This window comes from Xanthomonas sp. BRIP62411, assembly GCF_003993525.1.
GTDB lineage: Bacteria > Pseudomonadota > Gammaproteobacteria > Xanthomonadales > Xanthomonadaceae > Xanthomonas > Xanthomonas euroxanthea.
The window spans coordinates 115,343-229,258 of sequence record NZ_QEZI01000022.1 but is presented as its reverse complement, the minus strand read 5'-3'; the positions used below and the strand labels follow the sequence as shown (position 1 = coordinate 229,258).

Genomic DNA, 113,916 nt, shown 5'->3' with positions numbered 1-113,916 from the left:
CGCTGCGCGCTGGAGACTGGCCGACAGCACAAAGCCCGCTTCCGGCGGGCTTTTTTGTGCTCAGACGATCAGCCTGCAAGGCACCGGCGATGCCGCTGCCATGCATGACGCCATGCATCGACGCGGCCGCGCATCAGCACATCCCTGCGCGGGATCACGCAGCCTGCGGCTTGGCGAGCGGCTTGATCGGGGCCTCGCTGCGCACAGCCGCCGCCCCGGTGTCGCGATCACCGTCGCCATCGCCATTGACCAAGGCAAACAGCGCATCGGCATCGGCTTCCAGCACACGCGCCGAGCGCGCCAGGTCGTCGACCATCTGCGCCTGGTCGCGCGCCTGCACACCGATCGATTGCAGCGCGGTATTGGCGGTGGAAATGTCCCGCGCCTGCTCCTGGCTGGCAGCGGCAATCTGCTCCACGGTCGCGGTGACGCGCAGCACCGAGCCGACCATGTCCTGCATCACCACACCGGCCTGCTCGGCCAGGCGCGAACCGTCGCCCACCTGGTCAGTCGCATTGTCGATCAAGCCACGAATCTCCTTCGCCGAGACGCTGCAGCGCTGCGCCAGGCTACGCACCTCGGTCGCCACCACGGCAAATCCACGGCCCTGCTCGCCAGCACGTGCCGCTTCCACGGCGGCATTCAAGGCCAGGATATTGGTCTGGAACGCAATGCCGTCGATCACCTCGATGATCTGGCCGATACGATCGGTCGCCGAGCGGATGCCGGCCGTGGTCTTGACCATGTCGGCGATGACGGTGGCGCCGCGTCGCGCAACATCGGCCGATGCTTCGGCCATGCGCTGGGCCGAATTGGCGCTGTCGGAATTGGTGCGGACGGTCTCTGCCAGTTGGTCGATGGTGGTCGAGGTCTGCGCCACCGCTGCCGACTGCGTGGACGAGCGGCTCACCAGCTCCTGATTGCTGACCGAAATATGGTGTGCCTCGCGCTGCACGTTCTGCGCGATGCTCAGTGTCTGCTGCATCAACTGCCCCATGCGCTCGGCAGAGCGCACCTGGTCGGTGACATCGGTGGCGTACTTGACCACCTTGTACGGCCGCCCGGACACGTCCAGGATCGGGTTGTAGGACGCCTGGATCCATACCGAACTGCCATCCTTGTGCAGCCGACGGTAGCGGCCCGCATCGAACTGGCCACGCGCCAGCTTTGTCCAGAAATGCCGGTAGTCTTCGGAGGCGCCGTAGCTTGCGTCGACGAAGATGCGGTGATGCTGGCCGACGGCCTCCTCGGCGGAGTACCCCAAAATGGCCAGGAAGTTGTCGTTGGCGGTCAGCACACGCCCTTGCAGATCGAACTCGATCACGCCCATGACCTTGTCGATGGCCTGGATGCGGCCATCGGCATCGGCCGAATCGATCACCTGACGGGTCACATCGGTGGCGTACTTGACCACCTTGTACGGCCGCCCGTGCTCGTCAAGGACGGGATTGTAGGACGCCTGGATCCACACCTCCCGACCGTCTTTGCCGATGCGCTTGTAGCGGCCCGCGTCGAACGCGCCGCGCCCAAGCTTGTCCCAGAACGCGCGATAGGCCGCCGACTGACGCGTTTGCGCGTCCACGAACATGCCGTGATGCTTGCCGCGGATCTCATCGAGCCGGTAGCCCATGGCCGCAAGGAAATTCTCGTTGGCATCGAGCACCGTGCCGTCCAGCGAAAACTCGATGACCGCCATGACCTTGTCGATCGCATCGATGCGGCCTTCGAAATCGGCGGTCTGGCGCACCTGCGCAGTGATGTCGGTGGCGTACTTGACCACCCGATAGGCCTTGCCCGCACGATCCAGCAACGGGTTGTAGGAGGCGTTGATCCATACCTCGCGCCCATGCTTGTCCAGGCGACAGAACCGCCCGGCGTTGAAGTCGCCGCGGCGCAGCGCCTGCCAGAACTGCCGGTAGCTTTCACTGTCGCGGTCGGCAGGGGTCACGAACATGCGGTGATGCTGACCGACGACTTCGTCCAGCCGGTAGCCCATCAGTGACAGGAAATTCTGGTTCACATGCAGGATGCGGCCATCCAGATCGAACTCGATCACCGCCATCACCCGGTCCACGGCATCGGCCTTGTGCTGCAGCCCACGGCTCCGGGAAGAAAATAGGCGTCCAAGTAGCGGCGGTAGGCGCATCGGGTTGAGATCCGAAAGAGGTGTCACAGCCTTAGCGACCCATGCCCGGGTTACTTGAATCGCTGCCTACGGCACGTTTGTGGCAATTCAGACGCTGCCGCCGGTGCGGCTGCCGGCGTTGCGCCGGCGCCTGCCTGCAATCGTCGCCACCACGTCGACACAAATGAAAACGCCCGCAAATCATGGATTTGCGGGCGTTCAAAACACTGGCGGAGCGAGAGGGATTCGAACCCTCGATAGAGCTTTTGACCCTATACTCCCTTAGCAGGGGAGCCCCTTCAGCCGCTCGGGCATCGCTCCAGTTTTTGCGTCCTGCCGCGGTGTCCGTTGCAGGCCGCGAAGAATACCGGGTAAGAGGGGCTAACGTAAACCCTTTATGACGATCAATTCGAAGAATCGTCGCCGTGATGCGCACCGGAAGCGACCGGCTCATCCCCACGCTGGATCCGCTGATAGATTTCTTCGCGGTGTACAGCAACATCTTTCGGTGCGGTGATGCCGATGCGCACCTGATTACCCTTGACGCCGAGTACGGTCACAGTGACCGAGTCGCCGATCATCAAGGTTTCGCCTACCCGGCGAGTGAGGATCAACATTTTGCAAATCTCCTGGAACCGGTGGGCTTCCCACCAGCATCGGCGGCCGATTGATAAGGCCCGCCCTAGGTAAAGGGAATAGACCGGAAATGGTAGCGGGACACCCTGCCAACCAGCAAGGCATACCAGCAAAAGTGTTCAGCCCAAGTGTTGCTTGACCCAGGAGGGCACGCCATCGAGCGCGGTCGCAAGGGCGGGACCATCCTCGCCACCACCCTGGGCGAGATCCGGACGACCGCCGCCCTTGCCCCCGATCTGACTGGCGATATGGCCGAGGAGTTCCCCCGCCTTCACCTTGCCAGTTGGGCTGCCATTCACACCGGCCACGAGCGCAACCTTGCCACCGGCGGCACCTGCCAACACGATGACCGAATCGCCCAGCTGCTGCTTGAGACGATCCATCGCATCGCGCAGCGCCTTGGCGTCGAAGCCCTCCAGACGCACGGCGACCACCTTGACGCCTGCCACGTCGACGGCACTGGAACCCAGGTCCGCAGTGGCACCGGAGGCCAGCTTGGCCTTGAGCGACTCCAGCTCACGCTCAAGCCGCTTCTGACGCTCGGTGAGCGCGCGCACCTTGTCGACCACCTCGGTAGCGTTGCCGCCGAGCAGGCTGGCCGCCTCGAACAGACGTCGCTCTTCATCGGCGACATGATCCAACGCGCCCTGCCCGGTCACCGCTTCGATGCGACGCACGCCCGAGGACACACCGCCTTCGGAGGTGATCTTGAACAGGCCGATATCGCCGGTACGGGTCACATGCGTGCCACCGCAGAGTTCGGTGGAATAGCCGCCCATCTTCAGCACGCGCACGTTCTCGCCGTACTTTTCGCCGAACAAGGCCATCGCGCCGAAATCCAGCGCTTCCTGCATCGCCATGTTGTGCACTTCGACGCTGTGGTTGGTGCGCACCTCTGCGTTGACCTTGCGTTCGATCACAGCAAGCTCTTCGGGCGTGATCGGCTGGAAGTGCGAGAAGTCGAAGCGCAAGCGGTCCGGCGCAACCAGCGAGCCCTTCTGCTGCACATGCGTGCCCAGCACCTCGCGCAGGGCCGCATGCAGCAGATGCGTGGCCGAGTGGTTGAGGATGGTCTTGCCACGACGCTGCACGTCGATGCCGCCCGCCAGCACATCGCCCACTGCCAGCGTACCCTCGGTGATGCGCCCCACATGGCCATGGAACTGGCCGGCAAATTTCTGGGTGTCGACGATCTCGATGGAGACATCGCCACCGCTCAGCTGGCCGCTATCGCCGACCTGGCCACCGGATTCGGCGTAGAACGGCGTGCGGTCGGTGAACACGATGACCTCGTCGCCGGCTTGCGCGCGCTCGACCGGGCGGCCCTGCTTGAGCAATGCAACGACCTTGAGCGCATCGGCGTCATAGGCTTCATAGCCGAGAAACACCGTCGGCGACATGGTGGCGACCAGATCGGCCGGCAATGCGACGCCACCGCCGAACTTGCCGGCAGCGCGCGCGGTCTCGCGCTGACGCTCCATGGCGAACTCGAAGCCCTCCATGTCCACGCGCAAGCCACGCTCGCGTGCAATGTCGGAGGTCAGATCGACCGGAAATCCATAGGTGTCGAAAAGGCGAAACGCATCGGCGCCGGGAATCACTTCCTGCGAGCGCGCGGCGACCTCGTCGAAGATCTTCATGCCGGCGTCCAGCGTCTCGGCAAAGCGCTCCTCTTCGGCCAGCAGCGCCCGCGTAACGGTCTCCCGTGCGACCACCAGTTCGGGATAGGCCTCGCCCATCAGCTCGACCAGGGTCGGCACCATCTTGCTGAAGAACGGCTGGCGCACGCCCAGCATCCAGCCATGCCGCAGCGCACGCCGGATGATCCGGCGCAGCACATAACCACGGCCCTCGTTGGACGGCAGCACACCATCGACGATCAGGAACGAACAGGCGCGGATGTGATCGGCGATCACCCGCAGCGACTTGTTCTCCAGATCGGCGACCCCGGTCAGCGCACTGGCCTTGCCGATCAAGGCCTGGAACAGATCGATCTCGTAGTTGGTGTGCACGTGCTGCAGGATCGCAGCCAGCCGCTCCAGGCCCATGCCGGTGTCCACGCACGGCGCCGGCAACGGCACCAGGGTGCCGTCGGGCTGGCGGTCGAACTGCATGAAGACCAGGTTCCAGATCTCGATGAAGCGATCGCCATCCTCGTCCGGCGAACCGGGCGGACCACCGGCGATGTGGTCGCCGTGGTCGAAGAAGATCTCGGTGCACGGGCCGCATGGGCCGGTATCGGCCATTTGCCAGAAGTTGTCCGACGCATACGGCGCACCCTTGTTGTCGCCGATGCGCACGATGCGACTTTCGGGAATGCCGATCATGTCGCGCCACAAGGCGAAGGCTTCTTCGTCGGTATGGTAGACGGTGACCAGCAGCCGGTCGGCCGGCAGCTTCCAGACCTGGGTCAGCAGCTCCCAGGCCCAGCTGATGGCGTCCTTCTTGAAGTAATCGCCGAACGACCAGTTGCCCAGCATCTCGAAGAAGGTGTGATGCCGCGCGGTGTAGCCTACCGAATCCAGATCGTTGTGCTTGCCGCCGGCACGCAGGCAGCGCTGCACGTCGGCTGCGCGCACGTAGCTGCGCTTCTCCGCGCCGAGGAAGACGTCCTTGAACTGGACCATGCCGGAGTTGGTGAACAGCAAGGTCGGGTCGTTGCCTGGCACCAGTGGCGCGGATGGCACGATGGTGTGGCCTTTCCCCTCGAAAAACGCGAGGAAGTCACTGCGGATCTGGGAAGTGCTGAATTTGGCGGGTGCGTTCATGTGCTGGCATTGGGCGGGCGGCAGTCCCGGTCACCCAATGAGATGTGGGCGCAGATGAGCGGAACAACCTGAAACCACGAAGGGTAGCAGGCCTGACGCCCTCAGTCCTCAAGGTCGAAGCGCGTGGCACTACGAATGCTGTTGCCATCAAAACCACGCCGGGCCAGCAGATCGGCGGCCTTGCGCCGCTGCGGCAGATCGGTGGGGCCCTGGTCGCCAAAGCGACGGCGGATCAGATCGCGCGCGTTTTCGGTCCAGTCGCCCTCGAATGTCGCCATTGCGGCACTGATGGCATCGCTGTCCAGTCCATGGGTTCCGAGCTCGGCACGGATATGCAGCGGGCCGTAGCCCGAGCCTGCGCGATTGCGCACGACCGAAGCCGCAAAACGGGTGTCGTCCTGCCATCCTTCATCCGCCAGGCGCTCTACGGCCGCCTGTGCGGCGTCCGGCTCGATCCCGCGCGCCAGCAGCTTGCGGTTCAATTCCTTGCGCGAATGCTCGCGCCGCACCAGCAATCCCAGTGCGCGTTGGACCGGCGTCTGTTCCTTGAACCGGCGTCCCCGCTTTGGCGCGGGCGGTTGCTCGTCCATCGTGGGTGTCCCGAGTACGAAACTCAAACAGCATCAACGCGCCATCCGTGGCGCCTGCCCTCCTGGCCTTCGATAGATCTACCGCGGGAAGCGACGGCACTGACTCCGCCGTCCCCGCGATAGAAAACTTGCCGCAGCCATCAGTTCGGCCGTTCTGCCATCAGCCGGGCGCGGCCGGCGGGCGGGCGGAACCAGGGATGGCCCACTCGGACATCCTGGTTCGCGCTTGCCGCCGACACCGACCTGATCACGGCTCAGCTCGCTCTGACGGGCTGCTGTCATTCCTTCTCGACGTCGTCACCGGCTTCGCGCGGCGCTTCGGCCGGCTGGAACTTCTCGCGCAGCTCGGCTTCCAGCCGCACCGCAACCTGCGGGTTGTCGCGAAGATAGCCGCGTGCGTTGTCCTTGCCCTGCCCGATGCGTTCTTCGCCATAGCTGTACCAGGCGCCGGCTTTCTCGACCAGCTTGGCTTCCACGCCCATGTCGATCAGCTCACCTTCGCGGCTGATGCCTTCGCCGTAGAGGATTTCGGTCACGACCTGCTTGAACGGAGGCGCCAGCTTGTTCTTGACCACCTTGATCTTGGTCTGGTTGCCGATGATCTCGTCGCCCTTCTTGATCGCGCCGATACGACGGATATCCAGACGGACCGAAGCGTAGAACTTCAGCGCGTTACCGCCGGTGGTCACTTCCGGGCTCTGGCCCGGCATCATCACGCCGATCTTGTGGCGCAACTGGTTGATGAAGACCACCAAGGTGTTGGAACGCTTGATGTTGCCGGTCAGCTTGCGCAGCGCCTGGCTCATCAGGCGTGCCTGCAGACCCGGAAGCTGGTCGCCCATCTCGCCTTCGATTTCGGCCTTGGGGGTCAGCGCGGCGACCGAATCGACCACCACGATGTCCACCGAACCGGAGCGCACCAGCATGTCGGCGATTTCCAGCGCCTGCTCGCCGGTATCCGGCTGCGACAGCAGCAGGTCGTCGACGTTGACGCCCAGCTTGGCGGCATAGATCGGGTCCAACGCGTGCTCGGCGTCGATGAAGGCTGCGGTGCCGCCCTTCTTCTGGCATTCGGCAATCGCCTGCAGGGTCAGGGTGGTCTTGCCCGACGATTCCGGACCGTAGATTTCGACCACACGGCCCTTGGGCAGGCCGCCGATCCCCAGTGCGATGTCCAGCATCAGCGAGCCGGTCGGAATGACTTCGACGGCCTCGATCACACGGTCGCCCATGCGCATCACCGAGCCCTTGCCGAATTGCTTTTCGATCTGGCTTAGTGCGGCGGAAAGGGCGCGCTTCTTGTTCTCATCCATCTGGGTGATCCTTGTCAGTGATTTCGGTGTAGGGCTAATGTAACGGCGGTGTATCGCACAGGCTGAGACTGGCTGCGACACACTCAGATTAGAAAGGTGGCCATGGCGATGGCAGCGGGAAATCCTGTGGTAGCGGCTCGGGATAACGCCAGTGCAGCCATCGGCGCAGTGCTCAACGATTCGGCCTCAACAGCCCGCAGTACAGGCCCTCGATCGCGAAATCCTGATCCGGCAATACTTCGATCGGCGCGTAGTCCGGGTTACGCGGCAGCAAGCGGATGCGGTCCTTGCCGATCTTCAACAATTTGACCGTGATCTCCTCATCGATGCGCGCCACCACGATCTGCCCCGAGCGCGCATCACGGGTGCGGTGCACCCCGATCAGGTCGCCGTTGAAGATACCCTCGTCGCGCATCGAATCGCCCTGCACCTTGAGCAGGTAGTCCGGCGACGGCGAGAAGAACACCCGGTCCAGCACCACGAAGTCGTCCGAGCCGATATCCGCACCGATCGGCAGACCTGCCGCCACACGTCCCAGCACCGGCAGGCGCAGCACATCGTCGCGCATCGGCTCGTTTGCGGCAGGCGAGGTGCGTGACGCGGCGCCCTGCCCGGCCAGGCGGATGCCGCGGGCCTGCCCGGGGACGCGCCGGATCGCACCGGCCTGCTCCAATGCCTCCAGATGGTATTGCGCGGCGCGCACACCCTTGAAGCCGAAGGCGCGCGCGATCTCGGTCTGCGAGGGCGGTACGCCATCGGCATCGATGCGCTCGGCGATCAAGGCCAGGATTGCTTGCTGGGTATCGGTCAGGTCCATGGTTAGTAGTATTACTACTAACTGACGCCTGCGCAAGCGCCGCGTCGTGCCTCACACGCAGGCCGGCAATCGGGCAGTACAGGCGCCGCGTCTAGCGCCGACTTCGCCAGATGGAAAACAGGATCCAGACACCGCAGATGGCTGCGCCGATGAAGCCGCCGACCCCCAACGCAAGCAGCCAACGGCTGGCACTGCCACCGACACTGTTCATGACGATCGACGAGCCGATCACCAGCGCGGCCGTCACGATGCCCATGGTGAGCCGGTTGGCCGCGCGATCGACCTGTTCGCCGAATTCGCGCAATGCCCGCGTTTCCACCTGCAGTTGCAACTTCCCGCGCCGTGCGGCCTGCAGCAGCCGTTTGAGATCGCGTGGCAGGTCGCCGATCAGATCGATCGCGCCGGTCACGGTGCGACGGCTGCGCCGCAGCATCGCGCTGGGCGCATAACGCTGCAGCACCACGCGTTCGAGATAGGGGCGCGCCTCGGTGGCCATGTCGAAATCCGGATCGAGCTGGCGGCCCATGCCCTCGAGGGTGAGAAACGCCTTGATCATCAGCGCCAGATCCGATGGCAGGGTCAGCCCGTGATCGCGCAGGATCGAGGTGACATCGCCCAGCATCGCGCCGATGCGCAGCTCTTTGAGCGGCACGCCGCGGTACTCGTCGACAAAGGCGCCGATGTCCTGCTGCAGCCGCGATTCATCGATCTCCAGACTGGTGCCGGCCCATTCCAGCAACACGTCGATGACCGCTTCGGCGTCGTAGCTGACCATGCCATGCAGCAGTTGCGCGACCTGGAAACGACGTTGCTCGGAAACACGTCCGACCATGCCGAAATCGATGACGGCGATGCGCCCGTCGCGCAGGTAAAAGATGTTGCCCGGATGCGGGTCGGCGTGGAAGCAGCCATCCTGCAGCACCATCTTCAGCACGATCCCGGCGCCGGTGCGCGCCAGGGCCTTGCGGTCCAGTCCAGCCGCGTCCACAGCGCGCATGTCCCGCCCGGGAATGCCGTCGATGAATTCCTGCACGTTGAGTGATTCGCAGGTCCACTGCCAGTAGACCGACGGCACCACCACCCCGGGGTCGTTGACGAAGTTAGCCGCGATGCGCTCGGCATTGCGACACTCGGCAGCAAAATCCAGCTCGCGTCGCAAGGAGACGGTGAATTGCTGCACCACTTCGGCGGGGCGATAACGCTTGAGATCGGGCGCGCGCGTTTCCACGATTTCCGCCAGGCGTGCCAGCAGGCGCAGATCCGCATCGATGACATCGCCAATGCCGGGGCGGCGGATCTTCAATACCACCGGTGTGCCATCGGCCAGCCAGGCGCGATGCGTCTGCGCCAGCGATGCCGCAGCCAAAGGCTGTTCGTCCAGGCGTGCGAACACGCTTTCCGGCTCCGCGCCCAGGGCCGCGACCAGTTGCGGGCGGATCTGTTCGAACGGCAGCGCGGGCACTGCGTTCTGCAGCTCGCTCAGCTCTTCGATCCACTCCGGCGGCAGCAGGTCCACGCGCGTGGCAAGCACCTGCCCCAGCTTGACGAAGGTCGGCCCGAGTTCCTCGAGCGCGCGCCGCACCCGCATCGCCGCGGACAGGCGCAGGCGCCCCTCGGCGTTGTGCCAGTGCAGCAGCTTGCCGGCACGCTCGAGCACGTCGGCCAGGCCGATACGCCGCACCACGTCGCCGAATCCGTAACGGATCAGCACCGCGGCGATTTCCTGCAGCCGCCCGAGATCACGAACGGTGCCGAGTGCCTCCCACATCAGCACACCGCCTGCGACTGCGCTGCGGCAACAGGCGGCATCGCACCACGCTGCATCGCCGGCCGCTTCTCGTCGTTCGAAACCAAGGTTGACCACGCACCGCCACGCGCAACACCCATCGCTGCGCGATCGCTCGCGCACAGGACAGCGCAATCACCGGCTGCCTCACGCGTCGGGCGCCAAAGGGCTGCGCACCGGTCATCCAGCAATGCCAGGACACCGCCAGCAGATGGATGCGACGCGGACAACGACAGCACATGAGCAGAAAGCGGAAGCATCGGCACGCAGGTTGAAGGCGAGACCTTGTTTGTAGCCGATCTGCACGTGCCTGTCGCGCCATGGACAGCTACGGGCTTAGCCGAGGTTGCGCTCACGCAGGCATCCTGGTGCCTTGGCAAGGCCGCACCAGGGCCTGATGCCGCAACCGCAAGCTCAGCCCCGCGTAAGTGCGAGGGGTGCCCAGAAATGCATTCCACGCCCCCGCCTGTAGCGGCGCATCGATGACGATCTGGCGACAGGTTGCGTTGTCGATATCTTCTACCCACGCTTCCAGCACCAGCACCAGCACCAGCGCTCGTCGTCGGCGCCGATGCCCAGCCACGCATCGAGCACCGTGCAGCCCGGTTGCACCTTCTGCGGATGCAGATCGGGGCGCGCAGCGAACCCGGCGCAGCCAAGGCTGCGTTGCCACCATGCATCACATGCGCAACCGCCCGCTGTCGAAGAGAACCGCCGCGGCCAGAGCCACACCCCGCGCAGCAGGTACGTGCGCGTGGCTGCTGCGGCGTGGCCTAGAGCAGCGCGCTCAAGCCCCGCAACGCGGCAACCACAGTCTGGCGACGCACTGCATCGCGATCGCCAGCGAAGTGGAACAACTGCGCAGTGGCATAGCCGCCGCGCCGCTTCCAGCCGATCCATACCGTGCCGACCGGCTTGTCCTCACTGCCGCCCCCCGGCCCGGCGATGCCGGTCACCGCCACCGCAATGCTCGCACCGGAATTGACCAGCGCGCCCGAGACCATTTCGATCACCGTTTCGCGGCTGACCGCACCATGCACTTCCAGCGTGTGGGGGCGCACTCCCAGCAAGGCCTGCTTGGCCTCGTAGCTGTAAGCGGCCATGCCGCAATCGAACCAGTGCGAAGACCCCGCCACATCGGTGACCGCCTTGGCGATCCAGCCGCCGGTACAGCTCTCGGCAGTGACCAGGCGCTCGCGCACGGCAAGCAGCTGTTGCCCGAGGTGTTCGGCCAGCTGCTGCAGTTCGGAATCGGCGGACATGGACATGGGCACGGCGAATGAAGGAGCAGCCGACGTTTTAGCCCAATTTGCCGCCCCTGTCTGCGCCGGCGTCCATTCGGCACCAGCGACGACGTGGCCCAGGTTCAGTGGCAGTGTGCAGCCATCGCAGCAGGCATCGGCTGCGATGGCGAGCGGATCGTCAGGCTGTCGGCTGCGATGGGCTGCATTGTCCTGCCCTGGCGACTGCGTCAGACCTGTGTTGGCCGCCATCTGCCAAAGCGCCAAGACCGGCGTGGCGCGATCACCGCACCGTCCGACCCCACTGCTCCGACGCCATCGGCCTGCCGTGCCAGCGTCACGCTGCACGGCCGGCCACGCCGACCGTGCAGCGCCGATCACGACTCCCAGTCTTCGCGACGATCCGGCAGCATCGCGCGCAGTGGTGCACCGTCGTCGCCGGCAGCCAGGCGCTCGGCCTCGACCATCGGCAGGTCCACATCCAGCAACCAGCCGTCCTCGTCGGACTGCTCGCCGCGCACCACTTCCAGTTGATGCAACTTGGAGCGCAGGCGGCCTGCCGACGGTGGCAACCGCAGTTGCCCGGTCACATGGCGCAGATCCAGTCGCTGCCCCAGGGCGTGCTGCAGTTCCGGCAGCCCGCGCCCATCACGCGCAGAGACCCACACGCGCTCACGCCGCGCCTGGTCGGGAATGCCGTCCTGCGCATCGTGACGCACCTGCGCGCCTTCGATCTTGTCGATCTTGTTGAACACCAGCAGCTGCGGCAAATCGCCCGCGCCCACCGCATGCAACACCTCATCGACCTGCTGGATGCGTTCCTCGCGCAGCGGGTCGGCCGCATCGACGATATGCAACAACAGATCGGCGTCGCGCGCTTCGGACAAGGTCGAACGGAACGCAGCGACCAGTTGATGCGGCAGATCGCGCAAGAAGCCGACCGTATCGGCCAGGATCGCACTGCCGCCCGGCAGCGCAATGCGACGCACGGTGGGATCGAGCGTGGCGAACAACTGGTCGGCCACGTAGGCCTCCGCACCGGTCAAGGCATTGAACAACGTGGATTTGCCGGCATTGGTGTAGCCAACCAACGCAATCCGCGGCAGTTCGCTGCGCATGCGCGCACGCCGCATCTGGGTGCGCTGCACCTCGACCTTTTCCAGCCGCTGCTGCAACTGCTCCACCCGCTTCTGCAGCAGGCGGCGGTCGGTTTCCAGCTGGGTTTCGCCAGGCCCGCGCAGACCGATCGAACCGCCGCGCTGACGCTCCAGGTGGGTCCAGCCGCGCACCAGCCGGGTCGCCATATGCCGCAACTGCGCCAGCTCCACCTGCAGCTTGCCTTCGTGGCTGCGTGCCCGTTGCGCGAAGATGTCCAGGATCAGGCCGGTGCGGTCGATCACGCGCCGCTCCAGGTAGCGCTCCAGATTGCGCTCCTGGCCGGGCGACAAGGTGTGGTTGACCAACACCAGATCCGCGCCGGTAGCCTCGGCGGCGGCCTTGATCTCTTCCAGCTTGCCGCTGCCGATCAAGGTCGACGGGTTCGGTTTGTCGATGCGCGCGGTGAGCGTGGCCGCCACCGTGGCGCCCGCCGACCTGGCAAGGTCGGCGAACTCCTCCAGCACATCCTCTTCGGCAGGCCCACCTGAGTGGGTCTGAATCAACAACGCGTGTTCACCCTTGCGTGAGCGATCAAACACGCACTACTCCATTACTGCTCGACGTCGTCATCTTCCGCCTGGTTGCCTTCATTGGATTGCACATACCCACCACCCGGTCCCACGCGCACGTTGCGCGCCGGCACGACCGTGGAGATGGCGTGCTTGTAGACCATCTGACTCACGGTATTGCGCAGCAGGACCACGAACTGGTCGAACGACTCGATCGTGCCCTGCAGCTTGATGCCGTTGACCAGATATACAGAGACCGGCACCCGCTCGCGCCGCAGCGCGTTGAGGAATGGATCCTGTAAAGATTGCCCCTTAGCCATCGAAAACTCCTCGTCATTATTGTTCTTATAGTCCCGGTCGACACCTGCCATCCCCAGCCGGTCCCGGAAACGGGATGTTACACGCCTGAAGCCTGCGGTACATCGGGACGTTGACCGAGGAAGCCGACAAGTGCGCGTTCCAGTCGATGCCGGTCAGTGTCCGGGTCGAACCAGCGTGCGTCGAGCTCGCCACGCAGCCAGGTGAGTTGCCGCTTGGCCAGTTGGCGGGTGGCCTGCACCGCCCTGTCGCGGAACTCAGCCAGGCTACCGGCCCCATCCAGATACTCCCAGGCCTGGCGATACCCCACCGCGCGCACCGCTGGCAGATCCAGCGGCGCGGCGACCGCGCGCAGTTGCGGCAGTGCTCGGAGACGTTCCACTTCGGCCAGGAAATCCTGTGCCAGCATCATGTCCAGGCGTCGTTCGATGCGCGCATGCAGCACTGCGCGCTCGCGCGGTGCCAGTACGACCTTCAGCACCCGCACCGGCAGACGTGGCCCCGGCGGCAGCGCCTGCCAGTAACTGATCGGCTTGCCGCTGATGCGATAGACCTCCAGGGCGCGCTGGATCCGCTGCGGATCGGTGGTATGGATGCGGGCAGCGGCGATCGGGTCCACGTCCGCCAGCTGCGCATGCAGCCTGGCCCAACCGAGCTGTTCGGCTTCGGCTGCGATGGCCGAGCGTACCGCCGGATCGGCCTCGGGCAACTGCGACAGCCCTTCCAGCACGGCGCGGAAGTAGAGCCCGGTGCCGCCGGCCAGAATCGGCAGCTTGCCGCGCGCCACGATCTGCCCGATCGCCTGCCGCGCATCGCTGGCGAATTCCGCCGCCGAATAGATCTGCCAGGGATCGCGCAGGTCGATCAGATGGTGTGGCACCGCCGCGCGCATCGCGGCATCCGGCTTGGCCGCGCCGACGTCCAGGCCGCGATACACCAGCGCCGAATCGACACTGACGATCTCGCCGTTCCAGCGCTGCGCTGCCTCCAGTGCCAGCGCGGTCTTGCCGCTGGCGGTCGGCCCCATCAATGCAATTGCCAGCGGGCGTCGGTCGGCCGGCATCAGTCCTCGTCCGGCCAGCGAATGCCCGGTGCCGCAGGCGCGCTCACGCGTGGCAGCGGGATCGCCGCCATCGCGCTCCACACCTTCAAGGCATCCACGGTAGCAGCCACATCGTGCACGCGCAGCACCATCGCACCATGCTGGGCGGCGATCAGGTGCGCGGCGACCGAGCCGTACACGCGTTCTGCGGCGACCTGCCGCCCGGTCAGTTCACCGATGCTGCGCTTGCGCGACAGCCCGGCCAGGATCGGCAGGCCGAACTCCTGCAGGCGCTGCAACTGCGCCAGCACGGTGAGATTGTGCGTAGTGGTCTTGTCGAAGCCGAACCCCGGGTCGAGGATCAACCGGCGCTTGTCGATACCGGCCATTTCCGCCGCGAAGATGCGTTCGGCCAGGAAGCGATGCACCTCGGCCACCACGTCGTCGTAATGCGGCGCGTCCTGCATCGCATGGGGTGCGCTGCGTGCATGCATCAACACCACCGGCACCCGCAGTTCGGCCGCGGCATCCAATGCGCCGGGCGAACGCAGCGCGTGCACGTCGTTGATCATGCCGGCGCCGGCCGCGACCGCTGCGCGCATCACCTCCGGCTTGAAGGTATCCACACTGATCGGCACGCCGGTGTGCTGCGCCAATGCCTGGATCACCGGGATCACGCGCTGCAGCTCTTCGTCCAGCGATACCGGGGTTGCGCCCGGACGGGTGGATTCGCCGCCGATATCCAGCAGCGCAGCGCCCTGCTCGACCAGGCGCAGGCCATGCGCGATGGCAGCCTCGCAACTGGCGTGCTGGCCGCCATCGGAAAACGAATCCGGGGTGACGTTGACGATCCCCATCACCTGCGGCGCGTCCAGTCGCAGTTCGCGACCGGCGCAATCCAGCTTGAGGGCGGTGTCGAACATCGGGGGTGTCTCCTTGGAGGGGTTGCGGTAGGGCGTGGTCGGCGATGTGGCCGTATAACGCATCAAGGCCGGGAATCGCTTCCCGGCCTTGATGAATGCTTCTGCAGCTGACCGATGCGGGCGTTACAGCTGCTCGGCTGGCCCGGCAATCGGCGCCAACGGACGCGGGCTGCCCTTGTCGTTGTTGTTGCCGCCGTCCTTGTCGGACCTGCCCCAGCCCGCTGGCGGCGGCGGCTCGCGGCCTTCCATGATGGCGTCGATCTGCGGCACGTCGATGGTCTCGTACTGCAACAGCAGCTGCGACATCGCGTGCAGCTTGTCCAGGTTCTCGGTGAGGATGGCCTTGGTCTTGCTGTAGGCCTTGTCCAGGATCGAGCGCACCACTTCGTCGATCATGCGCGCGGTCTCGTCGGAAACGTTCTTGTGCTGGGTCACCGAACGACCCAGGAACACCTCGTCTTCCTCCTCACCGTAGGCCACCGGGCCCAGCTCGTCGGACAGGCCCCACTTGGTGACCATGTTGCGCGCCATCTTGGTCGCACGCTCGATGTCGTTGGACGCACCGGTGGTGACCTTGTCACCGCCGAAGATCAGCTCCTCGGCCACGCGGCCGCCGTACAGCGAGCACAGCTGCGACTCGATCGCCACGCGGTTCATCGAATAACGATCACCTTCCGGCAAATACATCGTCACGCCCAGGGCGCGACCGCGCGGAATGATCGTGACCTTGTAGACCGGGTCATGCTCGGGCACCAGACGGCCGACGATGGCGTGACCTGCCTCGTGGTAGGCGGTGAGCGTCTTTTCGTCTTCGCTCATGGCCATCGAGCGGCGCTCGGCACCCATCAGGATCTTGTCGCGGGCACGGTCGAAGTGGTCCATGCGGACTTCCTTCTCGCTGCCGCGCGCGGCAAACAACGCCGCCTCGTTACACAGGTTGGCCAGGTCGGCACCCGAGAAGCCCGGCGTACCGCGTGCGATGACCATCGGCACCACGTCGTCGGCCAACGGCAGCTTGCGCATGTGCACACGCAGGATCTGCTCGCGCCCCTTGACGTCCGGCAGGCCGACCACGACCTGGCGATCGAAACGGCCCGGACGCAGCAGCGCCGGATCCAGCACGTCGGGGCGGTTGGTCGCAGCGATCACGATCACGCCCTCGCCACCCTCGAAACCGTCCATCTCGACCAGCAACTGATTCAAGGTCTGCTCGCGCTCGTCGTGTCCACCGCCCAGACCAGCGCCGCGATGACGGCCAACGGCATCGATTTCGTCGATGAAGATAATGCAGGGCGCATGTTTCTTGGCCTGCTCGAACATGTCGCGCACGCGGCTGGCGCCAACGCCCACGAACATCTCGACGAAGTCGGAACCAGAGATGCTGAAGAACGGCACCTTGGCCTCGCCGGCAATCGCCTTGGCGAGCAGCGTCTTGCCGGTACCCGGCGGGCCGACCATCAGCACGCCGCGCGGGATTTTGCCGCCCAGCTTGGTGAACTTGGTCGGGTCGCGCAGGAAGTCGACCAGCTCGCTGACTTCTTCCTTGGCCTCGTCGCAACCGGCAACGTCGGCAAAGGTGATCTTGACCTGGTCCTCGCCCTGCAGCTTGGCGCGCGACTTGCCGAAGCTCATCGCACCCTTGGCACCGCCACCACCGCCCTGCATCTGGCGCATGATGAACAGCCAGAAGCCGATGATCAGGATGACCGGCAGGAAGTTGAGCACCAGCGACCAGAAACCCGGCCCGGTGGAGGGCTTCTGGCGGGTCATTTCGATGTTCTTGCTGTACAGCACGTCGACCAGCTTGTCATCGCGCGGGCCGTATACGGTGGCTTCGCTGCCGTCGGTGCGCTTGAAGCGGATCGCGTTGACCGCCAGATTGGTCTCGTCGGTGTAGTCCACCGATTTGACCCGCCCGGCATCCACTTCCTTCAGGAACTGGGTGTAGGTAATCGCGTCGGGGCCGACACCGCCCGCCATCCGCGGCGAGAAGCTCTGGAAGACGACCATCAGCACAACCGCGACGACCACCCACAACAGCAGATTCTTGGTCAAGTCGTTCATCCTCATTGGCTCCGGTGCCCTCTACTCTTCAATTCTTGAAACACGGTGGTCATTGGCAGCTTACTTGATCTGGGCACGCTTGCCCTGACCGAGCGCATAAACTTCCGGGGAGCGCTTGCGCGAGGCCGCCGGTTTGCGAATCGTCACCTTGTCATAGCGGCGGCGAAGCTCACGAATGTAGTCGTCGGACCCGACGCCCTGGAACAACTTGATCAGGAACGCCCCGCCCGGTTTGAGGTGGATATCGGCAAATTCCATTGCCAGTTCCGCCAGGTGCATCATCCGCGGTTGGTCGACCGCGTCCATGCCACTCTTATTGGGGGCCATATCGGACAGCACAAGGTCCACCGGCACATCGCCCAGCATCGCCTCGAATTCCGATAGGACGGTTTGCTCCCTGAAGTCGCCGTGAAGGAACTCCACCCCGGCCAGCGGTGGCATCTCCAGGATATCCAGCGCCACCACCCGGCCGCTGTCGCCCATGGACTTGCGTACCTGCTGCGACCAGCCGCCCGGCGCCGCGCCCAGGTCGACCACCACCATGCCCGGCTTGAGCAGACGGTCGCGCTGGAGCAGTTCTTCCAGCTTGTAGGCCGCGCGCGAGCGCATGCCTTCGGCCTGCGCCTTCTTGACGAACGGATCGGCGAAGTGTTCCTTGAGCCAGCGCTGGCTGCTTTTACTACGGGAAGGCATCGGCAAAGGGGTCTGAACGGGTCGCCATGATACCCTGAACACCCTTTGCTTCCCTTTGATCCTGCATGTCCATTGTTCTCACCTCCGCCCAGAACCGTTTCCTGCGCGGCCAGGCCCACGATCTCAAGGCACTGCTGCAGACCGGGGGCAAAGGGGTCACGCCGGCATTTCTGGCCGAACTCGAGGAAGTGCTCGAGCGCCACGAATTGATCAAGGTGAAGGTGACATCGGAGGATCGCGAGGCCCGTGACGCCATGATCGCCGAACTGACCCAGCACACCGGCAGCGCGCTGGTGCAGCGGATCGGCCATGTCGCCATCCTGTACCGCCCCAGCAAGGAAAAGCGTCAGATCGTGCTGCCGCGCGGCTGACAGACGAGTTCGCCATGCCTTTAAGCCAGGAACACCCCGACTACACCTATGCGCTGCGCGCGGCCGATGGCCGCCATGCCAAGGTGAATGACCAGATTCTGCAGCGCAGCTTCATCCTGATGCCCGACGAGCTGGTGGAAGGCTGGCCGGTGCCCGGCCTGGCGCAGCTCCAGGTCGCACATATGGACGCGGTGCTGGCACTTGCCCCGGCGGTGATCCTGCTCGGCACCGGCGAGCGGCAGCAGTTTCCGAAGACGGACGTGCTGGCAGCCTGCCTGACCCGCGGCATCGGCCTGGAAGCGATGACCAATGCGGCCGCCGCACGCACCTACAACGTGCTGGCCAGCGAAGGCCGCCGGGTGGCGCTGGCAATGATTTTGGAAGGCTGAATCGGGAATCGGGAATCGGGAATCGGGAATCGGGAATCGGGAATCGGGAAAGCAGGCTGGACTGAAACTTCGCTGTCAAGCGAAATTTACCGAGCCTTAGATGCCCTGCTCAGGTCAGGCGTCGTCCGCCATCCATCAATAAAGCCCCGGCCCAAGGCTGTTGCGATTCCCTATTCCCTACTCCCGATTCACTTCTTCGGCAGATACAGCAACGGATCCACCGGCTTGCCGTTGTAGCGGATCTCGAAGTGCAGCATGTCGCGGGCAGCGCCGCTGCGGCCCATCTCGGCGATCTGCTGGCCGGCCTTGACGCTCTGGCCTTCGTTGAGCAGGCGCTTGCGGTTGTGCCCGTAGGCGGACAGCCATTGGTCGTTGTGCTTGATGATGATCAGCTCGCCGTAGCCGACCAGGCCGGCGCCGGAGTACACCACCACGCCATCGGCCGCGGCACGCACGGCCTGCCCGCTGGCCCCGGCGATGTCCACGCCCTGCTTGGTGGTTTCGCCGGTGACGAAGGTGCCGACCACCACGCCATCGGCCGGCCAGCGCCACGGAAATCCGCTGCTGACCGGCGCTGCGACCGGGGCACTCGGGCGCGGCGGAACCACCGTGCCGGCGGTGGAGGTGCTGCCGCCAGGCTTGCTGGCCCCGGGCGGATAGAGCTTGAGGGTCTGACCGGGATAGATGGTGTTCGGTGAGGACAGGCCATTCCAGGCCGCCAGATCCGGCGCGGTGATGTTGGTGCGGCGCGAGATGGCGTACAGCGTGTCGCCGCGCTGGACGGTGACGGTCGCGCCCGGGCGCGGCACCGACGGACGTGGCGAAGCGGACGGACGTGCGGACGCCGAACCGGCGCCGGCTCCGGGCGAACGCACCACCGTGGCGCTGCTGCAGGCGGCCAGCCCGACGGCCACTGCGAGCAGGACTGCTGTCTTACATACCGAATTCATCTGCAACTTGCTCATCCGTTGGTTGTCTTCCACGCTAGCCACCCTGCTCCCACTGCCAGCACGGCCATGGCCACCCAGCCCAGCGGCTCGATCCAGCGATGCAACGCGGCTTCGGCACGCGCTCCACCCAGCCGGATCGCGCCGGCCACCAGGTACACGCGCTTGCCCCGCCCCACCAGCATGCTGGCGATGAAGGGCAGGATCGGCACGCCGACCACGCCCGAGGCCCAGGTAAAGATCTTCAGCGGAATCGGGGTGAAGCCCACCAGCACCAGCGCCCAGAAGGCCTTCCACGGCGAATCGGCGACCAGCGTGCGCAGGGTTTCGATCTGCGCCTGGATCTTCGCGCTCCAGCCCAGCCATTCGATCAGCGGCGACAATGCGGCAAAGGCGAAATGGCCCAGCAGATAGCCGACCAGCGCGCCGCAGACCGAGCCGAGCAGGCTCAAGGTGGCGAACCACAACGCGCGCCTGGGTTCGGCCAGCGACATCGGCGCCAGCATCACCTCTGGCGGCACCGGGAAGATGAAGCCCTCCACGAAACTGAGGCCGGTCAGCAGCGCCGGAGCGCGGCGATTGCGCGACCAACGAATGGCCACGTCGTACAACGGCCCGAAGATCTTCATCGAGGAACTCTCATGGATTCAATCCAGCATGCCCGACAACAGCGGGACGAACGTGACCGGCGCCAGAACCTGCTGTTCGATCGCGCCGTCGGCAGCGCGCGTGAGCTGCACCAGCGACTGCGACGAGGCGCCACCGACCGGGGCGACCAGCCGTCCGCCGACCGCCAGCTGATCGACCAGCGCATCGACCAGTGCCGGGGCGGCGGCGGTGACCACGATGGCATCGTAGGGGCCGTGTTCGGGCCAACCGATGCGGCCGTCGTCGTGCTTGCTGCGCACATTCATGCCCAGATGCCGGAAGCGCTTGCGCGCCTGCCGCAGCAGGTCGCCGATGCGCTCAACCGTGTACACCTCCAGCCCCAGCGCGGCCAGGATCGCGCCCTGGTAGCCGGAACCGGTGCCGACTTCGAGCACCCTGGTCGGGCCGACCTGCAGCACCGCCTCGGTCATCCGCGCGACCACCCAGGGCTGCGAGATGGTCTGGCCGTGGCCGATCGGCAGGGCGGTGTCTTCGTAGGCGCGCGAGGCCAGCGCTTCATCGATGAACAGATGGCGCGGCACCGTGCGCATCGCGTTGAGCGTGGCTTCGTCCTGGATGCCGGCCTCGCGCAGGCGCTCGACCAGCCGGTCGCGCACGCGTTGCGAGGTCATGCCGATCCCGACCGATTCCGGTTGCAGGCGTAGCCTGGGCGTCATGCCGGGGTATCCAGCGCGGCGGTCAACCCGCCCACCCAGCCGGCCACCGTCTCCAACGCCTGATAGCGGGTCAGGTCGACATGGATCGGGGTGATCGAGATATGCCCGGTACGCACCGCGTGGAAGTCAGTGCCGGGGCCGGCATCCTGCTCCGGCCCGGCCGGGCCGATCCAGTACACGGTGCGGCCGCGCGGATCGCGCTGCGGCACGCAGGGCTCGGAACGATGGCGGTTGCCGAGCCGGGTGACCTCGAAACCGAGCACATCCGACCAGGCCAGATCCGGCACGTTGACGTTGAGGATAGTGTTGGCGGGCAACGGGTCGGCCTTCAGCCGCGCCACGATCTCCACCGCCGCGCGTGCGGCGCTCTGGTAGTTGTGCGCCTCATGGTTGTGCGTCACCAGCGACACCGCCACCGCCGGCAGGCCGAGGAAGCGGCCTTCCATCGCGGCGGACACGGTGCCCGAATAGATCACGTCGTCGCCGAGATTGGCCGAGTTGTTGATGCCGGAGACCACGATATCCGGCTCGTAATCGAGCATGCCGGTCAGCGCCAGATGCACGCAGTCGGTCGGCGTGCCGGCCACCGCGCAGGTCTGCGCGTCGATGCGGCGGGTGCGGATCGGCACATCCAGCGTCAGCGAATTGCTGGCGCCGGAGCGGTCGCGGTCGGGCGCGACCACCATCACTTCATGACCGGCATGGCGCAGCGCCTCGGCCAAAATCTGGATGCCGGGGGCGTCGACACCGTCGTCGTTGCTAACCAGTACGCGCATGGGACTCCTCGGAAAACCGGGCCATGATACCGGATGCGTCCGCGCCCTTCGCGCTTGATCTTCGCTTGCACCTGAGGTTGGGCACGTTACGCTGTGACCATGTCGCATCCAGAAGACGAAGACGACGGCGCGCTGTTCCGCGCAGCGATCGGCGCGGTCAAGCCGATTCGCGAGGTCGCCCCACCGGCCAATGCCAAGCCGCGCCCCAAGCCGCGCGCGCGCATGGCCGAGCGCGACGACGCCGAAGCGCACACCGAATTCGCACGCCTGCTGCGCGACAGCGCGCCACTGGAAGCCGGAGATACCGCCAGTTACCGATGCGAGAATCTTCCCACCCGATTGTTTCAACGGCTCAAGCGCGGGCAGTTCTCGATCCAGGACGAGCTGGATCTGCATGGCGCCACCGCCACGCAGGCCGAATCCCTGCTGCGGCAGTTCCTGCTGGAGGCGCATGCGCACGACCATGGCTGCGTGCGCATCATCCACGGCAAGGGGCTGCAGTCGGACAACGGTGCGCCGGTGTTGAAGAACCTGATGGATCGCCTGCTGCGTCAACGCAACGACGTGCTGGCGTTTCATTCCGCGCCGGCCACCCAGGGTGGCACGGGGGCGTTACTGGTGTTGTTGGCGCGGCGCTAGGGCCGATGGGGTGGCCGGTTACCGACCTGGATTGCAGGCATGCGCTTGCGTGGGAACGGGCTGAGGGGAAAGCCCGTCGCGGCCTGGTCCGCTCCTACGCGTTGGCGTGTTTGCCGGGCGGCTCACGACCACCGGGCAGGCCTAGGCGTCGGAACGCGGGCCGGTGTTGAGACGGCCGGCGTCGCTGACCTCGCCGAGCTCCCACAGCACCGCGGTGGCGTAGCAACCGGGCGGCAGTGCGAATTCGAGCTGCAGGCTGTGTGCATCCAGCCAGCGGAACTCCAGCTGTTGCGGACGCAGGCGCAGTGCGCGGCGCTCCTGCTTCAGGCCCGCTGCTTCCAGGCCGTGGCGCAGCGCGTCGGATTGCGGATCGGACAAGGCGCCCTGCTCCACCGCCGCGGCCTGGCCGGTCGAACGCAGCTCGCCGGCACCCCACAACGGCCCGCTGGGATGGATATCGAAGCGCGCCAGGCGCTCTGCCAGTTCCTCGCTGAACGGCTCGGGGCCGAACACGCTGCGCGAGCCGTCCAGCATCCACGCCTCGCCCTCCAGTGCGGTGTCCCAGGTACCCTGCCCCACGCGTGCGCTGAGCACTCGATTGAACAACGCCGAGCGCGCCGCCGACAGCAGCATCGAGCGCTGATCGTTGCGCAGCCGCCGCCTGGATGCCGGCGCCGCTGACAACGTGCCGTCGGCATTGGACTGGTAGCCGAACATCGCCAGCGCGAAGGCCACGTTGCCCCCATCGCGACCGAAACGCTGTTCGCCAAACCAGTTCGGGATACCGCGCGCGGCGATCGCCTGCAGGCGTTGATCGATCGCAGCGCGCTCGCCCTGCACCTGGCGCAACGTCAACACGAAACGATTGCCCAGCAGTGCGCCGCGTTGCAGCTTGCGGTTGTGCCAGGTGCTGTCGATGACCTGCATCTCGTCGTCATCGAGCGTGGCGAGCTCCGGCGCGATGCGCTTGGGCAGATGCACGCTGAAGCGCTGCGTGGTCACCGCATGGCGGTCCTTCAGGCCGGCGTAGCTGACGCCCATCTCGGCGATCCCGGCCCAGTGCGCGAGTTTCTTCGCGATATGGGCGGTGTTCTGCCCACGCTTGCGGATGGTGAGCAACAGGTGCTCGCCCTCGCCGGAGGGCTCGAAGGCCGGCAGCTCGTCGACCTGAAAATCGTCGGGCGTGCTGCGCATTGCCGCGCCAAGGACCGCAGCGCCATGCGCACGTGGCAGAACAGAGGTGTCGCTCATGCTGTGATTTACCTTCGCGCCGACAGGTCGTGCGCTGTGTGCCGAATGCCTCGGCGCGGTGATGTCGCGTTGCAACGCCAAGTGTGGAACGGCTAGAAACCTGGCCGGCAGTGGTCAGATGCGTGTGGACAGTGCATGCAGGGCATGCGTGATGAGCGCTGTGCTGCCCCCATCGTCAGGCACCGTTCGCACCCGGCCGGCGGTGGGCACCGGCCTTGCCGGCTGCGGTTATGCAGCGATCTTGCCAAGCAATACCGCCGCCTGCGCCGCAATGCCCTCGCTGCGGCCGGTGAAGCCGAGTTTTTCGCTGGTGGTGGCCTTGACGTTGACCGCATCGAGCTCGATCGCCAGCAGGCCGGCAATGCGTTCGCGCATGGCCAGCGCATGCGGGCCGATCTTGGGACGCTCGCAGATCACGGTGACATCGGCATTGCCGACGCGCCAGCCACGTTCGCGCAGCAAGTGATCGCAATGCTGCAGGAACTGCGCGCTGTCGGCATCCTTCCAGCGCGCATCGGATGGCGGAAAGTGCTGCCCGATATCGCCCAGCGCCAGCGCACCCAGCATTGCATCGCACAGCGCATGCAGCACCACGTCGCCATCGCTGTGCGCAAGCACACCATGGCTGTGCGCGACGCGCACGCCGCCCAGCATCACGTGGTCGCCCGCGCCGAACGCATGCACGTCGTAGCCCTGACCGATTCGAAAATTGAGAGACATGGAAAATCCGTGGTGAGTGAGAGTGCCCAACAACAGGGAGCAAGCAGTCGTTTAGGTCGGCATGGATGTCGCACGAGACCGCCGTGTACGAGTGGCCTACACGGCCGGTTCCGCAAACCGGCCTCGCAATCGTTCGACAGCCGCCCTAACGCGTGTTGACGTCGTGATTGGCATCGGCAAACACCGCATCGTTGCGCGTGGCCACCAATTCGGCGTCCACCGCCACGCCGCGGCGTGCGAGCTCGAATTCGAAGCGCGCCAGATCCGTTGGCGTGGTCACCTTGAAGTTGTCTTCGGCACCTTCCACCAGCAACGGGCGCAATCCCAGCCGCTCCATCGCCATCGCCTCGTCGGTCACGTCCACGCCGGCGGCCGACGCTTCGGTCAGGCCGCGGATCAGTTGATGGCGACGAAACAGCTGCGGGGTCAGCGCGCGCCACAGCCGCTCGCGCGGTTCGGTGGCATCGATGCCGCCATCGTCGCCGGCACGCTTGAGGGTGTCGCGCACCGGTGCAGCCAGGATCGCGCCGACCGGATCGCCGCGGCCGATTTCCAGCAGGCGCTCCAGGTCGGCCAGGCCGAGATTGGGCCGCGCGGCGTCGTGCACCAGCACAAAGTCATCGGCGCGCACGCTCTCGGGCAAGGCCAGCAATCCGGCCAGCACCGATGCCGCACGTGTCCCGCCGCCGACGCAGGTCAGCACCGGCTTGGCCTGCACCGACGTCCAGCCCGGCCAATCCGCATCGTCGGGCGCGATGGCCACCACGATGCCGGCCACCACCGGATGCGCGGCAAGCGCCGCCAGCGTGTAGGCCATCAGCGGTTGCCCGGCGGCGGGCAGATATTGTTTGGGGGTCTGCCCGCCAAAGCGCGTGCCGCGCCCGGCGGCCGGCACGATCGCCCAGATCGAACCGGTCATGGCTGTTCCGCCGGCGCGTCGGGCTCGACGGGTGCAGCCGACGGCGCGGCCACAGCCGGCGGCAGGGGCGGTGCATCCTCGACCACGCGATAGAACGTCTCGCCCGGTTTGATCATGCCCAGCTCGCTGCGCGCGCGTTCCTCGATTGCCGCCTCGCCGTCCTTCAAATCCTTCACCTCTGCTGCCAACGCCTGGTTGCGTTGGCGCAGACCTTCGTTGTCCTGTGTCTGATGCGCGACCTGGGCTTCCAGCATCATGACTTCACCGGAATTCCCAGGCCCGAACCAGAAGCGGTACTGCAGCCAAGCCAGCAGCACCGCCAGCACCAGCAGTAGCCAGCGCCAGTTGCGCACGGCTTATCGCTTGATCGAAACGAACGCGTCGCGGCCGGCGTAGCGTGCGCCGGAGCCCAGCGCCTGCTCGATGCGCAGCAGCTGGTTGTACTTGGCGACGCGATCGCTGCGGCACAGCGAGCCGGTTTTGATCTGGGTGGCGGTGGTGGCCACGGCGATGTCGGCGATGGTGGTGTCTTCGGTTTCGCCCGAACGGTGCGAGACGATCGAGGCATAGTTGGCCGCGTGCGCCATCGCGATGGCCTCCAGCGTCTCGGTCAGCGTGCCGATCTGGTTGACCTTGATCAGGATCGCATTGGCGGTGCCCGAGTCGATGCCCTGCTTGAAGATCTTCGGGTTGGTGACGAACAGGTCGTCGCCGACCAGCTGCACCTTCTTGCCGACGCGGTCGGTGAGCAGCTTCCAGCCGGCCCAGTCGTCCTCGGCCAGGCCGTCTTCGATGCTGATGATCGGATACTGCGCGACCCAGTCGGCCAGGAAGTCGACGAACTGCTCGTTGGTCAGGCGCTTGTTCTCGCCGACCAGGTTGTACTTGCCGTTGTCGTAGAACTCGCTGGACGCCACGTCCAGGCCCAGCAGCACGTCTTCGCCTGCGGTGTAGCCGGCCTTGCCGATCGCCTCGAGAATGGTGTCCAGCGCTTCGACATTGCTGCGGAAGTCCGGCGCAAAGCCGCCTTCGTCGCCGACTGCCGTGCTCAGGCCGTGGCCCTTGAGCACCGACTTGAGCGCGTGGAAGATTTCGGTACCGGCACGCAGCGCTTCGGAGAACGAGCTGCAACCGACCGGCAGCACCATGAACTCCTGGAAGTCGACGTTGTTGTCGGCATGCGCGCCGCCGTTGATGATGTTCATCATCGGCACCGGCAGCGCCACGTCCGATTCGGTGATGGTGGACAGGTACTGCCACAACGGCTGCTTGCGCGAGGCGGCCACGGCATGCGCGGCGGCCAGCGAAACACCCAGCAGCGCATTCGCGCCCAGGCGGCCCTTGTTCTCGGTGCCGTCCAGATCGATCAGGCGACGGTCCAGGCCCTGCTGGTCGGCGGCATCGAAGCCCTTCAGCGTCTCGGCGATGGTGCCATTGACGTTCTGCACCGCGTGCAGCACGCCCTTGCCCAGGTAGCGGGTCTTGTCGCCATCGCGCAGTTCCACCGCTTCCTTGGTGCCGGTCGAGGCGCCCGAGGGCACGGCGGCGCGGCCGAACGAGCCGTCGTCCAGCGTGACTTCGGCCTCCAGCGTGGGATTGCCGCGGGAGTCGAGGATTTCGCGGGCGAGGATCTTGGCGATAGTGGTCATAGGTCGATCGGTTACCAGTAAGGGGGAAGGACACCGGAAACAAGCTGCCGGATTATCGCCGCAGGACTGCGGCTTGCCAAATGGCGTGAGCATGCGGCCGCCGCGATGGCGACACGTCAGCACGCCGGAGCAGCAGGTGGGCGGCAGTACCGACTGCGCAGTGCAGCGGTGTCAGCTGCAGCTGCCACACGCGGCACCGCTGTGCGAACACCGGCACCACATCCGCATCCGCGGCGCTAACGGACCACGCAGCAGCGGCCGCGCGCGCCACCGCATTGCCTGCTCAGACGCCTTGTTCGAGGAAGCCGTGACGCTTGGTGATGGTGTCCAGCGCCAGCAGTGTCTCCAGCAGGGCTTCCATCTTGTCCAGCGGCCAGGCATTGGGGCCGTCCGACAAGGCCTTGGAAGGGTCCGGATGGGTTTCGGCAAACAGGCCGGAAATGCCCACCGCCACCGCGGCGCGCGCCAGCACCGGCACGAATTCGCGCTGGCCGCCGGAACTGCTGCCCTGCCCGCCCGGCAGCTGCACCGAATGGGTGGCGTCGAACACCACCGGGCAGCCGGTATCGCGCATCACGCTCAGCGAGCGCATGTCGCTGACCAGATTGTTGTAGCCGAACGAGGCACCACGTTCGCAGACCATGATCTGTTCGTTGCCGGTCGACTTGGCCTTGTCCACCACCGGCTTCATGTCCCATGGCGACAGGAACTGGCCCTTCTTGATGTTGACCGGCTTGCCGGCGGCACAGACGTTCTTGATGAAGTCGGTCTGGCGCACCAGGAAGGCCGGGGTCTGCAGCACGTCGACGACGGCGGCGACCTCGTTCATCGGGGTGTATTCGTGCACATCGGTCAGCACCGGCACGCCGATCTGCTTTTTCACCGCTTCCAGCACCTTCAGGCCTTCTTCCAGGCCCGGGCCGCGGAAGCTGGTGCCGGAGGTGCGGTTGGCCTTGTCGAAGCTCGACTTGAAGATGAAGTTGATCCCCAGCTTGCCGGTGATCTCCTTGAGCTTGCCGGCCACGTCGAGCTGCAGCTGCATCGACTCGATCACGCAGGGGCCGGCAATCAGGAACAACGGCTGATCCAGGCCGACGTCGAAGTCACAGAGTTTCATCAGGTCACCTTATTGATTAAGCCCCTCTCCCGTCGGGAGAGGGGTTGGGATGAGGGGGCGGTTGCAACGCGCTGGTGAAGCCCGATGGCTTGCCCAGGCCGGCGCATGGCGACGCGTTCGCCATGGCTGCCATCTTCCAGTGCGTTGCGGCACCCACTCATCCGGCACGGCGCGCCCGCGTCTCCCGCAGGGAGAACAAGCGGCTCACGCACGCGCTTCCTTCAGCAGTTTTCCACCCGCCTTCTTCTCGCGCGCGGCGCGCACGAAGCCGATGAACAGCGGATGCCCGTCGCGCGGGGTGGAGAGGAATTCCGGATGCGCCTGGCAGGCCAGGAACCACGGGTGCGTTTCGCGCGGCAGCTCCACCATCTCCACCAGCGTGTCGTCCATCGACTTGCCGGAGATCACCAGGCCGGCGTCTTCCAGCTGGGTACGGTAGCGGTTGTTGAACTCGTAGCGGTGGCGATGGCGTTCGGCGACCACGTCCTTGCCGTACACTTCGCGCGCCAGCGTTCCCGGCTTGAGCCGCTGCTCCTGCAGACCCAGGCGCATGGTCCCGCCCAGGTCGGATTTCTCGTCGCGCTTTTCCACTTCGCCGGTGGCGGTGCGCCATTCGGTGATAAGGCCGATCACCGGATGCGGCGACTGGCGATCGTTCTCGGTACTGTTGGCTGCGTCCAGGTCGGCCACGTGGCGGGCATAGTCCACCACCGCCGCCTGCATGCCGTAGCAGATGCCGAAATACGGCACCTTGTGCTCGCGCGCGTATTTGGAGGTCAGTACCTTGCCTTCGAAGCCACGGTCGCCGAAGCCGCCCGGCACCAGGATGCCGTCGATATCCTGCAGCGCTGCCATGTCGCTGCCTTCCAGGTCCTGCGCTTCCAGCCACTTCAGGTTGACCTTGGTGCGCTGGCGCAGACCGCCGTGACGCAGCGCTTCGGCCACCGACTTGTAGGCGTCCTGGTGGTCGACGTACTTGCCGACCACGGCAATGGTGACCTCGTCCAGCGGATGCTTGACCGCATCCACCACCGCCGCCCATTCGGACAGGTCGGGCGCAGCCACCTTGTCGCGCAGCTTGAACTGATCGATGACCAACTCGTCCAGGCCCTGGCGACGCAGTTCTAGCGGCATGCCGTACAGCACGTCGATATCGGGGCAGCTGATCACCGCGCGCTCGGAGACGTTGGTGAACAACGCGATCTTGCGGCGCTCCGAATCCGGAACCGCCTGCTCGGAACGGCACAGCAGCACGTCCGGCTGGATACCGATCGAACGCAGTTCCTTGACCGAGTGCTGGGTCGGCTTGGTCTTCAGCTCGCCAGCGGCGGCGATGTATGGCACCAGCGTGAGGTGCATGAACATGGCCTTTTCGGCGCCCCGCTCGGTGCGCACCTGGCGGATCGCCTCCAGGAACGGCAGCGACTCGATATCGCCGACGGTGCCGCCGATCTCGATCAGCGCCACGTCGAAGCCGGCGGTGGCCTCGTCGATGCAACGGCGGATCTCGTCGGTGATATGCGGGATCACCTGCACGGTGGCGCCCAGGTAATCGCCACGACGCTCCTTGCGGATCACGTTCTCGTAGATGCGGCCGGTGGTGACCGAGTTCTTGCGCGACAGCCGCGTGCGCACGTAGCGCTCGTAGTGACCCAGGTCCAGGTCGGTCTCGGCGCCGTCGTCGGTGACGTAGACCTCGCCATGCTGGAACGGGCTCATCGTGCCCGGGTCCACATTGATGTAGGGGTCCAGCTTCATCATCGTGACCTTCAGGCCACGCGCTTCCAGAATGGAGGCAAGCGAAGCGGCGGCAATGCCCTTGCCTAGCGAGGACACTACGCCGCCGGTAACAAAAATCAGGGGGGTCATGGGGCTTGGAGCCTCCCGGAAAGCCATAGTTTAGCGGGTGACGGGCGAATGCCCAAGGGTTGCGTGACGATCATGTCGTCACAGCGGCGAAAGCGGCGATGCGCCTGGCGCCCAAATGCAGACGCCCCGGCCAGGGCCGGGGCGTCTGTATGGCGTGGCGCCGACTCGCACTGGCATCAGCGCGCCGGCTTTTCTTCTTCCTCTTCCTCGCGCGGGGCGTCATCGGCCTTGGGTTTGTGCGCCGCGGCGGCGGCGCGGCGCTCGGCCTTGCGCTCGGCTTCGGTCTTGGCCTTGGCGTCGTCGGCCTTCTGCGCGCTGGCGCCGGTGCCCTGCCCGGTCTGCTGCGGGGCCGCCTGGGCCAGGGCAGGAAGCGCGGCCACTGCGGCAGCACCGAGGGTGAGCATCAGGATGTGCTTGAACTTCATGGTGTCCTCCGGTTTCGGTGACATCCTCAGATGGGGACGTTTGGTTCCGAATCCAACGCCAGGGTATCCAGCCGCACCCCGCCCTGCACTGAACGTCGGTCGCGTGCAAAAAATCGGCCCAGCCCCCACACTTGCGCGTCGTTTCACGTGCTAACGAGATGCATGAACACCCGTTATAACGCCGCCGATATTGAAGTGCTGTCGGGCCTGGACCCGGTCAAACGCCGCCCTGGCATGTATACCGACACTGCGCGCCCGAACCACCTGGCGCAGGAAGTGATCGACAACTCGGTCGACGAGGCGCTGGCCGGTCATGCCAGGCAGGTCGAAGTGACCCTGTACAAGGACGGCAGCTGCGAGGTGTCCGACGATGGCCGCGGCATGCCGGTGGACATGCATCCGGAAGAAAAGATTCCCGGTGTCGAGCTGATCCTGACCCGGCTGCATGCCGGCGGCAAGTTCAGCAACCGCAACTACACCTTCTCCGGCGGCCTGCATGGCGTGGGCGTGAGCGTTGTCAATGCGCTGTCGACCAAGGTCGAGCTGTTCATCAAGCGCGAAGGCAGCGAGCACCGCATGGAGTTCCGCGACGGCCACGCCGCGTCCAAGCTGGAAGTGGTGGGCACCGTCGGCAAGAAGAACACCGGCACGCGGCTGCGCTTCTGGGCCGATCCCAAGTACTTCGACACGCCCAAGTTCAACGTGCGCGCGTTGCGCCACCTGCTGCGCGCCAAGGCGGTGCTGTGCCCCGGCCTGACCGTCAAGCTGCACGACGAGGCCACCGGCGAGCAGGACAGCTGGTACTTCGAGAACGGCCTGCGCGACTACCTCAAGGGCGAGATGGCCGCCCATGAGCTGCTGCCGGCCGACCTGTTCGCAGGCAGCCTGAAGAAGGACACCGAGATCGTCGACTGGGCCGCGGCCTGGGTGCCGGAAGGCGAGCTGGTGCAGGAAAGCTACGTCAACCTGATCCCGACCGCGCAGCACGGCACCCACGTCAACGGCCTGCGTTCGGGCCTGACCGATGCGTTGCGCGAGTTCTGCGACTTCCGCAACCTGCTGCCGCGCGGGGTCAAGCTGGCGCCGGAAGACGTGTGGGACCGGGTCACCTTCGTGCTCAGCCTGAAGATGACCGACCCGCAGTTCTCCGGGCAGACCAAGGAGCGCCTGTCCTCGCGCCAGGCCGCCGGCTTCATCGAAGGCGCCGCGCACGATGCCTTCAGCCTGTACCTGAACCAGAACGTGGAGATCGGCGAGAAGATCGCGCAGATCGCCATCGACCGCGCCAGCGCGCGGTTGAAGACCGAAAAGCAGATCGTCCGCAAGAAGGTCACCCAGGGCCCGGCCCTGCCCGGCAAGCTGGCCGACTGCATCAGCCAGGACCTGTCGCGCACCGAATTGTTCCTGGTCGAGGGCGACTCGGCCGGCGGCTCGGCCAAGCAGGCGCGCGACAAGGATTTCCAGGCGATCCTGCCGCTGCGCGGCAAGATCCTCAACACCTGGGAAGTGGCTTCGGGCAGCGTGCTGGCCTCCGAGGAAGTGCATAACCTGGCGATCGCGATCGGCTGCGACCCGGGTAAGGACGACATCACCGGGCTGCGCTACGGCAAGGTGGTGATCCTGGCCGATGCGGACTCGGACGGCCTGCATATCGCCACCCTGCTGACCGCGCTGTTCCTCAAGCATTTCCCGGCGCTGGTTGCCGCCGGCCATGTGTTCGTGGCGATGCCGCCGCTGTTCCGCGTGGACGTGGGCAAGCAGGTGTTCTATGCGCTGGACGAAGAGGAAAAGACCACGCTGCTGGACAAGATCGCGCGCGAGAAGATCAAGGGCCAGGTCAGCGTCACCCGCTTCAAGGGCCTGGGCGAGATGAATCCGCAGCAGCTGCGCGAATCGACCATCCATCCGGATACGCGTCGCCTGGTGCAGCTGACCATCGACGATGGCGAACAGACCCGCTCGCTGATGGACATGTTGCTGGCCAAAAAGCGCGCCGGTGATCGCAAGCAGTGGCTGGAGACCAAGGGCGATCTGGCGTCGCTGGAAGTTTAAGAACCTCTGGAAAGCGTTAAGGCCCTAAAGGTCAAGCCCCTCTCCCGTCGGGAGAGGGGTTGGGGTGAGGGTACGTGCGAAGCCACCGGGTAAGTAACCGCCCGAGGCTGCGCCCCGTACCCTCATCCGCCCCTGCGGGGCACCTTCTCCCGACGGGAGAAGGGAGTGTCATCGGTTTTCTCTTAGGTCGATGCCTATTTCAGCAGCCTGCCCAAACCTCGCCCTCTGGGTCAGACGGCTGCCTGCCGCGGCACAGACGGCGCCATGCCAGGCATGCGGCGTCGGCCGACGCGACACATGTGCCTTTGTGCACATCCATCGGGCGCCGCCGGGGGCCTAGCATCGTCGCTCCCCTGCCGAACGTCCGATGCTCATGTCCTTTTTTCTCCGCGCCAGCCTGCTGGCCTGCGTCCTGCTCAGCGGGACGGCGCTGGCCGATGCGCCCGACAAGACCGATGCAAAACCCGATACCAAATCCGACGCGGCGGTGGCCAAACCCGCGCCACTGCCGGCCGATGCCAGCGTGCGGCAAAGCACGCGCGTGGCCGGGCGCTCGCTGAGTTACACCGCAACCGTCGGCACGCTGCCGGTGCGCGACGCGCAGGGCAGGACCACCGGCGAGGTGGTGTTCACCGCCTACACCGTGGACGGCAAGGACCGCCCGGTGACCTTTGCCTTGAACGGCGGACCAGGCGCGGCGTCGGTCTATCTGAACATGGGCGCGATCGGGCCGAAGGTGGTCGGCTTCGGCGCCGAAGGCGACAGCGCGTCCGCACCGGCGACCTTGCGCGACAATCCGGGCACCTGGCTGGACTTCACCGACCTGGTGTTCATCGACCCGGTCGGCACCGGCTTCAGCCGCGCGCTCATCGGCGACGACGAGGCCAAGAAGCAGTTCTACAACCCGCAGGCCGACGTGGAATATCTCTCGCGCGTGATCTACGACTGGCTGCTGAAGAATCGCCGCCTGCAGACGCGCAAGTATCTGGTCGGCGAAAGCTATGGTGGCTTCCGCGGCCCGCGCATCACCCAGTATCTGCAGACCCGCCTCGGCGTGGCGATGAACGGCGTGGTGCTGGTGTCGCCGTACCTCAACCCGACCCTGGACGACAACAGCGATGTCTCGCCCCTGGCATGGATGATGACGCTGCCCTCGATCGCCGCCGCGCATTTGGAGCGCCAGGGCCAGCTCAGCGACACGGCGATGCGCCAGGTGATCGACTACACCCGCGGCGACTATGCGGTGGCGCTGATGAAGGGCCGCACCGACCCGCAGGCGACCGAGGCGATGCTGCAACAGGTCGCCCGCATGACCGGACTGGACGCGACCTATGTGCGCCGCTCCGGCGGACGCCTGGAAGCCCAGGCATACCTGCGCGAGGTGTTCCGCGACAAGGGCGAGCTGGGCAGCCGCTACGACTCCAACGTGACCGCGTTCGACCCCTTCCCCAACGATCCGGAGCAGCGCGCCAACGATCCGCTGCTGGACAGCATCATCGCGCCGACCACCACCGCGATGGTGGACTTCGTCACCCGGATCGTCGGCTGGAAAGTCGATGCCCGCTATCAGGCGATCAATTACGAGGTCAATACGGCGTGGGAATGGGGCGATGAACTGCGCAAGGGCGCGGTGACGCAGCTGCGTCAATCGGTGGCGATCGACCCCAAGCTGCGCGTACTGATCGCACATGGCTGGAACGATCTCTCCTGCCCGTTCATGGGATCGGTGCTGACCGTGGACCAGATGCCGGCGATGGGCGACCCCACGCGCGTGCAGGTGCGCGAGTATCCCGGTGGTCACATGTTCTACAACCGCCCCGACAGCCAGGCCGCGTTCCGCAACGACGTCAAGACGCTGTACGAAACCCGCTGAGCACAGCCATCGCCGGCCGCACACGCGGCTGGCGATGCAGCACACCGACGGCGCGTGCGTACCAACCCGTCGCCAAGCCACTGGCAAAGCCAATAGTGGTTTCGGGCCGCCACACATGTGACTTGCCCGCGTCAACGTTCAACACCACTCGCTGCCGTCGAGATTCAAATCAGCCGAACAAACCAAAACGCGCACCAGCTGTTACGAATCCCCATTCCCCACTCCCCACTCCCGATTCCCAATTCACAACGCCCCAGGCGCCACAGCCCGCACATTCCACCCCAGCCACTCGTAGACCCGATAACGCGCAATGCCCAGATACTCGTGCAGGGCGACATCGGCCACGGTGAAGTTGTAGCTCTGCGGTAACCACGCCCAGGACGCGGTCAGCCAGTCCGACCGTACCGGCGTGGCATCGATGCCGAAATGGCGGAAATACAGTTCGGCGCGCCGCAGATGCGTGGCCGAGGACACCAGCACGACGCGGTCGGGGCGGTACGTGCGCAGCAGTGGCTGGCTGAACTGCGCGTTCTGCCAGGTGTTCATGCTGGACGGCTCCATGATCAGGTCGGCCTGATCGATCCCGAGCCCGATCAGCACCTTCCGGTACACCACCGCCTCGGACAGGCCCAGCCCGCGCGCATCGCCGCCACTGATCTCGATCTTGCAGTCGCCGCCGTGGGCACGGCACTGCCGGTACAGCCGCGCCGATTCGACGATGCGGCCATAGGCGAACATGTTGGACTCGGCGGTGGCGTCGGGGCCATCCGGCCGCACCGTCCCTGCGCCCAGCAGCACGATCATGTTGCGCGCGCGCCAGTCGTTGAAGTCGTTGACGCCGGTCTGCTGCAAGCCGTGCAGCATCCAGCTCGCCAACGGGCCGCAGCCCACCAGCAGCAGCAGGGCCAGCGTGGCCGCCGCCAGCGCACGCGCACTGCGCAGCCAGCGCCGGCGGCCGATCAACCAGGACAGCAGGAACAGCACGCACACCAGCGCAAGCATCATCGGCGCGTTTCCTCAGGCAGGACGCGTTGGGATATCAGGGTCGAACCGGATGCCCTGCAACCGGACGCCCTGCAGTCGGCGCGCATGCTCGCCGACCGAGGTGACCATCGCGCGACATCGCTCAGGTCCAGCCGAACCACTCGAAGCAGCGCAGGATCACATACGCCACGCCGCCCGCGGCCGGGATGGTCAGAATCCAGGCCCAGACGATGCGCTCGATCACGCCCAGCCGCAGCGAGCGCGGATTCTTGGCAAAGCCCACGCCCATGATCGCGGTGGAAATGCTGTGCGTGGTCGACACCGGCATGCCGAAATGCGCGGCCACGGTGAGCACGGTGGCCGAGCTGGTTTCCGCGGCAAAGCCGTGGATGGGATGCAGCTTGACCATCTTGTGGCCGAGCGTCTTGATGATCTTCCAGCCACCGGAAGCGGTGCCGGCGGCCATCACCACCGCACAGGTCAGCACGATCCACATCGGAATGCCGGCGCCTGCGGCCAGCCCGGTGCCCGGATGCAGGAACGACAGCCAGCCCGGCAGCTCGTCCAGTGCACCGGCCGACTGCGCACCGATCAGGGTCATGGCGATGATGCCCATGGTCTTCTGCGCGTCGTTATGGCCGTGGGCATAGCCCATGTAGGCGGCCGAGGCGATCTGCGCTTTGCCGAAGAAGGCATTGACCCAGCGCGGACGCGCCAGCCGCCCGATCGGCCCGCCCAGCCTGGCCATGCCGGCGATGATCGCCCACAGCAGCAGCATCACCACGATACCGAGCAGGAAGCCGGCGATCGGCGAGGTGATCATCGGCACGAACACCTTCCACAACAGGCCCTTGTTCTTGGCCCAGTTGCCGATGTTTTCCGACCAGATCAACGCGTTCCAGTTGTTGTGCGCGGCCGCCAGGCCGGCGCCGCACAGCCCGCCGATCAAGGCATGCGAGGACGACGACGGCAGGCCCTTCCACCAGGTGATCAGGTTCCAGATGATGCCGCCCAGCAGCGCGCACAGGATCACCTGCGGGGTGACCTCGACCACCTCGGTGTTGAGCAGGCCGGAGGCGATCGTCAGCGCCACCGCGGTGCCGGTGAGCGCGCCGATCAGGTTCATGCCGGCGGCCAGCATCACCGCCCAACCCGGCGACAGCACCTTGGTGGCGACCACGGTGGCGATGGAGTTGGCGGTGTCGTGGAAGCCGTTGATGAACTCGAACACCAACGCCGCCAGGATCACCACCAGGACTAGGGTAAGCACGCGGCGACCTCAGCTGTTCTTCAATACGATCTGGTACACCACCACCCCGGCCTCGCGGCAACGGTCGATGGCCTTTTCCAGGATCTCGAAGAATTCCTTGAGCAGGAACATCTGCAGCGTGTCCAGGCGGCCGGAATAGATGTCGCGGTACAGCTCGAGCATCAGCCGGTCGGCTTCGTTTTCCAGCATGCGCAGCTTGTCGTTGAGCGCGGTCATGCGATCGATGTTCATGTGCGGCAGGTCGGTCACCATCTCCACCACCACCGCGGCGGCCTGTTCCAGCATCGCCGCGCGCGGGGCGAAGTCGATGTGCTCCAGGTGCTTGGTGGCCAGCGAGTACCGGTCGGCGAACTTCTCGACCTGCTTGGGAATCTTGTACAGCGCCGACCCCAGCGCCTCGATGTCCTCGCGCTCGATCGGGGTCATGAAGCTGTCCACCAGCGCCTGGCCGATCTTGTCGGAGGCGGCGCGTTCGCGCAGGCGGGCCAGCTTGAAGGCGTCCAGCGCGGGTTGGCGGTCGGACGTGCGCATCATGGCGTGCAAGGCCTTGGTGCTGTCGTAGGCGGCCTGCGCCGCTTCGTTCAGGAGCGCATAGAACTGCTTGCCGGAACCGAAGATGGTCTGCAACGAGAACATGGGTGGAGAACTTCCTGCCGTCGAGGGAGAGACGGACGCCAAGCGCGAATTATGACCGTTCCATGACCTGTCTGGGTATCTCGGCGCCACAAGTGGCCTTCACATCGGCATTTCCCGGCTCGAACCACCCTGTGGTTTGCTAACATGCTCCCGCGCCCTCGGGTGCACCCTATGGAAGACGACCCTATATTCCCCCGTTGCCGCCCCGCCCTTGTGCGCGCCGGCCAACCCAATGCTCGCCCGCCCTCCCCTTCACTGACCGGGGAAGACGCCCGTGGTTGAGTTTCTGATCGTCATCGCGCTGATCCTGTTGAACGGCTTCTTCGCGATGTCGGAAATGTCCCTGATGACCTCGCGCAAGAGCCGGCTGAAGCAGATGGCCGGCTCCAGCAAGCGCGCTGCGCGCGCCCTGGCACTGGCCGAAAGCCCGGAAAACTTCCTGTCCACGGTGCAGATCGGCATTACCCTGATCGGCATCCTGACCGGCGTGTTCGGTGGCGAGGCGATCGGCGAGGCCATCAGCAGCTGGCTGCAGGGGCTGTTCCCGGCACTGTCGGCCTCGTTCGAGCTGGTCGGCAAGCCGCGCCCGTATTCGGTGGTGATCGGCAGCACGCTGGCGGTGGCGCTGATCACCTTCCTGACGCTGATCTTCGGCGAACTGGTGCCCAAGCGGCTGGCGCTGCGGAACTCCGAGGACATCGCCGGGGTGGTTGCGGTGCCGATGGCCTGGCTGGCGAAAATCGCCGCGCCCGGCGTGTGGGTGCTGGCGCGCTCGACCCGGCTGGTGCTGCGCATGCTCGGCATGGGCAAGGACGAATCGGCATCGGTGACCGAAGAGGAAATCCGCATGCTGGTGGCCGAAAGCCACGAGGCCGGCGTGATCGATGCGCACGAGCGCGACATGATGAATCGCGTGATGCGGCTGGGCGACCGCACCGCCGACAGCCTGATGACCCCGCGCAACCGCATCGCCTGGCTGGATGCCAACGCCGAGCCGGAACGCAATCTGCAGGTGATGCGCGAGCACGAATTCTCGCGCTATCCGGTCTACCGCGGCAGCGACCAGGACATCGCCGGCGTGCTGGAGGTCAAGTCGCTGGTCACGCGCATGGATGGACATGGCGCGCACCTGTTCCAGGCGCTGCGCGACACCTTGTTCGTGTCCGAGTCCACGCATGCGATGAAGCTGCTGGAGATCTTTCGCGAAGAACAGCAGTCGATGGCGCTGGTGGTGGACGAATACGGCGAGATCCGTGGACTGGTGACCATCAGCGACCTGATGGGCGCGGTGGTCGGCCGTCTGCAGGCGGTGGAAAACACCGACGAGGATGCGCTGGTGGTCACGCGCGCCGACGGCTCGCTGCTGATCGACGGGTCGCTGCCGGTGGAGGAACTGCGCGAAGTGCTGGGCGCCGAACTGCCGGAAGCCGACGAAGGCGACTATCACACGCTCGCCGGCCTGTGCATCTACTACTTCGGGCGCATTCCGCAGGCGGGCGAATTCTTCGATTGGGCCGGCTGGCGCATCGAGATCGTCGATCTGGATGGCGCGCGCGTGGACAAGCTGCTGCTGAGCCGTGTCGGCGACGAGGGCAGCGATGACATCGTCGGATAACGGCGTGCCGCCGCCGGATGCGGCCGACGGCGAGCAGATGCGCTATCGCAACGAAGGCATCCGCAGCCTGCTGGCGGCCTTCAGCGAGGGCGATCCGGCGCAGGTGTTGCGGGTACGCGAGATCCTGGCCGACCTGCAGCAGAGCGCGTTCGGCGTGTTTCTGTTCCTGGCGATCCTGCCCTCGTTCATTCCCATTCCCGGCGTGGCCGGCGGCATCAGCGGCCCGCTGACGGTGCTGATCGGGATGCAGATGCTGTGCTGCCTGCGCAAGCCGTGGGTGCCGCGTTTCATCGGCGAGCGCGGGCCGCGCCGCAGCACCAGCAAGCGTTTCGTCGCGCGGCTTGCGCCGACGCTGCAACGCCTGGACCGGCTGCTCAAGCCACGCCTGCACGGCATGCTGGACCGGATTCCGGCGCAGATGTTCACCGGCGTGCTGCTGGTGCTGGTCGGCGTCCTGCTGACGTTGCCGATCCCGTTCACCAACTACCTCTTCGGGCTGATCCTGCTGCTGTTCGCGCTGGCCCTGCTCGAGCGCGACGGCGCGCTGCTGCTGGTGGGCTGGGCCGCTGCGCTGATTTCGGTGGCGGTGTTCGGGGTCACGTCCGACCAGCTGCTGGATCTGGTGCGCGATTGGTGGCCGGCCGCCTGGCGCTGATGCGCGAGACGATCGGCCCCTGATCGTCGCCGTTACTTCAGATCCACCACACGGTTGTCGGACAGGCTGCCGGTGTCGTCGGTGACTGCCGTCATCACGAAGTACAGCGCCTTGCCCAGCAGCCCGCTCGGGCCGTCCCAGTACTCGGCCGATTCGGCACGCACGTGGATCAGGCGCAGATTGGGGTCATCCTTGCCGCCGGGGAAAAACACCTTCATTGCCGGCGACCATAGTTCATCGATCTTGGCGCGGTCATCGACCACGCGCGCGGTGCCGGCGACCGACACGTAGCTGTTCTTCGAGGCCGAGGCATAGGCCACGTTGACGCGCGGATCGGCAGCGATTTCGGCCACCTTCGGGCTGTCGGCGGCGGTGGCGAACCACAGGTCGCCATCGAATTCGACTTCCTGCGTGCCCAACGGCCGGCTCACCAGCTTGCCGTCGGCCGACACGGTCGTGAACATCGCGATGTCCACGCCGCGGATCAATTCCGCCAACTGCTTGATGCTCTCGCTGCGTTCCTGAAATTGCATGCTGGTCTTCCCAATGGAGGTGCATGCATCTGAGCGGATCGCCGCGCAAAGCGACGTGAATCACGCAGGAGTCACGTCCAGCTCGCGGCAGGCCATGGCGGCGATTTCGAACGAACGCAGGCGCGCGGCATGGTCGTAGATGTTGGCGGTGAACAGCAGCTCGTCCGGCGTATGGCGCTCGATGAACTCGGCCACGCCCCGCGCGATCTGCTCGGCATCGCCCAGCACCGTGCAGGCCAGCGCACGCTCCACGCCGGCACGTTCGTGCGGCTGCCAGAAGCTGTCGATGTCGTCGATCGGCGCGGGAATCTTGCCCGGCTTGCCGCGGCGCAGGTTGACGAAGCTTTGCTGCTGGGTGGTGAACAGGCGGCGTGCCTGTGCTTCGGTCTCCGCGGCCACCACGTTCAAGGCCAGCATCACGTGCGGCTTGGCCAACTGCGCGGACGGGCGGAACTCGCGGCGGTAGATCGCCACTGCCTCGTCCATCGCATCGGGCGCGAAGTGCGAAGCAAACGCGAACGACAGGCCCATCGCTGCGGCCAGCCGCGCACTGAACAGGCTGGAGCCCAGCAGCCATACCGGCACGTCGAGTCCGGCGCCCGGCACTGCCTGCACCAGTTGCCCCGGCACGGCGGGCGCGAAGTAGCGCAACAGCTCGGCTACGTCCTGCGGAAAATGGTCGGCGCTGTCGAAATAGCGACGCAGGGCGCGCGCGGTCGGCTGGTCGGTGCCGGGCGCGCGGCCCAGGCCCAGGTCGATGCGCTGCGGATACAGCGAGGCCAGCGTGCCGAACTGTTCGGCCACCTGCAGCGGCGCATGGTTGGGCAGCATGATGCCGCCGGCACCGACGCGGATGGTCTTGGTGCCGCCGGCCACGTGGCCGATCAGCACCGCGGTGGCGGCGCTGGCGATGCCCGGCATGTTGTGGTGCTCGGCCAGCCAGTAACGCTGGTAGCCCCAGCGCTCGGCGTGCTGGGCCAGATCGAGCATGTTGGCGAAGGCATGGGTGGTGTCGCTGCCTTCGCAGACCGGCGCCAGGTCGAGCACGGAAATGGGCGTCATCGGATGACTCCGGGGAATGAATGATGTGCAAGAGATGGGGCTGGGCAGGCGGCTTTGCCACCTGCCCAGGTGGCGCTGGGGGGATTACAGCATTCCAGTGGTCGAACAACGGGAGGATCTGCAACTGGCCATTCCCCGCTCCGTGCCCAGGCCCGCGCTTCGTTGCACCGGCACTGCACTGCACGCGCGCAGCGGCGCGCAAGCATTCGCCCCGGAGGGAGGGGCTTACGGCTACGCGCGATGGCTGTTGGTATGTTGCGCGCGTTGGCTCGCCTGCGAATGCAGTTGCCAGGCCACGAAGCATGGGCGTCGGGTGACACCGTTGCTGGCTATGATGGACACCGCACTGGCAGCGCCTGCATGACGATGGCTTCGACCGCTCCGCTTGACCCCGCTTCGGACACCCTGCACATCGCCGCGCGGATCGACCGGCTGCCGGCCAGCGCCACGCTGTGGCGGCTGGTCGGCCTGCTCGCGCTGGGCGGTTTTTTCGAGTTGTACGACCTGTTCCAGACCGCCTACATCAGCCCCGGGCTGATCCGCGACGGCATCTTTGCCAGCGGTGCCGATGGCGCATTCGGCATGTCCGACCAGGCTGCGTTTGCGGCGGCGACGTTTCTGGGGCTGTTTGTCGGAGCTGCCCTGTTGAGCCCGTTCGCCGACCGCTTCGGGCGCCGGCCGGTGTTCACCTTCGCCCTGGTCTGGTACACCGCCGCGACCGTGGCAATGGGCCTGCAGGACACCGCCACCGGCGTCATCGTGCTGCGCCTGGTGGTCGGGATCGGCCTGGGCATCGAGCTGGTCACCATCGACACCTACCTGTCCGAGCTGGTGCCGCGGCATATGCGCAGCGCCGCGTTCGCGTTTGCATTCTTCGTGCAGTTTCTGGCGGTGCCTGCAGTGGCGCTGACCGCCTGGCTGCTGGTGCCGCATGCACCGCTGGGGGTGAGCGGATGGCGCTGGGTGGTGTTGCTGAGCGGGGTATTCGCACTGGCGATCTGGTGGCTGCGCAGCCGTTTGCCGGAATCGGCGCGCTGGCTGGCAGCGCAGGGACGCCATGCCGACGCCGATGCGGTGCTGAGCCAGCTCGAAGCGCGCTGCGCGCGCGATCTGGGCGCGCCCCTGGCTGCACCGCAGTTGCCTGTCCCCTCGCCGGCCGGCGGCGTGCAGACCGCGGCGCTATGGCGGGCGCCCCATCGCGGGCGCATCGGCATGCTGGTGGTGTTCCACATCTTTCAGGCGATCGGCTTTTTCGGCTTCGGCAACTGGCTGCCGGCCCTGATCTCGGCGCAAGGCACCGGCGTGACCAGGAGCCTGGGCTATTCCTTCGCCATTTCGCTGGCCTACCCGCTGGCGCCGCTGCTGTTGCTGCGCTTTGCGCAACGCTGGGAAAACAAGTGGCAGATCACCGCATCGGCGCTGGGCGCGGTGCTGTTTGGCGTGCTGTTTTCGCAGCAGCACCAGGCAATCGGCATGGTGGTGTGCGGGGCGATGATTGCGTTCTGCAACGCCTGGATGAGCTTTGCCTATCACGGCTATCAGGCCGAGCTGTTCCCCACCGGGCTGCGCGCGCGGGCGGTGGGCTTTTGCTATTCCTTCAGCCGCCTTTCCACGGCGGTGAGCAGCGTGCTGATCGGCTGGCTGCTCGCCCAGGTCGGCAGCCATGGCGTACTGGCCTTCATCGTGGTCAGCATGTCGATCGTGGCCGGCGTGATCGCGCTGTTCGGCCCCCGCACGCGCAACCGTGCGCTGGAAGAGATTGCCGGTTGAGCGTGGTGCCGACCCAATCCAGCCAGGTGGTATTACGCGCCTGAGCTTGCAAGCGCATCACCGTGGACGGCGGGCTGCGCGGCAGGCGCAACGCCCAGGGCTACCGTGCGATCGGCCACCGCCGCCAGGCTGGTGCGATGCGAGACCACCACCAGCACGGTCTGCGGCAGGCGTTGCCGCAGCATGCACAACAGCTGCTGTTCGGCCTCTGCATCCAGTGCGCTGGTGGCCTCGTCCAGTACCGCCAGGGCCGGCTGGCGCAACAGCACCTGGGCCAGCAGCAGACGCTGCGACTCGCCGCCGGACAGCCGCCCGTCCTGGCCGTTGATCGGGCTGTCCAGGCCTTGCCCGTCGCGCCGCAGGCGCGCGCTCAGGCCGACGTCGCCCAGCACCTCCCACATGCGCGCATCGGGAGCGCCGGGCAACGCCCAGTCCAGGCACGCGCGGACCGTGCGCTGCCACGGCCGCACCCCCTGGCCGAGGTAGGCGCCATGCCGTACCAGGGCGCGATACGCGGCAAAATCCAGCCGGCGCCCGCCCATGTGCGCGGTGAACTGCGCCGGCGCAGTCTGACCCGAGAGCACGTCCATCAGGCTGCTCTTGCCGACGCCGGAGGGCCCGACCACCAGGGTCAGTTCGCCGGGCAGCAGCAGCATCGGCGCGAGATCGAGCCTGGGCAACGGCGGCGCCAGGCCGATGTGTTCCAGATGCACGGCTGCTGGCAGCGGTGCTGCCGGCGCGGCCGCCGTGTGCGCGCGCGGCGTGCCCAACTCCGCATAGCGCCGCCACAACTGCAACGCCGGCCAGGCCGAGCGCAGTTGCTGCACGCTCTGGCGGGTGCTGACCAGATACGGCAGCAGGCGCCCGAGCAGCAGGCTGACGGTGATCAGCGCAGCGCGGTCCGCGCCCTGCCAGAGGTTGGCCAGCACCAGGATGGCGGCGATTGCCGCCACCGCGGTGGCTTCGAGCAGCAGCCGGCTGCCTGCCACCAGCGCCTGCTGCTGCGCATAGCCCTGCCCCAGCCGTGCGGAAATGCGTTCGTAATGGCGCGTTTCCAGCGCTTCGCGCTGGAACGAGCGCACATGCCGCAGGCGACGCGGGAAGTCTTCGCTCAACCAGAACAGCTGCGTCATGTCGGCCACATAATCGCGGCTGATGCGCGCCTGTTTGTCGCTGCTGGAGATGCGCAGGCCCAGCCACGCCAGCCCCAGCAGCAACGGCGCCGCCATCAGTAACGCAGGCGCGATCATGACCGCGATGCAGAGGCTCACCAGGGCGGTCATGCCGGCCACCAGCAGCTGCAATGCCGCACCGAAGCCCTGGGTGGCGATTTCGATGTTGTAGGTCAGCACATTGGCGATTTCCGCCGAGCTGGCGCCGGACAGCGCAGGCAGCGGTGCATCGATCAAGGCGGCATGTACGCGCTGGCGCAGCCCGATCGCGTAGCGGCTGGTCAGCCGCGCGGCCAGCCCTGCGCCATGCCAACGCAGTGCGGCAAACACCAGGCTCACAGCCACGAACAGCGCCACCTGCATCGCCAGGGCCTGCGGTAAGGCGAGCGCGTAGCCGGCCAGGCGGACGGCGTGCCCGGGCTGCACCAGCGGCACCAGGCTGACCGCGACGAGGCTGCCGGCCAGTGCGGCAAGCAGCGATACGCCGACGTAGAGCGCGATGGTCGGCACGTCCGCCGGCACCAGCGTGCCGACGAAATCGCGCCACATCGCGCGCATGGGCCTGCGCTCTGCGGCGGCGCGTATCTCAGTCACGTGTGGGGCGCACGGTGGCATGCGGCATGCCGCATGGCGTTGACCCTGCAGACGCATGCGCGCGGCGGCCGCGCGCATGCGCTCACCGCAACACCTGCAGCAGCGCGTGCAGCGAGGCCTGCGGATGCAAACCGCGGCGCAACGTGAACATGCCGATGCGCTGCACCTGCTCGACAAAGCGCGGCCAGCCCGGTTGACCGGCCGCATACGGCTGATCGCCTGCCAGGCAATTGGCGATGCGTTCGGCCGGCATCGCCAGCAGCAACTGCGCGGGATCGCTCGCCGGCGTCGCCGACAGCATCACCACCGCAGACAACGGCAGGGGCGCGCGCGCCAGCTGCGCGCGGCCGTGGCGAATATCGATTTCGAACTTTTCCACGCCGCTGCGGCGCCGGATGGTCGGCGAGGCGCTGATCCAGGCTCGGGTCTGCGCGTCGACCAGGCCCAGCGCGCCGGCGCGCAGGTGCAGAAAGTTGGCTACGCCAGTGGTGAGCAGGCTCTCCGGCGCCACGAACACGCCGTCTTCGGCGATGAAGTCCAGGCCATGCAACAGGCTGTGCAGCGCCAGGGTCGATTTGCCGGCGCCGCTGGCACCGAGCAACAGCACGCTGCGTCCGTGCCGGCCCACGCATGCGCCATGCAGGGGCACCAGGCCCATGCCGCGCGCGGCCAGCAGGAACACGGCAAATTCGATCAGCTCATACCGCACGTGATAGGCGTGGGCGAGCATGTCGTCGGAGATCACCAGCATGGCCCGGCGCGCGGGCACCGACAGCATCAGGTAATTGCAGGCATCCATGACGCCACACAGCAGGCCGCCGCTGGCATGGGTGCGCACCGGTGGCGGTTCTGCGCCGGGTGGCGCGTGCCCGCGCGTCACCAGATCCAGCGTGACATGGAACTCCGGCGCACCCGGCAAGCGATGCGCGGGCAGGCCCGCGTAGGCGTGGTCCACCAACGCCAGCAGCGCCTCGCTGTCGCTATCGAAGTGAAACAGCGCGCCGAGGATCTGCCGGCGCACGCCATGCCGACGCGGCCGATGTTCGCCAAAGGGATCTGCTGCCGTCGCATCCGGCGTGCCGGAACGTGCGTCATCGCCCACCGGCAGGAGTTGCGCCAACGCAGCCGACTGCGGCATGCCGTTCCATCCATTGCATCGATCAGCCGGTATGTGCCGATCGGTAAGGGAAAGGTTGCCTGGCCGGCATCGACGCGCATACCCGACGCGAGCCGGCAACCGGGCGCGTATCCGCACAACCAAAGCGGCCTGCATCCGCACCTACTGCCGAGCCGAATGCCGGTGTCTGCGCACGCCACCGCTGCGTCCACCTGGCGACAGAACGAGAGCCTTGTGCAGATGCTAAAGATCCAGGTCAGTCATTCGTATTTCCTGCGTTACGACCCCAAGCAATGGGAGCGCGGCAAACCCTATCCACCGCTGGCGACGCTGCAGGTCGCGGCGCTGCTGCGTGAGCGTGGGCATGCAGTGAGCCTGTTCGACGCGATGCTGGCCGAGGACGTGCAGGAGTATGACGGCGCCTTGCACCAGGCGCAGCCGGATGTGGTGGTGTTCTACGAAGACAACTTCAACTTCCTCACCAAGATGTGCCTGAGCCGGATGCGCGAGGCCGCCTGCCGCATGATCGCGCAGGCACGTGCCGCCGGTTGCCGCGTGCTGGTCGCCGGCTCCGATGCGTCCGACAACCCGGACGTGTTCCTGGACGCCGGCGCGCATGCGGTGCTGGTCGGCGAAGGGATCGCACCGCTGCTTACGCTGATGGAACGGCTGGAAGCCGATCCGGACATCGACGGCGACGCCTGGCTGGCCGGCGTGGCACGTCTCGCCACAACGCAACCTGCCGCCACGCGCGTGCATCCGGGCGCGCAACCACCGGACGCGCGACTGAGCGGCCTGCCGGCCTGGGACCTGGTCGACATGCCGCGCTATCGGCGTTTCTGGCAGCAACGGCACGGCTATTTCAGCCTGAACATGGCCGCTTCGCGGGGCTGCCCGTTTCGCTGCAACTGGTGCGCCAAACCGATCTGGGGCAACCACTACAAGCGCCGCGCTGCGGACGACGTGGCTGCCGAAATGATCCATCTCAAGCGCAGCTTCCAGCCCGATCACCTGTGGATGGCCGATGACATCTTCGGCTTCCATATCGATTGGGTGGAAACCTTTGCGCAGCGCCTGAGCGAGGCCGATGGCGCGATCCCGTTCACCATCCAGACCCGTGCCGACCTGGCCAGCGAGCGCATGGCCGCTGCGCTTGCGCGCGCCGGCTGCGCCGAGGCCTGGCTGGGTGCCGAAAGCGGCAGCCAGCGCATCCTGGACAGGATGACCAAGGGCACCGAGGTTGGCGAGGTGATCGCCGCACGCCAGCGCCTGGGCGCACATGGCATCCGCGTGGGTTTCTTCATTCAACTCGGCTACCTGGGCGAAGAACTCGAAGACATCCTGGCCACGCGCGCACTGGTGACGCAGGCCAACCCGGACATCATCGGCGTCAGCGTGTCCTACCCGCTGCCCGGCACCAAGTTCTACGAGGAAGTGAAGAACCAGCTGGGCGGCAAGACCCATTGGCAGGACAGCGACGACCTGGCGATGATGTTCCATGGCGCCTACGACTCGGAGTTCTACCGCAGCGTGCGCGACCTGCTGCACACCCAGGTCGACCTGCAGCAGGCGCGTGCCACGCTGGGCGCCGATGCGTTTGCACAGGCCTCGCAGACGCTGGAAGCGCGCTGGTCCGCCTTGATCGCCAGCGAACGGCAGCACCGCACCGCGCCGCTTGCCGGCGCTGCCGAACGCCAACCGCGCCAGTTGGCCAGCGTGCTGGTCGGCTAGCGCGCAACGCGCCGATCTCGCTTCCCCCCTCACCTCGCCCTTCGGATCACAGCCGCATGCAGCCTTCCCTTCGCACCATCAAGCACGGCCTGCACACGGCCACCGAACGGCTGGCCAGGGAGTTGGCGCAGCCCGGCGCAGCGGTGCCGCAGTGGGACCGGCTGCAATGGCAACTGGCTGCGGCAGCGGCTGCAGCGCATGGCGTGTCGCCGCTGCTGCAACGCCGCTCGTTGTGGCAGGACGCCGACTGGACCGCGTTCCTGAGTGAGCAACGCAACCATGTCGAAGACCGCCATCGGCGCATCGCGCTGTTGCTGGCCCGCATCGACGCGGCAGCGCGTGCGGCCGGCATCGCCCTGGTCGGCCTCAAGGGCACCGCCTTGCATCGGCTCGGCGTCTACCTGCCCGGCGATCGGCCGATGGCCGACATCGATCTGCTGGTGGCGCCGGAAGATGCGCCCGCGGCGGCGGCGCTGCTGTGCGAACTCGGTTACGTGGCCTGCTTCGAACAATGGAAGCACCAGGTGTTCAAGCCGCTGCATGGCGAGGCGGTGGCGGGACTGGGCGAGCATCGCGATGCGCCGATCAATCTCGAGCTGCATACCCGCATCCAGGAACGTCTGCCGCTGCGCAGCGTGGACATCACCGCGTGCATCCTGCCCGAGCGGCCACAGCCGGGATTGAATCCCTACCCGTCGGTCGGCGCGCTGATGTGCCATCTGCTGCTACATGCGGCCGGCGGCATCTGCCACCGCAGCATCCGCCTGATGCATCTGCATGACCTGGCACTGCTGGCCACGCGCATGGGGCCGCGTGACTGGGACCAGTTGTGGGACGACCCGGCCGTGGCGCCATGGTGGGCGCTGCCACCGCTGCTGCTGTTGCAACGTTATTACCGCAGCGTGGTGCCGCCGGCAGTGATGGCGCGGCTGCAGGCCGATTGCCCGCGCCTGCTGCGCATGCGTGCGGCCCGCCAGACCCTGACCACCGCCTCGTGTTCCAACCTGTGGTTGTCGGCCCTGCCCGGCATCGAATGGTCACGCTCGCTGGGCGAGGCGCGACAGTACCTGCGCAATCGCGTGGTGCCGACGGCCGAGAGCCGCAAGGAACGGGCGGACATGCTGCAGACCCAGTTGTGGCTCCAGGGCCAGCCCTGGGTGCGGCAGACCCAGCTGCGCCGGGTGATGACGCGCCTGACCCGGCCGGTGCCGCGCACCGACATGCTGTATGTGGTGCGTGCAGCGCTGGACGGCTATCTGCAGCCGGCCTGAGCGCGGCTGACAGCACTGCTGCGCTCAGCATCAGGTCGGCACGGCCTGCCCGGAGTCGGCAGGTGTCCGCCGCAGCGTCCGAGTCCGGGCGCGCTGCCTGCACCCAGCCATCGGCTGCTCGCAGCAGCTTTGTCGGTGATCGCAGGCCCGCAGCAGGCGCGCAGGCTGGCGCTTGTGCAGCCGATCACCGTTGCGATCACGTCCCCACGTCTTGTTTGGCAGCCTCGTTGCTGCACCACGCGCGTTGCCTTGCGGCTGATGCGATCTGCGTCATTGCGCCGCAGTCAGCGCAGCGACCGCGCCTCGCACAGGTGCCGATACAGCTGTTCGAACAGCCGCGTGGTCAACGCCGCGTCCTCCCGGACCGCACGGCATTGCGCTGCCCAGGCCAGGCGCAAGCGCAGCTCGTCGTCGGCCAAGACCTGGCGGACGGCTTCTGCCAGCCCGGCCCAGTCGCCCGGCGGTACCGCGAGTGCGCACACCGTTGCCCATTCGACCAGGTGCCCGACCGCGGTGCCGACGGTGGGCACACCGGTGACCGCCGCTTCCAGCAGCACCAGCGGCCCGGCTTCGTGCAGGGACGACAGTACCAGCAGGTCGGCCGATTGCATGATCGGGCGCAGCTCGCGCTGGGTCTTGAAACCGAGAAAACGCACCTGCGCGTCCAGGCCGAGCTGTTGCACCAGGCGTTGCATGGCGCCATCCAGCGTATCGACGCCGACCATGTCCAGGGTAAAGGCGACCTCTGCACGTTTGAGCGCTGCCATCGCCTGCAGCAAGGTGGTCTGGTCCTTGACCGGATTGAGGCTGGCCACATGCAGCAAGCGGGCGATGCCACCCGTGCGTGCACGTGGCGCGGCCGGCGGCCAGGCACGCAGATCCACGCCCAACGGCACCCGCTGCGCATGGATGCCGAGCGCCTGCAGCGACGCGAGGATGGGCGCGCTGGCCGCGGTGACGCGGTCGGCCAGGCGCAGGATCACCGCCTCGCGCAGGCGACCGCGCCAACGTCGCCGGCCGCCGTAGCCGATGCCATGCAACGCGACCAGCTCGCCACCGGCGATATGCACCACGCTTGGACGCCGCAACAGCCGTGCCGCGGCGACGGCGACCAGACCGCAATAGCCGGAAAAGATGGCCTGGATCACATCGAACGGAGCACGACGATGTTCGTCGGCAATGGCGGCGATCGCACGCGTGCGGGTGCGGCGCGCGCCGATGTTGTGCACGGTGGCACCACGCAACGCCCAGGTGCCGGGCAGCGGCTCCTGATGCAGCACGAACACATGCACCTGGTGCTGGCGCGCCAGCCATTCGATCAGGGTCAGGAACACCGGGATCACGCGGACCTCGCCGCTGCGATCCACGCCGCCCGGAACCACCAGGGCCAGTTTCATGCGGTTCGCCCTGGCGCGGCGGCCAGCAGCTGGATGTACGCTCGCTTCCAGCGCTGCCCCACGGCGGCAAACGACAGCCGTGCATCGAAATGCGCGCGCACCTGTGCGCGATCGGGGCGTTGCCGGACGACGCGCAGCAGCAGGTCCGCCAGGGCCGAGGCATCGCCGACCGGCCACAACGCGCCGACCGCCCCGCCATCGCTGAGCGCACGGAAGGACGGGATATCGGTCAGTAGCGGCAACGTGCCACAGGCATAGGCTTCCAACGCGGCATAACCGCAGCTTTCCGCGTGGCTGGCGGAGACGAACAGGTCGCAGGCACGCAACAGGGTTTCCACGCGGGCATGCGGCACCCTGCCCAGCAGTTGCACGCAGCGTGCAAGCAGCGGATCGGCGCGCAGGCGCTGCCGTACCTGCTCCAGCAACGGCGCCTGGTCGAACACGCACCACAGCCGCAGCCCCGGTAACACGCGGGCGGCCATGGCGACGGCATCGAGCACGCACAACGGATCCTTGGCCGCGCTCAGGTGCCCGACCCACAACACGCAGGGGTCGCCATGCAGACAGGTCTGCTCGCGTGCCTGCAGGCGATCGCCCGGCGAAAAGCGGCTGCTCGATTCGGGAACCGCAAACAGCTGCGTCTTTGCCTTGAACAGGCGCGCCTGGACGAACGGCTGCGCCATCTCCTGCGCGGTGAACGCGATCCCGGCGGCGGCCGCGTAGCGAAGGCGCCACACACTGCGCGCCCACCAGCGCGGCGGGCGGTTGGCGTGATCCTGCAGCAGGATCGGCGTCTGCGGCAGCAGGCGGGCGAGACGGCGCGCATCGCCGGCAAATTCCAGGCCGTGGATGTGGATCACATCGGCGCCGATCTCGCGCAGCATCGCAGCAAGCAGGACGGCGCGCTGCGCACTGCCGCGCGCGCCGAGCTCGACGAAGCGGTAATCCACGCCCTGGCGAGTGCGCCGCAAGTTCAGTGCAGAAGCCTGGACCACAGATACGCGTACCCCGGCGCTGGCGACGGCCTCGGCGATATCGGCCAGCGATGGCCACTGCGCGAACACCTGCTCGGCAGTCAGGCCGGCGGGAGTCGGCAGCAGATTGAGCTGCGCCACCTGCAGGCTCATGGCACCGACCGCGCCCGGATTGCATGCCCTGCCATGCTGACCAGGCCACGTGCCGCGCACTGCACCGCGCGCAAACGGCACCGCTCGCCTGCCACCGAGATGCTGCATGCACACGCCACCATGGCCAGTACGTTGGTCACGCGATGCGCCGCAGCCGCAGCACCAGCGCGACCGGCACCCGCAGCGCGGCCTGATCGAAGCGCGCGCCGGGCGCGATGTCGGCCGGGTCCAGCATCGGCTCGGCCACCGCTTCGATCTCCATGCCCAGTGCCACGCAGGCCGCATGCCAATGGCTGTAGAGATGTTGCGTATGCCGCACCGCGTACTGCCGGCCGTTGGCCTTGAAGTCGCGTTGCCAGCCCAGCGCATGGCCGATGGGGTGCACGTCGCTGCACAGCACCAGGCCGCCGACGCGGGTGACGCGGTGCAGTTCTTCCAGCGCCGTCCATAGCTGCTGCAGATGGCCGACCACCAGACCGCAGACGCTGAGATCGGCCACTGCGTCGCCCAGCGGCAGCTGCTCCAGGCTGCCCTGCTGCAGGCGCATGCGTGCCGATGGCCAGTCCTGCGCCAGCTCGGCGCGCGCACGCTGCAGCATCTGCGGCGACAGATCCACGCCGGTCAACTGCAGCGCGCCACGCCGCAAGGCATGCAGCATGTAGCGCCCGCTGCCGCAGCCGGCGTCGAGCACGTGCTGGCCCTGCAACACGTTCGGCATCAACGCGAGCATGGCGCGCTCTTCGGCCAGCATCACCGGGTTGTGCGCGTGCGGCGGATACGCCTGCGCCCACAGCGCATACGCCGCTGCCGGCTCGAGGATCGGTACTGCGCTCACGACACCGCACCGCTGGCGGCCATGGCGACGCCGGGCTGGCGCGCAGGTTGGTGTGCAGGCTGGGGCACGCGCTGCAGGCCGGGTTCCAGTGCCAGGACCGCCGGATCGGCCAGCGTGGCGTCGAGCAGCTTGGGGCGTCCGTCCAGCAGCACCGGGACGGTGCGGATGCCGGCCGCGTCGAACCAGTCGGCAAAATCCGGGTCGGCGATGCGCGGCGCGCCATCACGTATCACCGCACGCAGATCACTGCGTGCGCAACCCACCACGCTGAGCGCGGGGTCGCCACCGCGGTCGCGCACGATCACCAGGTCCGCCGCCGCCCCCGGCGCCAGGCGTCCACGCGTGGCCATGCGCAGGATGCGCGCCGACTGATGGGTGACCAGGCCGAGCAGCAGATCCGCGGCCAACCCGCTGCTGGCAGCGATGCGCAGTTCTTCCAGCAGATCGCGCGCGCCGCTGACGCGCGAATCGTTGCCCAACGCGAGCCGGCCCGCCATGCACAGGCGCCAGGGGTCGAGCGTGCGGCCCAGCAGCGCACGGTTGCTCGATGGGCACCACACCACCGCCGCGCCACGTGCGATCACCCGCTCGATGTCGCGTTCGCCCATGCCCACGCCGTGGATCAGCACGCTGTTGGGTGCCAGGCAACCAAGCCGGTCCAGTTCTTCCAGTTCGGCGGCCGCCACCGCATCGGTGCCTTCGGCCAGATGGATCATCCAGGGATGCGCGGGCGAGGTTGCGGCAAAACTGCCCTGCACCGGTGGGCCATAGCCGGTCCACCCCAGCGCATAGCTCCAGCCGAACTCGCGCAGCAGGCCAACCGGAAAGCCGGGCTCGTCCAGCGTGGCGTGCCACGGGTCGTGCTGGGCCACGCAGGTGACGCCGGCCAGCAGGTTCTTCAACCCACCATGACGCAGACGCACCGGCTTGGGCACACGCAGGGCAGCGGCCACGTCGGGATGCCGGAAATGCGCCTGGAACGCCTCGATCCACGCATAGCTGTTGGGAAACACCGCGCACTGCGGCAGCGGCGGCACGCAGTTGACCTGCAGATGCTCGTGCGCATTGATCAGGCCGGGCGCCAGCACATGCCCCTGCAGGTCCAGGCGCAGGCTGCCGGTGCCGAGCGTGCCGCCGAAGCGCCCTGCGCGGATGGTCAACGGCGCGCGCGACGGGCCCGCCAGGGTGATCGCGCGCGCGCCCTGCAGGCAGACATCGGCCATGGACATCGGCATCTCCACTCAGCGCTTGCGCAGCACGATCAGGAAGTGGTCGCCCATGTCGCGCAGCAGCGGCAGCCCGCCCAGGCGGTCGTCGCACCGGCCCAGACGCTCGGACAGGCGCGGATGCCGTTCGCAGAAATCCACCAGGTACGGCGGCGGCAGGAACAGGCTCAAGGCGCGATAGCGGTCCAGCACGAAGTGCTTGGCGAAGGCGCGGTAGAACTCGCGCGGCAGGTGGTACCAGGTCCAGATGGTGTGGCCGTTCATGCCCACGGCGGTGACCCCGCGCGCGGCCCGCACCGCGGCGCGCCTGAACCGCCCGCGCACGCTGTAGTGGCCGATTTCCCAGGGGCAGATGCGCCCGATCACCGAGAACACCAGGCAGCCATCGGCGCGCAGCAGGCGCGCGCATTCGGCCGCCACCGCCGGGAGATCCGGCGCGCAATTGAGCGGGCCGAAGTTGGAATACATGCCGTCGAAGCTGCCCTCCAGCTGGTCCAGCTGCTGGATGCCGACATGGGCGGCGCTCAGGCGCTCTTCCAGGCCTTGCGTGGCCGCGCGCTGGCGGGTGCGCTCGACCATTGCCGGCGACCAGTCGGTGGCCAGCACGCGGTAACCGCGACGTGCGAATTCGCCGGCATCCAGGCCGGTGCCGCACCCCAGGTCCACCAGCCGCGAGCCCACCGGCAACTCGGCCGCGACCGTGTCCCACAGCGTGGTGCGCATACGCTGGATCAGCGCGTTGTTGCCGCGTGGGCCGTCGTAGTCCGGCGCCACGCTGTCGAACGCGCGTTGCGTCTCCAGCAGGCGCTCCGGGGCCACCGTGCCACCGCGCGCCGCATGCTCATTGGCCACCGACATGCGCAGCCTCCCACCCCGATCCAGCTGTTCTCACCACACTCTCCAGGCGCGACACCGCCGACGCGGCATCGCTTGATTGACCGGTGAGTGCCGCGTGCCGACGGTTTGGTTGCAGCGTCGGGCAGCGATGTCCACCGTGCCGCGCGCCGCGGCGCGGCTCAGCCGGCAGTCTGCGGCGCGGCGCCGGTACGCCGCCGCCAGGCATTGCGCAATACCGCAGCCAGCACCGCCAGCCCTGCCCCGCCGAGCAAACCGGCAGCCCAGGCGGTGACGGCATTCGGAAACGCCTGCTGCTCGGGTACGTACAACGGCCATGCCAGCGAGGTCTGATAGGTATAGCGCGTGGTCAGGCGGGCAACCAGATCGTCGCGCTCGCTCTTCAATGCGCGCACGGTGGCGTTGCTGTCGGTCAGCAGCACGCCCGCCAGGACCTGGGCCGGGGTCGCCGCAGCGGCGCCCTGCCCGGCCTGCACCTGCTGCTGCAGTTGATCGCGGTTGCGGGTGGCCACGCGCAGATCGTCGGTCAGGCCCTGCAGGCGCGTGCGCGCCAGTGCGAGCGCCACTGCGTTGGTGTCACCGTGCAGGCCCTGCAAGGCGCTCACCGTCGCCAGCGCCAGGCTGCGCGCCTGCGCCGACGATTCGGCCCGGATGGTCACCCCGATCAGGTTGGCATACGGGTCCGGATCCGGCTTGAGGCTGCCGCGATACAACTGCGCCGCGCGGCTTTTCAGCGGCACGCCAGCCTGGCGCAACACCGCGTCCTGGAACAGCCGCGTCTTCATGCGATCGATCACGCGCTGGAACGGTTCGACCTTGGGATCGCGCCCGGCCGGCGTGGGGCCGATCTCGCCGACCTGGATCCAGGCGGTGGCTTCCCACTGCGGCCTGGCCAGGCGGGTAAAGGCAACGGTCAGTGCAAGCACCACCACCAGCGCGGCCAGCGCCCAGCGCCATTCGCGACGCAGGATGCGCCACAGGTCGATCAGATAGATGTCGTCGTGTTGAGTCATGGTGCACCGGCTCTGGAACATGTGAAAACGAAGCTGCCGCGCATTACGCAGCAGCGGTGGGTGCGGCATTGCGGTTGGGCAGCAGCACCGTGCCGGCATGCAGCACCAGGCACAGCGCGATGAAGCCGAAATTGGTCCAGGTGAAGGCCTGCGGCGCGAACGGCGACATCAGGCAGGCATAGGCGATGCGCAGGAAGATCAGCACATGGAAGATCGACAGGCAGCTGTCGAGCAGGCGCACGCTCCACACCAGCCCTGCATACAACGCCAGCAGCGCCAGCAACGCACCCGGCGCGCCCCAGGCCATCAGGAACGGGAAGAATTCGGTTCCCACATTGATATTGGGGGCATCCAGCGGGATGCCGGTGCCGGCGGTGGCGATCGAGCCACTGAACGGCACCAGCTGATTGACCAGGAAGCTGGCGTTGACATACCCCTTTGCCAGGATCGCGCCGAAGTTGTACGGCCCGGCGCTGATGTACAGCAGCAACCACTGCACGCCCTGCGGCATGGCGCGATACACGGCACTGAACGGCAGGGCGACCGTGGCCAGCGAGCCGGAACGCAGTGCGCCGAGGATGGAAAACACCCCGCCGCCGGCCAGCACCAGCAGGCCGATGGTCTTCCAAGGCAGGCGGCGCGCCGGGTCGCGGCGCAACAGCATCACCAGCACGAACGAAAACAGCCCGGCAAAGATGCGGTTGCGGTCGATCACCATGATCGGGAACACGAATCCCAGCACCACCATCGCCGCGCGCAGGCCGCGATGACGCACGCACAGCAGCGCGATCGGCGGCAGGATCCAGCACATGTTGGAGATGTGCCGCACATGCGCGCGCAACGGGCTCAAGGTGGCATACGAGGACGGATCGCTGAACAGCGGAACCGGAAACAGCGCCACATCCACGATGCAGAACACCGTCACCACCGCCGCCAGCGTCATCACCACGAACGCGTCGCGGGTGCCGGCATAGCGGTAGGCGCGAAAGCGCTCCACCGCAGGCAACTGTATGCGCAGCATGGCGTCCAGCACGCAGGTCGCAGCGGCGGCGATGGCCAGCAGCGCGATGCCATCCGCATAACCGCCGGGCAAGCTGTAGGTCAGCAGCGTCAGCGCGCAGCTGAGCAGCATCGGCAGTGCCAGATAGGTCGCCGGCCGGCGTAATAGCGTGCTCATGCCGGCTTCGCTGCGCCGCGCGCCTGCCCGGGCCGCCACCTGGCTGGCAGCGACGACCAGGCATAGGCGAGCAGGTGCCCGACCACCCTGTGCGGCCGGCGCTGCAGGAAGGCCACCTTGGCCGCGATGTAGTGCGCTTGCGCGCGCAGCAAGCTGCGCTCGGGCGCGTCGAACAACTCCGCACAGCGCACTGCCACCTGACGCGATTCGCTCAAGTTGGCAATCCGCGTGCGCACGTCCGCGGTCTTGCTGAGATTGCTGCCGTGCAGGCGGTAGGCACACACTGGCACGTCGATAAAGCCCAGCGCATCACGTGCGGCCAGGCGCAGGAAAAAGTCCCAGTCTTCGATCCGCAACGATTCGTCCCAGCCGGCGCGCGCATCGAAGGCACTGCGGCGCAGCAACGCCACTGCGCCGCCGACCGCCCATTGCTGGATCACCGCACGGCGGATGCCGGACGCGGAGCGGTACAGATCGACATCCACCCGATGCAGGTCACGCATGGCGCTGGCGTGCAGTAGTTGCCCATGCTGATCGACCACGCAGGCATCGCCAATCACGGCCAGCTTCTGCGGATGCGCTCGCAGGTAGCGCACCTGTGCGTCCAGCCCGCCGGCCAGCAGATAATCGTCGCTTGCGCCCAGCCGCAGGTAATCGCCCCGCGCGCGCAGCGCCAACTCGTTGAGTGTAGCCGCCACACCGCGATTGGCGCGCTGGACGAACTGCACCGGCAGCCGGTGGCCGTGGGAAGCGATCCACTGCACGATCTTCTCGCCGGTCGCGTCGCTGGAGCCATCGTCGATGATGACCAGTTCCTTACACGGGTACGGGTCTTCCAGCACGCTGTCCAGGCAGCGTTGCACGAAGCGTTCGTGGTTGAAGGCCGGAATCAGCACCGACACCAACGGCCAGCGCGCACGCCGCGTGGGACGGGTGGAATCGCTCATGCCGGCTGCACCAGATAACGACGCACCACCACGATGTTGAACAGTAGATACAGCACATAGTTGGCGACGAAGGCATACATCGCACCGATCAGCCCCCACTGGGCGGTGAACAGGTACACCAGCGCCAGGTAGCTGGCGGCAAACACGCATTCGGAGATCACGAACAGCCGTGTCATCGCCTTGGCCAGCATTACGTACGACAGCACGAAGGCCGCGATCTTGATCACATCGCCCAGCAACTGCGGGGCATATAGCGGCGTGGCCTGGGCAAACCGGGCGTCAAACAACAGCCAGGTCACCCAATCGCGACTCACATACACGCCCAGCGCCATGACGATCACCGCCGGCATCACATGGCGATACGCGGTCCGCAGCTCGCGCCCGAGCGCTGCGCGCTGCTGCAGCGATGCCAGCTTGGGCAGGTAATACACGTTGATGGCGGTGGTGAAGAACAGCAAATACGCATCCGACACCCGGCTCACCGCCTGCCAGTAACCCACCTGCTGCCAGCCGAACTGCAGCGCCAGATGGTCGCGCACCAGGATGGCCACCAGTTGCGGCACCAGCGTGGCGGTCAGCGTCATCACCGAGAAGGCCGCCAGCCTGCGCGTCATCTGCGCATCGAAGCGCATGCGCAACATGTCGCGCCGAAAATAACGGCTGCGCCGCAGCGCCGGCACGCCGGCCAGCAACCACAGCACCTGGCCCAGCACCAGCGCCAGCAATGCGCCCTGCAACTGTGCCCGGCTGGACAACCATGCCACCAGTACCACGCTCAGCACTGCGCCGCTGACCTGCACCAACGCCAGGCGGCGCACGTCCATGAAGCCGTTGATCACCGCCAGGATGTAGTTGACCAGTGCAATGCCCAGCTGCGCCACGGCCACCACGCAGATCAGCGGCCGGTACGCCGCATCGCCGAGCAGGCGCTCGGCGATGGCGCCACTGAACAGCAACGCCAGCACCGCCATCACGCAAGCTGCGCAGAAGGCGTACCACAGCGCCGCGCTGAGCAGACGTGCCAGCGCAGCGGCATCGTCGCGATATTCGGCCACGTACTTGACGATGCCCGCGCTGATGCCGCCACCTGCCAGCACCGCCAGCACCGACATCAGATTGAGGAACTGGCCCAGGCGGCCGACCCCTTGCGGGCCGGCGTACACCGCCACCAGCTTCACCACCACCAGCGCGGCCAGCAGCTTGGCCAGCGTCGCAACGCCGGTGTAGGCGCTGCTGCGCACGAGATTCATGCAGCGGTGCCGAACGACTGGCATGCGGCAATCACACGCGCAACCGAGGCATCGTCCAGCGCAGGCCCCATCGGCAGGCTCAGCACCTCGCGGTGCAGCCGCTCGCTCACCGGCAGGCAGGCATCGCCCAAGGTGGTGTAGGCCGGCTGCCGGTGCGGCGGCACAGGGTAATGGATCTGGGTCTGGATGCCCGCGCGCAGCAGATGCGCCTGCAAGGCATCGCGCTGGGTGCTGCGCACCACGAACAGATGCCAGACGTGCTGCGCCTCGGCCACCACCGTGGGCAGCGTGATCAAGGGGTTGTCGATGCCGTGCAGGTAGCGCTGCGCCACCGCGCGGCGGCGGGCGATCTCATCGTCCAGATAGCCCAGCTTGACCCGCAGGAACGCCGCCTGCATCTCGTCCAGCCGTGAATTCACGCCCTGGCAGAGGTGGTGATATTTCACCTGCGAACCATAATTGCGCAGCGCGCGTATACGCTCGGCCAGGCGCGCATCCGAGGTCACCACCGCGCCAGCATCGCCGAGCGCCCCGAGGTTCTTGGTCGGGAAGAAACTGAAGGCCGCCGCATCGCCGAAGGCACCGGCACGGCGCCCCTGCGCGCTGGCGCCATGCGCCTGCGCGGCATCCTCGATCAGCAGCAGCCCGTAGCGATGCGCCAGCGTCTGTAGCGCCGGCATGTCGACCAACTGCCCATACAGATGCACCGCCATGATGGCGCGCGTCCGCGGACCGATCGCCTTCTCCACGCTGGCCGGATCAATGTTGAAGGTCGCAGGGTCCGGCTCCACCGGCACCAGCACCAGGTGGTTCTGGCTGATCGCCAGGAAGGTGGCGATGAAGGTGTTGGCGGGCACGATGATTTCATCGCCCTCGCGCAACACGCCCAGCTCGCGATAGCCGCGCAGGATCAGCGACAACGCATCCAGCCCGTTGCCCACACCCACCGCCTGCGCCGCGCCGCAGTAACTGGCGAATTCTTCCTCGAATGCGGCCAGCTCCTGCCCGAGCACATACCAGCCGGCATCGATCACCCGCGCCGCAGCAAGCTTCAGCGCATCGGCATAGCGCGCATTGACCGCGCGCAAATCCAAGAACGGCACATCCATTACAGCATCCACCGATAGAAGTCCTGTACCACGGCACGCGCGCCGAAGCGCTCCTTTTGTTCGACCAAACCGTCGTTGAGCACCCGGCCAGCCTGTTCGGTCGAACTACCGAAGCTGAAGTAATAGCGCTGCGCATACACCTGGGTGATCAGTTCGGCCAGCAGCAGGCTCAGCGCATCCAGCTGGCGACCGCGCGCGGAGACCGCCAGATACTGGGTATGCACGCTGCGACCGAAATCCAGCACCAGCGCTGCCGCCAACAGCTCCCCGTCGGCACGCGCCTCGTGCAGCACGATCTGCTGCGGAAACCGGTGTTGCAGCAATTGCAGCTCGTCCAGCCGATGGGTCGGCGCCACCTGATGCCGCTGCAATACCTGGGTCAGCAGGGCATGAAATTCGTCGAGCCCGGTACCGACCCGGATCTGTACACCGGCCTTGCCCGCCTTGACCAGCGACCGTCGGCGTTCGGCACTGAACGCAAACGGCTCGCGCAATGCAATTGCCGACGACAGATCGCGCCGGTACAGCTGGGCGCCCACGCGATGCAGGGCATACAGGTCCTCTTCGGCCGGATACGCGTGAAAGATATGCGGCACCGGCTTGTACACGAGTTCGCGCACCCCGTGCGCGCGGTAGTGCGCGGCGATCTGTTCGAAGACCTGCAAGGTGGCGCCCGCGCGCAAGGCCCGCGACGACAGCAGGCCCGCATAGCTCAGGCCGGCGTGGCTACTGACGCAGTCGCCTTCCAGGTTCGCCGGCAACACCGCCACCACTTCGCCACCGCGCTCGATCAGCAATGACGCATCCACGAAGCGGTCGGCGTGATAGTCCATGTAGCCGCGTCGATGCAGGACATTGCCATTGCGCGAGGACGCCACCAGTGCATCCCAGGCAGGCGCATCACTGGCCTGGTACGGCCTAACCGAAAACATGGCGCCCCTGCAGCTCCGACGGCAACACGGCATCAGCCAGGCCGAAGCCGGCCTGCCCCATTGCATTGCCGTTGTAGAACATCAACACCCGATCATGCTGCTGGATCAAGGCCGGATAACAGAGCGTGTGCGCATCCCAGCCGTGCTCGGACAGCTGCAGCCCCAGTTGACTGTCATCGCGCTGCCACTGCACGCCGTCGCCACTGAACGCGACACCCGGGAAGTAGCCACCGTGGGTGTCGCCGCGGGTGAAATACATCAGATAGCGCCCGCCCAGGCGATACACGCGTGGACGGCCGATGCGGTATTCGTCGCCCTGCGGACGCAGGCACACCACATCCTCGGCAGGGAGATGGCGCAGATCCTCGGTCTCCGCATAGCGGATGTGGTAGCGCGGATACGGCTGGCCGCCGATGGTTTCCCAATCGTCGCCCACCGCATACCACAGCCGCCACCGCCCATCCTCGAAACGTGCCGAATGCACCGCGGCAATCGTGCTGCGGCCGGGGGCGCGATCCAGCAGCGGGGTGTCCTGCCGGCGCTCAAAACGCTCGCCGCCATCGCGGGACACCGCAAGCCCGGTGAAGGCCAGGAACTTGGCCTTGGCCACACGCTGAAAACCGACGTAGAACATGTACAGCCCATCCGGCCCGGCCACGACATCGCCCAGAATCATGCCGTTGTCGTCGAAACAGCCATCGCGGCCGATATCCAGCACCGGCTGCCGGCTCACGCCGACGATCTGCGTCGGCGCATCGGCGCGCACGTCCACATAGCCGATCCGGCTCACCCCCTGTGCATCGCGAAAGCCTGCATAGACCCGCAGCACCTGCGCCGACAGCCGGTGCGGCGTCGGCGTCAGCGCGGCGTGCTGCATCCAGCCGCCCACGCCATCGCGCGCGACATCGAAGACCAGGCCGCGCTTGGTCCAGGCAAACATGCTCACAGCGCCACGTCGAAGCTAGACCTGCCGGCCACCGCGCGCGCCGGCGAGCCCACGTAGACGCGCTCGGGTTCGGTATGCCGGGTGACCAGCGCGCCGGCACCGATGATGTTGTCCGCGGCAATGCGCACCTTGTCGCTGAGCGTGGCGTTGACACCGATGAAGCTGCCGCGGCCGATCTCGCAATAGCCGGAAATCACCGCGTGCGAGGCGATGAAGACATTGTCCTGCACCACGGTGCGGTGACCGATATGGTTGCCGCTCCACAGGATGCAGTTGTCGCCGATCCGGGTGAACGGCTGGATGACATTGCCCTCGAAGAGGAAACAGTTGGCGCCGATCTGCGCATTGCGCCAGACGAACGCACGCGAACTGACGTAGCTGGCGCAGCGATAGCCGCGCCGCAGCATGTCCTGAAAAAAGCGCGTCCGCAGGCGGTTGAGCCGCGTGGCCGGGATGGCCACGAAGACCTCGTACTGCGCGGGCGGATAACGCTGTTCGAGCTCCTCAAAGGCCACCACCGGCAGCTCGGCCAGCGTGGGCCGCAGCAGGAAGTCGCGCTCCACGCTGAAGGCCGCCACGGTGTAGTCGCTGTCGTGCTGAAAATACTCGCAGGCGATCTGCGCAAACTCGCCTGCGCCAATGATCACCAGTGGCTTGTGCACGCTCATGCTTCCAACCTGCGTGCTTCCAGGCCGCTGCCAGCGCGCGCCTCGCTGAGGAACTGGTCGTAGTCCAGAATGTAGTCGGCGGGATCGTAGAACTGGTCGGCCAGCACCATCAGCACGCAGTCGGGGCTGAAGCGATGCAGGTCGCGCCACACCATGCGGCCGAGCAGCAGGCCCTGCGATGGATCGTCCAGCACCACTTCCTGCTGGCCGTGGCCGTCGCCCTGATCCAGCAGGATCGTCACCGAGCCATGCAAGGCCACCGCCAGCTGGTTGAGCTGACGGTGTGCATGCTGTCCGCGATGGACGCCGTTGCGGGTGCCGAACAGGTAATACACGCGACGTATCTCGAACGGGACATTGCGCTGCTGCTCCAACGAAATGAGCAGTCCGCGATCGTCGCCGTGGGTATGCAACTGGATGCGTTCGATGGCCATGATCGGAAGGGCGTAACCGCTGACTGCACGTAGTGCGACATGCCTGAGTGCGCCGGGATGCGCGAAAGGTTGCGCGTGGTCACGGCACTGCGAAGCCAGGTGCGCACAAGCGCAGTTGCGCACGCCGCAGCACCGCGATGTGCGGCGCATGCGAGCGAAATGCCGACTGCAACGCAACCTTTCTCCGACATCGCCGCACATATCGGTGCACGTTCACCTGGCCGCCGTTCGGCCGGCGTGGGGAGCCAGGCCTGGCAGCGCACTGCCGGAACCAACGACCACCACCGGAAGACAGATCAGATGAGTCCATCCCCCCAGCCGCCCGCCAGCGCGTCCGCCAGCGGCGCAGGCCCCATGCCGCTGCCGGAACAGGCGCCCGCAGCAGCGCGCGTGCTGCCGCTGCCAACTTCCATGCGTGTCCTGCACTGGCTTACCGTGCTGTGCCTGGCCATGGCGGCCACGCTGATCCTGCTGCGCGCCGAACTGGATGGCCGCGCACTGCGCCAGTGGCTGCTGGAAGGTCACCGCCACTTCGGCCTGTTGGTCCTGGTGTTGTTCGCCTTGCGGGTCGGTTTGCGGTTGCGCCTGCGCACGCTGCCACCCGGCCCGCCCGCCTCGCTGCCGATGCGCCTGGCCGCTGGTACCACGCATGTGACGATGTACGGGCTGATGCTCGCGTTGCCGTTGCTGGGCTGGGCGCTGAGCGGTGCCTTCGGCAAGACGGTGTATTTCTTCGGCATCCCGCTGCCCGCGTTGGTCGCACCCGATGGTGACCTCGGCGACACCCTGGGCATGTGGCACTTGAATGCCGCCTGGGCGCTGCTGGCGCTGGTGCTGCTGCATATCGGCGCCGCGCTCTGGCATCACCTGGTCTTGCGCGACGGCCTGCTGCGTCGCGTGCTGCCGGGCAAGCGCGCATGAGCCACCGCATGCCGCCCTCTGTGACCCGTTTCCTCGCCCGTTCCCGCACCGCTGCATCCCGCACTGTCGAACAAGGACTTTCCATGCCTGCTCCCCAGCCCGCTCCGCGTCGCACCGCCCCGCGTCCCGCCTCCCTGACGTCCTTGTTGTGCGTGTCCGGCCCGTTGCTGCTGCTGGCCAGCACGCACGCCCAGGCGATCCCCTCGTTCGCGCGCCAGACAGGCTCGTCCTGCGCGGATTGCCACATCGGTTCCTACGGCCCGTCGCTCACGCCTTACGGCATGCGCTTCAAGCTTGGCGGCTTCACCGATACCAATGGCGAAGGCACCAAGATTCCGGTGTCCGGCCAGCTGACCTGGGCGCGCAACAATCCCAGCCGCGGCGACAGCACCGCGCGGCTGACCCAGGCCGACCTGTACCTGGCCGGCCGGGTCAACGACAACATCGGCGGCTACTCCAAGATCCGCTCCAACAACAGCGGCAACGCCACCTTCGATACGCGCCTGGACGATGTGGACCTGCGCTTTGTCAGCAAACCGTTCCAGATGGCCGGCAAGGACACCATGCTCGGCGTCAGCGTCAACAACAATCCGGGCATTTCCGACCCGGTGCATGTGTTGCCGAATGCGTCCACCCTGACGCCGGCATCCAATGGCGGCGCGTCCACCATGCTCAGCTCCTCGTCCCTGTCCAACCGCGTCATCGGTGCCAGCGTGTACGGGCTGTACGACAAGAACTGGTACGGCGAAGTGGGCAGCTACAGCGCGTTGTCGCCCTCGGCGCAGGATCGGCTCGGCTGGCCGATCAATGGCGACCCGGGCAAGCTCAGCGACACCAGCTATGCACGTCTTGCTTACATGAAGGACATGAAGCGCCAGTTCTTCTCGGTGGGCCTGACCGCGCTCAACACGCGCCGCCAGCGTCCGCGCACCGGGCCCAGCGATGACCTCACCGATCTCGGCTACGACCTGACGTATCAATTCCTCGGCACCCGCGAACACGTGCTGTCGCTGGCTTACGTCAACATCTACGAGCGCCGCAGATACGGCAGCCCGCTGGTTCCGTCCGACCCGACCATGCCCGCACTCGACCGTGGCAGCGTGCGCGACCAGACCATCAGCATGAACTACGCGTTCAAGCAGACCTACGGCGTGCTGGCCGCGCACATGATCAACACCGGTTCGTTCGATGCAGCGCGTTATTCGCCGGTCGGCATCCCCGACACCACCAGCAATCTGATCCTGGTGTACTGGAGCCCGTTCGGGCGCGAAGGCACCTACACCACCAATGCCAACCTGCGCGTGTCGGCTGGCTGGTTCCGCTTCGACAAGTTCAACGGCAGCACCTCCAACGTGTTCCGCGGACCGCCGATCACCAATCCGCGCGACCTCGACAGCTTCACGCTGTCGGTGAACCTGGCGTTCTGATTTCCCCTGTTGCACGCAACCGTACGGACTCCCATGCCTTCATTTCCCAAGACCCTGTTGTGCGCTTCGCTGGCCGGCCTGCTGCTGGCCGGCGCCACCCTGACCGCCCCGGCGCGGGCCGCCGATGGCAAGAGCGTGTTCGCAAGCGAATGTGCCGAATGCCACAGCGCCACCCAGGGCAAGAACAAGAAGGGCCCGTCCCTGTTTGGCATCGTCAACCGCCCTCCCGGCAGCGTGGCCGATTTCAGCGGCTACTCGCCCGACCTCAAAGCTTATTCGGCCGTGCTCAAGGGCCGCTCGACGGACCTGATGCCGAACAAGGGCGTCTGGGATGCAAACAGCCTGAAGGCATTCCTGAAGCAGGACTCCAAGAAGGCCCTGCCGGGCACCAAGATGAAGTACGAAGGGCTGGAGGACGAAAAGGAACTGGACGCGCTGATCGCCTACCTCGCTACCCTGCATTGAGACCGTCCGGCAGGCGACGGACCGGCCGCGCCGGCACCCCGGCGCGGGATGCCTGCCCCAGGGCGGTCCCGGCACCGGCCTGACGGCGCCGCCGGTGGAGAGGGATGCCCGCTTCAAGCAGCGTACAGCCGGCCGGCCGCAGTGTCCGCGTCCAGCACCGCCCCCCGGACCAGCACTGCACATGTGTGCCGGGCCGCGTTGCCTGAACCGGTCCCTTCGCGTATACGGACGAAACCGTCGCAGCCGCGGCGGTCTCGTCCTGCGTGATGGGTGACTATCCCGCCCCGCCCTGTGCCGACGTCCTACGCCCTTGCCCACCGTGTCACCCGCCCAGCACGCCCCCTTACGACCGCGACGCCGCTGCGCCTGCGGCGGGCAGCAGTGGGGCGCGATCGGTGCACGCCCGACGCCGCCGGGCGTGTTGTCGCCAGGCCTGCCCTGCACGTCTCTGCGCTGCGGGCGGCACCACCGCGCGCCGTTGCGCCGCAGTCTGTTGCTGGCGCTGGTGCTGGGCCCGTGCGGCAACGCGCTGGCGGATAACCTCGGCGGCGCGGTCGCCGTGGCCTCGACCCTGATCGACCGCGGCATCTCGGTCGCCCCCAACCGCGTCACCCTGCAGGCAGCCGGCTACTGGCTGCCCTCCCCCGGCTGGTCGGTCTCGGTGTCCACGGCGCTGCAGTCGCCCTCGCTGAGCCGGCCGGTGGCGGTGACTGCCCAGGGCGCACGCGCCTGGATGCTGGACGACCGTTGGCAGATGCAGGCCAGCCTGTTGTATTACGCCTACCCCGCCGACCGCCAGTCGCGCACCTTCGACCGCCAGGAAGCGAGCCTGGCGTGGTCCTACCGCGACATGTTCACGTTCTCGCTGTCCACCTTCAATTTCCCGCGTGCGCAGCGCTCGCCCTGGAACAAGGTGATCGATGTCACCGCCAGCGTGCCGCTGTCGGCCAGTGTCAGCCTCTCGGCAGGCGCCGGCATCTCCGACTTCCCGGCCATGACCTACGGTGCCCAGAGTTCCGGCCGCTATCGGTATGGGCAACTGGGCCTGAAATGGAACCACGCCGCATGGACCGTGAAGCTGGACCGGGTGCTGACCAGCAGCAACACCCCGCGTGCGCAGGGCGGCCCCGGCGAAACGCCGTGGGTGGGCATGGTGTCGCGCGCGTTCTGATCCACCCGCAACCTTTTGCCCGCTCCCGGGCACCTAGAGGTGTCCTCTGCCGTGCGTGCCTTGATGAATGATTCCGACACCCTGGGTGATGCCACCGATCGCATGCTGCTGCGCCGCATGGCGGCGGGCGATCGCGCCGCGTTGTCCACCATGTACACCAGCTATCACGGCCGGCTGTGCCGGTTCCTGTCGCGCCTGACCCGGCGCCCGGACATCATCGAGGAAGCCATCAACGACTGTTTCTGGATCGCCTGGCAGAAGGCCGGCGACTTCCGCGGCGATTCGCAGGTCTCGACCTGGATCATGGGCATTGCCTACCGCTGCGGCCTCAAGTGCCTGCGCCAGCACGACGGCGAGGCCATCGACGATACCGCCATGGTGGAAGACCACGCCCCCAGCGCCGACGACAACGACGACCGCGAACTGCGCGACTGGCTCGACAAGGGCATGGAACGGCTGTCGCCGGACCAGCGCCTGGTGATCGAACTGGTCTATGGCGTCGGCCACAAGCTGGAAGAAGTCGCCGAGATCATGCAGTGCCCGGTGGGCACCATCAAGGCCCGGCTGTTCCATGCGCGGGTCAAATTACGCAATGTGCTGCCCGGCCTGGCCGGCGGCGCCCCCTATACGGAGACCATGCAATGAAGACGTTTTTCATCGCGCCCGGCAAGGAATGCTCGCACGCCTGGGAACTGATGCCCGCGGTCCTGCTCGACAGCGCCACCGAGGAAGAGAACACCTGGCTGATCGCGCATGTGGCCAAGTGCGCCTCGTGCAGTGCCGAGTTCGCCCAGCAGAACCGCCTGCGCCAGGCGCTGGCACTGCCGTCGGCGGTGAAGCTGGACCCCGACGCCGGCCTGCAGCGCCTGCTCGGCCGGCTGGATGCGCCGGAGCAGACCAGCGCGCCTGCGCCGCCGCCGGCAGCGCGCCGCTCCGGCAGCTGGACGGTCCGTGCCCTGGCGGCCGCGGCCCTGGTGCAGGCGATCGGCCTGGGCGTCATGGGCGTCAAGCTGGCCGCGCCGGCGCCCTCGCACGACTACCGCACGCTCAGCAGCGCCACCGCCCAGCCGGTGCCGCAAGGCGCCATCCGGGTGGTGCCGGACGCCAGGATGACCGTGGCCGACTGGGACCGCCTGCTGCATGCGCAGCAGTTGCAGGTGATCGGCGGGCCCAACGACATGGGCGCCTACACCGTGGTGCCGGCCGCACTGCAACCGCCGGCCCAGCCGCAGCGGACCGTGCAACAGCTGCGCGCCAACCCCGGCATCCGGATGGCCGAGATCGTGTCCGCGCCATGAAGCGCATGCTCGCCATCGGCGTGATCGCCGCATGCATCGGCCTTGGCACGCACACCAGCGTGCAGGCCGCAGCGCAGGAGCCGGCGCAGGTCGTCGCCGCCGGCAGCAGCACGCCACCGGCAGCCGATGCGCAGACGCCCGACAGCAGCCGCGACATCCTGCTGGCGGTGGCCAACCCGCTCAGTGCGCCGCCGGCGCGCGCCGGTTCCAGCCTGATCGGCTACGCCTCCAGTTACTACGGCGCCGGCCAGAAGGCGGCCGCGCGCATGGAAGCGCTCAAGCAGCGCTACAAGCTGCGCGAAGTCGCCGGCTGGCCGATCACCTCGCTTGGCCTGTACTGCGCGGTGTTGCAGCCGCCACCGGGCGTGTCGCGCGACGAACTGGTCACTGCGCTGGCCGACGACGACGGCGTGGAGCTGGTGCAGCCGGTGCAGGATTTCTCGGTGTTTTCCGCCGACGCGTCGGAAAAGACCACCGCGCTGTCCGGCTACAACGACCCGTACGTGGATCTGCAACGCGGCTTCATCGCCACCGATGCGGCCAGCGCGCAGACCGTCACCCAGGGCCGCGGCGTGGTGGTGGCGGTGGTGGATACCGGCGTGGACACCACCCATGCCGACCTGAAGACACGCATCCGCGATGTGCACGACCTGGTCGACGACGCGCCGGTGATGACCAGCAGCGACTCGCACGGCACCGAAGTGGCCGGCATCATCGCCGCAGGCAGCAACAACCATCAAGGCATCGTCGGCATGGCGCCCAAGGCCATGCTGAGCATCTACAAGGCCTGCTGGTATGCGCCCAGCGTCGGCGCCACCGCACGCTGCAACACCTTCACCCTGGCCAAGGCGCTGGCGGCGATCAACAACAGCTCCGCGCGCGTGATCAACCTGAGCCTGGGCGGCCCGGCCGACCCGCTGCTGAGCAAGATGCTGCAGCACCTGGTGCAGCAAGGGCGCATCGTGGTCACCGCAATGCCGCCCAACGGGCGCCTGGACGGCTTTCCCAACGATGTGCCGGGCGTGCTGGTGGTCCGCAGCAGCAGCTCCAGCGCCGCCATGCCCGGCGTGCTCAGCGCCCCCGGCAAGGACATCCTGACCACCCAGCCGAACGGCCGCTACGACTTCACCTCCGGCTCGTCGATGGCCACCGCGCATGTCAGCGGCATGGTCGCGTTGCTGCTGTCGCTGTCGCCCTCGCTCGATGCCAAGGCACTGCGCGAGCTGATGCAGCGCACCAGCAAGATCTCCGACGGCCAGTTGCAGGTCAATGCCGGCGCCGCCGTGCAGGCACTGGCGCCTCCCGCCCGACATTCCAACTGACGACACCGGCATGGCCAAGTGGATTCCCCTGTGGCTGCACAAGCTCAGCTCGCCGCCCGTCTTCTATCGCGTCGCCGGACGCGTGCGCCCGTGGGCATTGGGCCTGGCGCTGTTGCTGGGTGCGGTGGCCGCCTACGGTGGGCTGGTGCTGGCGCCGCCGGATTACCAGCAGCACGACGCCTACCGCATCATCTTCATCCACGTGCCCAGCGCCTGGATGAGTCTTTTCATCTACGCGGCGATGGGCGTGGCGGCGTTCATCGCGCTGGTATGGCGGATCAAGCTGGCCGAGGTGGTGACCATGGCCTCGGCGCCGATCGGCGCGGCCTTCACCTTCATCACCTTGTGCACCGGCGCGCTGTGGGGCAAGCCGATGTGGGGTACCTGGTGGACCTGGGATGCGCGGCTGACTTCCGAGTTGCTGCTGCTGTTCCTGTATCTGGGCGTGCTCGGCCTGTACCACGCAGTGGAAGAGCGCCGCCAGGCGATGCGCGCGGCCGGGCTGCTCGCGCTGGTGGGCCTGGTCAATCTGCCGATCGTGCATTACTCGGTGGTGTGGTGGAACACCTTGCACCAGGGCTCCACCGTGCGCCTGCTCGGCCCCTCCACGATGAGCGCAGACATGCTGTGGCCGCTGCTGACGATGCTGCTGGCCACCAAGTGCTACTACGTGGCCAGCCTGTTCGGCCGCGTGCGCGTGGACCTGCTCGCCCTGGACAGCGGCAAGGACTGGGCGCGCCGCATCGTGCTGACGGAGCGCACCGCATGACGACCCTGCTGGCGATGGGCGGTTACGGGCAATACGTGTGGACCGCGTACGCCGTGTTCGTGCTGGTGCTGCTGGCCGATCTGGCATCGCCGTGGTTGCGTCGGCGCCGCCTGCCGCGCGAACTGCGCGGCCAGCTGCAACGGCAGACGCCGCGGCGCCCACGCGATGTAGCGTCTGCAGTGCCGCTGGAGCGTGAGGCCCCATGAACGCCACCCGCAAGCAACGCCTGTGGCTGGTGCTCGGCGCACTCGCCGCCGCCGTATTGGCGGTCACGTTGATCGTGCTCGCACTGCAACGGAACATGAGCTACCTGTTCACGCCCAGCCAGGTGCATGCCGGCGCAGCGGCGAGTTATCAGCAGTTCCGCCTCGGCGGCATGGTCAAGGCCGGCTCGATCCAGCGCGCCACCGACAGCCTCACCGTCCATTTCACCGTGATCGACAAGCACGCCGCGACGCAGGTCGAATACACCGGCATTCTTCCGGACCTGTTTCGCGACAACCAGTCGGTGATCGCCAACGGGCGCATGCAGGGCGGGCGCTTTGTCGCCAATGAAGTGCTGGCCAAGCACGACGAAACCTACATGCCGAAGGAACTGAAGGACGCGATGGCCGAAGGCCATGTCGGCAAGCCGATGCCCGCCACCGCCGTGCCGCTGTCTGCGCCGCGCTGATGCGACGCGCACGGTGTTCCAGCAATCGATGATCTCTCTTCGCTGCACGATGCGATTCGCCCATGACGCCTGAACTCGGCCAGACCGCACTGATCCTGGCGTTACTGCTCTCGCTCGCCCAGGGCGTGTTGCCGCTGGTCGGCGCCTGGCGCGGCAACACCGCGTTGATGGGCATTGCGCGGCCTGCCGCGGTCGGCCAGGCGCTGTTCGTGTGGATGGCGTTCGGCCTGCTCGCCTGGTCGCTGCTGTCGCTGGATCTTTCGGTGCGCTATGTCGCCGACAACGCCAACACCGCCCTGCCCTGGTACTACCGCTTCGCCGCGGTGTGGGGTGCGCACGAAGGCTCGCTGCTGCTGTGGATCGCGATCCTCTCGACCTGGACGGTGCTGCTGGCCGCCTTCAGCCGGCATCTGCCGCAGCAGTTCGCCGCGCGCGTGCTGGCGGTGCTGGGGCTGGTGTCGCTGGGCTTTCTGGCCTTCATCCTGCTGACCTCCAATCCGTTCGGGCGGCTGTCGCCAATTCCGCTGGATGGCAACGAACTCAATCCGGTGCTGCAGGATCCGGGCATGACCTTCCACCCGCCGGTGCTGTACACCGGCTATGTGGGGTTCTCGGTGGCGTTCGCGTTCGCGGTGGCGGCCCTGCTCGGCGGCGAACTGGAACAGGCCTGGGTGCGCTGGGCGCGGCCGTGGACCAACGTGGCCTGGGCCTGCCTCACCGCCGGCATCGTTGCCGGCAGCTGGTGGGCATACGCGGAACTGGGCTGGGGTGGCTGGTGGTTCTGGGACCCGGTGGAAAACGCCAGTTTCATGCCGTGGCTGGTCGGCACCGCGCTGATCCACACCCAGGCGGTCACCGAAAAACGCGGCAGCCTGCGCGCCTGGACCATCCTGCTGTCGATCCTGGCGTTCTCGCTGTCGTTGCTGGGCACCTTCCTGGTGCGCTCGGGCGTGCTGACCTCGGTGCATGCCTTCGCCGCCGATCCGCGCCGCGGCCTGTACATCCTGATCTTCCTGATCGCCGTGGTCGGCGGCTCGTTGCTGCTGTACGCGCTGCGCGCACCCAGGATCGCCAGCGGCAAACCGTTCGCCGCCGCCTCGCGCGAGACCGCGATCCTGATCGGCAACCTGCTGCTCACCGTGGCCGCGGCGATGGTGTTGCTGGGCACCTTGTTTCCGCTGGTGGCCGATGCCTTCGGCCTGGGCAAGGTGTCGGTGGGGCCGCCCTACTTCGGCTTGCTGTTCCCGCTGCTGATGGTGCCGGTGATGCTGTTGCTGCCGTTCGGCCCCTACCTGCGTTGGGGCAAGGCCGAGGCGGCGCCGTTGCGGGCACTGGGCACGCGCGCCGGCATCGCCGCGATTGCCTGCGCGCTGGTCGGCAGCCTGTTTGCCGATGGCCAGGTCAAGGCGATTGCCGGGATCGGGGTCGCCGCGTGGGTGGCAGCCGGCACCGCGCTGTACATGCACAAGCGCTGGCGCGAGATGCCGCGCGGCCGGCGCTTTCCGGCGGAAATGGCCGGCATGCTGCTCGCGCATGCGGGCGTGGCGGTGTTCGTGGCCGGCGTACTGGTGTCCGAAAGCCTGTCGGTCGAACGCGACGTGCGCCTGGCACCCGGGCAGACCGCCGAGATCGCCGGCTACGCCTTCCGCTTCGATGGCGTGCAATTGATCGACGGGCCGAACTGGAAGGCCGAACAAGGCAGCGTGCAGGTCAGCCGCGATGGCCAGGTGGTGGCGCAACTGCATCCGCAAAAACGCCTGTACAGCAGCGAGCGCATCCAGACCGAATCGGCGATCGACCCCGGCATCACGCGCGATCTGTATGTCGCACTCGGCGAGCCGCTGGACGATCAACACATCGAATACGACTGGACGCTGCGGCTGTACTACAAACCCTTTATCCGCTGGATCTGGGCCGGCGGCCTTTTGATGATGCTGGGCGGTTTTGTCAGCGCCTGCGCCCGCCGTTTCCGTGCGCCGGCCCTCGCCGGCACGGCGGCCACGGCACCGGCACACGGCGCCCTGGTCACCGCACAGGAATCGCACGCATGAACCGCCTGCTGCCCTTGCTGGGTTTCCTGTTGCTGGCGGCGCTGTTCGGCTTCGGCATCTACTGGACGATGCAGCACAACCCGCGCGAGGTGCCCTCGCCGTTGATCGGCAAGCCGGCGCCGGCGTTCTCGCTGCCGCTGCTGGATCAGCCCGGGCAACGCGTCAGCCGCGATCAGCTGCTGGGCAAGGCCTACGTGCTCAATGTGTTCGGCAGCTGGTGCGCCGAATGCGTGCACGAACATCCGGTGCTGATGGCCCGCGCCAGCCGGCTCGGGGTGCCGCTGATCGGCTACAACTACAAGGACGCGCCTGCCGACGCCACCGCCTGGCTTGCGCAACATGGCAACCCCTATGCCTTGGTCATCGCCGATGAAACCGGCCAGACCGCGATCGACTTCGGCGTCTACGGCGCACCGGAAAGTTTCCTGATCGATGCGCAAGGCGTGATCCGCTACAAGCACATCGGCGTGCTCACGCCCGAGGTCATCGACGACGCGCTGCTGCCCGCCATCGCCGCATTGCCCAGGACCACGCCGTGATGGCGGCGCGCCGCGCATGGCGCTGGTACTGGCGCATGCAGGGCCGGCCATTGCGTTTGCTGCTGGTGCTGCTGCTGGGCGCGCTGCTTGCACCGCCGCTGGCGGCGCAGGCGGTGGACCCGCTGCCGTTCAAGAACCGCAGCGACGAAGCGCGCTACCAGCGCCTGACCGCACAGCTACGCTGCCTGGTGTGCCAGAACGAGAACCTGGCCGACTCCAACGCCGCACTGGCGCGTGACCTGCGCCATCAGGTGTTTGCGCAACTGCAGGCCGGCAGGAGCGATGCGCAGATCAAGCAGTACATGGTCGATCGCTATTCGGATTTCGTGCTGTACGACCCGCCGGTCAAGCGCGGCACCTGGCTGCTGTGGTTCGGCCCCTTGCTGCTGCTGGGCGCCGGTGCGGGCGTGGTGCTCCATACCGTGCGCAAACGTGCGCGCGCCGGCACCCCGGTGGCGCCGCCGGCGGAGGAAGAATGGTGACGACCGGTTTCTATGTCGCAAGCGCCGCGCTGGTGGTGGTTGCCTTGCTGTTGTTGCTGACGCCGTTGCTGCGCCAGCCCACGCGCAATGGCAACGCACGCTACATCTTGCCGATTGCCCTGGTGCTCGGCGTGCCCATCGCCACGGCCGGTCTGTATCGGCTGGTGGGCACGCCGGAGGCGATCGCGCGGCGCGTGTACGCGGCGGCGCAGCCCCTGGCGCAACCGGCCGCCGCGCCGCCGTCCATTGCCGGTGCTGAGCAAACGCGGGCCGCCCAGGCCGACGCTGCCGCTGACGCTGCGCAGGAGCAGAGGCTGGAAGCGTTGATGCAGCAAGCTAAAGCGCACGAGCAGGACAACCGCCCCGCCGATGCGCGTGAAGCCTATGCGCAAGCGCTGAAAATCGCGCCCGATCTCAGCGCTGCCCTGATCGGCTGGGTGGCTGCGGACATGGCCACGCGCAGCGATTTCGCCATCGACGCCGACGCACGCGCCCGCCTGCAACAGGTGGTCGCACGCGAGCCGGATCATCAACGCGGCCTGTGGCTGCTGGGCATCAGCGACTTTCAGCAGCACGACTACCGCGCAGCCAGCGCGCACTGGCGCCATCTGCATGGCTTACTCGACGCCGGCTCGCCGATGCAGAAAGCGGTGGCCGACAAGATCGCCGTGGCCGAAGCCCTGGCAAGCACGCGGCAATCCAGGCGTGCAGCGCCCTGAAGCCAGCTGCGGACTGTGTCCGCGTTCAAAGACACCACGCTGCCAGCCGGCCGAAGCGCCGCCATGGCGGCGGCCGCAATCGACCGCGTGACGCACTCAGGCCGACGGCCCCAGCACCTCGTGCAGCTTTCCGCTGAACTCGCCCAGCGTAAATGGCTTGGCGATCATGCTCATGCCTTCGGCAAGAAACTCGCCGCGATCGCGCGCGGTTTCCGCATAGCCGGTCATGAAGATCACCGGCAGATCGCCGCGCGACTGCCGCGCGATCTCCGCCAGCTGGCGCCCGTTCAGTCCAGGCAGGCCCACATCGGTCACCAGCAGATCGATCCGCCGCGGCGAGGCCAGGATCGGCAGCGCCGCATCGGCATCGGCAACCACATCGGCCTGATAGCCCAACTCGTTGAGCAGCTCGGTCACCAGCAGCCGCACCTGTTCGTCGTCTTCCACCACCAGCACCTGCTGGCCGCGCCCGGCCACCACCGCGCCGGCTTGCGGCTGCGGCGACACCGCCTGCGGATGGAGACCGGCCGGCAGATACAGGCTCACCGTGGTGCCCTTTCCCAGCTCGGATTCCACCCATACCTGCCCGTTGGACTGCTGCATGAAGCCGTAGATCATCGACATGCCCAGGCCGGTGCCCTGCCCGATCGGCTTGGTGGTGTAGAACGGTTCGAACACACGCTCCAGCACATCGGCCGGCATGCCGGCGCCGCTGTCGGTCACCGACACCACCGCGTAATTGCCCGGCGCCAGCGTCACCCCGCGCCCGAGTGCCAGCGGCTGCCCTTCGACCTGCAACTGGCGGGTGGCGATGCGCAACCGCCCGCCGTCGGGCATCGCATCGCGGGCATTGATCGCCAGGTTGAGCAGCGCGCTTTCCAGCTGGTTTTCGTCCACATACGCCTGCGGCAGGTCGGCCTGCAGGTCGGTGTCCAGGCGCACCGATTCGCCCAGCGTGCGCGCCAGCAACTCCTGCAGCGACACCACCAGATCGTTCAGATGCAGGTGCCGCGCTTCCAGCGATTGCCGGCGCGAAAACGCCAGCAGCCGTTGCGTCAGTGCGGCCGCGCGCAGGGCCGATGCCGACGCCACATCCAGGAAGCGGCCCAGCCCTTCGGTGCGACCCTGGTCGATGCGCAGGCGCGCCAGATCCAGCGCCGACAGGATGCCGGTCAGCATGTTGTTGAAGTCGTGCGCGATGCCGCCGGTCAGCTGGCCCACTGCTTCCATTTTCTGCGCCTGGCGCAATGCTGCCTCGCTGGACTCGCGCGCCAGCATCTGCTGCTGCAGCTCGGCGGTGCGCTCGGCCACCTTGATCTCGAGCAGACTGGCCTGCTGCTGGATCGATTCCAGCGCCAGCGCGCGCGCGGTGATGTCGGTGGCAAATACATGAAAGCCGTCCACCTTACCGTCCGCATCCAGGCGCGGCATGTAGCGGATCTCCGCATCCCGCCGGCGCCCGTCGGCGTGCGGCCAACTCGCCTCCACCGTCAACGCCTGCCCGGCCAACGCGGCTTCGATCCAGGCGCGACGCTCCTGCACCACCGCAGGTCCAACCACGTCCACCAAGGGCTGCCCGATCACTTCTGCAGGCGGGATGCCGATCCAGTCCTCGTACGAGCGGTTGGCAAAGCGGTACACCAGGTCCTTGTCGATGAAGGCGATCAGCACCGGCAGCGCGTCGGTGACCCGGCGCAATTCGGCCTCGCTCGACATCAGTGCGGTCTTGCTTTCGGCCAACTGCGCCATCTGGTCGCGGATCACGAACTGCTTCTGTCGCGAGCGCAATGCAGTGGAAATGGCGCTCAGCAACGACGACGAACTCAGCGGCCGTTCCAGCTCGATGACATTGGTCACTTCCGGCGGCAGCGTGGCCTGGCGCCCGCCGTGGGCGCCGCGTGGTGCACGCAGCAGCACGAACGGAATATCCGACCAGGCAGCCTGGCTCTGCAGGATGTGCGAAAGCCGCTGCAGGTCACCGCCGACCGCTTCTTCGGTCAACACCACCACACCGGAGGCATCGAGCAGGTCGTCCGCCAGCGCTGCCAGCGAGCCATACACCCGGCGTGTCAGTCCGCGCTGGCCGACGATGCCGGCAATGCTTTCCGCATCGCGGCCGAATGGCGCGATGATGTGGACGATGGATCCATCCAGGTCACAGGTAGTCAAGGGGACGATCCAGCAATGGCGTATCGTCCCCGACGAAGTGCGGCGTACCGGTCAGCACGCCGTGGAATTTCTCCAGCGGCTCGCTCAGATGGATACCGCTCGTCCCGATGCGCAACTCGCGGATCGAATCCTCATGCGCGCCACTGCGGTTCTTGATCACCGACAAGGCCTTGCGGATGCGCCCCTGCGCCTCGAAGAAGCGGAACAGGATGACGGTATCTGCCATGTAGGAGATGTTGAGGTTGCCGGTGGACATCGTGCCGACCAGGCCATGCTGCGGATTGACCAGGAAGGTGGTCACGCCGCTCTGGTTGAGATAGGAAAGCAACTCGTGCATCTGCAGCATCAACTGCTTTTCCTGCGGCATCGAGGTGAGATAGCCGTTGAGGCTGTCGATCACCAGCAAGCGGCAATCGCGCTCTTCCACACTGGCGCGCACCGCCCAGGCGAACTCGCCCGGGGTCAGTTCGGCCGGATCCATCTGATGCAGTTCCAGCAGGCCCGCGTCCAGATACTTGCGCAGATCCATGCCCAGACTCTCGGCACGCGTCAGCAAGGTGCCGGTGCGCTCGTCGAACTCCAGGATGCAGCAATGCTCGCCGCGCTCGCAGGCGGCGGTGACGTACTGCAGCGCGATATTGGTCTTGCCCGACCCGGCAGGCCCGGTCAACAGCGTGCTGGTGCCGCGCAACGGCCCGCCGTGCAGCAGCGCATCGACCCGCTCAACGCCACTGGACACCGCATCGCCAATGAACGGCACATGGTGGTCGGAGGCGATCAGACGCGGATAGATCCGCATGCCGCCGGTGGTGATGGTGATGTCGTGATAGCCGGCGATGAAATCCACGCCACGCAATTTCTGCACCTGCATGCGCCGACGCGCCGCACCGAAATCCAGCGTCATGCGTTCCAGCGAAATCACCCCATGGCACAGGCTGTGCAGATGCGCGTCGCGTTCGCCATTCTCGCCGGTGAGGTCATCGACCAGAAACACGGTGATATTGCGCGGCGCAAAGAACTGCTTGAGCGCCAGCACCTGGCGCCGGTAGCGCAGCGAATCCTGTGCCAGCAGGCGCAACTCGGACAACGAATCGAAGACCACACGCGTCGGCTTGACCCGGTCCACCTCGGCCTGGATCAGCTTGATGGTGCCGTCCAGCTCCATTTCCCACGGGTGCAGAATGGACTGCTGGCGTCCATCGCCCAGAAACGCCTCAGCCGAAGCGAGCTCGAAGATATGCAGCGCCTCCAGCGACCAGTCGTGCGAGGTGGCCACCTCGTTGAGCTCGTCGATGGTTTCCGACAAGGTCACGTACAGGCAGCTCTCGCCCTTGGCCGCGCCATCGAGCAGGAACTGCAGCGACGCTGTGGTCTTGCCCGAGCCCGGCTGGCCTTCCAGCAGGTACAGGCGGTTGGGGGGCAGCCCGCCGCGCAAGATGGTGTCAAGCCCTGTCGTACCAGTCGTAATGCGGTTTGCGATCATCGGCTTCAGATTTCCCATGGACCTAAATTTATCACGGGCGCGTCATGCGCCGCTGCGCGCGCGTGAATCGATCAGTTTGCTTGGCGCACCCTGCGCACCTGCACTACCGGCATCGTGCCGTGATCGGTGCCGCGCTTTATGACAGTTCCGACACGTTCGTCACGCGCGCAGGCCTAGCGTTGCAGCTGAAGTGCATCGCGTGGTTGCGATCGCTCGAGGACTGCGGTGAATCACGCATCATGTAACGCCCGTATCTTGCTGGTCGAAGACGACGAAGCCATTCGTGCGATGACCGCCGATATCCTGGGTGACGAGGGCTATCAGGTCACCGCTTCGCCCGATGCCGAGCAGGCGCTGGAGCAGCTCAACCGGTCGTGCCCGTTCGATCTGCTGCTTTCCGATATCTGCCTGCCCGGCATGAACGGGCGCGACCTTGCAGACAGCGCGCGCCGTCTGTATCCCGCATTGCCCATCGTGTTCATGACCGGCTACGCCGGCTCCATTGCCAAGCGCGCGGATTTTCTCGATACCGGCATGCGCCTGTTGACCAAGCCATTTTCCTTGCGTGACCTGCTCGGCATCGTGCGCACCGCGCTGTAGGCGCACCCAACCGCCCGCAACGTGCTCCACCTCCGCGTCACGGCGCTTTGCGCTCCAGCAGTTGCGCCACACGGCGCTCCAGGTCGACCGCCAGGAATGGCTTGGTCAACACTTCCATGCCCTCGTCCAGCTGCCCGGCGCCTACCGCCGCCGTTGCCGCATAACCGGTGACGAACAGCACCGGCAGTGTCGGCCGGTACTGCCGGCCCGCGTCGGCAACCTGACGTCCGTTCAACCCGCCGGTCAGGCCGACGTCGGTCACCAGCAGGTCGATCGCTTCCTGCGAACGCAGGCGCTCCACCGCCGCGCTGCCTTCGGCGGTCTCGATGACACGGTAGCCCGCTTCGCCCAGCACTTCGGACATCAGCACGCGGATCGCGGTTTCATCTTCCACCAGCAGCACCGTGCAGCTCTGCGCCGCCGAGTGCACCGGTTGCTCGCTCGCCGGCACCGTCTCGTCCTGCGGCAGCGCGCCGTTGAAGCGCGGCAGGTACAGCGCCATCGTGGTGCCCACGCCCACCTCCGAGTCGATCCGCACGTGCCCGCCGGACTGACGGGTGAATCCGTAGATCATCGACAGCCCAAGACCGGTGCCCTGCCCGATCGGCTTGGTGGTGAAGAACGGTTCGAAGACCTTGGACATCACCTCGGCGCTCATGCCGGTGCCGGTGTCCTGCACGCTCAGGCACACGTACTCGCCGACCGGCAGGTCCAGCTGCTGGGCGGCTTCGGCCTCCAACACCCGGTTGGCGATACCGATGGTGAGCTCGCCGCCATCGGGCATCGCATCGCGCGCATTGATGCACAGGTTCAGCAGCGCGTTTTCCAGCTGTGGTGCATCCACCAGCACTTTCCAGGCATCGGGTGCGGGGCGCAGCCGCAAGGCAATCGACGGCCCCAGCGTGCGCGCGATGATGTCGTGCATGCCGTGCACCAGTGCCTGCACCTCCAGCGCGGTGGGCGCCAGGGTCTGCCGGCGCGAAAACGCCAGCAGCCGCTGGGTCAACGCGGTGGCGCGCGCGGCGCTGGATTGGGCCATCTCCACATAGCGTTCCAGGCGGTCGTACTTGCCCTGTTCGATCCGCGTCTGCAACAGCTCCAGGCCGACGCTGATCGCGGTCAGCAGATTGTTGAAGTCGTGCGCCAGCCCACCGGTCAGCTGGCCAACCGCCTCCATCTTCTGGCTCTGGCGCAGCTTCTCTTCGGCCAGCAACAACGCCGCGCTGCGTTCGCGCACACGCTCTTCCAGCGTTTCGGTCAGCTGGCGCAGCTGCTGTTCGGCCAGCCGCTTGTCGGTGATGTCGGCAGCGGTCCCGAACCACTCCACGATCTGCTCGCGCTCGTCCAGCAAGGGGATCGCGCGCATCAGGGTCCACCCCACCTGCTGATCGGCATCCAGCACGCGGTATTCCAGATCCAGCCCGGACTTGTTGACGATCGAATGCGCAATGGCTTCGGACAGCCGTGCGCGGTCGTCCGGGTGCACCATCTCCTGCTGCCAGTTCAGGCTCGACGAGAGCGCATCGCTCAGCGCGCCCTCGCCCACCAGCTGGCGAAGCTCGCGCCAATCGGCCGTGGCCGAAAAAATCGATTGCGAGGACGCGCGCACCAACGCATCCAGCCGGCGCTCGCTCTTGCGCAAGGCTTCGCTGGCCAGCCGCTCGGCGGTACGGTCGCGCAACACCTTGACAAAGCCGATCGCCGCACCGGTTTCGTCGCGCAGCACCATCAGCGAACCATTCGCCCAGAAGCGCTGGCCGGACTTGCGCACATGCCAGCGCTCGTCCATGCCGCTACCGCTTTCCAGCGCCGCCGCTGCCTCGATCAGGATCTGCCGGCGCTCCACGTCTTCCGGGGTGAAGGTGCGCTCAAGCGTCTGGCCGAGCATCTCGGCCTCGCTCCAGCCCAGGATGCGCTGCGCGCCCTCGTTCCAGGACGTCACCAGGCCGTACAGGTCGGTGGCGATGATCGCGTAGTCCATCACGCTGTCCAGGATCTGCCGGTTGCGCACTTCGGCTTCGCGCACCGCGCGTTCCAGGCCGATGCGATCGGTGATGTCCAGGCCCTGCACGAAGACGCCGGAGACGGTGCCGTCGGCACCGGCGATCGGCTGGTAGACCAGATCCAGCAGGCGCCGCTCCACCGCGCCGCCCGGCTCCACCTGCACGTTGTAGGCGAGCGCGTTGGCCGTGTAGGCGCGCCCGGACTGATACACCTCGTCCAGCAGACGCAGATGCCCCTGCTCGACCAGATCGGGCAAGGCCTCGGCCAGGGGCTTGCCGATCACGTCGCGGTGGCCGATCAGGCGCGAATAACACGGGTTGGCAAATTCCACCCGATGCTGCGGACCGCCCAGGAACGCCATGAACATCGGCGCCTGCTCGAACAAGCGGATCAGCCGTTCGTGTTCATCGGCAAGCCGGTTCTGCGCCACCTTGCGGGCGGTCACTTCGTTGGTCACGCAAAACGCGCCGCCCACGCGTCCATCGTCCAGATAAATCGGCGAGAACGAGAACGTCCACCAAGTGTCTTCCGGCGTGCCGTAGCGGTTCATGCCGATCGGCACTTCATCGAAGCGCGAGGCGCGCCCGGCGAACGCGGCCTCGATCGGCGCACGCACGGCCTCCCAGGCATCGGCCCACAAGTCCCGCAACGGCGCACCCAGGGCGTGCGGCTGCCGCGGCCCCAGGATGGGCGCATACGCATCGTTGTAGAAAAAGGTCAGCGCATCGCCCCACACCACATACATGCTTTCCGGCGAGCTGAGCATCAGGCTGACGGCATTGCGCAACGGCGACGGCCACTGCGTGGTCGGCCCTAGCGAGGTTGCGGCCCAGTCGTATGCGCGCACGGCCTGGGCCATGGCGCTCTGGCCATAAGGAAACGGCGCGCTCATGCGGCGCCCGGGCGTGCTGCCGTCCAGCGGCAGGCGTCATGCATGCAGCGCGCAACGCGGTGTGCGGCCAGCTTACCAGTCACCCAAACAAGCATCTTTGACAAAACCATTGAAGAGGAATCAGGGGCCAACGCCGCGCATCGCCGGCCGGCAGGGTCGGACATGCCGGCCTGACCTGCCAGCGCAACGCCCTCCGGCATCGCCGTCGGCACAGCGCGCAGCGTGCAGCGCCCGCCTACGTTACAACACCCAGGTGGCTGACGTGACCTGACTGCGCGCCGGCCCACCGCACCGCGCGCGTCGCTGCCCGGCATGCTTGGCTGGGAGACCTCGCCATGACGCGCAGGCAGTGCCCCGTGGCGCGGGTGCCCGGATAAAATCGCCAGCTGGCCCAAAAGGCGTGGCACGGTAACGCAGATGCAGGATCGCGACGTACTCATTCACCCCCTGGCCGCGGTAGCACCGGGGTATCTGGCCAACCATGCTGCGCGGGTCTTCAATCGCCTGGTGGATGCGCAACTGCGGCCGCACGGCATGTCGCTGGCACTGATCGGGCCGATCATGCTGCTGTCCTGGAAAGGGCCGATGCTGCAACGCGACCTGGTGATCGCCTCGGCCGTGAAGCAGCCGGCAATGGTGGCCCTGCTGGACAAGCTGGAGGGCCTGAAGCTGATCAAGCGCGCCCCAACGCCGCAAGACCGCCGCGCCGCGGTGGTGTCGCTCACGCCTGCCGGGCGCAGGATCGCCGAGATCGGCGGCAGGATCCTGACCGATCTAAATGCCGATGCGCTGAAAGACTTCTCCCCCGAGGAGGCGCAGCAGACCGTCGCGTTCATGCAGCGCCTGATCGCCAACCTGGAGCAGCGCGACCAGGGCATGTAATATCACCTCTGATATTAATTCTTCGGGTGATCTGTCATGCCGCGTCGCATCCTCATCACCGGCGCAAGTGTCGCCGGCAACACCGTGGCGTGGGCACTGGCCCAACAAGGCCTTGAGGTCACGGTAGTCGAGCAGGCTGAACAGTTTCGCGATGGCGGCCAGAACATCGACGTGCGCGGCGTCGGCCGCGAGGTCCTGCGGCGCATGGGCCTGGAGCAGGCCGCACTCGACCACGGCACCGGCGAGGAAGGCACCGCCTGGGTCGACGAACACGGCCACGCGGCGGCGACCTTCAAGACTGACGACATCGACGGCGATGGCCCGACCGCGGAACTGGAAATCCTGCGTGGCGACCTCGCCCGCCTGCTCTATGCGGCCGCCCGCCAGCACGTGGAGTATCGGTTCGGCGACCGCATCGCCAGCATCGCCGACGACGGCAATGCCGCCACCGTCCACTTCCAGAGCGGGCACAGCGAGCGCTTCGATGCCGTCATCGTCGCCGAAGGGGTCGGCTCGGCCACGCGCGAGCTGCTGTTTCCCGGCGAGAACGCGCCGCGCTGGATGGATCTGACCATCGCCTACTTCACCATCGCACGCACCGCCGACGATGACCGCCTGTGGCGCTGGTATCACACCACCGGCGGGCGCAGCATCTCCTTGCGCCCGGACCGGCACGGCACCACGCGCGCCATGCTCTCGCTGCAGAAAGCCTCAGAGGGCGAACAGGACTGGGACGTGGCGACCCAAAAGGCCTACTTGCGCGAACGTTTCGCCGACGCCGGCTGGCAGGCGGCGCGGGTGCTGGACGGCATGGACAGCACCGAGGATTTCTACTTCGACGCCTTGCGGCAGGTCCGCATGCCGCGCTGGCACGCCGGCCGTGTCGTGCTCACCGGCGACGCGGCCTGGTGCGCAACCCCGCTGGCCGGCATCGGCGCCACCCTGGCAGTCACCGGTGGCTATGTGCTGGCCAATGAGATCGCACGCGCCCAGACGCTGGAACAGGCGTTTGCCGCCTACGCCGCGGCCATGCGGCCGATGGTCGACAAAGGCCAGGGCGTGCCGAAGATCGGCCCACGGCTGATGAATCCGCACAGCCGGCTTGGCATCCAGCTGTTGCACGGCGCACTGAAATTCGCCAGCCAGCCCAGCATCCAGAACATCGCCACCAAGCTGATGACGCCGTCGATGCAGGCGCCGGACCTGTCGCGCTACGACTGAACCAAATGGATCAGTGGCTGCGCTGCCATGGCGGCAGTGCGCGTGCTGAGCTCCACACCGGCCATCGGCCGCAGTTCCCTCGCAGCGGCCGCCTCCCCGCGCCACCCCTCATCGAGCTGGATCGGCGTATCTCCGGGGGCTGAGAGGCGCCGCAGCGCGTCACTTCGGCCATGCCCGCCGCTTGCGACCTCGCCCACCCTGGCCAGGCGCCAGCGCGAGGCCAACCGTGGATGAATCCCTCCGGCCAGATGGTTTCATTTCCGATGGCCGAAGCCGCTAACGAACAGGTCGAGACATCCTTCGTGCAGCGGCAACGCTGCCGGCCCCATCGGTGTCCCGGGCGCATCGCCTCCCAGCTGTTGCTGGGATTCTCCCCGCTCTTCCGCTCGCCGGATCACCGATCAAACTCCCTATGTCCCTGCTTTCGAATCTGCGCATCGGTCAGCGCCTGGCCCTCGGCTTCCTCGCGATCATTGTCCTGATGGTGATCCTCACCATCGTCGGCATCCAGCGCGTGCGCAGCATCGACCAGCAGCTCACCGCCATCAACGAAGTGAACAGCGTCAAGCAACGCTATGCGATCAATTTCCGTGGCAGCGTGCACGACCGCGCGATCGCCCTGCGCGATGTCGTGCTGCTGGACGACCCGGCAGACCGGCAGACGGCAGAGCAATCGATCGACAAGCTCGCCGCGGACTATGCCCGCTCCGCCAAGCCGCTGGACGACATGATCGCGGCCTCCACGGACGCGGAAGAAAAGGCCATCCTGCAGCGGATCAAGGCCATCGAGCAGCGCACCATGCCGTTGATCGCGCAGGTGCGTGCGTTCCGCGATGGTGCCGACAAGCCGCATGCCGAACAACGCCTGCTGCAGCAGGCGCGCCCTGCCTTCGTCGCCTGGCTGGCCAGCATCAACGCCTTCATCGACCTGCAGGAAGCCAAGAACCGCGCGGCTGCCAAGGATGCGGTCACCACTGCGCGCGGCTTTGCGATGCTGATGGTGGTCTCCACCGTCATCGCCTTGCTGCTGGGCGCCACCATTGCGTTGTTGCTGACCCGCAGCGTGGTGCTGCCGTTGCGGCAATCGCTGCGGCTGGCCGAGCGCATCAATGACGGCGACCTGCGCAGCCAGGACCTGCCCACCAGCAAGGACGAATCCGGCCAGCTGCTGCGCGCCATGCAGCAGATGCAGCGCCGCCTGCAGGATGTGATCTCCGCCCAACGCAGCATGGCGGCCCGCCACGATGCCGGCGAGATCAGCTACCGCACCGACGCCCAGCAGTTCCCCGGTGAATACGGGCACATGGTGCAGGACACCAACGCCCTGGTGCATGCGCACGTGCAGACCCAGCTGCGCATGACCGAGGTCATGGGCAGCTATGCCATCGGCGACCTGGCACCGGAAATCGAGCAATACCCCGGCGAAAAGGCCGCCATCACTGCCACCATGCAGCAGGTCAAGCAAAACCTGCGCGCCATCAATGCGCAGATCCAGCAGCTCACCCAGGCTGCATGCGCCGGTGACTTCGCGCTGCGCGGCCAGCCGGAAAAGTTCGAGCACGACTTCCGCCTCATGGTCGAAAACCTCAACACCATGATGGCCACCTCCGATACCAACCTGGCCAGGTTTTCCGACCTGTTGCGGTGCATCGCCGATGGCGACCTGACCGTGCGTATGACCGGCAACTTCCACGGCGTGTTCGCCTCCATGCGCGACGATGCCAACAGCACCGTGCATCGCCTGACCGACATCGTCACGCATATCCAGACCACCTCCAACAGCATCGGCTTTGCCACCGAAGACATCGCCAGTGGCAACCAGGAACTGTCCCGCCGCAGCGAACAGCAGGCCGCCAGCCTGGAAGAAACCGCCGCCTCGATGGAAGAGCTGACCTCCACTGTCAAGCAGAACGCCGAGCACGCCGGCCGTGCCAATCAGCTCGCGCTGGGCGCCGCCGCCATCGCCTCGGAAGGGCGCGACGTGGTCGGCCAGGTCATCGAACAGATGTCCGGCATCGAGGCCTCGTCCAGGCGTATCGCCGACATCATCTCGGTCATCGACGGCATCGCCTTCCAGACCAACATCCTCGCCCTTAATGCCGCCGTCGAGGCCGCACGCGCCGGCGAACAAGGCCGAGGTTTTGCCGTGGTCGCCTCGGAAGTGCGCACCCTCTCGCACCGCTCATCGGACGCCGCCAAGGAGATCAAACGCCTGATCGACGACTCCGTGCAACGCGTCGCCGACGGTGCAACGCTGGTGCACAAGGCCGGCACCACCATGGGCGAGGTCGTCACCAGCGTCCAGCATGTCACCGACATCATGGGCCACATCTCCGCCGCCTCGCTGGAACAGGCCGGCGGCATCGAACAGGTCAATCGGACCATCGCCCAGATGGACGAAACCACCCAGCAGAACGTCAGCCTGGTCGAAGCGGCGAGCACCGCCGCACGTTCGCTCGAAGCGCATTCGACGCAACTGACGCGGGCGGTCGAGGTATTCAAGGTCAATGCGTCGGTGATCTAACCGGGCGGATAGCGTGGCCTGCCGCCGGTCCGGACCAGAGCCGACGTGCAGCGATTGGTGATCGGCAACCTGCGCCGCCCGGCGCCGGATGGCCGCTCGGGTAAAGGGGGAAAACGACAACGGCAATCGCACGGGGATGCCGGGACGAGGTGGATCGGCCGCTGATGCGCTGGTTCATGACATCCCGGCTCGCCGGGTCACACAGTGTCGTTGCCAGGTGCACAGATCAGTCGGCTCGCCTTCGCTGCCAGCGCTCGCACACTGCTGGCGCCTGCGCGAGAGCACCACGGCGAAGTGACGCCACATCGCCGTGATGTGATTGCTACCCAGGTGCAGCTCGCCGAACATCAACTTTTATTTGGACAACATGCGAGCATGACCGCCATGCAACGTATCCGCCTCTTCCGCAGACCAGTACTTGTAGCGCTTCTGGCCGTTTCACTTGCCGGATGCGCGGCGGCTGGCTCCATCACTGCCCGGCCCATCGAAGGCCCGGTACGGCTGGGAGACATCGCGGCGGTCGATGGCCCCAGGGTTCGTCCCGACCGCGTCATCGAAGACAGCCGTTGCCCGGCCGAGGTGCAGTGCGTCGTGGCGGGCCGGTTGATCGTCAGGGCAACCGTGCTCGGCGGGGGCTGGTCCAAACAGATCGATCTCACGCTTGGCGTGCCGGTGGCTGTGGCCGATGGCCAGTTGACGTTGGTCGACGCCACTGCTCCACCAGCAGACTCGGCAACGGCCTCCGCATCCGACATGCGCTTCACCTTCCGCTTTCAGGGTGGCCGTTAATCACACTACTTCAGACCCTTGGCGAAGCAGCACGAACACGGGGTTCTACAGGTGCCAGCACGTCATCCAGCGCTGCTCGTAGCCGTTGAACCGAGACATATGCCTGCTCTCGCGTTGCAAAGCTCGAGAATCCCATGAGCAAACCGCCCGACGATGAGGGCCGGATTCGCCACCTGCTCAATGCCTGAAGTGGCAGTCCGTGGGATTGGGCGGCCTGCGCCAGCAACGCATCACGTTGCCCTGTCGCGGGATAGGCCAGCACCTGGAGTCCGCCTGCCTGGGGCTAGATCGCCATGCGGGAACCAAAGATATCGGTGAGCGCATCGACCAAATAGCTGCGCCTCTGACTGTAGAGCGCACGCATCTTGCGCAAGTGACGGGAGAAGTGCCCTTGCTCCATGAACTCGGCGACCGTGGCCTGTGAAACGAAGGATCCCACACCGCCAAGCTGCCCGGCTGCATCGGTGAAACGTTCGATCTGGGCCTTGGGGACAACCAGATAGGCCATCAATGCAGGTTGCCCGCGATGCTTGGCACTGCAAATAGTCCATCAAGGCACGGAATGGGAGCTTGCCGGCCGGCAGGAGCCTGATCGGCACACGGTTGCAGTAGCTGCTCACCGTTGCCTTCGCCGATCCAAGCGCGACGTACGGCTCCGCTATGCACCGCGTCGCCAAGTGCCGTGCATCAAGCACGGGCATCGCAAGCGCGGCCTGGTCGCGATCCCAGCTAGGATTGACCTCTGGCCTGGGGAAAACAGCGCTCCATTCGATCCGTCCACGCTGCCAGCTGCTCGAGCGTATACGCCTCGATGGGCTTTGCCATTGTCGACGCGGCTTTATGTTGTGAAGCAGTTGCAATCAACGACGAAGAAAGGCGATCCCAGCAACGCATGAGCAGCACGGGAGATGGATGCGAAGCAACCACTGCCTCAAGCACCGCACCTTGAGCCACCCTTGCTGCCTGCAGGTCGCTCAACGCATCCACAACCGCTGTCATCCATTGCTCGTTCAACTGCTCCATACCTGTCAACAACGCTGTGGGAAGCACATAGCGTATCCGGATCCACAGGCTATTGGTGGCGCCATGTGTTCCTCGTTGCAAACACAGCTGAACCAGCAAGGTGATGCGGGGTTCAAGCAGAGCGTTGGCCCGACATACGTCTGCAGGCACCGGTGGCCGACGCAGTCGCTGCGGCATACACCCATCGCACGAAGAGATACATGCCAGTGCTACACCGGGCGGGCTTGTTGATGATCGACGCCGGCTGACTGCCTGCGTCATTGGCCGGCCCCATGACGGTGACCGGATCATGGCCGAGACCCTGTCCATGCCCCACCCCTCTTCGCAGATAGCAGCCCATGCCCTCTGGCACAGGACGCTTGTCGCTCCTGTTGCTACCGTTCAAGGACCTACTCGATCCTCCTTCCAGCATGTTTCAACAAGGCGACGCAACCGCATATCACCGCCCGGGCAGTCCTGCGCTGGGACATCCTTTGGCACGCATCGCAGCGATCGCAGTCATCCTCGTGCTGGCGCACTACCGCTGGTTGCAGTTTCCCTGGCGGATGCCGGTGGTCGGCGTGCTAGGTATCGCGTTGGTCTGGCTGGAAACGCGCTCGCTGGGTTCCTGCGGACTGCAGCGCCGGCCCTTTCGCGCCTGGCTTGGTTGGACACTGCTGCTGCTCGCGCTCGTCATCGGCTTGGTCAATCCGTTCGTGCAACCGCTGATCGATGCCCTGACCGGGACCAAGGCCGATTACAGCGGCTACGGTGCATTGCGTGGCAACTTCAACGCGGCCGCCCAGCTGGCAGGCGGCGCCTGGCTCAGCGCCGCGCTGGGCGAAGAACTGGTCTTCCGTGCGTTCTTGATGCACCACCTCGATCACGTGCTGGGCCGCTATCGTGGGGGCCAGGTGATGGCGGCAGTGGCAGGGGGAGCACTCTTCGGCGCGATGCACCTGAGCCAAGGCATCTCGGGGGTGCTGCTGACCGGGTTTGTCGGCGCCTTGTTTGGCTATGTCTACCTGCGATCAGGACGCAACCTGTGGGCGACGGTCCTGGCGCATGGGTTGATCGATACCTGGGGCATTGCGACGCTGTACCTGGGCTGGTATTAGGAAGCACGCACCCTGATCCGCTTGCTCCAGTGCTTGACTGCCAGGAGTCCTTGCCACGTCGTCCGCACCTGCTGTGCGATGACGACTTGCCTTCCCGACACAAGCAGATTGCCCAGACATGACCACCGATAACGCGCTCTCGATCGTCCAGGCGCAGCTGGACGCCTACAACGCCAAGGATATCGACGCATTGCTGGCGACCTATGCCGACGATGCCGAGCATTACACCCTGCACGGCCCCCGACTGGCGAAAGGACACGCCATGCTTCGCGAGCGCTTTCTCGCCCGCTTCGAAGAGCCGGACCTGCATGCGCGGCTGTTGTCGCGGACCGTCGTCGGCAACATCGTCGCCGATTCGGAGCTGATCACCCGCAACCTTGCTGACGGGACCAGTCTTGTTGAGATGCTCTGCATCTACGAGGTGGCCGATGGAAAAATCCAGAGGGCCTCATTCGCTACCGGCGCACGCATTGCCACTGCACCTGCGCGATGAACATCCCAGGCGAGCGGTTTGCACCGTGCGCCTTTTTTCAGGCCGAGCGTAAAAAAGCCAGCGACTGCATTCTGGTCTTCAGCGCACCGCCCTGCATCCCGGCATCGCCAGGCCGCAGGGCGGCGCGCTGGCTGCATGCGTCATGCAGCCAGCGCGAGCTTCGCCTTGCCACTGACGCTGCGTGAACTATTGGCAACACTCTCCACCAGCGCGGTCGCCTGATCTTCCAGTGCGCGGGCCGACGATGCCATGGTGTCGACGAGCGCGGAGTTTTGCTGCGTGGCCGCATCCATCTGGGAGATCGTTTGATTGATCTGCTCGATGCCGGCGCTCTGCTCGTGACTGGCCGCCGCAATGCCACCCATGATGTCGTTGACCTGCCTCACCGACGACAGCAGCTCTTCCATGGCCTTGCCCGCCACGTTGACCTGCTCCGCGCCCTGCCCCACCTTCGCGCCTGAATCGGCGATCAGGTCGCGGATCTCCTTGGCGGCCATGGTGCAGCGCTGAGCAAGGCTGCGCACCTCCGAAGCGACGACCGCAAAGCCGCGTCCCTGCTCGCCTGCCCGCGCCGCTTCCACGGCCGCATTCAGGGCAAGGATGTTGGTCTGAAACGCGATGCCGTCGATGACGGTGATGATTTCGCCGATCTTGCGCGATGACGCCTGGATCGCTGCCATCGTGCTGACCACCCCATTGACCAGCTCGCCGCCATGCAGCGCGGTCTCTGCGGCCTGGCTCGCCAGCGAATTGGCCTGACGCGCGCCTTCGGCGTTCTTGCGAACGATGCTGGTCATCTCCTCCATGGAACTTGCGGTTTCCTCGAGGGCGGCCGCCTGCTGTTCCGTGCGCCGTGATAGGTCATCGTTGCTGCGCACGATATCGCCTGCCGCGTTGCTGAGCGTGTTTGCCACCTCGCCCAACTGACGTCCGGCTTCCACGTCCATCAACGCGCCCACCGCGCGCAGTGGCGTGCCATCTGCCGCGCGCTTGGTCAGACCGCGTGCGCGGAACCAGCGGTACTGGCCGTTCTTGAGTTGCAGGCGATACTCGATGTCGAAGTTGGTGCGGCCACTGCGGTCGTTCAGATGCGCTGCGAACGCATTCAGAGAACGCTCCTTGTCTTCCGGGTGAAGCCGTGACGCCCAGCTATCGAGCACATTGGGGAACTCCTGCTCGGACTCGAAGCCAAGCAGGTGGCGGAACTGCTGCGACCACCAGAACTCGTTGCTCGGATTGATCGGGTCACCCGCGATCACGCTCATGTCCCACAACCCATCGCTGAGCATCTGCGAGCCGAGCTCGAAGCGCGTCAGCGTGATGTCGAGGAACTGCTCCCGCTCACGGCGCTCGGTGATGTCGGTGAGCGACCCGGCCACACGCAGCGGCAGGCCTTGCGCATCGCGCTCGGTCGTGCCGAATGCGCGGAACCAGCGGTATTCGCCGGACTTCAGGCGCAGGCGGTTTTCCACGTCGTAGGGAGTGCGACCACTGCGATCGGCAAGGTGTGCCGCGAATGCATCCAGCGTCGGCTGCTTGTCGTCCGGGTGCAGGCACGCGACCCAGCTGTCCAGGACGTTGGGGAAATCCTGTTCGGACGCAAAACCCAGCAGCCGGCGCATCTGCGGCGACCACCACACCGGGCTGTCCGGATGCGTGGGATCTCCGCCGATGACGCCGATATCCCAGAGCCCGTCAGTGGTGCCGCTGGCGACCAGTTCGAAGCGCCCCTCCAGATGGCGCAACGCGGTCGTCGCCTCTTCCGCCCGGGCCTGTGCCAGATCGCGCTCCTGCTGTGCCGCACGCAGCGACTCGGCCAGCTTCCTGAGAAGCAGAGCCGGCCCATTGTTCGGCCATTGCGCAGTGCCGCCGTTCAACGTGGCATCAACCGCTTTGGTCAGCGCGTCCACCTTGTGGCTGTCGGAGAAAAACATGGCGACCTCTGCTACTTGCGTTAGGGATGCGTCCCTAGCGGCAGCGATCGGTCCTTCTTGAGAGTGGTGTCCCGATCTGACAGCCCGGATGGGTCCAGCATTCAGCTGGACGTGACCGGCAGCGCTGGTGGAGAGGGGCTGACACCTGCAACTTCCTTGCCACGCGGGGCCGGGCCAACGCCGGCACGCCAAGTGGACTGACGTTGTCATCCATCTCTTGCGAGTTCTCAAACACTCCTGGCTGGCAGCTGCAGTCCGGGGCACGCAGACCACGCGGGGCCCGGGGCAATACGGCAAGGTCAAGCAACGACCGCGCTAGACGCCGGCCGGCTCGTGGATCGGGCAGCGATTGAACTCGGCGCGGAATCGGCGTGATGCTGCCATCACGACACGGCGCGCCCGGTTGATGGCGCCCAGCGGCCGGTGAGCGGCCAGGGCATGCCACGGCGAGAAGGCGATGCGGTCTTCCAGCCGTTGCGAGTTCTCCCCATCCCAGCCGGCCTGGCGCTCGACGACCACACGCGCCACTGCGACAAAGGGGCTGATGGATTGCGGCCACTCCGTCGAGGCATCCTCGACCGGCATCTTGTCCACATCCCGGCACAGCTGCACGCGCAGCTCCCACTCGGCGGGGCTATCCAGGGTGCTGATGGCGTGATGAACGGCATCGCGTTGCGCGTCCTGGGAGTCGCCCACGTCCTCACCATCCAGTGCGAGGAGGTTGCTGGACACCGGCGCAAGCGAGAACTTGGCGATATAGCGGCCGTAGAGATACGGCACCTGCGAAAAGAAGGTTTCGCCCAGCGGATGAATCTGCGGCTGCCCGCCCAGCTGCTTGATGCTGCCACTTCCAGCGCCGATCTTCTCAAGGCTGTTTTCCACCCCTCGAAGCACTTTTGAGAGCGCTGCCTTGGCACGCGGGGCCTTCTCAGTGGTCGTCGCAAGAACACGAAAATTACGCAAAAAACCGTCAGGACCCGGCGTGGTGAAGGAAGGGCCATTGACCATCAAAAAATCCTGACTGTGCTTTTCGTCTCCACCCTCCACGCGCTCGCCACTCACGCCCAAGACCTTCAACGCCAACGCACGCGGAGTCGAAACCGCATCGCTCAACTGTTCTGCAGGCGGTGATGACAAGCGGATATATGAATCGTATTGCCCGGGTTCTGCGAACAGGCCTTGCCGTAGCTCTTCCGGCAGATCGTTGAGCACGGTGAGTTTGGCGGTCAGCAGGCCCTGCCCTTTCGCATGGACCGCGCGGTGCGCATGCCCCTCCTTCTCAGCCACGGTCGTTGCCATGTCAACGAACAGCGCTTCCAGGGAACGGATGGTTTCCTGCTCACTGACGCTGGGCGTTTCCAGATCGGGGCGGTATTCGACGGGCGGATTCATGCGGTTCCTGGCTTTATGGCTGGTAAGGCCACTGTGCTACACGCCCTGTTTACGCCCCGTCGAAACTAACAAGCGGATCAACGGTGGATGCTGCACATGTCGCCTTGCCCGGCCGTCACCGATGGGCGCTCCTGCCCAAGCCCGCCATGCTCACCGACCTGATCAACGCGGCAGGGTTCACAGATACAGGAGTGCCCATTGAGGGGCGGGACGCGATGCCGCTCCTTCACGAATTCCTGCGCTGGCGGGACTAACGTAGGATCGCTCGCTTACCTCTAGGGCGTATGGGCATGTGGAAACGAAATGGCTTATCGATCGTGCTCCTCTTCTTGCTTCTCTGCTTCTTTGGAGGCCAGGTGTGGACCGGCTTCCTGGCACACAATCAAGAACTCGCTGATAAACACCGTGCGACATTGGATCTGTGGAACTACCTGCACAGCGGGCACTTCGTCAGCGCCACCTTCGAGAACTGGGAAAGCGAGTTTCTTCAGATGGGCATGTATGTCCTGCTGACCGTCAGCCTCCGCCAGAAGGGCTCGGCTGAATCACGCCCCTTGGACGAAGCTCAGGAAAAACAGCGCATCGAGGCTGGAACGATGCCTTGGGCCGTTCGCAAAGGTGGGCTCTGGAAGACCTTGTATGGTCATTCCCTGGCAATTGCCTTCGGGGCCCTGTTCCTCATGAGCTTCTCCTTGCACCTGGCGGGCAGCTGGCGTGCGGAAGTGGATGAGCAGGTGGCGCTTGGACAGCCTGCCCCCACGTGCTGGGAGCACCTCTGGAGCAGCAGCTTCTGGTTCGAGTCCTTCCAGAACTGGCAAAGCGAATTTTTGGCTGTGCTTTCATTGGTCATCTTGACCATCTTCCTACGCCAGAAGGACTCGCCTCAGTCAAAACCACTGGCCGCCCCGCACAGCCAGACCGGCGATTGAGGGAGTCAGGCCGTCCCGCTTTGCTGATCATCCACATTTCCCTGTCTTGTCACTGTGCCGGGGCCAGCAGGGGTAGATAAAACGCGCAGAAGAGCCGCGTTTACGAGATCCGCTTCATGCGCGATGGTCCGGGCTTGGCGAGGACCCGCGTCACCCAGCGGCCCCTATCAACAGACTGCAAGCACCATGCGAGCGGAGCGTGCGCCGGGTGTGGCCGACCACGTCCCACTCAGGCACTCCACAGCTACCGGTGGGTCGAACCATTGGACGTCGCGTTCTCCTTCCGATTGGAGGGCTGCTTATCCCGGCTCTCGGCTCCGTGCGCGTGTCCACCGCTTGGGTCCTGGATTTGGATCACCGTCCCCTGTTGCCAGGCGTCTGCCCCCGGATCTATGTTCGGCACGGGGATATCGGCGCGACGCTTTCGCTTGTCCTCGCTACTGACGCCAAGCCGCGCATCGCGAGTGGCCACCATCTCCGGGTTCGCTTGGCCATCGGCAGTGAAGCCCATCATCAACTGCGGCATGCCTCGCGGAAGGTCCTTGTCCAAGTCGGTGTGCCAGGTGTGCCAGGTTTTCCCGTACGTGCGGATGAGCTTTTCCATGAGCTCATGCTCGGCCACCTCCGGGATCCCTGGCGCGACCAGCTGCCCCGATGTCACCTCCTGGACGTGGCTATGCCAGAGCGCCTTCTCCTGCTCAGGCAGGCCCGCGAACAGCTTCTCGCTGATGATGTACTCCACGCCCATGAGCTTGGCGTCTTTCACATTGCCATCGTAGATGGTGCACTGGATGACATCCTCATTGAGGATTGAGCAGTAGTGATGCGCCTCCATCTGCGCCTTCATCTGACCATTGTAGAAATGAAAGCCGTCCAGGTAGGCGTTGACGGCATCGATCGGCGGCCGATCCTGCATCACTGCCGCACCTGTTTCCAGGGCCTTCGTCTTGGCCGTTTCCTCCGCTCCAGGCGCTTGGACACTGGACTGGGTGTTTCCGCCCCCGCACGCGGTTAGGACGACGGCTGCCGCAGCGGATAGGATGGATCGACGCATCGGTTCTCTCCCAAATCAGTATCGAGGCAGGCGGCCAGTCAGGCGTCTTGCGCCCACCGGGCCAGGTTTTGCTGGATCGTGTTGATGTCCGCCCAAGGATCTTTCTTGCGTCTGGCCAACTTCGCCGGCACGTCCTTCATGGTGAACGCGTCCGCACGGGTCAGCTTGGCAAGCTCGCTCCAGGCGATGGGCATGGCCACCGGGGCACCAGGGCGGCCGCGCAGGGAATACGACGCGACCGCTGTCGCCCCGCGGCCGTTACGCAGGTAGTCCACAAAAATACGTTTGTTGCGAAGGCTCTTGGTTGACGTGGCCAAAAAGCGGGTCGGCTCCGATTGTGCCAACGCGTCTGCAAACCCCTTGGCAAAGCGCTTGGTCAGGTCCCAATCGCATCCCGGGTTCAACGGCACCACCACGTGCAACCCCTTCCCTCCTGACACCCGCAGGAACGACGCCAGTTCCAGCTGTTCGAGCAGCTTGCGGATATCAACGGCTGCCTTTTTGACTTCGGAAAAGGGCACGTCAGGGCCGGGATCCAGGTCAAAGACGACGCGGTCGGCCCGGTCAGGCGCTTCCGCGTGGCTGCCCCACGGGTGGAACTCCAGCGCGTTGAACTGCACCAGCTCAAGCAGGCTTGCCGCGTCCCTGACCACCAGGTAGTGGGCGTTGATCCCGCTGTCTTCTTTCAGCCGCACCGCATCCACGAGCTCCAGGCCGGCGGTGTGGTGCTTCTGGAAGAAGCACGGTTTGGCGGTACCGCTGGGGCACCGGATGATCGACAAGGGGCGGCCGATGACCTCGGGCAACACGTGGTCGATCACGGCGGTGTAGTAATCCCACACGTCCTGTTTGGTGGCCTTGATGTCAGGAAAGATCACCTTGGTCGGACTGGACAGCCGAGGGGGCGTGCGGCCTTGGGTTCCTGTCGGGGCCGTGCTGTGCTTTGAAGCATTGCCGTGCTTTGAATCGCTCTTGAGCTGCTTGCCAGGGGGTTTGAGCTTGGAGGCGTCGACGGGCTCTTCGACTGCGGCAGCCCTGTCGGAGTCCGCCAAATCGGCCACATCCTTGTCTCGCCTGACCGCCTTGAGCGAGGCTTGGCGCAGCAATTGCTGCCCGCCGATGCCGCGATAAAACACCTCCACCACAAACCTCGGCTCAAACCACGTGGCCGAGCGAAGGTCGGTGTCCTTGGTGGGAACATGAGCACTAGGCGTCTTTCCGCCGGCTTGGCCAACCAGTTGGCCTACCTCGTTGATCAGCGCCTCGGAAAAGCCCGAACCCACCCGGCCAACGTAAAGCCAGCCGTGCTTGGGGTCGGGCTTGGCCAGGAGCAACGACCCGAACCCCGTGCGGCTGCCCTTGGGCGCCGTGTAACCCACGACGGCAAACTCGTCGCTGGCCAGCTGCTTGGTCTTCTTCCAGTCCTCGCTCCGGCCTGCGTGATAGGCGCGGTCTGCACGCTTTGAGATGATGCCTTCAAAGTGGCGTTCGCCAGCCAGCCGGTAGGCCGATGCCCCATCGCCCTCGATGTGGGAGCTGAAGGCCAGGTGCCCTGGGCTGCCCTTCAACAACTCCTGCAGCAGTTGCTTGCGCTCCAGTAGGGGCGCATCGGCAATATCCACCCCGTCGATGTGGAGCAAATCGAACAAGGCATAGGCCAATGTGGCTTGCCGTTCCCCGGACAGGGTGGCCTGGAGGAGATTGAAGTCCTCTTTGGTACCGCTGCCGGCGATGAGCTCACCGTCCAGCGCCCCCGACGTCAGCCCGAGGGCAGCGACGGCATCCCGGATTTCGGGAAGCTTTTTGGTCCATTCCAGGGCATTGCGGGACCAAAGGCGCACCTCACCGTCGGCAATCGTGGCCAGAATGCGGTAGCCATCCCACTTGATCTCATGCACCCAGTGGTCGCCCTGGGGTGGGGCATCGCCGAGCTTGGCCAGCTGCGGTTCGAAGGGGCCCTCTGGCGGCTCGGCTTTTTTGGCCCTGGTCAGCGCGGCGGCCTTCTTCGACCAATCCTTGCGACGGCCCTTCTTTGGCAGGGCCACGGCGGTGAGCTTTTTCTTGTCGGTCTTGCCCGCCCCTGCTCGCTTCAGATCTTCAGCAGGCGGCGAGGCGACGTCGCCCAACAGATCATCCGCTTCCACGTCGCCGGCAAAGGCATCGTCCTCTTTGAAAAGAAGCCATTGCGGCTGCTTGGCCGGCTTCCCTGACCGGACCAGGTGCCAGCCGCCCTTGAGCTTGGTGCCGAAGAGCTCGAACCGCAGATGTCCCTTGGCGAGTTGGGCCTCCGGGTCGCCCGACGTAGCCCACACCCCATGGTCAAACTGGGCGACGTGGCCGCCACCGTATTGCCCCTTCGGAATCTCGCCTTCAAAGGCGGCATAGTCCACGGGGTGGTCCTCAACCTCCACCGCCATGCGCTTGACCTTCGGGTCGTAGCTGGGGCCTTTGGGAACGGCCCAGCTCTTGAGTGCATCACCGACCTGGAGCCGGAAGTCGTAATGCCGGCGGCTGGCATGGTGAAGTTGCACCACGAAAATCGCCCGTTGCCCTGATGGCAACACCTTTCCCGGTTCGGGTTCCTTGGTCTTGTCGAAGCTCCGCTTGCGGCGGTATTCGGTGAGGGACATGCCCTACTCTCGGTTACTTGCCCAGGTGCCTACGCACGGCCGCCGCGGTGGGGCCGACAGCCTTGACCGCCGCCCGAAGCTCCTCGGCGCTGACGCCCAGAGCCTTGGTCCAATACTGCAGCTCGTAGTCTTCATTGACGTTGATGCGATCGCGATCCGGACTACCCGCGTTGTTCTTGTCATCAGTCATGGTGATCTCCTCGATCTGTGGCTATTTGCCATCGTGCTGGTGTTGCTTATTACGGTGCTCGCCCTCTGGAAGTTCGGCGCCCCCACCCATCGCAGAACACTGGAATGTGGCGCAGAGCAGCGCCCCGGCGGAACGGCCGCCAGGGCGCTGATGGGGATCCAATGGTTACTTCTTTGCCTCGACGCCCGGCGTTGCATCGCGCACCAGGAACTCTTCGGTGAGTTCCGGCAGGTGGGTCGCGAGCCAGTCGGCCATTGCTTCCTCCTGAACCAGAATCTGCTCGCACACCCGTGCCGTTTCCGGGTCGCCGGCGGTCTTGGCCGCAGCGATCAGCGCGGTGTAGGACGCGATTTCGAAATGTTCAAAGACATAGCCGGCCATCGCGCCTTTCACGATTTCGTCCGATGCGGTCATCCCACCCACCGCCTGGCCAAGCGCCGCCATCTTGCCCATCACGTCCTTGATCGTGGAGGGAGAACCGCCCAAACGCTTGATACACCCCTCGAGCAGCTCCCGCTGGCCGATCGTTTCCTGGATGTGTTCTTCAATCCGCGCCTTCAAGACCGGGTAGTGCTCAATGCGGGACGCCTGGCCCCTCAACATGGTTTCGGCCTGCTGCTCCATCGCATGGGCATCGCGGAGCCAATCAAGCAGGTTTTCTCTGGGTTCGGCCATGAGGATATCCTCGTTAGATCAGGGAAACCGCACCCTATCCAGCCAAACATTGAGGAAAAGCGATGTTGAAGTGACGGCGGAGCGAATCTGAGCAACGAAGCGTCGGTTACGGACGTAGCAGCGTGAAGTTCCGAGATTGCGCGCTGCACGTCATCAAGCCGGCATCAGGCAGGTACTTCGCCTTTTCCCCTACCCGCATGACCCAGGCTCTGGATCGATTTCTCCGGCCCATACATCAAGCCGGAACGGGAGGTCGCCCTCGACCAACATGCCAACTATTCTGGTCCCGTCTGCTACGTGCTCGCCCTCGCGCATCGCGTTTTGTCCATGGGCTCGGTTCCATGCTTTACGACATGCTGGCCACCAAGCTCAAGCATGCTCGGGCTACCCGGGAGGACGTCGACACGATTACGGGACACTCCGAAGATGAGGAATGCACATGCGAGCGCTTTCTGTGCATGCTTCCTGCATCCCAATCGACCCCATCAGGATCTTAACTTCAAATCAGTGATTTAAGAGTCGATGGCGGAGAGAGTGGGATTCGAACCCACGGAAGGTTTGACCCTTCGCCGGTTTTCAAGACCGGTGCCTTAAACCGCTCGGCCATCTCTCCGATGCTGCTTTGCGCGACCGCCGAAGGCGTCGGGTGATCACGCTTGCGCCACGCGCGAAGCGGGTGACGTCTGTCGATGGACACTGCATTGCGCGCTGCCCTCGACCCAGGATTGCTCCCGGGCGCGCATTCTCGCATGCCCGGACGCGCTTTGCTAAGCGCCGCGTGTTGTTGAGCTGCGCAGCTCTGCAAAGCGGTTCCGTTTGCCAGATTACGCAGCATTCTTGATTACGCAGCGCTGCCAGGCGACACAGCGCTGATGGGCCGACATCCACAACCCGGATGTCGACGACCAGGCATAGCGATCAGCCGGCTTCGGCTACGGCCAGGCGTGGTGCGGTTGCGGCCGCACGCTTGAGCTTCTCGGCCAGCTCGGCGCAGTTACCGCCGCAATCCAGGCGAGAGCGTTCGATTTCCTGCGGCAGGTGTTCGGCCAGAAAGTCGATGAACACCCGCACCGCCGGCAGCAGGCCACGGCGCGAGGCGAATACCGCGTGGCAGATGCCCTGCGGCAGCGACCAGTGCGGCAGCACCACTTCCAGCTCGCCGCTGCGCACAGCCTGGGCGCACACGGTTTCCGGCAGCATGGTGATGCCGAAGCCATCGCGCGCCATCGACTGCAGCAGCGGGAAGTCGAAACCGGCCAGGCGCGGCTGCAGGTCCACCCGGCGCATCTCGCCGTTGGGGCCGTGCAACTCCCAGCGCTGGTGTGCTTCGTCCTCGCTGGTGCTCATGGTGGTGTGGTTGGCGAGTTCGCTCGGGTCCTTGGGGCGCCCGGCGCGGTCCAGATACTTGGGGCTGGCCACCAGCAACTCCTGCACCTGGCCGAAGCTGCGCATCACCAGGCTGCCGTCGTCGTCCAGGCGCGAGCGCACGCGCAGCGCGATGTCGTAGCCCTCATTGATGACATCGACGCGGCGATTGCTGATGTTGAGCTGCAGCCGCACCTTGGGGTACTTGGCCAGGAATTCCGGCAACAGCTTGGGCAACTGGATCTGCGCCAGCGAGACCGGAACGCTCACGCGGACAAGGCCGCGCGGCTCGGCGCTGAGACGGTCCACCACCTCGCGCGCGGCCTGCGCTTCGGCCAGCATGGTCTGGGCATGCCGGTGCACGCTGGTGCCAACATCGGTAACTGCAAAGCGGCGCGTGGAGCGCTGCAACAGGCGCACGCCCAGGTCGGTCTCGAGCTGGCTGATGCGGCGGCTCAGGCGCGACTTGGGGATTCCGAGCGCACGCTCGGCTGCAGCGAAGCCGCCGTGGTCCACCACCATCGCGAAGTAATACAGGTCATTCAGGTCGTGCATGGCGCAGGCATCCATGGATAGAACGATAAGTGGCATTTAATCACCTTTATCCCAACAGAGCAACGACCTGATACACCAGAAATGTAGTTTCATGCAATCAGGACCGCGAACTGCTGCGCTCCGAGCTCCATCGGTTTCGCCACGGTAAATGCATAGCTGGCGGCACGCGGCTGGGGTGGAGAAGAAACGCTAGAGCGCGTCGCCACGATCGGGCGACGCAAAAGGCCGCTGCATGAACATGCAAACGGGGCCATCGCTGGCACCGTTTCTGTTCCAGGTTTGTCGGTGACGCGGCGGCACATCTGGCAGCCCAGCAGCCGCGCGGGCACCACTGCTTAAGTGCCTGACGAACGCGGGAGCAGTCGTCAGTGGGAGCTGACGGCACGCGCAGCGCCGCATATCACAGCTGCACGACAACGCCGGGCATCGGCCGCGCCCGCCTGGCAGCTGCGCTGCGCGGCAATTGCGCCGACCGCTCCTACCCGATCCGCTCGATCCCGCCCATGTACGGACGCAGCGCCTCGGGCACATCGATCGAGCCATCGGCGTTCTGGTAATTCTCCATCACCGCGATCATCGCGCGGCCCACGGCGGTGCCGGAACCGTTGAGTGTGTGCAGCAGTTCCGGCTTGCCGCTGGCCGGGTTACGCCAGCGCGCCTGCATGCGCCGCGCCTGGAAATCGCCACAGTTCGAGCACGACGAAATCTCGCGGTAGGTGCCCTGCGATGGCAGCCACACTTCCAGATCGTAGGTCTTGATCGCGGAGAACCCCATGTCGCCGGTGCACAGCAGCACCTTGCGATACGGCAGGCCGAGTTTTTCCAGCACCACTTCGGCACAACGCGTCATGCGCTGATGTTCGGCATCGCTGTGTTCCGGCGCGCAGGCGGTGACCAGTTCCACTTTTTCGAACTGGTGCTGGCGGATCATGCCGCGCGTGTCGCGGCCGCCGCTGCCGGCTTCGGCGCGGAAGCACATCGAATGGGCAGTCATGCGCAGCGGCAGACGCTCGGCGTCGACGATCTCGTCGCGCACGATGTTGGTCAGCGGCACCTCGGAGGTAGGGATCAGGTAGCGGCGCGATTCACCCACTTCGGTCTGAAACAGGTCGTCCTCGAACTTGGGCAGTTGCCCGGTGCCGCGCATCGACTCGGCATTGACCAGCAGCGGCACGTTGGTTTCTTCGTAGCCATGCTCGCCGACATGCAGGTCAAGCATGAATTGCGCCAGCGCGCGGTGCAGCCGCGCGACCGGCCCACGCAGCACGGTGAAACGCGCACCCGACAGCTTGGCAGCGGTCTCGCCGTCCAGCCAGCCGTGCGGCGCGCCAAGTTCCACATGGTCCTTGACCGGGAAATCGAACTGGCGCGGCGTGCCCCAGCGCGCCTGCTCGACGTTCTCGCTCTCGTCCTTGCCCTGCGGCACATCGTCGGCCGGCAGATTGGGCAGGCCCAGCGCAATGGTCTCGAGCTTGGCGCGGATCACGTCCAGCGCTTCTTCGGAGGCCTTGAGCTCCTCACCAAAACCGGCCACCTCGGCCATCAGCGCAGTGACATCCTCGCCCTTGGCCTTGGCCTGCCCGATCGCCTTGGATTTGGAATTGCGCTGGCTCTGCAGTTCCTGCGTGCGCACCTGGATGCGCTTGCGCTCGCTTTCCAGCGACTCCAGTTCCGCGGTGTCCAGGGAGAAACTGCGCGTGCTGCGCAGGCGCTCGGCAAGGTCGGCGGGATGTTGGCGAAGCAGGGCCGGATCTAGCATCGGGAGTCTGTGAGTCAGTGGGAAGCGCGAGATTATCGCCTGTTCCGCCACCTGCTGCGATCGATTCACCGCCGCTATGCCAGAATTGGCCCGATCCTTCAGGTGAGCCCTATGCCCGCGCCCCGCCCTGCGTCCGATCGCCAGATCGTCCTGCGACTGCCCCGCCACACCCTGAAAATTGCCGGTATCGCCTTCGTTGCCGGCCTGTTGTTGTTCCTGCTGGTGTGGGCCACCGGCCGCAAGGACGACTTCTACAAGGCCTCGCCGGCCCACCCGGCTGCCGGTGTGCAGGCCGACGACAGCATCCAGCCGCTGCCTGCGCCGCTGCCGGCCCAGGACGGCGCCAGCGACATGCCGCAGGCCAAACCGCCGGAAGAAACGCCGACGCTGGTGGAGACCGCGCCGCCGGCTGCGCCTGCCCCCATGCCGTTGCCTGAAGACGCGGTCCCCGGTGCGCCGGGCAGCGCGGCCCCGGCAAACGCCGCTGCTGCAGGCGGAGATCGCCCGGTGCCGATGCAGGGTCAGATGCCGCCGCCGCGCTATCCCTCGGCGGCGTTGCGTCGCGGCGATGCCGGCGACGTGGTGGTGCGGGTGGACGTGGACGCGGCGGGCAACCCGGGCGGAGTGACGCTGGTGCAGCGCAGCGGCTCACGCGACCTGGACCGCGCCGCAATGGAAGCGGTGCGTCGCTGGCGCTTCCATCCGGCACAGCGCAATGGCCAGCCGATTGCCGGGAGCCTGGATATCCCGTTCGAGTTCAAGCCGGCGCAGTAAGAGGCGCGGCGGTGGGATGCGTTGGTTGCCCCGCACGCCGACGACGGCCCGCCTGCCGCAGGCGAGGAGAGCGCCGTGGGTTGACCGGAGATGGCGGATCGAACTGGACCCGGCGCCGGCTTGACCAAGCTGAATGTCTACCGCGCATTGAATCCTCCTGAGTGCCCTGCCTTAGCTGCGCCTCAGGCAAGGCCGACCAGACTGGTCACGTCATCCCAAAGATGCGCCAGGAGGCCGGCCATGTCCTTCATCTCCAATCCCTCGCCACACCCCACGCAGGCATTACCGCAGCGCTCCGCGCACACCGACGACCACGTCCACGACGACGCTGCCGATGGCGCCTCGCCCTGGCTATGGGCGACCCTGCTGGCGGTGCTGGTGGTGGTGCCGACCTGGTGGTGGGCCCGACATAGCGACGAATCGTTCGCGACCGATACGCGCCCGGCGCCTGCAGCCAGCCGCCAGATCCTGCCGACATCGGAAGGCCCGCGCGCCATGACCATGATTGCGCATCAGCCCGTGCGCGCGCCGACCAGCACCGAAGAAGCGATTCCGCTGCCTGGCAATGCGATGCCACGCTATCCCTCAGACATCGCACAGGCCGGTATCGAAGGCAGTCGTACTGCGCGCCTGCAACTGGATGTGCAAGGCCGGGTGAGCGATGTGAGCATCGTCGATCGCAGCGGCAGCAACGACCCGCGCCTGGATGCAGCGGTGATGGACAGCTTGCGTCAGTGGCGCTTCGAGCCAGCTACCCGCGATGGCCATGCAGTGGTCAGCAGCGTGCAGGTGCCGGTGGAGTTCACCGCAGAGCGCTGAGTGGGATCACCACTCGAGTGGGCTAGCGGTATCGCCGCACTGACTGCAAGGCGACACCCGAACCTCAACTGACAGGCGTTGCGCGCCAGCGCCGCCTCGACCGGCAATCCTTGCCGGCCAAGAACTACCGTTTTTGTTCAAACGCTGTCTGTCTACTCAGGCTGTTTCAAGCCCGAAACCGGCACCCCGCGCCAGGCTGTCGAACCCCGGGAACGAGGTGGCGACATTGGCCACGTCGTTGACCCGCACGCTGCCGGTGGACAGCTGGCCGGCAATGGCAAACGCCATCGCGATGCGGTGGTCGCCGTGGCTCTCGATCACGCCGCTGCCGATGCTGCCGCCGTGAATGGTGGCGCCATCGGGAGTCTCGTCGACCTGTACGCCGAGCGCGCGCAGGCCGGTGGCCATCGCTGCAAGGCGATCGGATTCCTTGACCCGCAATTCGGCAGCGCCGCTGACCACGGTCTGCCCGGTTGCCGCCGCAGCGGCCACGAACAGCGCCGGAAACTCGTCGATCATGTCCGGCACCAGCGCTTCGGGAATCTGCGCGCCCTGTAGCGGCGCATAGCGTATGCGCAGATCGGCCACCGGCTCGCCGCCATGCTCGGCATGCTGTTCTTCGGCGATATCCGCGCCCATCAGCCGCAGTGCCGCCAGCAGCCCGGTGCGCCGTGGATTCAGGCCCACCGCACGCAGCAGCACGTTCGAGCCGGGAATGATGCTGGTTGCCACGATGAAGAACGCAGCCGAGGAGAAATCCGCAGGCACCGCGATATCGGTCGCGCGCAGGCGCTGGCCGCCGCGCAGGCGGGCCTTGCCGGGCGAGAAATCGATCTCCACGCCGAATGCGGACAGCATGCGCTCGGTGTAGTCGCGGGTGGGATGCGGCTCGGTGACCGAGGTTTCGCCCTGCGCATACAGGCCTGCCAGCAACACGGCGGATTTGACCTGCGCACTGGCAACCGGCGAGACGAAGTCGATGCCGCGCAGCGTCTGCCCGCCATGCACGCGCAGCGGCGGGGTGCCGTCGTCTTCGGTGTCGATACGCGCGCCCATCTGTGCCAGCGGGCCGGTCACGCGCCGCATCGGGCGCTTGGACAGCGATGCATCGCCGACCAGCGTGCTGTCGAAGCGCTGCGCCGCCAGCAGGCCGGCGAGCAGACGCATGCCGGTGCCGGCATTGCCACAGTCCAGCGCCTCGCTGGGCGGTTGCAGACCATCCACGCCCACGCCGTGCACGATGCGCTGCGACGCCGACGGCGTGTCGATACGCACGCCGAGCCGGGCGAAAATGGCCGCGGTGGACCGGGTGTCTTCGCCTTCGAGAAAGCCATCGATCTGCGAGACGCCATCGGCCAGGGCGGCGAACATCACCGCGCGATGAGAGACGGATTTATCGCCGGGAATGGCCAGGCTGCCCTGCAAGGCGCTGCCCTGCCGGGCGATCCAGTGCTGCGTGCTGCTGCTCATGCGTGTGATCCGATTGCTGCGGCATCGCCCTGTGCGGCGATACGCGTTGGAGAGTGTCGTGGCGCTGCCGCCACCTCGGCCGGCGACGGCATGCCGGTCAGGACTGCGCTTGCCGGACGCGCCCGCTCAGGGAATGGCGACCGGGTACGAGCCCAGCACCTTGATCTGTGCCGAGTGCGCTTCCAGTTCGGCCAGCGCCTGCTTCATCGCCTCGTCCTCCACGTGGCCGGCCAGGTCGATGAAGAAGCCATATTCCCACTTGGCCTGATGCGAGGGACGCGACTCGATGCGGTTCATGCTGATGCCATGCCGCGCGAACGGGCTGAGCACGTCGAACAACGCGCCCGGCTTGTCGTGGATGAACACCAGCACCGAGGTGCGGTCATGCCCGGAGGTGGGAAAGATCTGCCGGCCGATCACCAGAAAACGCGTGGTGTTGTCGTCGTCGTCTTCGATCGACTTCATGATGACTTTCTTCAAGCCATACACATGCGCGGCGCTTTCGCCGCCGATCGCCGCCGCATCTTCGGCATTGCGGGCGCGGCGCGCGCCTTCGGCATTGCTGGAGACGGCGATCTTCTCGACCTTGGGCAGGTGCGAACGCAGCCAGCCGGCGGTCTGCGCAAACGACTGCGAATGCGCGTAGATGCGCTCGATGTCTTCCAGCCGGCCATTGCGCGAGAGCAGGTACTGGTGCACGCGCAGCTCGACTTCACCGCAGATTTTCAGGTTCGAGGTCAGGAACATGTCCAGCGTGACCTGGATGGTGCCCTGGCCGGAATTTTCCACCGGCACCACGCCGAAATCGGCATTGCCCGCTTCCACTTCCTGGAACACCTCCTCGATGGTGGCCATCGGCAGACCCACCGCCGACCGGCCGAAGTGCTTGAGCACCGCCTGCTGGCTGAAGGTGCCTTCCGGGCCGAGATAGCCGATCTTCAGCGGCTCCTGCTGGGCCAGGCACGCGGACATGATTTCGCGATACACGTGCACCAGCACTTCATCGCTGAGCGGGCCTTCGTTGCGGTCCACCACCATGCGCAGCACCTGCGCCTCGCGCTCGGGCCGGTAGTAATCCACCGCCGCGGCGAGCTTGCCCTTGGCCTTGCCGACCTGATGGGCGAAGTTGGCGCGCTCGGCGATCAACGCCTGGATGGTGCGGTCGATCTCGTCGATCTTGGCGCGCACATCGGCCAGCACCGGCGCCGCCGTGGTCGGCTTGATCGCGCGCTTGTCTGAGGCGTTGCCCGCAGCCTTGGCGGCGGACTTGCCTGCCGGTTTGGTCTTGCCGCCGGTGGCGGCACTGGGCTTGTTGGACTTGGGAGCCATCGCTCGGCATTCCTTGAAATTGCGGCGCATGCGCCTGCGCGGCATGCGCCGCGGTCGAATGAAAGACTCAGCCGTGACGCTGCTGGAAGTCGTGCATGAAGCTCGCCAGCGCCTGTGCGCCCGCCACCGGCATCGCGTTGTACAAGGACGCACGAATGCCGCCGACCGCCTTGTGCCCCTTCAGCGCCAGCAGACCGGCTGTCTTGGATTCGCTGACGAACAACGCATCCAGCTGCTCGTCGGCCAGGAAGAACGGGATGTTCATGCGCGAGCGCACCGCCGGGGTGACCAGGTTGCGGTAGAACCCGCCGGAGCCATCGATCGCGCCATACACCAGCGCGGCCTTTTCGGCGTTGCGGCGGGCGAACTCCTCCACCCCGCCCTGCTCCAGCATCCACTTCACGGTGAGTCCGAGCAGATACCAGTTCCAGGTCGGCGGCGTGTTGAGCATCGAATCGCGTGCGGCGTGCGAGGCGTAGTTGAAGATGTCCGCGCGCGGCTGGCCAGCGCGTTCGAGCAGGTCGCGCCGCACGATCAGCACCGAGATGCCGACCGGGCCCAGGTTCTTCTGCGCGCCGGCATAGATCAGCCCATAGCGCGACACATCCAGCGGCTCGGAGGCGATCGAGGAACTGAAATCGGCAAACAGCGGCAGCGTGCCCACCGCCGGCGTGTCGCGGAACTCGACGCCGTGGATGGTCTCGTTGGCGGTGATGTGCACGTAGGCTGAGTGCGGCGACAAGGTCCAGCTGGCCACTGGCGGAATGTCGGTGAAGCCGCCCGCCTGGCCGTCGGCGGCAATGCGTGCATCCACATAGGTGGCCGCCTGCCTGATCGCGGTCTTGCCCCAGTGGCCGGTGATCACGTAGTCGGCGGCCTGGCCGGGTGCGGCGAAATTGAGCGGCAGCAGCGCCTGGATGGTGGTGGCACCACCGGCGGTGAACAGCACCGCATAGTCATCGGGAATCGACAGCAAGCGGCGCAGATCGGCTTCGGCCGCGGTTGCCACGGCCATGAAATCGGCGCTGCGGTGGCTGATTTCCACGATCGAGGCGCCGACGCCGTTCCACTCGACCATCTCTTCCTGCGCCTGGCGCAGGACCGATTCCGGCAATGTCGCAGGGCCGGCACTGAAATTGAACGCGCGTGTCATGGCACACCTTGTCGAGCTAGCCTTCTAGTATGCCGCAGCGCACCGGCCTTGGCAGCGTTGCAGAAAAGTTGCATGTGCATCCTTCTCACTGGCGGAGACGTATGGTTTGCGTAGGCCATCGGCAGCGTCATCACCATGGTCCGGTATTCTCATCAGCAGCCACTGTCAGGAGCGAGCCATGTCCCTTCGCGATGTCTTGAAGACGCCGTCCAGCGAGATCACCGATGAGGCCGTCTACCGCGACCGACGCCGGCTGCTGCAGCTATTTGCCCTGACCCCGGCGCTGGGCGTGGCCGGCTGCGCCGAGGCCGATCCGCCGCCTCCGCCCAAGACCGTGGTAACGCCGGCGCAGGCGCGCAGCGGCTTCCGGACCGCCGAGGAACTGACCCGGCTGGAAGACGTCACCAGCTACAACAACTTCTACGAGTTCGGCACCGACAAGACCGACCCATCCAAGGCCGCCAAGACCCTGAAGCTGTCGCCATGGTCGGTGAAGGTCAGTGGCGAGTGCGAAAAGCCCGGCAGCCTGTCGCTGGACGAATTGCTCAAGGGCATCAGCGCGGAAGAACGCATCTACCGGCTGCGTTGCGTGGAAGGCTGGTCGATGGTGATCCCGTGGACGGGGGTGCCGCTGGGCGAGGTGCTCAAGCGCTTCGCGCCAACCTCCAAGGCCAAGTACGTGGCGTTCACCACGCTGGCCGACCCGCAGCAGATGCCCGGCGTGCGCTACCGCTCGATCAACTGGCCATACCGCGAAGGCCTGCGCATAGACGAAGCGATGCATCCGCTGACCCTGCTGGCCACCGGCCTGTACGGCAAGCCGCTGCCGCAGCAGAACGGCGCGCCGCTGCGGCTGGTGGTGCCGTGGAAGTACGGCTTCAAGAGCATCAAGTCGATCGTGGAGATCCGTTTCGTCGAGAAGATGCCCGAAACCGCCTGGCACGACCTGCAGCCCTCCGAATACGGGTTCTTTTCCAACGTCAATCCGGCGGTGGACCATCCGCGCTGGAGCCAGAAGACCGAGCGCCGCATCGCCGGCACCGCCAGCAAGCTGTTCGCCGAGCGCATCGCGACCAAGCCGTTCAACGGCTATGCGGACCAGGTCGCCTCGCTGTACGCGGGCATGGACCTGAAGAAGTGGTTCTAGGCAACAAACCCTCTGATATCCATCTGCCGTAGGAGCGCACCCGGGCGCGACGGGCTTTGCTGGTGATGCCCGTCGCGCCCGGGTGCGCTCCTACGTTTCATGTCCGCGCACGTTTCCTGCCCGCGCGGCATCGCTTCCTTCTTCGAGATCGCATGGCCAAGACGTCCGCATCCCTGATCGCCGCCAAGACCCTGGTGCATGTCGCCGCACTGACGCCGATCGCCTTGCTCGGCTGGCAGTTCTGGCAGGTATGGCAAACCGGCAGCGATGCACTGGGCGCCGATCCGGTGGCCGAGATCGAGCACCGCACCGGGCTATGGGCGCTGCGCTTCCTGTTGATCACCCTGGCGATCACGCCGCTGCGCCAGCTCACCGGCCAGGCGCTGCTGATCCGCTTCCGGCGCATGCTCGGGCTGTACGCGTTCTTCTATGCCAGCGTGCACCTGGCGGCCTACCTGAGCCTGGATCTGCGCGGCTTCTGGACCCAGATCTTCGAGGAGATCCTCAAGCGCCCCTACATCACGGTCGGCTTTGCGGCATGGCTGCTGCTGGTGCCGCTGGCGATCACCTCCACCCAGGGCTGGATGCGGCGGCTCAAGCGCAACTGGGGCCGCCTGCACCTGCTGATCTACCCGATCGGGCTGCTGGCAGTACTGCACTTCTGGTGGCTGGTGAAATCCGACATCCGCAAACCGGCGCTGTATGCCGGCATTCTGGCCGTGCTGCTGGGCTGGCGGATCTGGAAGAAACTCAGCGCGCGCCGAACCACAGCAAGGCGCTCAACGCCGCCGCCAGCAACACCGCGCTGAGCAGCAGCCATGGCCAGCGGGCGACCTTGACCGGCGCACGCGCCGGCTCGCTGGTCGCGCGTGGCAGCGGCTGCGGCTCCGACTCGGGGATGTCCCAGGTGGTGCCGTGGTGGATACGCGGCACCTCGACGACAAAGCGGTGGCGCGCGTCGAACACGACCTGGTCGCCGGCCTGCAACCAACCGTCGCGCACCTGCACGCCGTTGATCCAGCTGCCTTCTTCCGAGCCCAGATCACGGATCAGCACACGGTCGCCGTGGCGCTCCAGCCGCGCATGCTGGGCGGCAAAGGCCGGGTCGTCGATGACGATGTCCGCCGCCGGGTCACTGCCGACCAGCCGCGAGCGGTCCAGGGTGAAGCTGCGCCCGTGATGACGGCCGCCGAGCCCGCGCAACAGCAGGCAGACCTCGCTCAGGCCGGTATCGTCGTCTTGAACATCGCTGGCCGGCGCGCTCGACGGCGCACTGCGCAGGAGCATTTCCACGCCGTCGGCGTAGATCGCATCGCCGGGGCGCAACAGCGCCATGCGCCGCACCGGGCGTCCGTTGACGTGGATGCCACGGATCCCGTTGGCCACCTGCAGCCACAGCCCGCGCTGGTCCAGGCAGAACTGCGCCAACAGCAGCGCTCCCTGCGCATCGGCAACCACCCGCACGCTGCCGGAGGCATGGCGGACGATCCGGTGGACGCCGGGCTTGAGGGAATGATCCGGCTGCTGCCGGTGGGTGAAATGAACTTGCAGATCGCGCACCCGCCGCAGCCTAGCAGGTTTGCCACGCGCCGCGGCCAACAACCTGACCGGTGTCGCCCCGCCCCATGCATCGGGCCGGGGCGTCGTTGCCGCTGCGTGCCACGCGCGCCGCACTTGGAGCCTGGCGCGCGCATGCGCACAATGCGCGCTCCTTTCGTCTTTTCCATGGAACCCATGTCCAGCATCGATATCCGCCACGACCATGCCCTGTCGCCGGCCCAGGCCCGCGCAGCGATCGACGCGGCGGCCCGCAAGCTGACCGATCGCTACGGCGTCGCCTCGCACTGGGAAGGCGATACCTTGCGTATCGCGCGTGCCGGCGTGGATGGGGCGATCGCCCTGTTGCCGCAGCAGGTGCATGTCACCGCCGAGCTTGGCTTCCTGTTGTCGGCGATGCAGCCGATGGTGGAATCGGAGATCCGTCGCCTGCTGGCCGAAAAACTCGCCTGAGCGTGCAGCGCCGATGATCGGGTCTGATCGCCTGGCTCGGCCTGACTGCACTATCGCTTCAGCAACAAGTCAGCCGCGCTGTCCGTTGCAGGGGGATGCTTCATGGGTGCTTCACCTGCTCGATGCAGTGCCCGGACTAGGGTGAAGGCAACGTCACTTGGCAACCCAACAGGAGCATTCCATGACGACCGGATACGATCAGAACGGCAAGCGCGACGATGCAGCGCACGGCTTCCAGGCGCAGGCAGAACAGATTTCGCGCCGGCTCGGTGAATCGGCACAGACGGTATGGCTGGCCGGGCTCGGTGCGCTGGGTCGGGTGCAGAGCGAGGGGGGCAAGTTGTTCGACTCGCTGGTGCGCGAAGGCGCAGCGTACGAGCGCAGCGGCCAGCGCAAGGCGGCCGAAAGCGTCGACGAGCTGCGCGAAGAGGTGGAAACCCAGTTCGAGCAGGCACGCGACACCGCCGTGCGCGGCTGGGACAAGCTGGGCAAGGCCTTCGACGAACGCGTCAAGGGGGTCTTGCGCACGCTCAACATCCCCGAGCAGGACGAACTGGAAAACCTGCGTCGCGAGGTGGAATCGCTCAAGGCCCAGGTGCGTGCCAATACCGCCGCGACCAAGCGCGCCAACCGCACCGCCAACCAGGCAGCGCAGGCCGCCAGCAGCGACACCACCGGCGCAGGCACCACCACCGGCAGCGCCACCTCAAACAATGCTGCATTTGATGGTGAATAAGACAGTTCGGCAATGTTGCAAAGCAGCATGATTTTTTAGACAATCGGGAAGGGCCCGCCAGTCCTGCATTACGAAGTCCGTTTGCTCCCCTCCCCTCACGGCTTCGGACTGGCGGGTCTTCTGCTGCCTGGATCACGGCGCGTGCGATCACTGTCGCCGATCCATTGACGAACCTACCGCGAAGGATTCTTCTAAGCGCACCGCTTCGTCATATGCGCCATCCCTTCGCTTGATGCTCATGCCTCCCTGGATTGTGGCGCTCGTGGCTTCCCTGCTGCTCTGGCTGGCGGTGTGCGCCTATGTATGGCTGGTGCGCCGCCGTGCCGACGAAACCACCGAGGGCGTGCATGCACTGGCGGCCATGCACTGGCGCGACTTTTCCGGCGTGGTGCTGCGCGTGCTGCAGGAGCAACGCGGTTGGCAACCGACCCAGGTCCCGCAGGACGGCCTGCCGACGGCCGAATTCATGATGCGCACCGGACAAGGCACCCGCCTGGTGGCCTGCAAGCATGGGCGCAGCTACCGCATCGGCGTGGCAGCGGTGAACGAGCTGGGTGCGATGGCGCGGCTGGCCGGCGCGGGCGGCGGCGTGATGGTGACCGAAGGCCGGATGGAACGCGAAGGCATGGCCGCCGCCGAGAGGCAGTCCATCGAAGTGCTGGATGGCACGCGCCTGTGGCCCTTGCTCAAGCCGTATCTGCCGGGCGATGTGGAAGCCGGGGTGGTCCGCATGGCGCGCCGCCGCGCGATCCGTCACAGCCTCGGTGCCGGTGCAGCGCTGGCGACCCTGGCCCTGGTTGCGGTGCTGGCGCTGCAGCCGGCGCAGCCGCCCGTGCCAACACAGCAGGCCGCACTGGTGGCCACTTCGCGCGTTGCCGAATCGGTCGCTGCAATCCCGGCACCGCAGCGCACACCCTCGCAACAGCCAGCACCGCCGACAGCCGCGGCGCCTGCATCGATGCCGCTGGCAGGCGCTGCCGAACCGGATGCGGTAACCGTGCAGGGCTATCAACGCGAGGTGTCAAAGGCGCTGGCTCGGACGCCCGGCCTGGTGCGCGGCATCTGGATCACCCAGGCAACGCTGGCGGTGGATCGCTCGGTCGAAGACGCTGCGGCGTGGCCGCTGATCTGCCGCGAACTGCAGCGCTACCCGTACCTGCGCACCGTGCGCGTGCAGCTCAATCCCCGGCCCGGCGTGGACGAACCGGTGCGCTGGCGGCAGTGCACGACGATCTGATGCATGCCTTGGGCCGCCCACTTGCACTTAGCCTCTGAGGGTCAGCGCATTCCCGGCGCAAACCGCGCCACCAGGTCATAAGACCCGCCCAGAAACAATTGACGCACGTAGGTGACCGGCTGGTCGCCGCGCCAGGTGTGGCGATCGATGACCAGGCAGGCCGTGCCATCGTCCACCTGCAGGCGTTCGGCTTGCGCGGCGTCCGCACTGGCGGCGCTGATGCGGTGCTCGGCGCGCGTCCACGGCACGTTGCGCAGCAACCAACTGCCCGGCGCCACGTCGGTGAACGGCTGCAGCAATGCCTCGGGCACGGTGGTGGTGTCGATCACCCGCTGTTCCAGCGCGAATGGGCTGCCGTCTGCCAAGTGCACGCTTTCCAGCGCCAGCAGCTTGCCGCTGCTGCCCAGGGCACGCTCCTGCGGCACGCGCAGGCGCGGGTTGCGCAGCCGCCGCGACACCAGCGAGAACGCGTAGACGTGGCCGCGCGCGGTCATTTCCACTTCGATGTCGGGAATCGACAAGGCGACCTGCTCCAGATGCGGATGCGGGCGCGCCACGAAGGAGCCGGTGCGGCGGCGGCGTTCGATCATGCCGGCATCGGCAAGCAGGCCGAGCACCTTGTTCACGGTCATCCGCGAACAAGCGTATTGCGCCATCAACTCGTGTTCGGGCGGCACACGGTGACCGGGCGGCCAGTCGCCACTGTGGATGCGTTGTTCCAGATCCTGCCGGATGCGTTGATGCAGGGTGCCGGGCGCGGCGATGGGGGTGGCGGTCAAAGCGGGTCTCCGGTCAGACCTGCATTGTGCGCGTATCGGCTCATTTGCTCAGCAGCGCTCGCAAAACGCCGGCAAAACGCGTGGCAATCCGCGCGCGATCCACATGGCGCCCGTCACGCACCACCGGCCGCCCGGCGCGCCAGACAGTGCGCACCGCACCGCCGCGCGCGGCGAACAGCCAACTGTCCAGCAGCGCATCGTCATCGCGCGCCAGCAGCGCCGGATGGGCCGGGTCCAGCTCCAGCAGATCGGCCGATGCGCCGACCCGGATGCCAGTGTGAGCAATGCCCAAGGCCTGCGCCGCGCCCTCGCCCGCCTGGTCGAACAGCCAGCG

The 113,916-nt window shown here is 66.3% G+C and carries 106 protein-coding genes and 2 tRNA genes (1 of these 108 running past the window's edge); 39 read left to right on the top strand and 69 right to left on the bottom strand.

Features of this window, described 5'->3' with window-relative positions; translation table 11 throughout:
* Positions 1-154: 154 nt before the first annotated feature.
* The 16 genes from EO139_RS17740 to rlmE all read right to left on the bottom strand — a co-directional run bounded on the left by EO139_RS17740 (position 155) and on the right by rlmE (position 17,983).
* Positions 155-2,146 carry a PAS domain-containing methyl-accepting chemotaxis protein gene (locus EO139_RS17740; RefSeq protein ID WP_126971695.1) on the bottom strand — a complete coding sequence of 664 codons (1,992 nt, stop codon included), beginning with the start codon at positions 2,144-2,146 and terminating at the stop codon, positions 155-157.
* A 207-nt stretch (positions 2,147-2,353) separates the two neighbouring features.
* Positions 2,354-2,446: transfer RNA gene (locus EO139_RS17735), tRNA-Ser, on the bottom strand.
* Positions 2,447-2,529: 83 nt separating this feature from the next.
* On the bottom strand, positions 2,530-2,742 hold the full coding sequence (gene csrA / locus EO139_RS17730) for a carbon storage regulator CsrA (RefSeq protein WP_003481884.1): 213 nt from the start codon (positions 2,740-2,742) through the stop codon (positions 2,530-2,532).
* Positions 2,743-2,880: 138 nt separating this feature from the next.
* Positions 2,881-5,529 (bottom strand): alanine--tRNA ligase, encoded by a 2,649-nt coding sequence (gene alaS / locus EO139_RS17725; protein ID WP_115676777.1) that lies wholly within the window; start codon positions 5,527-5,529, stop codon positions 2,881-2,883.
* A gap of 101 nt (positions 5,530-5,630) precedes the next feature.
* Positions 5,631-6,119 carry a recombination regulator RecX gene (recX, locus tag EO139_RS17720; RefSeq protein ID WP_104582899.1) on the bottom strand — a complete coding sequence of 163 codons (489 nt, stop codon included), beginning with the start codon at positions 6,117-6,119 and terminating at the stop codon, positions 5,631-5,633.
* A gap of 278 nt (positions 6,120-6,397) precedes the next feature.
* Positions 6,398-7,432, bottom strand: coding sequence for a recombinase RecA (gene recA / locus EO139_RS17715; RefSeq protein ID WP_016904265.1), 1,035 nt, complete (start codon positions 7,430-7,432; stop codon positions 6,398-6,400).
* Between the two features lie 172 nt (positions 7,433-7,604).
* Complete coding sequence (gene lexA, locus EO139_RS17710) at positions 7,605-8,249, bottom strand: transcriptional repressor LexA (protein ID WP_126971693.1); 645 nt, start codon at positions 8,247-8,249, stop codon at positions 7,605-7,607.
* 91 nt (positions 8,250-8,340) lie between these two features.
* Entirely contained in the window at positions 8,341-10,017 is a 1,677-nt protein-coding gene (ubiB, locus tag EO139_RS17705; protein WP_115677095.1) for a 2-polyprenylphenol 6-hydroxylase, read from the bottom strand.
* 370 nt (positions 10,018-10,387) lie between these two features.
* A complete protein-coding gene (locus EO139_RS17700) occupies positions 10,388-10,585 on the bottom strand; it encodes a hypothetical protein (protein ID WP_206515158.1) in 198 nt (65 codons plus the stop codon).
* Between the two features lie 223 nt (positions 10,586-10,808).
* Positions 10,809-11,303 carry a CinA family protein gene (locus EO139_RS17695; protein ID WP_164739907.1) on the bottom strand — a complete coding sequence of 165 codons (495 nt, stop codon included), beginning with the start codon at positions 11,301-11,303 and terminating at the stop codon, positions 10,809-10,811.
* A 350-nt stretch (positions 11,304-11,653) separates the two neighbouring features.
* A complete protein-coding gene (hflX, locus tag EO139_RS17690; RefSeq protein WP_126971689.1) occupies positions 11,654-12,973 on the bottom strand; it encodes a ribosome rescue GTPase HflX in 1,320 nt (439 codons plus the stop codon).
* A gap of 11 nt (positions 12,974-12,984) precedes the next feature.
* Complete coding sequence (gene hfq, locus EO139_RS17685; protein ID WP_005915027.1) at positions 12,985-13,263, bottom strand: RNA chaperone Hfq; 279 nt, start codon at positions 13,261-13,263, stop codon at positions 12,985-12,987.
* Positions 13,264-13,340: 77 nt separating this feature from the next.
* Positions 13,341-14,324, bottom strand: a complete 984-nt coding sequence (miaA, locus tag EO139_RS17680; protein ID WP_126971687.1) for a tRNA (adenosine(37)-N6)-dimethylallyltransferase MiaA — start codon at positions 14,322-14,324, stop codon at positions 13,341-13,343.
* Positions 14,324-15,226 (bottom strand): dihydropteroate synthase, encoded by a 903-nt coding sequence (gene folP, locus EO139_RS17675; RefSeq protein ID WP_126971685.1) that lies wholly within the window; start codon positions 15,224-15,226, stop codon positions 14,324-14,326. The genes miaA and folP overlap by 1 nt, the downstream gene beginning before the upstream one ends.
* A 123-nt stretch (positions 15,227-15,349) precedes the next feature.
* Complete coding sequence (gene ftsH, locus EO139_RS17670; RefSeq protein ID WP_164739906.1) at positions 15,350-17,290, bottom strand: ATP-dependent zinc metalloprotease FtsH; 1,941 nt, start codon at positions 17,288-17,290, stop codon at positions 15,350-15,352.
* 60 nt (positions 17,291-17,350) lie between these two features.
* Entirely contained in the window at positions 17,351-17,983 is a 633-nt protein-coding gene (gene rlmE, locus EO139_RS17665) for a 23S rRNA (uridine(2552)-2'-O)-methyltransferase RlmE (RefSeq protein ID WP_104648526.1), read from the bottom strand.
* A gap of 65 nt (positions 17,984-18,048) precedes the next feature.
* Here rlmE and yhbY point away from each other — a divergent pair, with 65 nt between their 5' ends.
* Positions 18,049-18,354 carry a ribosome assembly RNA-binding protein YhbY gene (gene yhbY / locus EO139_RS17660; RefSeq protein ID WP_104582892.1) on the top strand — a complete coding sequence of 102 codons (306 nt, stop codon included), beginning with the start codon at positions 18,049-18,051 and terminating at the stop codon, positions 18,352-18,354.
* Positions 18,355-18,368: 14 nt separating this feature from the next.
* Positions 18,369-18,743: an Mth938-like domain-containing protein gene (locus tag EO139_RS17655; protein ID WP_104648525.1), complete on the top strand. Its 375-nt coding sequence runs from the start codon at positions 18,369-18,371 to the stop codon at positions 18,741-18,743.
* Positions 18,744-18,931: 188 nt separating this feature from the next.
* Here EO139_RS17655 and EO139_RS17650 read toward each other — a convergent pair whose 3' ends face one another.
* Genes EO139_RS17650 through surE form a run of 4 tightly spaced genes read right to left on the bottom strand, consistent with a single transcriptional unit; the run spans position 18,932 to position 21,791 of the window.
* Complete coding sequence (locus tag EO139_RS17650; protein WP_164739905.1) at positions 18,932-19,708, bottom strand: peptidoglycan DD-metalloendopeptidase family protein; 777 nt, start codon at positions 19,706-19,708, stop codon at positions 18,932-18,934.
* Entirely contained in the window at positions 19,705-20,319 is a 615-nt protein-coding gene (locus EO139_RS17645; RefSeq protein ID WP_104648524.1) for a YqaA family protein, read from the bottom strand. Before EO139_RS17645 ends, EO139_RS17650 begins: the two co-directional genes overlap by 4 nt.
* 18 nt (positions 20,320-20,337) lie before the next feature.
* The gene (locus tag EO139_RS17640; RefSeq protein WP_104582889.1) at positions 20,338-21,015 is read right to left on the bottom strand and encodes a protein-L-isoaspartate(D-aspartate) O-methyltransferase; all 678 of its coding nucleotides are present in this window, start codon (positions 21,013-21,015) and stop codon (positions 20,338-20,340) included.
* Positions 21,012-21,791: a 5'/3'-nucleotidase SurE gene (gene surE, locus EO139_RS17635; RefSeq protein ID WP_104582888.1), complete on the bottom strand. Its 780-nt coding sequence runs from the start codon at positions 21,789-21,791 to the stop codon at positions 21,012-21,014. The genes EO139_RS17640 and surE overlap by 4 nt, the downstream gene beginning before the upstream one ends.
* A gap of 99 nt (positions 21,792-21,890) precedes the next feature.
* Between surE and EO139_RS17630 the strand changes: the two genes are divergently transcribed.
* A complete protein-coding gene (locus EO139_RS17630; protein WP_164739904.1) occupies positions 21,891-22,430 on the top strand; it encodes a Smr/MutS family protein in 540 nt (179 codons plus the stop codon).
* A gap of 141 nt (positions 22,431-22,571) precedes the next feature.
* Here EO139_RS17630 and truD read toward each other — a convergent pair whose 3' ends face one another.
* From truD to EO139_RS17590, 8 genes are all read right to left on the bottom strand, one after another.
* Complete coding sequence (gene truD / locus EO139_RS17625; RefSeq protein WP_126971677.1) at positions 22,572-23,681, bottom strand: tRNA pseudouridine(13) synthase TruD; 1,110 nt, start codon at positions 23,679-23,681, stop codon at positions 22,572-22,574.
* 228 nt (positions 23,682-23,909) lie between these two features.
* Positions 23,910-24,401, bottom strand: a complete 492-nt coding sequence (gene ispF, locus EO139_RS17620; RefSeq protein ID WP_126971675.1) for a 2-C-methyl-D-erythritol 2,4-cyclodiphosphate synthase — start codon at positions 24,399-24,401, stop codon at positions 23,910-23,912.
* Between the two features lie 145 nt (positions 24,402-24,546).
* Entirely contained in the window at positions 24,547-25,320 is a 774-nt protein-coding gene (gene ispD, locus EO139_RS17615; protein ID WP_126971673.1) for a 2-C-methyl-D-erythritol 4-phosphate cytidylyltransferase, read from the bottom strand.
* Complete coding sequence (gene ftsB, locus EO139_RS17610; RefSeq protein ID WP_016904016.1) at positions 25,317-25,673, bottom strand: cell division protein FtsB; 357 nt, start codon at positions 25,671-25,673, stop codon at positions 25,317-25,319. The genes ispD and ftsB overlap by 4 nt, the downstream gene beginning before the upstream one ends.
* Before the next feature lie 3 nt (positions 25,674-25,676).
* Positions 25,677-26,969, bottom strand: coding sequence for a phosphopyruvate hydratase (eno, locus tag EO139_RS17605; RefSeq protein ID WP_126971670.1), 1,293 nt, complete (start codon positions 26,967-26,969; stop codon positions 25,677-25,679).
* 283 nt (positions 26,970-27,252) lie between these two features.
* Complete coding sequence (gene kdsA, locus EO139_RS17600) at positions 27,253-28,086, bottom strand: 3-deoxy-8-phosphooctulonate synthase (protein WP_119128393.1); 834 nt, start codon at positions 28,084-28,086, stop codon at positions 27,253-27,255.
* Between the two features lie 204 nt (positions 28,087-28,290).
* A complete protein-coding gene (locus EO139_RS17595) occupies positions 28,291-29,955 on the bottom strand; it encodes a CTP synthase (RefSeq protein ID WP_104582881.1) in 1,665 nt (554 codons plus the stop codon).
* A gap of 176 nt (positions 29,956-30,131) precedes the next feature.
* Positions 30,132-30,380: a hypothetical protein gene (locus tag EO139_RS17590; RefSeq protein WP_164739315.1), complete on the bottom strand. Its 249-nt coding sequence runs from the start codon at positions 30,378-30,380 to the stop codon at positions 30,132-30,134.
* 162 nt (positions 30,381-30,542) lie between these two features.
* On the opposite strand from EO139_RS17590, the gene parE reads away from it, so the two are divergent.
* Together parE and EO139_RS17580 are read left to right on the top strand one after the other, a co-directional pair.
* Positions 30,543-32,432 carry a DNA topoisomerase IV subunit B gene (gene parE / locus EO139_RS17585; RefSeq protein ID WP_104582880.1) on the top strand — a complete coding sequence of 630 codons (1,890 nt, stop codon included), beginning with the start codon at positions 30,543-30,545 and terminating at the stop codon, positions 32,430-32,432.
* A 373-nt stretch (positions 32,433-32,805) separates the two neighbouring features.
* The gene (locus tag EO139_RS17580; protein ID WP_126971668.1) at positions 32,806-34,305 is read left to right on the top strand and encodes a S10 family peptidase; all 1,500 of its coding nucleotides are present in this window, start codon (positions 32,806-32,808) and stop codon (positions 34,303-34,305) included.
* A gap of 243 nt (positions 34,306-34,548) precedes the next feature.
* Here the strand turns inward: EO139_RS17580 and EO139_RS17575 are convergent, their stop codons facing one another.
* The 3 genes from EO139_RS17575 to EO139_RS17565 all read right to left on the bottom strand — a co-directional run bounded on the left by EO139_RS17575 (position 34,549) and on the right by EO139_RS17565 (position 37,195).
* A complete protein-coding gene (locus tag EO139_RS17575; RefSeq protein ID WP_115676773.1) occupies positions 34,549-35,310 on the bottom strand; it encodes a YdcF family protein in 762 nt (253 codons plus the stop codon).
* Between the two features lie 121 nt (positions 35,311-35,431).
* Positions 35,432-36,559, bottom strand: a complete 1,128-nt coding sequence (locus tag EO139_RS17570; protein ID WP_104582878.1) for an inorganic phosphate transporter — start codon at positions 36,557-36,559, stop codon at positions 35,432-35,434.
* Between the two features lie 9 nt (positions 36,560-36,568).
* Positions 36,569-37,195 carry a DUF47 family protein gene (locus EO139_RS17565; RefSeq protein WP_104532321.1) on the bottom strand — a complete coding sequence of 209 codons (627 nt, stop codon included), beginning with the start codon at positions 37,193-37,195 and terminating at the stop codon, positions 36,569-36,571.
* Between the two features lie 274 nt (positions 37,196-37,469).
* On the opposite strand from EO139_RS17565, the gene EO139_RS17555 reads away from it, so the two are divergent.
* Together EO139_RS17555 and EO139_RS17550 are read left to right on the top strand one after the other, a co-directional pair.
* Positions 37,470-38,810, top strand: a complete 1,341-nt coding sequence (locus EO139_RS17555) for a hemolysin family protein (RefSeq protein ID WP_126971666.1) — start codon at positions 37,470-37,472, stop codon at positions 38,808-38,810.
* Positions 38,794-39,465 (top strand): exopolysaccharide biosynthesis protein, encoded by a 672-nt coding sequence (locus tag EO139_RS17550; RefSeq protein WP_164739903.1) that lies wholly within the window; start codon positions 38,794-38,796, stop codon positions 39,463-39,465. The genes EO139_RS17555 and EO139_RS17550 overlap by 17 nt, the downstream gene beginning before the upstream one ends.
* 32 nt (positions 39,466-39,497) lie before the next feature.
* Here the strand turns inward: EO139_RS17550 and EO139_RS17545 are convergent, their stop codons facing one another.
* Together EO139_RS17545 and EO139_RS17540 are read right to left on the bottom strand one after the other, a co-directional pair.
* The gene (locus EO139_RS17545) at positions 39,498-39,998 is read right to left on the bottom strand and encodes a pyridoxamine 5'-phosphate oxidase family protein (protein WP_126942053.1); all 501 of its coding nucleotides are present in this window, start codon (positions 39,996-39,998) and stop codon (positions 39,498-39,500) included.
* 60 nt (positions 39,999-40,058) lie between these two features.
* Positions 40,059-41,060 (bottom strand): LLM class flavin-dependent oxidoreductase, encoded by a 1,002-nt coding sequence (locus EO139_RS17540; RefSeq protein ID WP_104582876.1) that lies wholly within the window; start codon positions 41,058-41,060, stop codon positions 40,059-40,061.
* 360 nt (positions 41,061-41,420) lie between these two features.
* Between EO139_RS17540 and EO139_RS17535 the strand changes: the two genes are divergently transcribed.
* Positions 41,421-42,830 carry an MFS transporter gene (locus EO139_RS17535; protein WP_164739902.1) on the top strand — a complete coding sequence of 470 codons (1,410 nt, stop codon included), beginning with the start codon at positions 41,421-41,423 and terminating at the stop codon, positions 42,828-42,830.
* Positions 42,831-42,862: 32 nt separating this feature from the next.
* On the opposite strand, the gene EO139_RS17530 is transcribed toward EO139_RS17535, so the two are convergent.
* Positions 42,863-44,560 (bottom strand): ABC transporter ATP-binding protein, encoded by a 1,698-nt coding sequence (locus EO139_RS17530; protein WP_126941813.1) that lies wholly within the window; start codon positions 44,558-44,560, stop codon positions 42,863-42,865.
* Between the two features lie 118 nt (positions 44,561-44,678).
* On the bottom strand, positions 44,679-45,734 hold the full coding sequence (locus EO139_RS17525) for a serine kinase (protein ID WP_126971663.1): 1,056 nt from the start codon (positions 45,732-45,734) through the stop codon (positions 44,679-44,681).
* 156 nt (positions 45,735-45,890) lie between these two features.
* Between EO139_RS17525 and EO139_RS17520 the strand changes: the two genes are divergently transcribed.
* Positions 45,891-47,444 carry a radical SAM protein gene (locus EO139_RS17520; RefSeq protein WP_126971661.1) on the top strand — a complete coding sequence of 518 codons (1,554 nt, stop codon included), beginning with the start codon at positions 45,891-45,893 and terminating at the stop codon, positions 47,442-47,444.
* 56 nt (positions 47,445-47,500) lie between these two features.
* A complete protein-coding gene (locus EO139_RS17515) occupies positions 47,501-48,715 on the top strand; it encodes a nucleotidyltransferase family protein (RefSeq protein ID WP_126971659.1) in 1,215 nt (404 codons plus the stop codon).
* 284 nt (positions 48,716-48,999) lie between these two features.
* On the opposite strand, the gene EO139_RS17510 is transcribed toward EO139_RS17515, so the two are convergent.
* The 14 genes from EO139_RS17510 to EO139_RS17445 form a co-directional block, all read right to left on the bottom strand.
* On the bottom strand, positions 49,000-50,112 hold the full coding sequence (locus EO139_RS17510; RefSeq protein WP_126971657.1) for a glycosyltransferase family 4 protein: 1,113 nt from the start codon (positions 50,110-50,112) through the stop codon (positions 49,000-49,002).
* Complete coding sequence (locus EO139_RS17505) at positions 50,109-51,239, bottom strand: glycosyltransferase family 4 protein (protein WP_126971654.1); 1,131 nt, start codon at positions 51,237-51,239, stop codon at positions 50,109-50,111. Before EO139_RS17505 ends, EO139_RS17510 begins: the two co-directional genes overlap by 4 nt.
* Before the next feature lie 136 nt (positions 51,240-51,375).
* Positions 51,376-52,074, bottom strand: coding sequence for a class I SAM-dependent methyltransferase (locus tag EO139_RS17500; protein ID WP_126971652.1), 699 nt, complete (start codon positions 52,072-52,074; stop codon positions 51,376-51,378).
* The gene (locus tag EO139_RS17495) at positions 52,071-53,303 is read right to left on the bottom strand and encodes an amidohydrolase family protein (RefSeq protein WP_164739901.1); all 1,233 of its coding nucleotides are present in this window, start codon (positions 53,301-53,303) and stop codon (positions 52,071-52,073) included. The genes EO139_RS17500 and EO139_RS17495 overlap by 4 nt, the downstream gene beginning before the upstream one ends.
* A 12-nt stretch (positions 53,304-53,315) precedes the next feature.
* The gene (locus EO139_RS17490) at positions 53,316-54,158 is read right to left on the bottom strand and encodes a class I SAM-dependent methyltransferase (protein WP_104582869.1); all 843 of its coding nucleotides are present in this window, start codon (positions 54,156-54,158) and stop codon (positions 53,316-53,318) included.
* Between the two features lie 158 nt (positions 54,159-54,316).
* A complete protein-coding gene (locus EO139_RS17485; protein WP_104582959.1) occupies positions 54,317-55,168 on the bottom strand; it encodes a Wzz/FepE/Etk N-terminal domain-containing protein in 852 nt (283 codons plus the stop codon).
* Positions 55,169-55,211: 43 nt separating this feature from the next.
* A complete protein-coding gene (locus EO139_RS17480; protein ID WP_104582960.1) occupies positions 55,212-56,345 on the bottom strand; it encodes a hypothetical protein in 1,134 nt (377 codons plus the stop codon).
* Positions 56,342-57,292, bottom strand: coding sequence for a glycosyltransferase (locus EO139_RS17475; protein ID WP_126971648.1), 951 nt, complete (start codon positions 57,290-57,292; stop codon positions 56,342-56,344). The genes EO139_RS17480 and EO139_RS17475 overlap by 4 nt, the downstream gene beginning before the upstream one ends.
* The gene (locus tag EO139_RS17470) at positions 57,289-58,542 is read right to left on the bottom strand and encodes an O-antigen translocase (protein WP_126971646.1); all 1,254 of its coding nucleotides are present in this window, start codon (positions 58,540-58,542) and stop codon (positions 57,289-57,291) included. The genes EO139_RS17475 and EO139_RS17470 overlap by 4 nt, the downstream gene beginning before the upstream one ends.
* On the bottom strand, positions 58,539-59,651 hold the full coding sequence (locus EO139_RS17465) for a DegT/DnrJ/EryC1/StrS family aminotransferase (RefSeq protein ID WP_104648507.1): 1,113 nt from the start codon (positions 59,649-59,651) through the stop codon (positions 58,539-58,541). The genes EO139_RS17470 and EO139_RS17465 overlap by 4 nt, the downstream gene beginning before the upstream one ends.
* Positions 59,651-60,583, bottom strand: coding sequence for a GNAT family N-acetyltransferase (locus EO139_RS17460; protein ID WP_126971644.1), 933 nt, complete (start codon positions 60,581-60,583; stop codon positions 59,651-59,653). Before EO139_RS17460 ends, EO139_RS17465 begins: the two co-directional genes overlap by 1 nt.
* Positions 60,570-61,523, bottom strand: coding sequence for a hypothetical protein (locus EO139_RS17455; RefSeq protein ID WP_115676759.1), 954 nt, complete (start codon positions 61,521-61,523; stop codon positions 60,570-60,572). The genes EO139_RS17460 and EO139_RS17455 overlap by 14 nt, the downstream gene beginning before the upstream one ends.
* Before the next feature lie 2 nt (positions 61,524-61,525).
* Positions 61,526-62,197: an acetyltransferase gene (locus tag EO139_RS17450; RefSeq protein WP_126971642.1), complete on the bottom strand. Its 672-nt coding sequence runs from the start codon at positions 62,195-62,197 to the stop codon at positions 61,526-61,528.
* Positions 62,194-62,631, bottom strand: coding sequence for an FdtA/QdtA family cupin domain-containing protein (locus tag EO139_RS17445; RefSeq protein ID WP_104582862.1), 438 nt, complete (start codon positions 62,629-62,631; stop codon positions 62,194-62,196). The genes EO139_RS17450 and EO139_RS17445 overlap by 4 nt, the downstream gene beginning before the upstream one ends.
* Before the next feature lie 354 nt (positions 62,632-62,985).
* Between EO139_RS17445 and EO139_RS17440 the strand changes: the two genes are divergently transcribed.
* From EO139_RS17440 to EO139_RS17375, 14 genes are all read left to right on the top strand, one after another.
* A complete protein-coding gene (locus EO139_RS17440; RefSeq protein ID WP_206515161.1) occupies positions 62,986-63,552 on the top strand; it encodes a cytochrome b/b6 domain-containing protein in 567 nt (188 codons plus the stop codon).
* 83 nt (positions 63,553-63,635) lie between these two features.
* Positions 63,636-64,979, top strand: a complete 1,344-nt coding sequence (locus EO139_RS17435) for a cytochrome C (protein ID WP_126971640.1) — start codon at positions 63,636-63,638, stop codon at positions 64,977-64,979.
* A gap of 33 nt (positions 64,980-65,012) precedes the next feature.
* Positions 65,013-65,444 (top strand): c-type cytochrome, encoded by a 432-nt coding sequence (locus tag EO139_RS17430; RefSeq protein WP_104648502.1) that lies wholly within the window; start codon positions 65,013-65,015, stop codon positions 65,442-65,444.
* A gap of 448 nt (positions 65,445-65,892) precedes the next feature.
* Positions 65,893-66,615, top strand: coding sequence for a hypothetical protein (locus EO139_RS17425; RefSeq protein ID WP_164739913.1), 723 nt, complete (start codon positions 65,893-65,895; stop codon positions 66,613-66,615).
* 63 nt (positions 66,616-66,678) lie between these two features.
* Entirely contained in the window at positions 66,679-67,260 is a 582-nt protein-coding gene (locus EO139_RS17420) for a sigma-70 family RNA polymerase sigma factor (RefSeq protein WP_104582859.1), read from the top strand.
* A complete protein-coding gene (locus EO139_RS17415) occupies positions 67,257-67,913 on the top strand; it encodes a zf-HC2 domain-containing protein (RefSeq protein WP_164739900.1) in 657 nt (218 codons plus the stop codon). Before EO139_RS17420 ends, EO139_RS17415 begins: the two co-directional genes overlap by 4 nt.
* Positions 67,910-69,235: a S8 family serine peptidase gene (locus EO139_RS17410; protein WP_126971638.1), complete on the top strand. Its 1,326-nt coding sequence runs from the start codon at positions 67,910-67,912 to the stop codon at positions 69,233-69,235. The genes EO139_RS17415 and EO139_RS17410 overlap by 4 nt, the downstream gene beginning before the upstream one ends.
* Positions 69,236-69,245: 10 nt before the next feature.
* Complete coding sequence (ccmC, locus tag EO139_RS17405; protein ID WP_126971636.1) at positions 69,246-70,004, top strand: heme ABC transporter permease CcmC; 759 nt, start codon at positions 69,246-69,248, stop codon at positions 70,002-70,004.
* Positions 70,001-70,210, top strand: coding sequence for a heme exporter protein CcmD (gene ccmD / locus EO139_RS17400; protein WP_126971634.1), 210 nt, complete (start codon positions 70,001-70,003; stop codon positions 70,208-70,210). The genes ccmC and ccmD overlap by 4 nt, the downstream gene beginning before the upstream one ends.
* A complete protein-coding gene (ccmE, locus tag EO139_RS17395) occupies positions 70,207-70,677 on the top strand; it encodes a cytochrome c maturation protein CcmE (protein ID WP_119128377.1) in 471 nt (156 codons plus the stop codon). The genes ccmD and ccmE overlap by 4 nt, the downstream gene beginning before the upstream one ends.
* Positions 70,678-70,739: 62 nt before the next feature.
* Positions 70,740-72,728, top strand: coding sequence for a heme lyase CcmF/NrfE family subunit (locus tag EO139_RS17390; RefSeq protein WP_126971632.1), 1,989 nt, complete (start codon positions 70,740-70,742; stop codon positions 72,726-72,728).
* On the top strand, positions 72,725-73,267 hold the full coding sequence (locus EO139_RS17385) for a DsbE family thiol:disulfide interchange protein (RefSeq protein ID WP_104582852.1): 543 nt from the start codon (positions 72,725-72,727) through the stop codon (positions 73,265-73,267). Before EO139_RS17390 ends, EO139_RS17385 begins: the two co-directional genes overlap by 4 nt.
* The gene (locus EO139_RS17380) at positions 73,267-73,749 is read left to right on the top strand and encodes a cytochrome c-type biogenesis protein (RefSeq protein WP_104582851.1); all 483 of its coding nucleotides are present in this window, start codon (positions 73,267-73,269) and stop codon (positions 73,747-73,749) included. Before EO139_RS17385 ends, EO139_RS17380 begins: the two co-directional genes overlap by 1 nt.
* A complete protein-coding gene (locus EO139_RS17375; RefSeq protein WP_104582850.1) occupies positions 73,743-74,468 on the top strand; it encodes a C-type cytochrome biogenesis protein in 726 nt (241 codons plus the stop codon). Before EO139_RS17380 ends, EO139_RS17375 begins: the two co-directional genes overlap by 7 nt.
* Positions 74,469-74,564: 96 nt before the next feature.
* Here the strand turns inward: EO139_RS17375 and EO139_RS17370 are convergent, their stop codons facing one another.
* Both EO139_RS17370 and EO139_RS17365 read right to left on the bottom strand, forming a co-directional pair.
* Positions 74,565-76,637, bottom strand: coding sequence for a PAS domain-containing sensor histidine kinase (locus EO139_RS17370; protein ID WP_126971630.1), 2,073 nt, complete (start codon positions 76,635-76,637; stop codon positions 74,565-74,567).
* Positions 76,624-78,138, bottom strand: a complete 1,515-nt coding sequence (locus EO139_RS17365; protein WP_104582848.1) for an ATPase domain-containing protein — start codon at positions 78,136-78,138, stop codon at positions 76,624-76,626. Before EO139_RS17365 ends, EO139_RS17370 begins: the two co-directional genes overlap by 14 nt.
* 237 nt (positions 78,139-78,375) lie before the next feature.
* Between EO139_RS17365 and EO139_RS17360 the strand changes: the two genes are divergently transcribed.
* Complete coding sequence (locus tag EO139_RS17360) at positions 78,376-78,720, top strand: response regulator (protein WP_104582847.1); 345 nt, start codon at positions 78,376-78,378, stop codon at positions 78,718-78,720.
* 37 nt (positions 78,721-78,757) lie between these two features.
* On the opposite strand, the gene EO139_RS17355 is transcribed toward EO139_RS17360, so the two are convergent.
* Positions 78,758-81,616, bottom strand: a complete 2,859-nt coding sequence (locus EO139_RS17355) for a PAS domain-containing protein (protein WP_126971628.1) — start codon at positions 81,614-81,616, stop codon at positions 78,758-78,760.
* Positions 81,617-82,033: 417 nt separating this feature from the next.
* Between EO139_RS17355 and EO139_RS17350 the strand changes: the two genes are divergently transcribed.
* The 4 genes from EO139_RS17350 (at position 82,034) to EO139_RS17335 (ending at position 87,032) form a co-directional block, all read left to right on the top strand.
* Positions 82,034-82,498, top strand: coding sequence for a MarR family winged helix-turn-helix transcriptional regulator (locus EO139_RS17350; protein ID WP_104582845.1), 465 nt, complete (start codon positions 82,034-82,036; stop codon positions 82,496-82,498).
* A 36-nt stretch (positions 82,499-82,534) separates the two neighbouring features.
* Positions 82,535-83,719 carry an FAD-dependent monooxygenase gene (locus tag EO139_RS17345; protein WP_126971626.1) on the top strand — a complete coding sequence of 395 codons (1,185 nt, stop codon included), beginning with the start codon at positions 82,535-82,537 and terminating at the stop codon, positions 83,717-83,719.
* A 412-nt stretch (positions 83,720-84,131) separates the two neighbouring features.
* Complete coding sequence (locus tag EO139_RS17340) at positions 84,132-86,243, top strand: methyl-accepting chemotaxis protein (RefSeq protein WP_126971624.1); 2,112 nt, start codon at positions 84,132-84,134, stop codon at positions 86,241-86,243.
* A 384-nt stretch (positions 86,244-86,627) separates the two neighbouring features.
* Complete coding sequence (locus tag EO139_RS17335; RefSeq protein ID WP_104582956.1) at positions 86,628-87,032, top strand: hypothetical protein; 405 nt, start codon at positions 86,628-86,630, stop codon at positions 87,030-87,032.
* Between the two features lie 283 nt (positions 87,033-87,315).
* Here EO139_RS17335 and EO139_RS21585 read toward each other — a convergent pair whose 3' ends face one another.
* Together EO139_RS21585 and EO139_RS17325 are read right to left on the bottom strand one after the other, a co-directional pair.
* Positions 87,316-87,540, bottom strand: coding sequence for a hypothetical protein (locus EO139_RS21585; protein ID WP_206515157.1), 225 nt, complete (start codon positions 87,538-87,540; stop codon positions 87,316-87,318).
* Between the two features lie 221 nt (positions 87,541-87,761).
* Positions 87,762-88,055: a hypothetical protein gene (locus tag EO139_RS17325; RefSeq protein ID WP_104582839.1), complete on the bottom strand. Its 294-nt coding sequence runs from the start codon at positions 88,053-88,055 to the stop codon at positions 87,762-87,764.
* Between the two features lie 545 nt (positions 88,056-88,600).
* On the opposite strand from EO139_RS17325, the gene EO139_RS17320 reads away from it, so the two are divergent.
* The gene (locus tag EO139_RS17320) at positions 88,601-89,152 is read left to right on the top strand and encodes a CPBP family intramembrane glutamic endopeptidase (RefSeq protein ID WP_126971806.1); all 552 of its coding nucleotides are present in this window, start codon (positions 88,601-88,603) and stop codon (positions 89,150-89,152) included.
* A 118-nt stretch (positions 89,153-89,270) separates the two neighbouring features.
* Positions 89,271-89,645, top strand: a complete 375-nt coding sequence (locus tag EO139_RS17315) for a nuclear transport factor 2 family protein (protein WP_126971622.1) — start codon at positions 89,271-89,273, stop codon at positions 89,643-89,645.
* A gap of 140 nt (positions 89,646-89,785) precedes the next feature.
* Here EO139_RS17315 and EO139_RS17310 read toward each other — a convergent pair whose 3' ends face one another.
* Both EO139_RS17310 and EO139_RS17305 read right to left on the bottom strand, forming a co-directional pair.
* The gene (locus tag EO139_RS17310; protein WP_126971620.1) at positions 89,786-91,579 is read right to left on the bottom strand and encodes a PAS domain-containing methyl-accepting chemotaxis protein; all 1,794 of its coding nucleotides are present in this window, start codon (positions 91,577-91,579) and stop codon (positions 89,786-89,788) included.
* A 315-nt stretch (positions 91,580-91,894) separates the two neighbouring features.
* A complete protein-coding gene (locus EO139_RS17305) occupies positions 91,895-92,971 on the bottom strand; it encodes a catalase family protein (RefSeq protein ID WP_126971618.1) in 1,077 nt (358 codons plus the stop codon).
* 290 nt (positions 92,972-93,261) lie between these two features.
* Here EO139_RS17305 and EO139_RS21465 point away from each other — a divergent pair, with 290 nt between their 5' ends.
* Positions 93,262-93,900: a DUF6766 family protein gene (locus tag EO139_RS21465; RefSeq protein ID WP_164739899.1), complete on the top strand. Its 639-nt coding sequence runs from the start codon at positions 93,262-93,264 to the stop codon at positions 93,898-93,900.
* Positions 93,901-94,144: 244 nt separating this feature from the next.
* On the opposite strand, the gene EO139_RS17295 is transcribed toward EO139_RS21465, so the two are convergent.
* The 7 genes from EO139_RS17295 to serS all read right to left on the bottom strand — a co-directional run bounded on the left by EO139_RS17295 (position 94,145) and on the right by serS (position 102,128).
* On the bottom strand, positions 94,145-94,954 hold the full coding sequence (locus EO139_RS17295; protein WP_126971616.1) for an OBAP family protein: 810 nt from the start codon (positions 94,952-94,954) through the stop codon (positions 94,145-94,147).
* 38 nt (positions 94,955-94,992) lie between these two features.
* Positions 94,993-97,584 carry a DNA ligase D gene (gene ligD, locus EO139_RS17290; protein WP_126971614.1) on the bottom strand — a complete coding sequence of 864 codons (2,592 nt, stop codon included), beginning with the start codon at positions 97,582-97,584 and terminating at the stop codon, positions 94,993-94,995.
* A gap of 13 nt (positions 97,585-97,597) precedes the next feature.
* Positions 97,598-97,774: a DUF3606 domain-containing protein gene (locus EO139_RS17285; RefSeq protein WP_104582953.1), complete on the bottom strand. Its 177-nt coding sequence runs from the start codon at positions 97,772-97,774 to the stop codon at positions 97,598-97,600.
* A 165-nt stretch (positions 97,775-97,939) separates the two neighbouring features.
* Positions 97,940-98,449 (bottom strand): ferritin-like domain-containing protein, encoded by a 510-nt coding sequence (locus tag EO139_RS17280; protein ID WP_104582833.1) that lies wholly within the window; start codon positions 98,447-98,449, stop codon positions 97,940-97,942.
* A gap of 523 nt (positions 98,450-98,972) precedes the next feature.
* Positions 98,973-99,062, bottom strand: a tRNA-Ser gene (locus EO139_RS17275).
* 305 nt (positions 99,063-99,367) lie between these two features.
* Positions 99,368-100,384 carry a LysR family transcriptional regulator gene (locus EO139_RS17270; RefSeq protein WP_016903391.1) on the bottom strand — a complete coding sequence of 339 codons (1,017 nt, stop codon included), beginning with the start codon at positions 100,382-100,384 and terminating at the stop codon, positions 99,368-99,370.
* Between the two features lie 463 nt (positions 100,385-100,847).
* Entirely contained in the window at positions 100,848-102,128 is a 1,281-nt protein-coding gene (serS, locus tag EO139_RS17265) for a serine--tRNA ligase (protein WP_104582831.1), read from the bottom strand.
* A gap of 111 nt (positions 102,129-102,239) precedes the next feature.
* Here serS and EO139_RS17260 point away from each other — a divergent pair, with 111 nt between their 5' ends.
* Both EO139_RS17260 and EO139_RS17255 read left to right on the top strand, forming a co-directional pair.
* Positions 102,240-102,902, top strand: coding sequence for an energy transducer TonB (locus tag EO139_RS17260; RefSeq protein WP_164739898.1), 663 nt, complete (start codon positions 102,240-102,242; stop codon positions 102,900-102,902).
* A 240-nt stretch (positions 102,903-103,142) separates the two neighbouring features.
* Complete coding sequence (locus tag EO139_RS17255) at positions 103,143-103,721, top strand: energy transducer TonB (protein ID WP_241235977.1); 579 nt, start codon at positions 103,143-103,145, stop codon at positions 103,719-103,721.
* Positions 103,722-103,877: 156 nt separating this feature from the next.
* Here the strand turns inward: EO139_RS17255 and aroA are convergent, their stop codons facing one another.
* The 3 genes from aroA to serC all read right to left on the bottom strand — a co-directional run bounded on the left by aroA (position 103,878) and on the right by serC (position 107,673).
* Positions 103,878-105,191 (bottom strand): 3-phosphoshikimate 1-carboxyvinyltransferase, encoded by a 1,314-nt coding sequence (gene aroA / locus EO139_RS17250; protein WP_104582829.1) that lies wholly within the window; start codon positions 105,189-105,191, stop codon positions 103,878-103,880.
* 126 nt (positions 105,192-105,317) lie between these two features.
* Entirely contained in the window at positions 105,318-106,520 is a 1,203-nt protein-coding gene (pheA, locus tag EO139_RS17245; protein WP_104582951.1) for a prephenate dehydratase, read from the bottom strand.
* Positions 106,521-106,587: 67 nt separating this feature from the next.
* Positions 106,588-107,673 carry a phosphoserine transaminase gene (gene serC / locus EO139_RS17240; protein WP_104582828.1) on the bottom strand — a complete coding sequence of 362 codons (1,086 nt, stop codon included), beginning with the start codon at positions 107,671-107,673 and terminating at the stop codon, positions 106,588-106,590.
* Positions 107,674-107,851: 178 nt separating this feature from the next.
* Here serC and msrP point away from each other — a divergent pair, with 178 nt between their 5' ends.
* Positions 107,852-108,820 (top strand): protein-methionine-sulfoxide reductase catalytic subunit MsrP, encoded by a 969-nt coding sequence (gene msrP, locus EO139_RS17235; protein ID WP_024940184.1) that lies wholly within the window; start codon positions 107,852-107,854, stop codon positions 108,818-108,820.
* Positions 108,821-108,972: 152 nt separating this feature from the next.
* Entirely contained in the window at positions 108,973-109,629 is a 657-nt protein-coding gene (gene msrQ, locus EO139_RS17230; RefSeq protein WP_126971612.1) for a protein-methionine-sulfoxide reductase heme-binding subunit MsrQ, read from the top strand.
* On the opposite strand, the gene EO139_RS17225 is transcribed toward msrQ, so the two are convergent.
* Positions 109,571-110,380 (bottom strand): FHA domain-containing protein, encoded by an 810-nt coding sequence (locus tag EO139_RS17225; RefSeq protein WP_104582826.1) that lies wholly within the window; start codon positions 110,378-110,380, stop codon positions 109,571-109,573. The two genes, msrQ and EO139_RS17225, sit on opposite strands and share 59 nt — an antisense overlap.
* Before the next feature lie 174 nt (positions 110,381-110,554).
* Here EO139_RS17225 and EO139_RS17220 point away from each other — a divergent pair, with 174 nt between their 5' ends.
* From EO139_RS17220 to EO139_RS17210, 3 genes are all read left to right on the top strand, one after another.
* Entirely contained in the window at positions 110,555-110,830 is a 276-nt protein-coding gene (locus EO139_RS17220) for a polyhydroxyalkanoic acid system family protein (RefSeq protein WP_102596972.1), read from the top strand.
* A 181-nt stretch (positions 110,831-111,011) separates the two neighbouring features.
* The gene (locus tag EO139_RS17215) at positions 111,012-111,566 is read left to right on the top strand and encodes a phasin family protein (protein ID WP_104582825.1); all 555 of its coding nucleotides are present in this window, start codon (positions 111,012-111,014) and stop codon (positions 111,564-111,566) included.
* Between the two features lie 232 nt (positions 111,567-111,798).
* A complete protein-coding gene (locus tag EO139_RS17210) occupies positions 111,799-112,803 on the top strand; it encodes a restriction endonuclease (protein WP_104582824.1) in 1,005 nt (334 codons plus the stop codon).
* A 41-nt stretch (positions 112,804-112,844) separates the two neighbouring features.
* On the opposite strand, the gene hutC is transcribed toward EO139_RS17210, so the two are convergent.
* Together hutC and EO139_RS17200 are read right to left on the bottom strand one after the other, a co-directional pair.
* A complete protein-coding gene (hutC, locus tag EO139_RS17205) occupies positions 112,845-113,582 on the bottom strand; it encodes a histidine utilization repressor (RefSeq protein ID WP_104582823.1) in 738 nt (245 codons plus the stop codon).
* Positions 113,583-113,622: 40 nt separating this feature from the next.
* Positions 113,623-113,916: the 3' end of a formimidoylglutamate deiminase gene (locus tag EO139_RS17200; RefSeq protein WP_164739897.1), read on the bottom strand. It continues 1,077 nt past the right edge of the window; only the last 294 of its 1,371 coding nucleotides appear in the window; the start codon falls outside the window, past its right edge; the stop codon is at positions 113,623-113,625.

Coding starts and splice junctions, on each gene's coding strand:
- EO139_RS17740 (WP_126971695.1), bottom strand. CDS start 2,146: ATGCGCCTACCGCCGCTACTTGGACGCCTATTTTCTTCCCGGAGCCGT.
- csrA (WP_003481884.1), bottom strand. CDS start 2,742: ATGTTGATCCTCACTCGCCGGGTAGGCGAAACCTTGATGATCGGCGAC.
- alaS (WP_115676777.1), bottom strand. CDS start 5,529: ATGAACGCACCCGCCAAATTCAGCACTTCCCAGATCCGCAGTGACTTC.
- recX (WP_104582899.1), bottom strand. CDS start 6,119: ATGGACGAGCAACCGCCCGCGCCAAAGCGGGGACGCCGGTTCAAGGAA.
- recA (WP_016904265.1), bottom strand. CDS start 7,432: ATGGATGAGAACAAGAAGCGCGCCCTTTCCGCCGCACTAAGCCAGATC.
- lexA (WP_126971693.1), bottom strand. CDS start 8,249: ATGGACCTGACCGATACCCAGCAAGCAATCCTGGCCTTGATCGCCGAG.
- ubiB (WP_115677095.1), bottom strand. CDS start 10,017: ATGTGGGAGGCACTCGGCACCGTTCGTGATCTCGGGCGGCTGCAGGAA.
- EO139_RS17695 (WP_164739907.1), bottom strand. CDS start 11,303: ATGTCCATGTCCGCCGATTCCGAACTGCAGCAGCTGGCCGAACACCTC.
- hfq (WP_005915027.1), bottom strand. CDS start 13,263: ATGGCTAAGGGGCAATCTTTACAGGATCCATTCCTCAACGCGCTGCGG.
- miaA (WP_126971687.1), bottom strand. CDS start 14,324: ATGCCGGCCGACCGACGCCCGCTGGCAATTGCATTGATGGGGCCGACC.
- folP (WP_126971685.1), bottom strand. CDS start 15,226: ATGTTCGACACCGCCCTCAAGCTGGATTGCGCCGGTCGCGAACTGCGA.
- ftsH (WP_164739906.1), bottom strand. CDS start 17,290: ATGAACGACTTGACCAAGAATCTGCTGTTGTGGGTGGTCGTCGCGGTT.
- rlmE (WP_104648526.1), bottom strand. CDS start 17,983: ATGCCTTCCCGTAGTAAAAGCAGCCAGCGCTGGCTCAAGGAACACTTC.
- yhbY (WP_104582892.1), top strand. CDS start 18,049: ATGTCCATTGTTCTCACCTCCGCCCAGAACCGTTTCCTGCGCGGCCAG.
- EO139_RS17655 (WP_104648525.1), top strand. CDS start 18,369: ATGCCTTTAAGCCAGGAACACCCCGACTACACCTATGCGCTGCGCGCG.
- EO139_RS17650 (WP_164739905.1), bottom strand. CDS start 19,708: ATGAGCAAGTTGCAGATGAATTCGGTATGTAAGACAGCAGTCCTGCTC.
- EO139_RS17645 (WP_104648524.1), bottom strand. CDS start 20,319: ATGAAGATCTTCGGGCCGTTGTACGACGTGGCCATTCGTTGGTCGCGC.
- EO139_RS17640 (WP_104582889.1), bottom strand. CDS start 21,015: ATGACGCCCAGGCTACGCCTGCAACCGGAATCGGTCGGGATCGGCATG.
- surE (WP_104582888.1), bottom strand. CDS start 21,791: ATGCGCGTACTGGTTAGCAACGACGACGGTGTCGACGCCCCCGGCATC.
- EO139_RS17630 (WP_164739904.1), top strand. CDS start 21,891: ATGTCGCATCCAGAAGACGAAGACGACGGCGCGCTGTTCCGCGCAGCG.
- truD (WP_126971677.1), bottom strand. CDS start 23,681: ATGAGCGACACCTCTGTTCTGCCACGTGCGCATGGCGCTGCGGTCCTT.
- ispF (WP_126971675.1), bottom strand. CDS start 24,401: ATGTCTCTCAATTTTCGAATCGGTCAGGGCTACGACGTGCATGCGTTC.
- ispD (WP_126971673.1), bottom strand. CDS start 25,320: ATGACCGGTTCGATCTGGGCGATCGTGCCGGCCGCCGGGCGCGGCACG.
- eno (WP_126971670.1), bottom strand. CDS start 26,969: ATGACCACTATCGCCAAGATCCTCGCCCGCGAAATCCTCGACTCCCGC.
- kdsA (WP_119128393.1), bottom strand. CDS start 28,086: ATGAAACTCTGTGACTTCGACGTCGGCCTGGATCAGCCGTTGTTCCTG.
- EO139_RS17595 (WP_104582881.1), bottom strand. CDS start 29,955: ATGACCCCCCTGATTTTTGTTACCGGCGGCGTAGTGTCCTCGCTAGGC.
- EO139_RS17590 (WP_164739315.1), bottom strand. CDS start 30,380: ATGAAGTTCAAGCACATCCTGATGCTCACCCTCGGTGCTGCCGCAGTG.
- parE (WP_104582880.1), top strand. CDS start 30,543: ATGAACACCCGTTATAACGCCGCCGATATTGAAGTGCTGTCGGGCCTG.
- EO139_RS17580 (WP_126971668.1), top strand. CDS start 32,806: ATGTCCTTTTTTCTCCGCGCCAGCCTGCTGGCCTGCGTCCTGCTCAGC.
- EO139_RS17575 (WP_115676773.1), bottom strand. CDS start 35,310: ATGATGCTTGCGCTGGTGTGCGTGCTGTTCCTGCTGTCCTGGTTGATC.
- EO139_RS17565 (WP_104532321.1), bottom strand. CDS start 37,195: ATGTTCTCGTTGCAGACCATCTTCGGTTCCGGCAAGCAGTTCTATGCG.
- EO139_RS17550 (WP_164739903.1), top strand. CDS start 38,794: ATGACATCGTCGGATAACGGCGTGCCGCCGCCGGATGCGGCCGACGGC.
- EO139_RS17545 (WP_126942053.1), bottom strand. CDS start 39,998: ATGCAATTTCAGGAACGCAGCGAGAGCATCAAGCAGTTGGCGGAATTG.
- EO139_RS17540 (WP_104582876.1), bottom strand. CDS start 41,060: ATGACGCCCATTTCCGTGCTCGACCTGGCGCCGGTCTGCGAAGGCAGC.
- EO139_RS17535 (WP_164739902.1), top strand. CDS start 41,421: ATGACGATGGCTTCGACCGCTCCGCTTGACCCCGCTTCGGACACCCTG.
- EO139_RS17530 (WP_126941813.1), bottom strand. CDS start 44,560: ATGCGCGCGATGTGGCGCGATTTCGTCGGCACGCTGGTGCCGGCGGAC.
- EO139_RS17525 (WP_126971663.1), bottom strand. CDS start 45,734: ATGCCGCAGTCGGCTGCGTTGGCGCAACTCCTGCCGGTGGGCGATGAC.
- EO139_RS17520 (WP_126971661.1), top strand. CDS start 45,891: ATGCCGGTGTCTGCGCACGCCACCGCTGCGTCCACCTGGCGACAGAAC.
- EO139_RS17515 (WP_126971659.1), top strand. CDS start 47,501: ATGCAGCCTTCCCTTCGCACCATCAAGCACGGCCTGCACACGGCCACC.
- EO139_RS17510 (WP_126971657.1), bottom strand. CDS start 50,112: ATGAAACTGGCCCTGGTGGTTCCGGGCGGCGTGGATCGCAGCGGCGAG.
- EO139_RS17505 (WP_126971654.1), bottom strand. CDS start 51,239: ATGAGCCTGCAGGTGGCGCAGCTCAATCTGCTGCCGACTCCCGCCGGC.
- EO139_RS17495 (WP_164739901.1), bottom strand. CDS start 53,303: ATGTCCATGGCCGATGTCTGCCTGCAGGGCGCGCGCGCGATCACCCTG.
- EO139_RS17490 (WP_104582869.1), bottom strand. CDS start 54,158: ATGTCGGTGGCCAATGAGCATGCGGCGCGCGGTGGCACGGTGGCCCCG.
- EO139_RS17485 (WP_104582959.1), bottom strand. CDS start 55,168: ATGACTCAACACGACGACATCTATCTGATCGACCTGTGGCGCATCCTG.
- EO139_RS17480 (WP_104582960.1), bottom strand. CDS start 56,345: ATGAGCACGCTATTACGCCGGCCGGCGACCTATCTGGCACTGCCGATG.
- EO139_RS17475 (WP_126971648.1), bottom strand. CDS start 57,292: ATGAGCGATTCCACCCGTCCCACGCGGCGTGCGCGCTGGCCGTTGGTG.
- EO139_RS17470 (WP_126971646.1), bottom strand. CDS start 58,542: ATGAATCTCGTGCGCAGCAGCGCCTACACCGGCGTTGCGACGCTGGCC.
- EO139_RS17465 (WP_104648507.1), bottom strand. CDS start 59,651: ATGGATGTGCCGTTCTTGGATTTGCGCGCGGTCAATGCGCGCTATGCC.
- EO139_RS17460 (WP_126971644.1), bottom strand. CDS start 60,583: ATGTTTTCGGTTAGGCCGTACCAGGCCAGTGATGCGCCTGCCTGGGAT.
- EO139_RS17455 (WP_115676759.1), bottom strand. CDS start 61,523: ATGTTTGCCTGGACCAAGCGCGGCCTGGTCTTCGATGTCGCGCGCGAT.
- EO139_RS17450 (WP_126971642.1), bottom strand. CDS start 62,197: ATGAGCGTGCACAAGCCACTGGTGATCATTGGCGCAGGCGAGTTTGCG.
- EO139_RS17445 (WP_104582862.1), bottom strand. CDS start 62,631: ATGGCCATCGAACGCATCCAGTTGCATACCCACGGCGACGATCGCGGA.
- EO139_RS17440 (WP_206515161.1), top strand. CDS start 62,986: ATGCCGCTGCCGGAACAGGCGCCCGCAGCAGCGCGCGTGCTGCCGCTG.
- EO139_RS17435 (WP_126971640.1), top strand. CDS start 63,636: ATGCCTGCTCCCCAGCCCGCTCCGCGTCGCACCGCCCCGCGTCCCGCC.
- EO139_RS17430 (WP_104648502.1), top strand. CDS start 65,013: ATGCCTTCATTTCCCAAGACCCTGTTGTGCGCTTCGCTGGCCGGCCTG.
- EO139_RS17420 (WP_104582859.1), top strand. CDS start 66,679: ATGAATGATTCCGACACCCTGGGTGATGCCACCGATCGCATGCTGCTG.
- EO139_RS17415 (WP_164739900.1), top strand. CDS start 67,257: ATGAAGACGTTTTTCATCGCGCCCGGCAAGGAATGCTCGCACGCCTGG.
- EO139_RS17410 (WP_126971638.1), top strand. CDS start 67,910: ATGAAGCGCATGCTCGCCATCGGCGTGATCGCCGCATGCATCGGCCTT.
- ccmC (WP_126971636.1), top strand. CDS start 69,246: ATGGCCAAGTGGATTCCCCTGTGGCTGCACAAGCTCAGCTCGCCGCCC.
- ccmD (WP_126971634.1), top strand. CDS start 70,001: ATGACGACCCTGCTGGCGATGGGCGGTTACGGGCAATACGTGTGGACC.
- ccmE (WP_119128377.1), top strand. CDS start 70,207: ATGAACGCCACCCGCAAGCAACGCCTGTGGCTGGTGCTCGGCGCACTC.
- EO139_RS17390 (WP_126971632.1), top strand. CDS start 70,740: ATGACGCCTGAACTCGGCCAGACCGCACTGATCCTGGCGTTACTGCTC.
- EO139_RS17385 (WP_104582852.1), top strand. CDS start 72,725: ATGAACCGCCTGCTGCCCTTGCTGGGTTTCCTGTTGCTGGCGGCGCTG.
- EO139_RS17380 (WP_104582851.1), top strand. CDS start 73,267: ATGGCGGCGCGCCGCGCATGGCGCTGGTACTGGCGCATGCAGGGCCGG.
- EO139_RS17375 (WP_104582850.1), top strand. CDS start 73,743: ATGGTGACGACCGGTTTCTATGTCGCAAGCGCCGCGCTGGTGGTGGTT.
- EO139_RS17365 (WP_104582848.1), bottom strand. CDS start 78,138: ATGGGAAATCTGAAGCCGATGATCGCAAACCGCATTACGACTGGTACG.
- EO139_RS17355 (WP_126971628.1), bottom strand. CDS start 81,616: ATGAGCGCGCCGTTTCCTTATGGCCAGAGCGCCATGGCCCAGGCCGTG.
- EO139_RS17350 (WP_104582845.1), top strand. CDS start 82,034: ATGCAGGATCGCGACGTACTCATTCACCCCCTGGCCGCGGTAGCACCG.
- EO139_RS17345 (WP_126971626.1), top strand. CDS start 82,535: ATGCCGCGTCGCATCCTCATCACCGGCGCAAGTGTCGCCGGCAACACC.
- EO139_RS17340 (WP_126971624.1), top strand. CDS start 84,132: ATGTCCCTGCTTTCGAATCTGCGCATCGGTCAGCGCCTGGCCCTCGGC.
- EO139_RS17335 (WP_104582956.1), top strand. CDS start 86,628: ATGCAACGTATCCGCCTCTTCCGCAGACCAGTACTTGTAGCGCTTCTG.
- EO139_RS21585 (WP_206515157.1), bottom strand. CDS start 87,540: ATGGCCTATCTGGTTGTCCCCAAGGCCCAGATCGAACGTTTCACCGAT.
- EO139_RS17325 (WP_104582839.1), bottom strand. CDS start 88,055: ATGGAGCAGTTGAACGAGCAATGGATGACAGCGGTTGTGGATGCGTTG.
- EO139_RS17320 (WP_126971806.1), top strand. CDS start 88,601: ATGCCGGTGGTCGGCGTGCTAGGTATCGCGTTGGTCTGGCTGGAAACG.
- EO139_RS17315 (WP_126971622.1), top strand. CDS start 89,271: ATGACCACCGATAACGCGCTCTCGATCGTCCAGGCGCAGCTGGACGCC.
- EO139_RS17310 (WP_126971620.1), bottom strand. CDS start 91,579: ATGTTTTTCTCCGACAGCCACAAGGTGGACGCGCTGACCAAAGCGGTT.
- EO139_RS17305 (WP_126971618.1), bottom strand. CDS start 92,971: ATGAATCCGCCCGTCGAATACCGCCCCGATCTGGAAACGCCCAGCGTC.
- EO139_RS21465 (WP_164739899.1), top strand. CDS start 93,262: ATGTGGAAACGAAATGGCTTATCGATCGTGCTCCTCTTCTTGCTTCTC.
- EO139_RS17295 (WP_126971616.1), bottom strand. CDS start 94,954: ATGCGTCGATCCATCCTATCCGCTGCGGCAGCCGTCGTCCTAACCGCG.
- ligD (WP_126971614.1), bottom strand. CDS start 97,584: ATGTCCCTCACCGAATACCGCCGCAAGCGGAGCTTCGACAAGACCAAG.
- EO139_RS17285 (WP_104582953.1), bottom strand. CDS start 97,774: ATGACTGATGACAAGAACAACGCGGGTAGTCCGGATCGCGATCGCATC.
- EO139_RS17280 (WP_104582833.1), bottom strand. CDS start 98,449: ATGGCCGAACCCAGAGAAAACCTGCTTGATTGGCTCCGCGATGCCCAT.
- EO139_RS17270 (WP_016903391.1), bottom strand. CDS start 100,384: ATGGATGCCTGCGCCATGCACGACCTGAATGACCTGTATTACTTCGCG.
- serS (WP_104582831.1), bottom strand. CDS start 102,128: ATGCTAGATCCGGCCCTGCTTCGCCAACATCCCGCCGACCTTGCCGAG.
- EO139_RS17260 (WP_164739898.1), top strand. CDS start 102,240: ATGCCCGCGCCCCGCCCTGCGTCCGATCGCCAGATCGTCCTGCGACTG.
- EO139_RS17255 (WP_241235977.1), top strand. CDS start 103,143: ATGTCCTTCATCTCCAATCCCTCGCCACACCCCACGCAGGCATTACCG.
- aroA (WP_104582829.1), bottom strand. CDS start 105,191: ATGAGCAGCAGCACGCAGCACTGGATCGCCCGGCAGGGCAGCGCCTTG.
- pheA (WP_104582951.1), bottom strand. CDS start 106,520: ATGGCTCCCAAGTCCAACAAGCCCAGTGCCGCCACCGGCGGCAAGACC.
- serC (WP_104582828.1), bottom strand. CDS start 107,673: ATGACACGCGCGTTCAATTTCAGTGCCGGCCCTGCGACATTGCCGGAA.
- msrP (WP_024940184.1), top strand. CDS start 107,852: ATGTCCCTTCGCGATGTCTTGAAGACGCCGTCCAGCGAGATCACCGAT.
- msrQ (WP_126971612.1), top strand. CDS start 108,973: ATGGCCAAGACGTCCGCATCCCTGATCGCCGCCAAGACCCTGGTGCAT.
- EO139_RS17220 (WP_102596972.1), top strand. CDS start 110,555: ATGTCCAGCATCGATATCCGCCACGACCATGCCCTGTCGCCGGCCCAG.
- EO139_RS17215 (WP_104582825.1), top strand. CDS start 111,012: ATGACGACCGGATACGATCAGAACGGCAAGCGCGACGATGCAGCGCAC.
- EO139_RS17210 (WP_104582824.1), top strand. CDS start 111,799: ATGCTCATGCCTCCCTGGATTGTGGCGCTCGTGGCTTCCCTGCTGCTC.